We start from the raw sequence: 115,343 nt of genomic DNA on the forward strand, positions 1-115,343 counted from the left end.
CGGTCAAGCAAAGGAGAGAGATTATCCATCCCCTGCTCTAAGAATTGGGAAGAAGAGAGAGTGGTAGACACTGTTGACCAATGAGGTTTGACTTCTGGCTTTCCGTCAGATAACTTTTCATAAAATCCTATTTCATAAAAATCGCTATATAGCGATTCGGTGGGAGCTTTAGCTAGTTTTATTCGATATGCTATATACTCTTTATCATTACTAAAGTAAAAAGTCTTATTTTCCGATGCAGTAAAAGTGTAATTAACTGCATGTAAATCCTCCCACACTCCATCTGCTCCATTAGTGGTATCTGTCGAACCTTGAAATCTCCAATTTGAAATTGAATATGCTAGACTTCCTATTTGTATGCTATAAGCATTAATCTTTTTAGGAATAGTAAATTTATATCCTATGAATCCATCTCTGTTATTACTTTCTGCTAGAGTATTTACCTGTCTATCAAATGCATAGCTAGCTCTGTAGCTGTCCGAAGTTTGTGTGTCTATAAAAGCCAATCCACTAGGATTTGTATTAGTAGTCATTATCGGGATGGTATTCTCACTATAAATATCTACAGTCGCATCTTGTTGAGGATTCCACTTTTTATACTCACCCTCATGTAAAATAAGTGTTTTATCAGTTATCAAACTCTTAACATATTGTAGGTTTGGATATTTCCCTTCTTTTATATCCCATATATTTCCATTCCAGCCTGTGTAAGTTGCTGGGCTTTTAAGCTCTATTGTGGTTTTACCTGTCCCTCTGTCAGAACTAGAAATCAAGGTAGAATTATAAAAACAATCTGTAAATGTGTTTCCTGTATAACCAGATATCTCTCTTGTGAAACCATTTACAGGAGGTGTGCTTACACTAGTATATAAATATTCAGTAATAGCTATATTATTATTAAACTTACTGTTGCTACCAGCTATCGAACCGCAAAAACCACTCACATTACCATTTGACCCTATGCATTCTAGAGCGTGAGCAATATTGTTCGAGATGTTTCCTCCGTTTATTCTTCCTGCCATAGTTCCTATATCAGAATTACTCCCTTTTATTTTGGCATTTTTTATAGAGCAGGAATTCATATTTACTGAATTCATCAATCCTGCCATACCACCAACGAAAGAAGTGCCTTCTATGATAGGATTCTCTATGACAACATTCACAAAAGAGCTTACTCCTGTGCTATAGCCTACAATTGTCCCTGTTCTATCTCGTCCTTTGACTACAGGATTTCTTAAAATAACATTGCTTATTGTTGACGAATTTAAATAAGCGAAAAGTCCAGAATATTGTTCTTCGAAATTTATAAATAGATTATTGATTGTTTTGTTATTACCCATAAAAGTCACAACATCATATGTCGCTGTTGATTTTAATGGTACAAAACCTACTCCTTCGTTATAAGGTGCGATATTCATATCAATATTATTAACTAGCTTAAAATATTTTCTAGCTGTTCCTGCCAAAACATTTCTAATAGCATTAATATCATGAGCATCCTCGATTAAATATGGACTCTGTTCTGTTCCATTTCCTCCGCCAAACAACCCATTAGCCATCAGTTTTCGCCTCCATTCTATCAATTCTTAACCACTCATCACGAGTAATTTTCTTTCTGTGTAAGCTACCTGTGTCTGACCAAGTTGAATCTAATTCTTTATCAAAAGTGTAATCACGTTTAAGACTCAGAGAAGTTGTACCACTTTCATAGAAATCTAGTTCTCCTACACCTGTATAAGTTGCATATCCATTATTTGAAGACCATTTAATCCTAAAGGCGTGATACATTGAGTTATTCGATATTTCGTATACATTATCTGTATTAACTGTAGTCCAAGTTTGATTTGTCTGAGTGTCTAGGTCAACCCATGTCCCATTTAGACCATCTGTAGTGTCATTGCTTCCTTGAAAAATCCAGTTATTAGGCATACTGCTCAATTTAGTAGAACCCGACATACTTCTTATTTTGTACTTATTAACCCTTTTTTTACTATTGAAATAAAACCCTAGAATACCTGTTATAACTCCACTTTTTGTGACATAGCCCTCAGATGCATCTGCTTTGTCAAAAGCTTTCCAAGTTGCAAAAGTAGCTGAAAACTCTGTCTCAGAAAAAGCAAAACCTTCTGGGGAAGATTTATTTGAAGTTAATTTAGGTACAATATAACTACCTGCTTTAGCATCTTTTACCTCAAGAAACTCATTGATATTAAAATCACTTTTCGCAATAATAAAAGTATCCGATACAAACCCTGCAAACAGGTCAATTCTTACCTGAATATACTGTTTTGTATCAGATTGAATTGTTCCATCAAGAGCGATAGGTGTCCAATCAGACCAATCAATGTTATTTGATGAAACCCTTGTTAATACAGCGAATGAGCTTGAACCATTTACTACACTGTCAGTAAACACTTTATCAAAGTCTTGAAAAATATCTCCTAAATCAACAACATCAGAAGTCCAAGAGCCTTGCTCAACATAAATAGGGTTTCCTTGTCCATCTACATCAATATCTACTAGCTCTAAATAACCTGTGTCCTTATTGATTTTTGTTCTATCATGAGTTCCTGAAACACCAATAGACAATCCTATTTCTTTCTTCTCTGTATTTCCACCTATAATAGCCATATGAACATGCTCCTTTCTTAAATATTAATTATGTTGCCATCTTGCCTATCTCCTGTATCAATAGATTCAATTCCACCAATAAAAGTGACGAAACTACCACTTACATTTGTAAATGAATTGTCTAATAATAGAACAATCAGCTTTGAGTTTTTGGGAGATTTTTTAATCTCTCCAATTTTGGCGTTTAAACCCTTGTTGGCAAGATTTTCTACTAGCTTCTCAAGTGAGTATTTTCCTGTTTCTATTGTGTGAGCTTTCTCAGTTGAAGACTCAAATAAAGATAATTTGTTGTTTGAAGTTGTTATTTCTAAGGAATCGGTTTTATCAGGAAGACGCAACCAAAATCTTTTCATTAGGTGTTTCCTCGCTTTCTATTATTTGATAGTCCAATTCAATTGACCTGCTTTATTAACCTCTAATGGGGCAGGGAAGCGTTCTATTTCAATCCCTCTATGTTTGAACACTAAATGACCATTCATAGATTTATTGGAAGTTAGTTTAACCTCAATAAAAGGACTGTTGTTTTCTAAAGGAAGTGAGACAATAGGTTGGAAGAACAATTGAACTTCTTCTTTTTCATATTTTGTTTTGTAGCCAAAGTTAATTGACTTTATGCTTGATTTCTGAATACCTTGAACATTGTTGTAGTCAGCATAAGCTTCTTTATATGTTATAAGGTCTTTGTCTGCGAAGTTTGTTGTTAAATGATATACCTCTGAATTTTCATCAATATACTCGATTTCAATTCTTTTGCCATTTAAACTAAATGAACCGTCTGCCATTTCAAAATAGAGTTTCATTCCTTGACCAAACAAACCAAAACGAATGACCTGATTTCTCTGAATTAAATAAAAATCATTTTTCTTATGCGTAAGTAGGTCATACTCAGCATAGTTTTTACCATTTGCATAATCAGCGTTCCAGTTAAAGGGAATACCAATTGCTTGAATATTTCTTGAATCTGCGAATAACATTTTTATCAATCTCCTTCATTGCATTGAAGTTTTTCTTTTAATAAATCCAAAAAATAGGGTAGGGGAGAAACCTCCCTTACCCTGTGAAACCAATATTTTATTTCTGAAATATGTTACTTTTACACGTAACGATAAGAAACACGTTGGATTAACAGGTTTTTACCTGCCGAAGCGTTGATAGGAACATCTGCATACACAGAAATTTGAACAAAATTACCACCTGCTAGGTGAGCATTTTTTCCATCAACATCTGTGTTATTAGCGAAACCTAAAATCTCTTTAGCGTTAGGTTTTTGGTCGATTTTTATTGCTACATATTCTACTGATGAACCATCAAATACAGGCTTTCCTTCATCAGTTGCCCATGTTGGTTGTGTATTGTCTGTAGTACCTGCTTTAGTTACTTTGTAAATGAACCCGTTAGCTACTGTTGGTTGAACGTAAGTGTCTAATGTCAAAGCTTTAGAAGCTGACCAAACTTGAGCAGTAGAAGCGTTCACATTTCTTGTAGTACCTGTTGTTCCTAAATCTTTTGTGCCACTTAGGTTTTTAGGGCTGAAACCACTTTTACCAACAGGAAGGAACGATTGTTCATTTAAACTGTCTACACGAACGTTGAACCAGTTATCTCTAACAGCTTCAACAATTGTCCCTACGCTACCATCCCCGCCTTGACGGTCACGAGTAGTAAATGTTACTTCTTCCATCTTAGAGCAATCTTCCGTACCACCACGATTGTTCCAAATGTAGAAGATTTTAGTAGGTGATTGAGAGTCAGCGTCAATAGTACCGTAGTTTACTGTTGTTTTTACTTCTGCTGATTTTGTATTTGAACCTTCATACCATGATACTTCAGGTGTTTTTGCCATAATTAAATTCCTTCTTTCTCATAAATTGTTATAGGATATATTGATAATATTGAAACCTTAAATAGGATCATTTTAATGCTACTTTTACATTCAAAGATAAATTTTGTGCATCAACAGAAAAAGAAGGGATGTATAGTCTAAACACATCTCCCTTCCTCACTGTACTGTTTATTAACGTATATGCTTGATTATTAAAATAACTATCTTCATCAATTATTATTGGACTATCTGTAATATCCAGCCAATCTTTGAAGTTTGAAGATTTTTGTATTTGAATAGGGGTGGACTGTAAACCCTTAATAGAAATGGATGCCCTAACATCAATAATTTCTCCGTCCCAGTCAAATACTACATGTGGATCTTGAATTCCTTGTAAAATATCTTTCGGAATAATGAAAACGATTGTTTTCTCATTTACAAATTCAGTTATATTTTGAAGCTTTACGAAGTGTTCTTTACTCATTAATCCATTTATTACTTCATTGGCCAATGGAATATTCCCACCCAAGGCATCTATAGGGATCCATGCCTTTCCATTCCATCTATAACGTATACCTGTATCATAAGCCTGTGTAGTCCATCCAACTTCAGGATAGGGGAATTTTTTAGCAATTTCATTATATGTATTAACGAAGGGCTGATAAATTAAGACGGTTGTTTCGTAAGCATCTTTTACTAACTCTGTTGCTTCACTGGCATTTTGAGTGGCAATTAAAGCTTGGTCTGTAGCATGGTTAGATTCATTAATAGCTATTACAAGCTTTTTTAAATATACTTCATAGTGATCTGTTCTATCTATTAACTCTTGAACCTGAGCTTTGCTTTTTTCAATAATCTCATGAAGTGTCTCGGTAGATTCGGTGCCATCATAGTGTACAATTCGAGTAGAAGGGTAGAGGATTACCCCTCTTCCTTTATAAACGATCGATATTGTTTCTGCTTCTTTAATCGTATGAAAATAAACAAAACCATTGGTATAGTCTACGTAAAATTCATTTTTTGCTAAGTTGTGCTTCTTGAACTTTTCATAATTAATTTCAAACATACCTGAAATTCTAACCTTAAACATCTCATCGGGAATTTCTAATAGAAAAACACGTTGATTGACAACACGTGCGATATCAAGCCGATCGATGTATGGGTCGTTTGGTGTTCCTTTCCGCCAAACGATATGAATGGGATTATTAAATTCTAAATAATTGATAGGTAGCGACAATTTTCTCACCTCCTTTCTAAGGGAAATTAATTGGCAAACACATTAGTAGATCCTTCTTGGATAGAGGCTGTTGAGTTTGCATGTGTCCTAACAGGATCACCTTTTCTAGCAAGTTGTTTACCGTTCACAAATACTCCGACACTTCCTGTGCCTATAGATCCATTTGTACTAGAGTGTGCGCCACTGACATAAGTCCATCCACTTGGAACATTGTATGAATCTTTTTCTTGTGTTTTGGCCCCTGCAAATGCAACTTCCTTACCGTTTACAAAAACATTTGAGGCTCCTTCGCTAATTGTTCCTTCAATTGTTGCATCAATATTTTGATAGTCATAAGGTGAACTAGGCGGTATTTCTAAGCCATAGCAAACACCACCTGACCAAAATCCTGAGTAATACTGGCCATCTTTATATCCTGCAACACATTGAGGCTCATTAGGTTTACTAACTTTAACGTGGTTACTAGCAATAGAGCTACTTATCTTCTTACCTTTTACTGATACTTCAGGCATATTAACTCTCCTTAGTTAAGATCAATACGAGAACCGTTTAATTTAATGCCTGTTGCAGACATTGTAAATGTATTATTTCCGAATTTTATTTCTAATTGTGTGTTATTCATTGTAATACTGCCACTACCACCCTTAATAGATACTGTTCTAGGGGAGATAATTTCTATTGATTTTGTGCTCTCCGTGTTTAAATTAATTGAGTGTTTTTCACCAGTTTCATCCGTATATTCTGTAAAGAAACCTTGGGGTGTTTTATATTGTTTTGCCTTATTATTATTTGTATTATTTCCTGAACCACTACCCCAAATAGCGATTGGATAGGCTTGGGCACCTGAACCCTCAAAATACATTTCATATTTAACATTTTCTGAAGAGCCATTTTTTGTGATGAATTTTAAGAATTTTTGTTTAATATGAACGTAATTATCGGAGTCATTAGGATCGTATGTCCTTAATCTAGTAACCGTTAAATCGGAGATAAAACTATCATCTTCATCTAATCCTTCAAGAATAGACTCATCTAATTTACCATTCATTATGAACAGTTTTCGCGCGTATAAGTATCCATCCTTACTAATCCAAAATCTTGGCTCTGAATTGACATCAATCGCGATACCTTCATTAGCATTTAAGCGAATTTGCTCACGGTTATTCCCGTTAATAGTGATTCCTTCATCTTGGTCAAAGATGATTTTTTCCCCTAAGAAGCCATCTACGATTTTAAGATTGTGTGTAGTCATGTCTTTTGCATAAAGTCTTCCATCTGTACCTACATGAAATTTCTTTTCACCATTGACATAAATGGAGATAGCTTCATTAGCATTTAATCTTATTTCCTCTCCATTTCTACCAAAGATAGTGATACCGTCCAACCAATCGAAAGTAATTGCATCACCTAAGTCACCATCAACTATTCGTAGATTTTTCGTTACCAATCCTTCGGCATAAAGTGTACCATCTTCCCATGTAGAATCACCTAAAGTGGCAAATAATTTATTGGCCCATTTTCCATTTTCCCATTTCTGTAACGCAAGTCCGTTTGTAGCATTTAAATAAGCTCTATACTTCCCATCACTACGAACGGCAATAAAGCCAAAATCATTCATAATGAGATTGTTGTGATATCTTCCCATTGTGAGACCCGAATAGAATAAGGAATCCTCAATTTCTTGTCGTAGTCTAGTTGCTTCATCATAGTAGTTCTTAAATTTTTGCACAAAAATACCACGATTCTCAATTTGACTCGTGGATTCTGTAAGGGGGTCTGTCATATCAATATTTAAGTAAGAGGTTTCAGGGTAACCATTATTAATGATTTTGATAAAGCTGGACATGTAGTTCATTAACTCTAAATAAGCATTTTTAAGTGCACTTGTGGAATACCTGTCAGTGGTAGAGTAAACGGTAGGGAAGGATTGAGTTGCAGTATTAAAAGCACCATCAATATCTGTAGTGTTATCTCTTTCACTTCGTATGTATTTTTGTGCCTGTTGAAGAAGCAATTTATAGTCTGAGTGAATGTTATATAATTCTTTAATAAGCTCTAATTTTTCAAGCGTCGTTAATTTGCCATCAACTACAATCTTGTCTAATAAACCAAAATTGAAATAGTTATTTTCCGCATCCATTATGACTTCGTCTAGATTATTTACAATTTTAATATTCTCAGCTACCATTTTTCTAGAATAGAGAGTACCATCAGTATTAGCCCATAACACTTTTTTCCAATCGGCATTATCTTTTTTGCTAACAGAAAATCCTTCACAAGTTGTTAATGCAACCCTTGTTACATGATTCCAAGATACAAGTCCGTAGCATTCATTGTCCTGTGGAATGAGATTTCCGTTTTCATCTTTTCTATTATCAGAAACTAAGCCTAAATACATTGCTTCTTCGCCATATCGATTATAAATGGTTGTTCTGGAGCCTTGTGTTACCCATATGCCTGATTCATCTTCAATTACTAAATTAACACCAGAAATGATCTTCCCAAAAATACGCTCGCCAAAAATTCCATCCTTAGATATAGCATGTTTCCAAGACTCGCCATTATCATTAGTAATAGCCAAGAATCCATTTTGTATAACAAGCCAACTTAATGGATCTTCTAAATCTTTCACAATAATCCCACGTTCGCTTATCTCTATTTTCTGGTTGTAGCCAGCCATGACAGCGTTTTTTAATGCATCCCATTTATTGTTGATAATATCATTAATAGCACCGTTGTTTTTTTCAGACAAATTCCATTTCCACTTATCCATTTGAACAAGAGTAGAAGTATTACCGGCTTTATTAAGCTGTTCTAACCAATTATTGTTTTCATTAAACTCATTTTCGATAACAATAGAAATACTTTCATTTTCAAAATCATGTGTAATTTCAGTAATTTTGGCTTTTAAATTTACTTGTAATCTATCATATCGAACTCTTATAATATCGCCTAAACCTAACTTATCCCAATCATTTTGACACTCAACGATGGATTGAAAATCAATTAAATTCATATCTAATCTAATTTTAGGTTCTAAGTATTGTCTGAATACTTCTTTACCGTCTTCAATTAAGTCTTCATCATCAACAATTGAATCATTAGTATATTCTTTTTCTATTTCAAAATCTGATAACTCTGCTAATTGTTCAACAGTAAAGTTTTTTTCTCTTGCTAATTTTCCTTGTAAATCATGTAATTCATTTTCATATTCAGAAAGTTGATAATTTAAATCTCTAATAAAAGCTTCTTGATTCGATATCTCTAGCCTTTTAGCTTCTAATCTTTGGATAATATCTTGGTGTTTAGGGGTTGCGGATTGAAAGTTAGCATTTGATAAATCTAGTTCATCTTCAATGATGATTTTTTGTGTGTTCAAGGTATTTAGTTTCTGTTCTTCGGTTTGGATAATTGAATTTTGTGTAGTGACCATAGTAGTTAAATTGGTAAACTTCTCCGATAGGGTTTCAACCAGTGCTTGATAGTCTTCTAACGCCACACACAAACTATCCGTTAAATATTTTGAATGACTAACAACAAGTCCATTTTCACGTTTGAAAGGGTAGAGGTAGTACCTATAATCCTCTAGATATGATTGACCTGTAGGATTTAATCTATGTATTGATAAACCATCTTGACCATACACTTTTAAACGTGTGATTGTATCTATTGTGTTGGTCGCTAAATTAAAGGATTCTAAATACTTACCATCTCGTATGTAGAATCCTTTATCCTTACCAATATTTTCGGGTTTATAGAAATTGATTTCGTATTTTATCGAATCCCATACAATTAAAGCATTCCAAAGTTTTGCTAGGTCATAAATTATTTCTAATATATTATTTGAAGCTACCTCATAACTTCGATAAATTTCCTCGAAATAGCTGTCAACATAACCTAATTTCCATTTGGTATTTACAGAAGATAAAATTTCAGTAGTAATTTGGGACAAAGTTTTACTGACAGCTTCAAATTGTCTTATGTTTTTATCACTTAATTGAACACCTAGAGATAATGCAGTATAACTTATATATTCATCATCGCTATATGACTTACTTGATTCATTCATTAAAAAGTACTCAGTGATCTTCCCATATTTCAATTTGAAAAGGTATCTATTCTTTATTTTACCAATATTTGCATTATCGACAGGAACACCATCTTCCACTAGGACAGTGGGTATCTTAAATGAAAGTTCATTTAGTACTGAAATTTTGGTACTGTAACTGATATCATATGCCTCACTCATTCTGGCAATAGTTTTCTTATCAGGACTACATAAAAATATTCTTGCATCAACTGGTTTTAAATTGGAATCTATTTCACCTAATTTCAATAATATTCACCTCACTCCTGTAAAAAAACATATTGATGTCTAACATCCATATCGAAATCTCCTTTTCCTTTTAGGAGATTATGGCCAACCACTAACTCTAGGTACTCATCATTATGATCATCGTATCGATAAACACCTAGATGCTGCCTGTCAGAAACAATATCTTCATTTTCACAATCAATAAACACTTCTTCATTATCTATAAGGTTCTCTACAACTAATTTTTGATCGGTCATAATGTTGGTGATTTCTATAGTACCTTTTCCATTCTTTTTCTTAATCCAAAGTTTAGGTTTAATAGTGAAATCGCCTAAGTTTTCTAAGGATTCACAAGGGTCTAACGTGATAGAAAAAGATTGTACATATGGCTTTTCATTATCTTTTTGAGCATTTAGAACAATCTTATATCTAAAAATCAAACCATTTAAATCATATCCATCTAACAAATTGATATCACTGAAATTTATTGTTTTCCACTTGGTCCAATTCATGTAGTTGTAAGAGAGGGAATAAAAAAACTCTACTTGTTGATGATGTATGTTTATGATATTAGCAAGAATGGTTGTTAAATATTTTGAAGAAACGTTTGTAATTTCATAATACTTAGATATATAAGAGCCTGTTGAATTAATTAAAGAACCCCATTTCATTCTAAAAACTCCTATTCTATTTTTCCAAATGGTCTAAACTCACAATTTGTGCCGACCTTTTTCCAAATGATATTTTTTGCCTTCCTCCATACTACAGAATTATCAATAAATGTCGTATCGTTTTGAACTGAGGACCACTCAGGTTCAGAAGGGGAGGAGTAGCCTGCTGTCTCACAAATATAATAATATAACTTGCTTCCGTTAGTAGGGAATACTAAATCGCCTACCTCATAATTGAACTCGTTACGCCAGCTTTTTCCTGTTACTTCTGGGAATTCTTGATTGATGGAAGTGATGAAAGTAGGAGGGGTGGTTGAACTTTTACCATCGACCACACATTCATAAAGGCCACCATTATCTACAGGAGGCTTTATTAAATTGCCTATACTGTAACTTTTGTTAGGTATCCAATTCTTAGCTTGAATACCTTCTCTCGTGACAACCCATCCGATAAATGAACCAGAAGCAGGTTCCTTATTCCACAAAATATGACCAATTGGATAGTATTTATTATCACTTAGATCTTCAATAGATAGAGCAGAATCTTTTAAGTATTTTTCTAATTTGCTGAAATTTTTGCCATATTCAACAATGGTATCTTTTATATCATCATCTTCAAAAGAGGATTCAGTGGTAATATTTAATTTAAGCCCATTTGTTGTTTCCATGTTTAAAATTCACTCCATTTTTTAATGTTCGCATATAGCGCTCCCCAAGAATTATCAATTTTATCAATCGTCAAACCATTAGAAGTAACCTTCGTATTCAAAAAACTTCCTTGTTGAAAGCTATTCATGTCATCGATAATTTGATAGCCCATATTAGAATCTCTAAATTCCATATTGTTAAATTTAAATTCATGAGAATAAGTGTAGGGAGAATTACATCTAATACTTAATTCAACATAACCTTGCTTTAAACCATTATGTAATAACGCAGAATTGCCTTCTACAAGGGCGTATAATACTCTATTTGGATTATTGTCAAAAATTAAAGGTTTGTAATATGGTTGGAATAACCAGCGAGCAATTTTTCTTATATCGTGGTCATCGAGCCAATCTTCGAGATAAAAGGATAAGTTAAAAGAGAGTGGTTCATGTTCAACTCTTTGAAAATATGGTTTTTCATTATTAGCAATTTTTTTCTCAATAATTCTCCTTCTAGGGAGAAAGTTCTCTTCAAATAAACCTCCTCTTGACGAAGCAATTTGAATTCCCATATCTTTGGATGAAATGTTGTCATACATAAAATGAATAGATTCCAACATTACTTTCTCATTCCTTTCCTACGCAATAAATCATCATCAATCATTTTACTAAATCGATTTAAGTCGTTTTTGTCACCGTTCATTTTATCGATGTGGAAGTTTATCTTGATGTCACCATAAGTATCTCCATTACTAAGAGGATATTTTTGGTTAAATGGTGCAGATTTCAATAGGAGAGGGGATAGGTTATTCATGATACTATCCATTATATTGATTGAATTAAACAAACTTTGTGTATCAGCTTTATTCAACATAATTTCTTGAGGATGAGCTATAATAGCCTTTCCTCCTTTACCGTCTATTCCAATTCCCGTCCAATTCATGAAACCCCCAGAGTCAAGTGAGGCAATTTTTTTCTTCATTAATTCACGAGTTGTAAGATTATCAATCATATCTAATCTGGAATTAAAGAATGTTTTTAACTGTTGTATTTGTTCAGAAGAGTACTTATTTTTTATAGAATCAAATGTTACGTTTTCGGATATTTTGGAATCACTATTTCTGCCTTCTAAAGCAAGATTATCAGCTTTGTTTTTTAGCGCAATTTTAGTATTTGCATTTAAAGATGGTTCAGGTACAAGTTTCTCGTAAATAAATTTGCCTAACATAACTTTCATATCCGCATCAGATAGTTTACTTCCGTTTTCTTGTGTATTTCCTGAATTCTCATTGAAAAACTGCTCAAAAAAGCTGTTATATTTCCCGCCAAGCAAATTTTTATTACTATTAAAATACTCATATAATGAGTTCATTTCTGCAGGTGTAAGAACCTTTGTTGACTCATTAAAATTAGCACCATTTTCAGTAAATCGGGAATCAGCCTTATCGCGACCCTTTGCTGCAAATTTTTTTGCTATTTCACTAACGGCACTCTGATCCTGTCCTGAAACGTTTGGCAAAACTCGGTCATATAAGAACTTACCTAATAGAACTTGTAAGTCCGCATTAGATAAATTACCTTTAGATGTTTGAGGATTGGATAAATTCGATTCAAATGAACCATTATCTTTTGATTTTTGACTGTTATTAAATTTGTTTATTAAATCTAGAGCCTCTTCTAGTTCGAAAATAACATTGTCTCGGATAGAAAAACCTACAGCTTTCATAGTATCGTCTAATGCACCGCTAATTTCTGGTAGTGAGGCTTTTAATTTATCTCGATACTGATTGAAGTCTGCTTCTACATTATTTAAATGACCAGCGATGATATCTTCTCTCATTTTAGCGAATTCGCGTTCATTATTTAGTAAATTGTTATAATATGACTCCCAATATTCTTTTTCAAGATTAATTTTATTGACTAAATTTTCATGCTCTGACTCTTGTAGCTCTATCTTTTCATTTATTTCTTCTTCTTTTGATTCTAAAGCATCATTTAACGATTCTTTACGTAAATCAATTTCTCGGTTATGGCGCTTTTCCGCAATTGTTTTATCAATTTCATCTAACTGTTCTTGTAGACTTTTCCTCTTTGCCTTCGCTTCATAAGAATTATCTAAAGCTAAAATATTTAGCTTACTCTGTACATCATTCCGTTCACTTTCTAAATCGGAAATCTCCATATCATAGCTTCTTTGAGCTTCTTCTCGGTCAATGAGCCTTAGCTTATCTTCAACACTTTTTCTAAATAAGTCCATTTCTTCTTGCAGATTTTTCATGATTGTTTCATGTTTTTTATTTTCGCGCTCAATCTCTTCATCAAGTTGCTTGATTTGTTCATCTCGAAGTTCTTGATGATAATCTTTATATGCACTAATAGCTTTATCTGCAATTTTTTCTAGTTGTGCTTTTTTTGCATCGTCCTTTTGCTTTGTATAGTCTTTAATAGCTAACGTGGCATTTAAATAGCCATTATACTCTTCATTTATTAATTTTGTGATTTCTTTAATACGTTCAGCAGTGATATCACGCTGTTTTAATTCTTCTAGCAAATTATCTCTAGTTTCTAAATGCTGTTGCGCAATTCTTTCCTGGGCATTAATGATGATGTTTGTATATTTCTCATAATCTGCAGAACCTTCATCAAACATTTTACGAATCAATTCAGCTCGATTTATTTCGGATTCTATATTATTTATTTTCTCATCCGATTGGGTTTTGATATTGATTAAAATATCATAGTCACTATCTTGAATATCAACCTGTAACTCTTTCATACCGATCGTTAACTCTTCAATGCGTTCTTTCGCAGATTGTAAACCATCGCCATACCCTTTATTTCCATTTACTAGACTTTTTAATTGAGTAAGTTCATAAAGATTGGCATTCTGCTTTTCCTTCATCGCATTATTAATATTTACAAGTGATTTTACATACCTAGCAGAGGAAGTATCTAATTCTCCAAGTTTTGCTTTTTCATAGGCGATAACATTATCCTGAATTTGACGTTGTTCTTCATACTTTGACATGTAGGATTCAACTTTTTTTGAGCCTACATCCCAAATGGCAAAATCTATCTCACTATTGACATTGTTCAGTTCATGAAGACGTTGCGTATACTCATCAATAACCTTTTTTGAAGCAGTACCACTCTTAATAACGCCTTCCAGATAAGCAATTTCATTTTGGTTAATTTTCTTTTTATCATTTAAAGCAGCTGTTTGTCTGTCTAGCTCTTTACGATAGGATTCTGATGTGACAGTGAGTTTCCTTAATCTGTTATCACTAGTTTCCAATAAGTTATCAATCGTTGTCTTTTTGTTTTCAAAAGAGGAAAGATAGCTATCAATTATACCGCGCTCAAGGTCTTCTACTAAATCTTTTTGATTTAAAATCTGTTGCTGTAAACTCACTAATTCAGATTTTGTTTGATCAATAGCTTGTTGTGTCGTGTCAACGGCAAAGGATGTAGAAGATGTGGCTCCATTTTTGGCAGCGGTATAGTAACTTGTTGGATCTAAGCGTTGTCCGCTAGCATTCTTTACTTCGTAATGTAAATGTGGACCTGTCACTCTAGTACCAGAAGCACCAATATTACCTATTTGAGTGCCCACATCAACATAATCACCAATTTTAGCGATAGCTTTATCTAGATGGGCATAAAGATGTTTGAAATTGTTTGCATCTTGTACGACAACAATATTTCCATAAGAGCCGTCATAGCCATTTTTAATAGCATCACCACTAGCTATTATTTTGCCTGCAACATTCGCATCTAAGCGAGTTCCTTTAGAACCTGAAATATCCATGCCGAGATGAAAATCAGGTTTTCCTGAAATCGGGTCATTACGGCCACCATATGCACTAGTGATTTTGCCAGACCAACCGTGTAGATTAGTAGTTGTAGAAGAAGTGGTGGACTTGTTTGTTATATTACCTGTTTGCTGAATTTTCCCTGAGGCAATCTGATTTTTTAAAGAAGCCTCTTGCTGCTGCATCACACTAAGTTTTTGTTTTTCAAACTGAATTTGAGTTTCTAATGCTCTTCGATACTCACTAGAATGTTCTGGTAGTTTAGACAGTAATCTTTGTTGCTTTTCAATTCCGAGATTTAACTCTTCTAGTTTTTGTTTGTATTTATCGGTTATCCATAGAGCTTTTCCTTTTTCAGCGTTATCATTTTTTTGAGTAGTAGCAGACTTTTTTATTGAATTTTCATTCTTTTGAATAGTAGAAGTAAAACCATCAACCTTACCAATGTCAGTATTTAATTGACTAACTAGACTATCTAGTTCTTTAAGTTTATCTGAGTACTCCCCGTATCCAACATAGTTTCCTCTAGATTGTGAACCAGTCATAAGGAATCGTTGTTCACTCTCAGATAATGTTTCGCCGCGGCTGTGTTTTTGTTTTATTGATTCATATTTATCATATGTTGAACTACTTACTTTTTGAATAGCTTCTAGTTCATGTTTTAGATTTTCAATTCGCGCCTTCGAACCTGTAGCGGAAGCTAATGTCATTAGCTGTTCGGAATTTAGTTTTCCTTTACTAGCTAGTTGATAGGCTTTTAATAATGTGTTATTTGCATGATTTTCTGCTTGAATTGCTTTAATTTTTTCTGTACTTATTGTTATAGATTTACCTTCTTGATCAAGAAGCGAAGGATATAGTGTATTTAAGTTAATCATCGCTAGGTCACGGGAATTCAATACATCAACAAGCCGTTGTTCCTCGGCAGTTAAACTACTTTTATGACTAAGATTACGAATCTCTTCCTCGGAATAACCTTTTAATTGGTTTGTTAATATCTCATATTCTAATAATAGGTCCGAAGTATCGTTTACTCTTTTCTGTGAGACTCCTGCTAACTTTTCTTGAGTAGTCGTAAGATTCTTAACTTCATCTTTGAAGCCTTCTACTTTTGCTTTTGCTTCAGCAAATGTTAAATTGTTAACCTTCATTTCAACAGATAAATCTTTTTGTTTTTGAGTAGTATTTTCGTAATGTTGCTTTAAAGAACCCATAATACTTCCTACTTCTTTTTCACTTAAACCAAGCTTCGATAAATCAGTAGAAATACTGTTCATCTTATCTTTAGTTTTATTTGCCATCGATTCAAAAGTTTCAGAAGTAGCATTCTCCATATTCTGGAACGAACCTACTATTTCATTGATAACGGAACTGGCGTTTTCATTTGAAAATAATGATGTTAAAGAATTCTGTAAATTATCTAGGTCGTTTACATCGGCGGAAGCAATTAGCTGGGCAGCAAAACCTTCTGCATTGTTTTTAACACTATCCGTTAATCTATTATTCTCGTTGATAACATCAGCCATATTAGTAATATAGTCATTCTTTTGCGCTAATATTTCTCGTTTTAATTCTGCATCAGATTTGATAATAATATCTATTTGGCCTTTTGCGATAGTACTTAATTCTTTATAATAATTTGCTAGATTTGTGTTACCATCTTTTTCGGCTTTTGATTGTAATTTATCTAATTCTTTAATTTTCTTTTCAAAATCTTCAGCAGATTTAAGGAGAGGTTTAAAATTATCATCATAAAATTTAACATCACCTACAATGGAGGAACTGTTAGCTTGATGGCTAAGAATTCTTGCCGCTGAATCTATGTTTGAATTGTGTGAGTCCTCAAGGTCAGAAATTGACTTTTTACGAGTATCAATATCATCATTTCGCTTATCTTGGATTGCCTGATTAGCAATTTCTGCTTCTATAGCTTGCTGTTCCTTAAGCAGTCCAATTTTTACTTTCAAAGCTTCTGCTGAGCCAATAATCTTGTTACCAAATTCATCCTCTTGTGTAACAAGGTTAGGTAGAATCTCGCCAAGTCTATTAGAAATTTCTTGATATTCACTAATAACAGAAGGGTCTGTATTTCCCAATTCTATAGCATTTTCTAATTGATAATATTTTTCAAACTGAGTATCTATTTCACTAGCATTCGAAGTATATGCTTTTAATATTTCTTGTTCCTCAGTTTTTAGCTCTTCAATCTGTTTCTTTCTTTCTTCAAGTATTTTACCTATAATTAACCCACCAGCACTGATTGCGATTCCAATTGCATTGAGTCCAAATAATGCTCTACCAGCAAATGCAGTACCTGTGCCTAAAATATCTTCGCCAAGTGTTTTAAATGTAGAGGCGAGGCCAATGCCATCCATAATGGCAGAGGCAAATGCTGTGGAACTTAGACCCGCTTCAGCCGTATTTTTCCCAAATGCCACTATACTTTGGTTCATCTTTTCTAATTGGCTTGAAATATCGGAAATGCCTGCTATGTTTAAGCCTTCACCAAGCTGCATATTGCTCAGTTGGGTATTTAAATCAGTGATTTGAGATGCTAATTGTTCGAAGCCAGCAGTGTTTGCATAGGCTTTTTGAAGTTCGTAGATATTATATAAATTAGATTCTAAAGCCTGTAAATTTTGCTGTGTTTCTTCGATGCCATAGATTTTAAATTGGTTCGTAGCGATTGTTTCCATGTCTAATTTCATTTGTGTCACAAAATTTTTTAGAGAATGGAGATCGCCAGTAGGGATTTTGGACAGCTGTTTATAAAATGCACTAACATTTATTTTTAACTCATCAAATGTGTCATTAAGAGTATCAATCGATTTTATAGAATCCGAAATTTGCTGCTTGAAATCTTTGAAGATGGAAAGGGGAGCGGCGGTTTCAGTTCCTACATTTTGCAGTTTTAAAGTAAACGCTTCTATTTGCTGCTCCAATGCTTTTATTTGTTTCCCATACTCAATAAACATTTGAGTATTATGACCTTTAACATCTAAGTTGATTGTTAGATTAGGGATGTTTTTTAATTTTTTTATGTATGTAGATATATTTTGTTTAGAAATTTTATCGTTGATTCCTAGAGCGACTAAAAGCTCTGTTGGTTTTTTTTGTTCACCACCAGTACTCAATCGATTTTCCCTCCTAATTAAGACAACTGAAAATTCAGCTACTAATTTAAATTGGCAGCTGGATAAAATAATCAATCTTTCTTATATTTTTTATTAGGCATAAAATATTCAAATACCCTCCCAAAAAGGTAAGGGAGTAGTTCAAAATTCTAATTATCTTTATCATTATGTATTGAAATCAACAGTTTGTCCTTTTCGACTAAGCTCTTCTTCAAGTGCTAAATATTTAAAACTTAAATTTAGTCGCTTTTTAATTTCATCTAAAACATTAGAAATTTCTTGCATTGGGAACATTTTCAGCAGGAACATTTCGTACCAACCGATGTCAACTAGTTCATTCATAGTAGCAAAATGAAGTTCAACAGATTTATCTTTTAATTCAGCCTGTAAGTCAGTGAAATGTTTAATAATTAAAAATAAAATATAGTTATTTAATTCGCCATCATTTTTGAAAAAATCGAGCTTATGCTGCTCAACATAGGACATCGTATGGGATAGCTCATTTATTAAAATAGTTATTTTACGCTTACTAAATTTAGGATAGTAATAAATAAATTTTCCTTGATCTTTATCAATGAAAAATTTTTGCTTTTTATTTAATTCTTCAGCATTTTTTTGAATATCTGTTAATGTTAATTTCGTCTCACGTTTTGTCATAGTACACTCCTTTACTGAAATAAAAAAGAAAGGGTAGAAAAATCTACCCTTTTAAATTAATTAATTTATACAATATCTACAATAATTTTTTCACTGTAAGTACCATCAGTTACTTCAATAATAGTTTGATCATTAACTTTTGAAGAAGATCCTAAAGTAACGACTCCATCTGCACTTACAGATGCAATGGATGGAGACTTAGATGTCCAAGTTAAGTCTTTGTTTTGTAGCAACACATTGCTATAGCCTGCACCACGAATACCTAATACTGTAATAGGTTGTGAATCACCAGAAACTGTAGAATCTAGAACTACATGAGAAGGGTTGGCAGCAAGTGCTGTAAATTGCACTTTCTCTTCAGATAAATTACGAAGTTTGATATAAGCATAATTTCCTTTTTTATCAGCAAGCGAGCTACCAGCTAGGGAAGAAGAAGCAACACCTTCATGTGTCATTGAAATTTCAACAGCACCATTCGGTTTGAAGTTTGGTACTTCAATAATAACTTCCCCAGTTTTTCCATTATTAGATCGAATATCAACGTTTAATTCCATACGAACAGCTTTAGGGAATGAGTCGGCTGAAATTTCAATTGTATCCATCATTTCCTGAACAGCATAGATAACCTGGATCTCTTTACCAGCTAATGCAGGGACACTAATTTCCTTACCAGTTGGCGTATATTGTGTGAACGTACCGTTTAGTTGCTCCACATGTACCTTACCTAGAGGAGTTTCAGCTAATGTACCTTTACCTGTAGCATCAAGTAAAATAATTTCATCTGTATAATATTCAGCTAATTGATGATTGATTTCTGTTCCATTTTGTAAAGCAATATATGCAGTATCAAAAGCAGCATCTTCAATAGAGAATGTTAATTCCTTTTGGTAGTTTAGCTCGTATACCTTTTTAGAGCCTTTACCAGCATGAATTGCCTGTGTTTGAATAGCTTGAGTCATAGATGAGTTAAGTAATGTCTTACCATTTAAAATTAATTCACCTGTTAAACGGTCAAATAAACGAACATTTGCTACTGAAGTTAAAAATTGATTTTGTTGTGACATATAAATTACCATCCTTTTAGTTAAGTTTTTTTATTAACTAGGTTCAAGACCGAGTTTTTTCATTTGTTGATCAAATACTGATTTTGTAATAATGACATCTTCGTTTTTCTTTGGTTCGTCAATAAAGCCTAACCAATGGGGGAGATCTCGGTCATTTTTAAATTCGATCATCCCAGAATATCGTGCGTTAAGAATGGCATCGCTACTCACCATATAGTCCATACGAATTAAGCCTTTATGGAATTGATATAATGTTAAATGTTCAATCTCATGGTAGGGTAAGCCTGATTTACAATGATAAGCAATGATTTGTTGCTCAAAATCTGCCTGTCTTGTTTTTCTTTTAGCGATAAATGCACGTGCTTCTTGTATGGCTTTTTTTGTACCAGGATCGATAAATTCATCATCTAAATCAATAAGATTTTGTTCACTAATAATAGTTTTGATTTTGTCGAAATCACGCTCATTTAAAGTGACGCCATCCACAATGATAAGTACCATTCCTTTTTCATTCATTGAAATTTGTATTTCCTCAGTCTGAAAAACTAAACGGTATAATGAAATTAATTTATCTAGAATTTCCTGTCCACTATCATTTTGAGAGATAGTTAGTAAAAAAAAGAGGTAAGACATTCTAATGATTTCTGGCTGTTGAAAATCGTTTTTTGGCAAAAGTAAGCACTGTACAGCATCATAAAATTCGTCCGCGTCCTTCATTTTTACAGGATAAATATTTAATCCTTTATATAAAATAGGTTTCCCAAGAGCCTTTTTAGTATTGATGTTCATGATCTATAACCTGTAGGCTGTTGGCCTGAAGGCATAATGTATATCCAGCGATAACCTACAAAACCATGAGGTAAATTGTTGAGGGGAAGTCCACTATGGAATCGTAAATCTCCAAATTCTTCAATATCCTCTTGAAATAATATTTCATTTAACACTTCTCCGAGTTTATCAAGGCGAAAATCAATATTATTGGTAGAAATAGGTGTATAGATATCAAAAATGTATTGTTGTGTGCTTGAATAGGGATTATCAGTATATTGATTCACGCTTTTTAAATAATTTTTTTGAGGTAAACGAGGGCCTGTATATAAACAAATTCTACAATTGGATTCAGGCGTTAAATCCTCAGTTTTATCACCAATAACGATTAAATTACTAAGTATACGATCATTTTCAGGTAATTGAGATACATTTACTTTTAATTCATCAAGTGGATCATCTGATTGATCCTTTGGTATGTAATACAATAAACGAAGAAGGATTTCATCATTTATTAATGAGTGATAAAATTCAGTTATGTTTTTTACTATTTTCATTCTCCTTTATCCTCCTAAAGAAGAGTGGCATTTGAAGGTTTCATAATCAAATTTAATAGAAAAGGATTTTTAAATTATTTTATACATACAATGGCATCACCTACTTTCATTTATTATGGGAGATAATCATGCTAACTAATTATTTTTCTAAAGAACAAAGCTCTTTTCTTTTAAAAATGAAACCTTCATGATAGGTCTGTAAGATATAAAATTACATCTTACAGGCCTATTAGAAAAATTCATTTTATTATGTATTTTAAATTAATTGATCTATTAAATAGAATCTTCTTCTATATCTTCAATACCAAAGGCAATCGCTTCAAAGTATGATGTATTTGAAAATGTGTTATGTCTACTGGACCCTTTTTTAATTTCCTTTTGTTTATAGTGAGAGAGTACATAATTATCTTGTAATCGGTGTTGTAAACTTTGATTTTTTAATAATTTTGTTAACTCTCTACGCCTTTTATTACGCTTTTTAGCTTCCTTAATATACTCTAGATTTTCCTTTTCTAATAAAAGTTCTTCTCTAGTAAAATATCCCTTTGTTAAATAATAGCTAAGCATATCTAATAAAATAATCGTATTATGAGCCTGTGAGGTTGATCTTAAATAAAGTTCTAAAGAGATTTCTTCTCCTCTATAATTAATTGTTTCATTTTCTAAAATAAATCGTATGTATTGAACGCGATCTTTTATCGTAAGCTCTAAATTTAAATCAATGCTTGTATGAGGTAATTGTAATTTCATATGTTATCTCCTTCTACTTATTAAGGTGACTAGTGTAGGTTAAAATCCATTTTTTTCGCCCAAACGTATGTTCTTTATTTTTTGCATTTTTTGCATTGTGAATGAAAATGATCTTTACTACTACTATTTAAACTAAAGAATTCATCTGTAGCTGGGAGGACCTCATTGCACTTACTACATCTTTTAGTTATTAATTTTAATTTATTTATATAAACTGCTTTTCTCCATTGTCTATCATTTTCTTGTTTAATTTTTAGACAAATTGTATTAAATCTACTTCCAACAGTTTTAACGGGAATACCTAAAATTTTGCCTATAGAATAATAAGAGTAATCTTTCGTAATATACGCTAGTAACTTTATTTGCTCTTCATTTAAAGATTTTTTAATTAATCCATCTAAATCTGCAAATAAACTGATGACATCTGTATTCATTTTTAAGGAATTTGTTGCACATGCACCTTGATTTAAATTTGTATCGTCAATCGTCCCTCGAAAAGTTAACAACTCTTTTATGACAGTTAAATCAGATAGTACTAGTTGGTTATATTTTGTATCCTTACTTGTTTGAAAAGCCATGCTTATCCATCTCCCTTTATTTCCATATTTATGCTCTTATATTATAATAGTGCGGATTAATAAATCAATATTTTTAAATTAATTAATTTATTAAATCGAATTCAAGGTGCATAATTTAATTGGATAAATTAATTTAAAAACATTATAATGAAAATTATCTTGTGTAACTATTAAATTAATTCTTTTTAATTGGAAAAAAGAGGGGGATAAGAGGTTGAAGGTTGGGAAAACAAAAGATTTATTGATAGAAGATATTAAAACAAAAATTCCTTTATTGGTTCAAGACGACGCAATATTAGATGAAATTTCTATACAGCTTTATAAACACAATATAAGTATTGGTAATATTCTAGAATTAATCAATGACGAGAACAGACTCTATGAGGCAAATTTACAGGAGCTGTTGCTACTAGGGGAACAGCTTCATCTAAAATTTAATGAAACGGAGGAAGATTGGATAGCTGAATGGCTAAATACCTCAGAGGTTAAAGAGTTGAGACTTTACATAAAAGAGTCACCGTATGAAGAAACGATTATTTTACCCTATACTTTTGAAAATGTTCTTAAAACTGGTCACAATGAGTATGTAGCAGTAGTTCCTAATTCAATAATAGGTAAGCTTTGGATGAGTGGTATTACAAAGTATAACCCCAATATTCAAAGACAGGCAAAAAAGAAGAAAGTGAAAAATGGAATTATAGAGGTGATGAATTTAAATCCAAAATCTTTAAAAGAGATTGAAAAACAAACAGTAGAGGGTGATTTAATCACCTCAACTTTGCGCTACAATGCCAAAGTGGGCTCTGGTTTAGATGGAAATGAATTGATGTATGATAACCGTAATAGAACACTTACTTTATTAGAGGGGACCTCATTGGATGTTTTAGATGGAGCACATCGAACTTTCTCTATTTATAACGCCTATATGAAAAAAGCCGATTTAGAAGGGTCTATGATTGTTATTTTTTCTAATATGTCAGAAGCTCAGTGTAAACGAGTGCAGGTAGATATGGCAAAAGCAAATCCAATACCAAAACCACGATTACAGGAATTAGCTAAAGATAAACTATCAGATGAGGTAGTTATTGAATTAAAGGCCGAGGGAGAATTAAAAAGCAGAATTACATCGAACTCTAACGTGAAATATTCGTATGGAGAAGTTGTAACCTTTTCGGAATTATCAAATGCTATTGATGATAGCTTTAAAATTAACAATCGGCTTGAAGTTATTCATGTCGCAAAAATTATAAATGAATATATGATGTACCTTTTTGTATACTATAAGGCAAACTTAATGGATAAACATTCATTACTATTTAAGAGTAGGATGTTTATAGGACACATAGAATTGGCTGCTAGAATGTTTGAGAAAAATATTTCATTTGATCAATTAAGAAAGTACTTAGACAAAATTGATTTTACAATAGCTAATCCCTTATGGGAGGAAGTTGGAATTCTTAAATATGGTAATATCAGCTCTAGGAACAAAATGGAAATTCGAAAATTATTTCAACAATTAATACAAGAAGGAGGTGAAAAGGGTGCTTAAAGAAAACATATTAAACAAAGATATTAAGGAATGGTACCTAAAATCATTAGATGTACAAGATAACAGTCTTACCACCTATGTATCGTTATTTAATAAGGCAACATTATTGGAAAGCCAAAAGAATAAAGATATATTTGACATGAATAAAGCTGAGTTGGAGGAGTTATTTTATAGTTTAAAGTCTCCAAGTCCCCAATCTATTAGTGCATCTATCGGTTTTATTGGAAGATATATAGATTGGGCTATAATGAATGGATACACAGATAACCAGTCACAAAGGTTGCCAAGTATTATTGATATGGAATACTGTAGTAGATTTGTCTATAAGGCTTCAATTGTACGTTATACAAGAGAACAAATACTAACAAATATGAAGTTATTTGATGATCAAAGACATGCAGTATTTTTACTTTGTTTATTTGAAGGGATTAAAGGAGAAGGATATAGTGAAATTTTAAATTTAAAGATGGAAGATTTGAAAAATGATAACGGGATTTTCCTTGCAAAACTGACGAATAGTAAGGGCTATAATCGAATTATGCAAATATCTGAAGAGTTATACTGGCGTTTGGACAGATTAGATAAAATTTCTTCAACAAGTATACAGCCTAAACAAGGCCAAAAATATTTTTCCGAAAGTGCTTATATTTTTAAGAAAGCAAATGCGAAAGGAGAAGATATTCAGCTTAGGGCATCATTTGGAAACAGAGCTTTGGATTTAGCAAAATCAATTTTTGATAATAACAATTTGATAGCTAGTACTATTCAAGTTTCCGGTATGATGTGGTATATATGGGAATTACTTAAACATAATGAAGAGAAGATCATTAATAAAGAAGTGTTAGAGAGAGTTGCTAGTAAGTATGATACTGGATATGTGAATAAAGATAGCAAGTATGTTAGTTATTCTATCCTCCAACATAAATTGGATTTTGATTTTATTAAAACAAATTATGGTTTTGTTAATATAGAATTATAGAACTGGTGCATACCAGTTTTTTTATTTGGAAAAAATTACTGAAGGCTAAAATTTGTAAATATTCTCAAGTAATTAGCTTGTAAACGAACATCTGTTCGTGTTAATATGAATACAATATAATTAGTTTCATCTTCGTAGTAAGGAGGGATTTAAATGAATGATAAACATACAACTGCTATATTAGAGCTAGTTATTTATAAGGATAGTGATATCTCTTTAGAATTAATGAATAATTTTTATGGCAGTATTTCTAATGTAGTTTTAAATGATGAGGGAGGGAATGTTTTAGTTTGTGAATGTATGGATAGTTCTCTTTCTAGTTTAATTCTAATGGATAAGTGGAGTGATGATGAGATTGAGCTTATTAAGGGAATAGGTGAAGCAAAATTTATATACAAAAAATCTCAGGAAATAGGTATCCATTATGATAGCTTAGTACAGTTGGATGATCATCAAGATAATATTTATTGTGTTGTAGAATTCCAAGGTATTATTTATTTATATAATGGCCATCAAAGAAAATCCATTATCAATAACAATATTACCTGCCTGAAGAGTCTTAAAGATTATTTGAATGTTAACTATCCAAACCATAGAGTTTTGGAACGAATGAATTAAGTACCATTCTAATAATTAATAGATTGATTAATGCAAAAGGGGATTATGATGGAGAAATATTTAGTTAAAGAGTTTGCTTCTGAGATCATTGCGCAAACAAGAGGGAGAATAAGTAGGATAGATGCAGAAGCCCTAGCAATTGTTTACATAGCAAAAATGAAAATGATTTATCCTATCTATATCACATATGCATATCGTAAAGGAGTTAATATATGGAGAATTTGATTTCAAAGGACATTATTAGAATTATTAATCAAGGTAGAGCTATAGAAGATGAACAAAACTTAAAAGAGTGTATCAATAAATTTAAAAAGCTCCAAATGGAATTGCTTAATTCCATTTATTTAATTGAATGGTCGTATTTAGAGTTAGAAAGTAAAAGTGAGCAAACTCATTTACCTTAATGTTGAATCTAATTTTAGATAATTGATACAACTAATAGAAATGTTAAGTGTTGATAAAAGAGGTTCTATTCATTTAATGAAGGGAATGAGTTAAATGAAAATAATAAAAAATGATAAAATAGTTACTTTTAAGATTGATAGACATGCTATGGCATTAGGTTATCAAGAGATGGGTGATTTAAATTTGCAAATTGCAGTGGAGATGGATCATTTAGAATGGGAGGCATACAGAATAATAGAAGGTATAGTAGAAAAAACAAAAATTCTAGATATTTATTAATAATGCTTATGATTTTGAATAGAATGTATCAGGCAATCCTTAAGTGGTTGCTCAATCGTCTGTTAAAATAATTACATAACATAAAACTTAAAAATGAATTTATACATACAATTAAGGAGCATAGTAAATATATGCTCTCTTTTTATTTGAAAAATTTTGAAACTTTTCCTGAGGTACATCCGTATAGTAGGTAATATGATGAAAAGGGGTGAGCAACTTGACGCTATTTGGCTATTCACTCGAGCAGATCTTTTTGGTGGTTTTGATTTTCGCTGGCCTTGCCACAGTATTGGTTATGTTTTTTGGTGATGCAGTCGAAGGTATTGGGGAAGGACTACCCATTTTTAATCCGAGTGTCATTCTATCTTTCATTACGTTGATGTCAGCAGCAGGTTTTATTTTAGAAAAACTAGCCTGGTTCTCTAGCGTTTGGAACATCATTGCTGCATGTATCATCGGTGCTATTTTAAGTTCCATCTTTTATTTATTTGTTCTCGTTCCGCTACGTTCCGCTGATGTTTCTTTAGCTTATACAGAGGAATCGCTAGGCGGGCAATTAGGAAGAGTTATTGTGCCAATTCCAGTAGATGGTTTTGGCGAGGTTGTTATCGAAACGACAAGTGGCATGATTTCAAAACGGGCAACGGGCTATGATAATGAAGCCATTGACTATGATGAAACCGTACTTGTTGTGGATGTGAAGGACGGAACACTTTTTGTTAGAACGTACGAGAAAAAATTTGTTTAAAGGAGAGATATGTCTATGTCAACCGATATCTTAATTGTTTTAGGAATTGTAGCATTTGTATTAATTGCCCTAGTCGGCTTATATGTGACAAAGTATCGTACGGCGGGTCCTGATGAAGCACTGATTGTGACAGGTAGCTATCTCGGCTCTAAAAATGTACATAAGGATGAGTCGGGGAATCGCATTAAAATCATTCGTGGGGGCGGTACATTTGTATTCCCTATTTTCCAACAAGCACAGCCGTTAAGCTTACTTTCTAGTAAACTAGAAGTGACAACGCCTGAGGTGTATACAGAGCAAGGTGTTCCTGTTATGGCAGATGGTACAGCCATTATTAAAATTGGCGGTTCCATTTCAGAAATTGCGACAGCAGCAGAGCAGTTTTTAGGCAAGCAAAAAGCAGAGCGCGAAGGGGAAGCACGTGAAGTATTAGAAGGTCATTTACGTTCCATTTTAGGATCTATGACGGTTGAAGAAATCTACAAAAACCGCGATAAATTCTCACAGGAAGTTCAACGTGTTGCTTCACAAGATTTAGCAAAGATGGGTCTTGTCATTGTATCCTTCACGATCAAGGATGTACGAGATAAAAATGGCTATTTAGACTCACTAGGGAAACCGAGAATCGCACAGGTAAAGCGAGATGCTGATATTGCGACAGCAGATGCAGAAAAAGAAACACGTATTAAACGTGCAGAAGCGTCTAAGGAAGCACAAAAGGCAGAACTAGAGCGTGCGACGGAAATTGCAGAAGCAGAAAAAGAAAATCAATTAAAAGTAGCTGAGTTCCGACGTGAGCAGGATATTGCCAAAGCGCGTGCTGACCAAGCGTATGAGCTTGAAACTGCTCGTGCTAAGCAGGAAGTAACGGAGCAAGAAATGCAAATTCGCATTATCGAGCGTCAAAAGCAAATTGAATTAGAAGAAAAAGAGATTTTACGTAGAGAAAAGCAATATGACTCTGAGGTTAAAAAGAAAGCAGATGCAGATCGCTATGCAGTGGAGCAAAATGCTGCAGCCGAAAAAATGCGTGAGCTTGCACAGGCTGATGCGGAAAAATATCGTATTGAATCATTAGCAAAAGCAGAGGCAGAGAAAATTCGTTTGGATGGTCTTGCCAAAGCTGATGCAGAGCGAGCACAAGGGGAGACGGAGGCTGATATCATTCGTCTACGTGGTCTGGCTGAAGCTGAAGCTAAACGTAAGATTGCCGAAGCCTTTGAATACTATGGTCAAGCAGCTGTACTGGATATGGTTGTACGCATGATGCCAGAGTATGCAAAAGAGCTTGCAAGTCCACTTGGCAATATCGATAAGATTACAGTGGTCGATACTGGTGGTGGAGAGGGAAGTGGTGCGAATAAGGTGACATCTTACGCAACCAATTTAATGTCTACACTTCAAGAAACATTAAAAGAAACTTCTGGTCTCGATGTAAAAGAGCTGATCGAGAGCTATGCTGGGAAGCACACATTGCGTCCAGAATTAGAGCAGATTGCTTTAGGACTTGAAAAAAAGCAAGCACCTGAAGAAACGAAAGAAGCGGTAGAACAATCCTAACAAAAAACGACCTGATGATCTCATCAGGTCGTTTTTTTTATAGTTGTTGCTGCCATTCACTTACAAGCATGCCATAAATAACGTGATTTACATAATGATCGTAGAGCCATTCTGCAGCTCGAATGGTTCCTTCTTGCATGAATCCAAGACGTTCTGGGATTGCGCAACTTTTGTGATTGGCTTCAGCAACACGAATTTCAACTTTATGAAGCTTCAATGTTTCAAAGGCATATTGCAATAAAGCTTTTACCGTTTTCGTCATGATGCCATGTCCTTGTGCTCCTTCGCTCAACCAATAGCCAATAGTGCCGATTTTATTGCTCGGGTTAATCGCGTTAAAGCCTGCAATGCCAACAATTTCATTTTTAAAGAGAATCACTAGGGAGAGGCTACTGTTCGCTTCATGGCCCTTAATACAGCCCTCAATATAGGCTTTTGTATCCGCCAGTTCTTTTGTGAAATCTAGCCATGGTAGCCATTCTTTCAGATATTCCCTCGAGGCATCCGTTAATGCAAAAACCTTCTCTGCATCTTCAGGTGCGATCATCCGTAAAGCTAAATCTTGGTTTATGGTAATTTGCATTATTGTTCACCTCATTATTATTTTAACGCATTGTGCATAAAGCCTTTCATTTCTCGGCTAAGTAAAGTTAATTCTTCTATAATTTCGCTGAAATCCTGTACGAGCTGTGCTTGCTCATTTGTTGCATCATTGATTTGTCCCATATTTTGCTTTAGATTATCTAGATTTCTATTGATATTCCGTAATGATGATTCTATATTTTCGGTAGCACTAGACGTCTCAAAGGACAGTTTTCGAACTTCCTGTGCCACAATATTAAAGCCAGCGCCGTGCTGTCCAGCACGTGCAGCCTCGATGGATGCGTTTAAACCTAGTAAATTAGTTTGGCGAGATATACTTTTAATTAAATCTGTCACGGCATTTGTTTTTTCAGAGTCCTCTAGGGCATGCTGTGCCTGCTTATTAATTTCCTCACTAGTGGCCGCTAATTCCTCAGAATGGGAAGCGATTGTATGTACTTTATCCTGTAGACTGTTGACGATCTTATCCATCGTAGCCATATAATCTTCAAGTTTGAGCTCATTATCTATTGGTAAGCCAAAAGCTAATGCACCTACTACTTGACCATTTTCACGAATGGGGAATGAAAAAGCATTGATTGCTACACCGTAAACATCCTCTGGTATCACCACATCTGCATTTTGTCCATTAAAGGCGATGAAAACATTTTGGTCATTGGCGTTAACTTTTTGTCCATCATGGTAGCCGGAATCCACACGTTTACCTGCTAAGTATTTAACGACTGTTTCATTTTCCTTTTCAACAACAGCTACAATGGCTTCTTGTTTTAGTGCTAGATGAATATAAGGTGTTGCGAGGGCTAAAGCTTCAATAATTTTCATAAAAATTCCTCCAAGTCTCGTCAATGAAAATGGTTGTGTCATCTGTCTTCATTATGACAATGGTTCTAGATGATTACTTTTACTGTAGCACAATATTTGCCAAGTCAAAATAGCTATTTATTTTTTATTAAAAGAAGAACATACAAATGTGAAGTGCTTTCATTTGTCAATTATTATTTTTTTGCACCGGTGAAAATGAAGGCCTTTTTGTCTATTTTTTGACAAGGAGACGTGTGTTTTGCGAAATATTGTATTAGAATAATAGTAGCATGTGGAAGAAGTTAAGGAGAGAGTTTCATGGACTATATACAAAAGGGTACGAGGGCGTTTCATAAAGCGAATTGGGCCTTATTTTTAGCAGGCTTTATTACGTTTGCTAACCTATATGTAACGCAGCCATTACTACCAACATTTTCAGAAGCATTTCACGTCTCACCAGCTGTAGCAAGTTTATCTCTTTCAGTAACTACCTTTGCATTAGCGGTGAGTTTAATAATTGTCAGTTCGTTATCAGAAGCATGGGGAAGAAAATCATTGATGACGATTTCTATTTTTGCAGCTTCTGTCCTGACACTAGCTCTTGCATTTTCACCTAACTTTGAAACAATTTTAGTTTTACGTGTTGTACAAGGCATCGTTTTTGCAGGTTTACCAGCAATCGCTATGGCTTATTTGGGAGAAGAGATGGAACCAGCAAGCTTAGGGGTTGCCATGGGCTTATATATTAGCGGTAATTCAGTAGGGGGACTTAGTGGACGAGTTATTATTGGTACCTTAACGGACCATTATAACTGGCATACAGGCATGATGGTACTAGGAGGAATCAGCCTGCTAGTTAGTTTATTGTTTGTCTGGATGTTACCAAGCTCCAAACATTTCAGCGCGCGACCTTTACAATTAAAAGCATTGACCAAAACCCTACTGCAACATTTAAGAGATCCTTCTATGCTGTGTCTTTATGGGATGGGGTTTCTTTTAATGGGAAGCTTTGTCACACTTTATAATTATATTGGCTTTAAACTAATGGCACCTCCCTATAATTTAAGTGCCACAATTGTAGGTTGGATATTTGTCATTTATTTAGTTGGGACATTTAGCTCGGCATGGTTTGGCAGTTTAGCCGATCGTTATGGTCGCCAACGAATGCTCTTACTGGCCATTGCCATTATGTTAGCTGGAGCTATAGTAACGCTCAATGGGCTACTTACTTTAAAGATTATAGGGATAACCGTTTTTACCTTTGGCTTTTTTGCAGCTCATTCAATTGCAAGTGGCTGGGTGAGCAAACGAGCATCCCACGATAAAGCACAAGCATCTTCTCTCTATTTATTTTTCTATTATTTTGGTTCAAGTGTTGGAGGAACAGTAGGAGGCGTTTTTTGGATGAAATATGGGTGGATGGGTGTTATAGTGATGATTGCTCTGTTTTTATTCATTGCTTGTGTTCTATCATTTTTATTAAAAAGATTCATTGTTAGACAACGTATCACAACATGATGTGAGGTGTCATTTTGCAGGAATTACTTTTCTATTTTTTCATTATCCTAGCAGCTTCTATTTTACAAACCAGTACAGGTTTTGGTTTTTCCGTTATGGCTACGCCTTTTTTACTGTTGCTTTTTACACCACAAGAGGCGATGCAAATAAATATAATACTGTCCCTTGTTATTTCATTTTCACTCATATGGAAGGTGAGACATGATATTGATGTAGCGTTGCTTAAAAAGGTGATGATCGGTAGTGTTGCAGGTGCTCCTTTTGGTAGTATACTATTTGCCTTAGTCGATGTGACGACATTTAAGCTGCTCATCGCTATCCTTCTTATAGGGCTTACGATTCTATTGATTAAAAATTTCTCTATTCAACAAACAAGGAGTAGAGATTATGGCGTTGGTTTTATATCAGGTATGTTCACAACAAGTATTGGGATGGCTGGACCACCACTGTTGCTCTATTTTGCGAGCACACATAGAAATAAAGAAACTATTAGAGCTGTTTCACTAGCCTACTATATATTTATCTATCTAATTAGCTTACTTTCTCAAGTCATTTTTGAGGGTACAAGTAAAATGGTTTGGATATATAGTATGTATGCTTTGCCAATTGTTTTCTTAGGACTTATTTTTGGACAAATGCTATTTACGCGATTAAATCAAAAATTGTTTAAAATCTTAATTTATTTTCTATTAGTAGCAGCAGGCTTAATTTTGTTGATCCAAAGTTTATGGACAATGCTATAAACAACAAAAAGAAGTATGGAAGGATAATACATCCTCCCATACTTCTTTATTGTTAACCCATAATATTGTAGCCAGCGTCGATGTAGATCGTCTCACCAGTCACACCACGTGATAGGTGAGATAGCATAACAATCGTCATATCTGCTACTTCGTCTTGTTGAACATTACGTTTTAAAGGAGCTGTTTCTTCAATTTTGTGTAAGATTGTGTTAAAAGAAGGAACACCTTTTGCAGCGAGTGTACGAATAGCACCAGCTGAGATAGCATTGACGCGAATATTATCTTGGCCAATATCAGCAGCAAGATAGCGCATAGAAGCCTCTAATGCAGCTTTTGCAACGCCCATCACATTGTAGCCATCAAGTACTCGTTCTGCACCTAAGTAACTCATTGTAACGATAGAGCCACCCTCTGTCATGTATGGATGAGCTGCTTTTGCAGTGGAAATAAGTGAATAGGCACTTGTATCTTGTGCGAATGCATAGCCTTCTCGAGTTGTTTCAAGGAAGCGGTTGTGTAAATCTTCTGCATGCGCAAAAGCCACTGAATGTACAATCCCATGAATAACACCAACCTTTGAGCCGATTTCTTCAAAAGCTGCTTTTGTGCTGTCGTCACTATTCACATCACATTGAACAACAAGAGAATCGGATTGTCCGATATTTTCTAATTGTTTTTGTAATTTTTTTAATGAACGTTCTTGACGATACGTGAAGATGACATTTGCACCAACGTCAAATAAACGTTTAGCAATGCCCCAAGCAATACTGCGATCATTTGCTACGCCCATGACAACAATGTTCTTATCTTTTAATTGTAATAAATTATCCATCATTATGAAGAACTCCTTTGTGAGATAATATCTGTTATTAGTACCAACTACTAAAATCTTATCATACATAAAATAACGTTGCAATAACAAGATGAAAAGAGAAGTAGTTTAGAGAGCAAAAAAAATTCATCTCTTTACAGTAGAGACGAATTAAAAAGTGTGCTATTTTATTTTGTTACATAATGATCATACATATCTACTGCTCGATTAACAGCACTACTGACAGTGATTCTAAAGCAATTTTGTGACCGAATGACCTGTGCCAATATTTTGATTGCTCTTGTTTGATTTTTATGGAATAAAGCATTGTCTGTTTGAAAATCATCGTCTAAAAAGGCAAGATAATAAGGTATTCGATTTTGTGGTTTTAACAAATCAGATTCTGCACTTTTTTCAAGTGTATCGTACACCCATAAATCGATGGCATTTCCTAAGTGGAAGGCCGCAAAATACTGAAAATCATCATTCTCACATTCTTTTACTTTTTGAATTATTTGAATTTTTTGGAGCTCATCTAATAAGAATGTATTGATGGAATAATAGATGGCTTTAGAAGGATTTAGAATGAGCTCATCGGTCTGCTGCGATTTTAAGAAAACCCAGTTATTTAACACGTTTGCCCATGCGTCCACAGTATTCAAACATTTCGCACAAACATCTGGAAATATTGATTGCCACTTTGCAGCAAGATTTTTAAATCTATTCATATGGTCTTGATCAATATAAAATAAACTATGCTCAACTTGTAACTGCTCAAACATTCACATTCCTCCAATAGATTGGTATGTATAGCAATGGACCATATGCCTATTATCTTGATGCAAAAGATAGCCAATATTTTAATCAATAAGAAGGCATCCCCTGAAGGATGCCTTTTAAGATATACATCAACGGAAGACTATTCAAATTTTAATGAGTCACCATCGAATGTTTCATCTGCTACTTTGATAGAGTCTGTTGGACAACCTTCAAAAGCGTCTTGCATATCTTCCAATAGATCCTCTGGAACTTCAGCAGTTCCCATGTTATCATCTAAAATAACGAAGGCAATGCCTTCATCATCATAATCATAAATGTCTGGCGCTGCGGCTCCACATGCGCCACAAGCGATGCATGTATCTTTATCAACTATTGTGTATTTAGCCATTTTATTCTCTCCTTTAACGATGTTCCTACAAAGCTTCATACTCATTTTAAAGATGTTTATCTTACATTTCAACTTAAATACTATTAAATTGGAGGAATTTGCGTCAATGTTTCATCAAATTTTATTGCAAATCTTTCAAAAACTCAATAAAGAGCGGACGATTTCGGCTGCCTATCATGTCCTAAGAGGGAAGCGTTCAGGCCAGACGATTCAAGATATTGGTCTTTTTCAACTGCATCAATATTTTGGCCTCTTGCCAAAACTATCTCGTACTACATTTGATGAGGCTGTAAACTTATTTATGCAGAATAGTTGGTTAAATGTGCAGGAATCTGGTCATTTTTACATGGAAACGCTAGGATTACAACGTGCACAACAAACGCCAACCTTTTTCTTTGATGGTTGGCACTATCGGGGAAATGAGCATGTGTTTTTTGCGAGGCTCTCTCTCATTGTACAAAGTTTGTCACATCAAGCCGCAGCCGTTCGTACCTTTTCACCGATTAGTAGAGATACAATGATTCAAGCGTGGGTGCGAACTTTTTTACAGGCACATCATTATAAGGAAGGTCATTTACAGCAGCAATTATTGACAGAATGTAATCATGTGCTAACTATTCTCCCTGTGTCAGATGCAAGCAAACAGCTTGTTCTGTATCGTTTAAGTGGTTATCAATTACCAGGATGGACGTGGCAACAGCTTGCAGATGAACGGAAGGAAACTGTACTGGATAGTCAATTAGCTTTTATTGAAACCCTACATATATTATTAAATGAAGTGCATCAAAAAATAGATGATTACCCATTGCTAGGGCATGTGGCAGAAGGATTAAAAGTTAAAATATTGCTAACAGATTCTGCACAACAAACCGCACAATTATATGAACAAGGTTATTCGATGGAGCAAATTGTTCAAATGAGAAAACTAAAACAAAGTACAATTGAGGATCATTTTGTGGAATTAGCTATGTATGAACCGAACTTTTCTATTGGCCCATTCGTCTCCTATGATGAAGCCCAAAAAGTGTGGCAGGCATCGAAGCAGTATCAAACAAAAAAATTGAAAATATTACATGAAGCTTTAAACGATATGAGTTATTTTCAATTAAGGCTTGTCCTTGCGAAAGGAGAAGTATAAATGGAACTTGAACAATTATTGCATAAGCATTTTGGTTATTCATCATTTCGGCCAGGACAGAAAGAAGTCATTGAGGCATTACTACAAGAACAAGATGTTATTGCCTTATTGCCAACAGGAATGGGAAAATCACTCTGCTACCAGCTACCAGCCTATACATTAGAGAAACCTGTACTAATTGTTTCACCCTTACTGTCATTAATGCAGGATCAAGTAGAAGAGCTGAAGCGTTTTGGGGAAAAGAGGGTGGTAGCTTTAAATTCCTTTTTATCACTAACAGAGAAACGTTATGTATTACATTTTTTAGAGCAATATCGTTTTATTTTTACTTCCCCAGAGATGCTGCTCCAGCAACAGGTACAAGAGAAACTGGCGCAGATGAAGCTAGGTTTAATCGTAGTAGATGAGGCACATTGCATCTCACAATGGGGCTTTGATTTTCGACCAGATTATTTACGAATAGGTGACTGGCTATCGAGAGAAAATCGTTCGCCAATTTTGGCATTATCTGCTACGGCAACAAAGAAGGTTGTTCGAGATATACGGGAAACTTTATCTCTCAAAGCTCCATTCGAGTTTATGTATAATGTTGACCGCCCGAATATTCATTTAGGTCGTGTAGTAGTGGAGGATAAGGCTGATAAAGCTAGATGGCTCATGCACCATGTTACGGAAACGGCAGGACCTGGTATTTTATATGTTTCCTCACGTAAACGTGCGCAACAATATAGCGAAGCCTTATTACAAGAGGGCGTTCGTGTTGCTGCATATCATGCGGGCTATGGGGTGGAGGACCGTCAATTTATTCAACAGCAATTTATAGCTGGTGAACTTGATTGGATTGTTGCAACAAACGCTTTTGGTATGGGCATTAATAAGCTTGATATACGGCAGGTCATTCATGAATCAATGCCTGCCAATATAGCGAATTATATGCAGGAGATCGGACGTGCAGGGCGGGATGGTCACTCTGCACTTGCTATATTACTATATGCTGAAGGTGATGAGGAGCTGGCTAAATTTGTTGTGACAGGCGATTTACCAACTTTACATCATGTTGACCGCTATCAGGAGCTGCTATCTCAGCAAATACAGCCCATCCAAATGCTGAAAAATGGGGAGTTAAGTGAGACAGCCTTCCGTGTGTTAGACTATTGGCTGCAACGAGAGTCTTCGGAACAAGTGAAGGTCCGATTAAATCATTTAGCACTAGAGAAATACAATGCAGTGAATGAAATGCTTCAAATCATACAGACAAAAGACTGTATTCGTGAACATTTAGTCGGGTATTTTGGGCAAAAATTGCAGAAAAAGCCGGAAAACTGTTGTGAAAATTGTGGAATCCATTATGATGTAATCAAGAAAGTACGCTTAAAAGAGAAAAAGAAAGTAGAAATGGCAACGTGGGAAAGTCGATTGCAACAACTATTAATGGGTAATTAGACTAAAACTGACGGTCATTTACTTTTTTCGTAAAATTCGTCATAATAGAGATGATAGAAAGCGTAGTAAGGTTGGGGGAAAGGCGAATGAATAAAGAAGATTATCGCGATAAAATAGAAGAGCATCGTCAATCGTTTGAAGATGAGCAAAAAGAACAGCAATCCTTATCAAGAGTTTCCAGAATGAATAAAAACGGTAATAAAAACAAAAAGCCAAAAAATTCGAAACGTAAGACACCGTTAATGACGATTCTGTTTGTTATTTTTATCTTGATACCATTAACAATTCTTATTTATTTTTGGAAATTTTATGAACCAGGAAAAACGATTGAACAAGCCGAAAAGGATACAGCTGAACAGGTTGTCGAATTAGATCCTTCAGAAGCATCTGCGTCAGATAAAGATAAGGAAAAAGATGATAAGGGTCAAGACGCTCAGGGAGATAAGAAGGCTCAAGAGCAATCTCAAAAAGATGCTGATAAGTTAGCAGCGGAGCAAAAAGCTGCTGAAGAAGCGAAAAAGGCTCAAGAAGCGAAAAAGGCAGAGGCAGCAAAAAAAGCCGAAGAAGCTCGAAAAGCTGAAGAAGCAAGAATAGCTCAACAACAAGCAGAGGCAGCAAGAAAAGCAGAAGAGGCTAGAAAAGCGGAAGAAGCAAAACAAAATGCTAAAGCAACGACACATACTGTAAAAGCAAATGAGAACTTATACCGAATTGCATTAAATCACTATGGCGATGGCAGTGAAGCGACTTTAGCTAAAATTCGTGCTGCTAATGGGATGTCCTCTAATACTGTAATGGTTGGGCAAGTCATTAAGTTACCTTAATAGAATTTTTTTATCGTTATATAGGTTTTCTAGTATAAAATTACAGACAAACGTTCACACCAAAACGTACGTCTGATTTAGCAAAAAGGCGATTCGTTTTTTAAGAAGAATCGCCTTTTTGCTGTCGTAAGGAGAAGTGAGAAAATGCTATATTTAGGGCTATTTCTTTTGGTAGTCATCGCCCCTCCACTTTATATGTGGAAGGTGGCACATGAAAATAATGTATTGTCTCACCAGCTTTCATTACAGGGTGAACAGGAGAAGGTACGATTATTTTTTATTTCAGATGTTCATTTACGTAAAATAAGTAAGAAAATGATTGCACAGTTACAGGGACATCATTTTGATGCAGTAATTATTGGCGGTGATTTTGCGGATAGCCGTACACCGATTGATCGTATTCATGAAAATTTATCATTATTAACGTCCCTTGGACCAACCTATTTTATTTGGGGCAATAATGACAGAGAAATTGGGGAAGAAAGACTGAAGGACATTTTACAGGCATACCATGTTCAAATTATTGTCAATGATGCCGTACAGCTTCCGCTTAAAAATAGCTTTTGGTTAAGTGCTATTGAGGATACAACTGTTAAAGAATATAGTTTTGAAAAAGCTTTTGCAAAGATAGGAGATCAGGATTTAGTTGTTTTTATCGCCCATAATCCAGAGGTTTTTGCGAAAGTTCGGGCTAAATATCGTGCGGATTTAATGATGGGGGGACATTTACACGGAGGGCAAATCAGATTCGGTCCATATGGTGTTCATCCAAATGGTTCCTATCGTCAGCGTGATGGTGTCATGACTTTAGTAAGCAATGGCTATGGGACGACATTAGTACCTTTTCGATTTGGTGCAAAGCCCCAATGTCATATAATTGACATTGATATTTCGAGTAAATAAACAACCAAATCGTGTGAGAAGGCGTATAATAAAAAGGTATCGTCTATTCTATGATAATGTGAAAGCATGGAGCAGCAATTTTTGCTGTTCAAATTCGATTGGAGTGTCAAGAAATGCAGCAAGCAGATGCAATTATTGTTGGAGGAGGCCCATGCGGCTTAGCAGCAGCAATAGCTTTGCAAAATATTGGTTTACAACCTATTGTGATTGAAAAAGGAAATATCGTCAATGCCATCTATCATTACCCTACACATCAAACATTTTTTAGTACGAGTGAACGGTTAGCTATTGGTGATGTACCATTTATTATTGAAGGACGTAAGCCGAAACGCAATCAAGCCCTTGTCTACTATCGAGAGGTCGTCCGTTTAAAAAATATACAAGTTAATCGCTTCGAAAAAGTACAAAGTGTTGTAAAAAATAATGATTTGTTCACGGTTACCTCCGATAAGGAAATATATGAAACGCCCTATGTTGTCATTGCAACAGGTTATTATGATCATCCGAATTATTTAAATATCCATGGTGAGCAGTTACCTAAAGTTTTCCATTATTTTAAAGAGGGCCATGAATTTTTTGATACGGATGTTCTAGTTATAGGCGGCAAAAATTCAGCGATAGATGCCGCGTTAGAATTAAATAAAGCCGGGGCTCGTGTAACCGTAGCCTATCGTGGCAGCGAATACTCTCCAAGCATCAAGCCATGGGTATTACCCGAATTTGAAGGGGTAGTCAAAACTGGAGAAGTTGACATGCTTTTTAATACAAATGTATTGGAAATACGTGAGCACGAAGTTGTTTTAGAAGTAGAGGGCCAAGAGAAAATAGTAAAAAATGATTTCGTTTTTGCTATGACTGGCTATCATCCTGATCACTCCTTTATTAAAGCGATGGGAGTGGACATAGAGGAAGAAACGGGTCGTCCTTATGTTACGCCTGAAACGATGGAAACCAATGTTGAAGGACTATTCATTGCAGGTGTTATTGCAGCAGGAAATAATGCCAATGAAATTTTTATTGAAAATGGTCGTTTCCATGGCGAATGTATCGCTCGAACTATTGAGCAGAGAAAAAAATAACGATCGAGGCTGTATAGGCATGTAGCTTATACAGCCTTTTTAGCAAGGAGGCAGCTCAATGATTGGCTTGTATTGGCTCTTGAGTTATTTAATAGGAAACATCTTGACGGCTTATTTCGTTGGTAAGATATACGGTGTAAATTTGCAGGAAGAGCGTAGTAAAAATTTAGGCGCGCGTAATGCGGGAAGTGTGATTGGGAAAACAGCGTTTATTTTGACTCTTCTTGGCGATACATTAAAAGGTGTACTTGTTGTCGGATTAGGACGCATGTGGCAATTGGATGAATGGGTCCTTATTGGCGGAGCTGCATGGGTGATAATAGGGCATCTATTTCCGATTTGGCTGAAATGGAATGGAGGGAAAGGTGTAGCTACTTTTATTGGTGTGGGTCTCGCCTTATCGCCAAGTCTTTTTTTATGGATGATTATTGGTACAGCACTTATATCTGCATTTACTAGAAGTCTGACACTTGGCATGGTTGGGGGCTTTGCTTTTTATATAGCCGCAATTATACAAGCAGGGAAATTAGAGCCATATGGACTTTTAATCATGGCAATCGTGTGTATGCTTATTAAGCATATGTCTAATATTCAGGAATCATTGAAAAGAGGGAAGTGAAGGAAATGTATTGGTGTAAAATTGCCAAGACAAATGAAGAATTTGAGGCGATTGCTCGATTGAATTATGAAACATTTGTAGAAGAAATTCCTCAGCATGAGGTAAATGCATCGCGAAAAAAAGTAGATCGATTTCATCAGGAGAATACCTATGTCGTTGTTTATAAGCAAACAGAATTAATTGGCATGGTGGCGTTTAGAGATCAACGACCATTTTCTATTGATGAAAAGATTGGTAAGGTCGAGCAGTATTTATCGAAGGAAAATTGTGAGAAGCTTTGTGAAATTCGTTTGCTTTCCGTGAAGAAGGGTTATCGAACGGGTCGAGTTCTATTGAAGCTTACTCAGGCCTTAACTACATTTGCCTACGAAAAAGGCTATTCTGCTGCAGTGATTTCAGGTACAACGAGAGAGGAAAAACTATATAAGCAGATGGGTTTTAAGCAGTTTGCACCAGCTGTCGGGGAAGAGGGTGCGATGTTTTTACCGATGGTGCTCACTAGACATGAATTTGAACAATCATTACAACATAGACTAACGACGGAACCCTCTACATTTTATCCTGGGCCGGTGAGGCAATTAGAGACAATTGCTCATTCAGATTTATCACATCGTTCATTACCTTTTTATGCGCTTTATGAACGAGTGCAGAAGAGGTTACTGCATTTATCGAAGTCCAATCATGTTGGTGTAATCGTAGGAACGGGAACGCTAGCAAATGAAGTAATGCTTGCACAACTAAAGGCACAGCAATTAGGAAAAGGGCTTATTCTCACAAATGGAGAATTCGGTGAACGTTTACAGAAGCAAGCCGCTCGTTGGTCATTACATTATGATGTGGTAGAAAAAGAATGGGGAACAGTATTTGATGACAAAGAACTGGCTTCACAGCTTGAGACGGGGTCTTATCAGTGGATGTTGGCAGTACATGGTGAGACTTCCACGGGAACTTGTAATAACTTAGATATTCTTAAAAAGCTTGCTAAACAATACAATGTAAAGTTATGTATAGATTGTATTAGTTCGTTCGGTGCCATGCCGTTCTCTTTACAGGACTGCTATTTAGTTACGGCTGTGAGTGGTAAGGCCATTGGTGCGTTAAGTGGGCTAGCATTTGTATTTTCGCAATCACTTGCACCCCCATCTGCCGATCTACCCGCTTATCTTGATTTAGCAAATTATCAGCAAGGTGTCATACCATTTACATTACCTGCTGTATTACTGAGCAATGTGGAGACTGCATTGCAAGCCTATCCAGCACGTTATGAGCAGCTACAGCAACGCTTTCAATCACTGCTGCAGCTACCAATCATGCAATTTCAATATCCAACTACTCAATATCCGATGTTGATAACGGTTCAATTGCCTAATAATTATGCCAACCTACTTATTGATTTAGCATTAAACGGGCTATTCGTTCATGGTGAAAGCCAGTATTTACGCCAAAAGAATTTCATTCAATTTTCTGTGATACAGCCAGATTTTGATGAAGCTTTGGCTCGACTTAGCGAAATACTGGGCTATTATGAACAGGTGATCGAGACTTTAGCGTTACAAGAAAAAGTCCTTTAAATTTAAAGGCGAGCCAGTTGTGTTAAGGCCTATTAATAATTTTAAGCGTGCCTTTTGACCATTAATACCTGTGGCGAATATGGCGCCTAAGTCTTCTAGCATTTTACCGCCGCCCATATAGCCATAAACACCTTCTGCAATTCCATTAAAGCAGCGGGAAACAAGTACAACTGGGATGTCTCGTTGTATAAGGCTTTCAATTCCCTTTACAACAGATGGCGGGACATTCCCTTGACCTAGTCCTTCTAGCACAACACCATCATATTTACATGCAAGCACGACATCCAATAAATCTTCTTCCATTCCAGCGTACACTTTTAGCATTGCGACACGCTTAGGTAAATTGTTAACATCTACATATTGTCGACGAATTGGTGCGTGATGGAATAAGATTCGGGATTTTGTAATAAGGCCAATCGGTCCATATTGTGGAGATTGGAAAGTATTTACTGAACTTGTGCTTGTTTTTGTTGTATTTACAGCAAGATGAACCTCATCATTCATCACAACAAGCACACCTTTATCACGTGCTTCTTCATCAACAGCTACTCGGACTGCTTCTACTAAATTATAAATCCCATCTGCTCCAAGTTCGTTAGATGAACGCATTGCTCCTGTTAGCACAATCGGAATGGCTAAGTTCGTAGTTAGCTCTAAGAAATAGGCGGTTTCTTCCAATGTATCCGTACCGTGTGTGATGACCACACCGTCAATTGGCTGTGCGTCAATTTGTTCCAAAATCAAGTTACGCAATAAAAGCATCTCTTTCGGTGTAATATGTGGAGAAGGAAGGTTAAAAGCTTCTATTTCGATAATGCTTGCTAGTGAAGCCAGTTTATTACTTTCCTTCATTAGAGGATTTTCCTTATTAGGCATGACCGCTCCTTCAGCACTCATCGCCATGGAGATTGTGCCGCCAGTATGAATTAATAAAATTGTTTTTTTCATAAAAAATAAATCTCCTTTTAAAAAGTTTTTTTGTCATTACATGGTATAATAATAGCAGTCTATTGTTGAAAGGAGCCGGCATCATGATCATTTTATTATCTGCTGCCATTGCTCCCGGTCTAGCGCTTTTTAGTTATTTCTATTTGCGCAATCAGATGGCTACGGAGCCAAGAAGAACTTTACTACAAACGTTTTTATACGGCGCATTTTTAACGTTCCCAATCATGTTTTTACAGTATGTATTAACAGAGGAAGGGGTTTTTCGATATCTTTATCTTCAAGACGTACTATTTTCAAGTGTCATTGAAGAATTTTTTAAATGGTTTGTGCTATTAATTGCCATCTATAATCATATAGAATTTGATGACCCTTACGATGGTATATTGTACGGGGCAAGCATTTCACTTGGCTTTGCTACGATTGAAAATGTTCTTTATTTACTTTCATTTGGCTTAGACACGGCATTTATGCGAGCCTTATTACCAGTATCGAGTCATGCTTTGTTCGGTGTCGTAATGGGCTATTATTATGGACGGGCTAAGTTTTCGAAACTTGTTAAGACAAAAGAGATGATTGCTATGGCGCTTTGTGCACCAGTCGTACTTCACATTCTATACAATACAATATTATCATTCAAAGGTCACTGGGTTTATTTAATGATTCCTTTTATGTTGTTTTTATGGTGGTTTGGCTTGCGTAAAGTGAAGCTTGCACATTATCATCTGGTGCAGCATCTTCATATGCAAAAGAAAATATAAAGCGTAGAAATCGTCAAAGATTTCTACGCTTTATTTCATTTTTATCATGTATAAAATACTCCTTTTGTTTCAAGCTATAAAAAAAAGGAGTGATAAAAGTGCGTTTAGTAAGCATACTTTTTGCTTTAATATTAGGAATTAGTATAATTGCGATTCCTCAAAATGATGCGAATGCATTTAGCGATCAGCAAATTACTCGGGGTGCCTATGGAGATGATGTCGTTGAATTGCAAGCGAGGCTACAATACTTAGGTTTTTATAAGAGTAAAATTGATGGCAAATTTGGCTACAACACATACTGGGCTTTACGTAATTTCCAAGAAAATTATGGGTTACCAGTAGACGGAATTGCAGGCGCTAAGACAAAGAAAGCGTTAACGGGCAATTCAGATTATGACGAAAAATGGGTGAAAGCTCAATTAAATGCAGGAAATCAATTTACTTATTATGGTGGGCAGCCACTTGATCAGCAAGTGAAAAAGAATACTAGTGGTGGCAGTAGCAATAGTAGTGGAAGTAGTAATAATAATGGAACACAGACACAAGTTCCTCCCAAATATACAGAGCGTGATTTACAGCTAATGGCGAATGCGGTATATGGAGAGGCAAGGGGAGAACCATATGAAGGACAAGTAGCGGTTGCCGCAGTTATTTTAAATCGTTTGGAAAGCCCAGATTTCCCGAATACTATTTCAGGTATCATTTTCCAACCGTTAGCATTTACGGCCGTTGCAGATGGGCAAATTTGGCTTGAGCCAAATGAGCGAGCGAAAGAAGCGGTTATTGATGCCATGAACGGCTGGGACCCTTCTGAAAATGCATTGTATTATTTCAATCCAAAAACTGCAACGAGCAAATGGATTTGGTCACGTCCACAAATCAAACAAATTGGAGAGCATATTTTCTGTTCATAGAAAGGAGGAACCTAGATGAAAACTTGGCTCGTGGTCTTAACGATTGCCGTTATTGGGTTAGGGGCATACAGCATTGATTTACATGGAGATAAAGAAGATTTACAACGTACCGTGCTAGCACAATATACAGATAAGTTAACGGATGCATCTGAAAAACTTTCCCATCTTCAACGCTCAGTATCACAATCCCTGTTGTTTCAAGACGAGCAGGCGATTCACAATGAACTAGATTCGGTTTGGCGTTTAAGCTCAGAAGTTCGTTCTTCAATTGCGAATATTCCAATAGGACAAGAACTATCAAGTGAATGGATGAACTATCTAGGGCGACTTGGCGATGAAGCAAAAAGGACAGCGAAAACAGGGGATTATGAAGCTTGGCGTGAAAAAATGCCCCAGGTTTCAACGAATTTACAATCTCTTTCCGATGAATGGACAGCTGCAACCGTCGATTTCTATAAACATGATGGGAAAATGGATGTTTGGCTACAGCAAGTAGATAATAAAAATCCAAATAGCCAATTTGATACTGTAAAAGATACATTAAAGGGCTACGGCGAAAAGGATTTCCCGTTAACTTTATCTGAATCTGATTGGCAGAAAAAAATTGAGTTAAAGGCATTACAGGATGCAGTTATTACCGAAAAAGAAGCACTAGAGAAAGTGAAGTACTTATTCCCAGTCATTAAAGATGCTACATTTACAGTTACAAAAAGTAGTGATACAGCACCATATCCTTTTTATCATATCCAATTCCACCAAGGGATTCGATTAGGCTATGTTGATTTAACAGAAAAGGGTGGACATTTATTATCCTATTTAGTAGAACGTCCTGTGGATGAAGCCAAGTTATCACAAGAGGAAATCATGAAAAAAGCGCAGGAATATGTGAAGAAATTAGGCATGAAAGATGTAGCCTATGTGGAATCACGAGAAAATCATCAAGCTTGGCATGTGACATTTGCTCGTGTCCATCCTGGAGATAATGCGTTAATCTACGCTGATGGTGTTCAATTGAAAGTGGCGAAAGATACAGGTGAGCTGTTAGGTGCAAATGCAATGGAATATATTCAAGAAGAAAATATTAAAAAGCAAACAGCTAAGCCGATTGATTGGAAAACGTTCTTCCAAGACGATATCCAAGTACAAGAGGTAAAAAATATCTACACAGATAATGGACAATTTGAGCAACGTCTTTGCTATGAGGTCATTGCATTGCGTGATGGTAATACACAGGAAACATTTAGAATTGTTATTGATGCGGAAAACCATAATGTATTAAAAGTGGAATATCTAACTTAATCAATGATGCTTCCGCTCTGTATCAACTTGACATGAAAATACTACCAATTTTTATAGCCAAAATAAGCTTCTCATGAGATAATTAAACTATATTTTTCGCACGGGGAGATGCTCATGGAAATAAAAATTGGTACACAATTACAACTTGAACCAACTTATACAGAGCGTTTGGAGAAATTCCGCTGTAAAGTTGTAGAGCAAAAAGATAATATTCTATATATTGATTATCCGGTTAATATGGTAACAAAGAAAACGGCATTTTTAATAGATGGCTCAGAATTTAGAGCAACTTTTCGTACCGAGGATAAGCAATCCTTTGCCTTTAATACAGAGGTAGTTGGCCGTAAAGCAGGTAATATCCCAATGATTATGTTGCATTGTCCAACACGAGAGGAGTTTATAAAAATTCAGCGACGAGAATACGTTCGTGTGGAGACACAAGTAGACGTTGCTATTCAGTTGAAAGATTATAAATATCAGCTTGTGACTGTGGATATTAGTGCAGGAGGCCTAGCAGTCATGTTGAAAGGTCAAGTAGCTTTTACTGAGGGTGATGAAGTAAAACTAACTATTGTATTGCCATTTGCCAATGGAGATGTCAAGTATGTCATTACGGAAGCGCTGATCGTACGTATTTTTGAAAAAGAGGATAAACGCATTGCAACAATCCAACTAACAGATACAGATGACGTCGATCAACAGCATATTGTCCGTTTTTGCTTTGAACGTCAATTAGTCAATCGTCGTAAAGAAATGAACCCTTTTAATGTTTAATATCCTTTATGAATATTTTGATGAAGCCCTCTCCTAGTAGAGGGCTTTTTTGAGGTTATATGATACAATAAGAGGTGCAGAAAGTAGGGAAGAATATGAAGAAAAACATTCAAATTGCGATAGACGGGCCTGCTGGTGCTGGCAAAAGTACAATCGCAAAAATTGTTGCTGAAGCACTTGGCTTTACTTACATTGACACAGGGGCAATGTATCGAGCGGTTACGTATAAAGCGATGCAACAAAACATACATTTAGATGATGAAGCAAAATTAGCAGAGATGCTTGAAGTAAGCACAATTGAATTAAAACCATCACCTCAGGGACAGCTTGTTTTTTTAGATGGTCACAATGTGTCAGCGGAAATACGCTCTAATGAGGTCACTTCATCAGTCTCACAAGTAGCTGCCCATGCGAAGGTTCGTGAGCTATTAGTTGCTCAACAGCAAAAACTTGCAGCTAATGGCGGTGTTGTCATGGATGGCCGCGATATTGCTACACATGTCTTAAAGGATGCAGAACTAAAGGTTTTCATGTCTGCAACAGTAGAGGAGCGTGCTAGACGACGCTTGATTGATAATCAAAAAAGAGGAATTGAGTCCTCTCTTGAAAAACTTCAGGAAGAAATAGCGCTACGTGATAAAAAGGATAGTGAGCGTGAAGCATCGCCACTGATTCAAGCTGAAGATGCGATTTTTTTAGATACAACAGCATTGTCCATTGATGATGCAGCACAAGCTATTTTAAAATTAGCAGAAGAAAAAATGCTATAAATCCTAAAATTTCAGACATTTTTAGAATTTAAAGGATTTATTTTTGTCTTTGTCTTCAATATCGAATAAAATAGTAAGGGAAGATGCGAAGGAGGGTTACATATGTCTGAAGAAATGAACTATGCAGAACAAACGTTTAACGAGGGTGATATCGTCAAAGGCATTGCCGCGCAAGTTGATGAAAAGGCAGTATCTGTATCAATTCCAGGTGCTCCGTTTGATGGTATTGTACCGATTAGTGAATTATCAAGCTTACACATTGAGAAAGCGTCTGATGTCATCTCAGTTGGAGATGAATTAGAATTGATGATTACAAAGGTTGAAGAAGAAAACTTTGTCCTATCAAAACGTAAAGTGGATGCTCTAAAAGCATGGGATACACTGGAGCAGCAATTTGCCGCTGAGGAAATCTTTGAAGCGGAAGTAAAGGATATTGTTAAAGGTGGTCTTGTCGTAGATTTAGGTGTACGTGGCTTTGTACCAGCATCGCTTGTAGAGGACTATTTTGTTGATGATTTTGAAGGCTATAAAGGGCAAACATTAAGCTTTAAAATTGTTGAGCTTGATAAGGATAAGAATCGCCTTATTTTATCTCACCGAGCAGTGGTTGAAGCAGAGAAAGCTTCACAAAAGAAAAATGTGATTAATCAAATAAAAGCTGGCGATGTATTGGATGGTAAAGTACAGCGTCTCGCGTCATTTGGTGCATTTATCGACCTAGGTGGTATTGATGGTCTTGTACACATCTCGCAAGTATCACATGAGCATGTGAGTGATGTGAGTGAGGTTTTAGCTGAAGGACAAGATGTAAAAGTAAAAGTTCTATCAGTGGACCCAGAAAATGAACGTATTTCTTTATCTATTAAGGAAACAATTCCTGGACCATGGTCTAATATTGAAGAACGTGCCGCTAAAGGCACTATTTTAGACGGTAGAGTGAAGCGACTTACTTCATTTGGCGCATTTGTGGAAGTATTCCCAGGCGTTGAAGGTTTAGTGCATATATCGCAAATTGCGCATAAGCACATTAACACGCCTCATGAAGCACTAAAAGAGGGACAAGAAGTACAGGTAAAGGTTCTTGATGTCAACGCTGACGAAGGCCGTCTAGCCCTTAGCATTAAAGAATTATTAGAAAATCCTGAAGCAGAAGAAGTAATCGACTATGAATTACCTGAAGAGAATACAGGCTTCTCATTCGGTGATGTGATTGGCGATAAACTAAAAAACTTTAAATAATGTATAAAGCGAGGATGCATAATTGTATCCTCGCTATTTTTATGGTTGATAGGATTTTGAAAGTGAAGGATAGCGATTGAGGAGTGGATAAAATCTTTGAATTGAAGGATACAACTTTAAAAGTAGCGGATAAGATTTCAGAAGTGAAGGATAGCAAATAAGAAGAGGATAAAATCTTTGAATTGAAGGATAAAACTCTAAAAGTAGCGGATAAGATTCTCAAAATAAAGGATAGCAATTAAAAAGGCAATAAAACCTAAATAACTCGGATAGTTTGCTTAAAAAAATGAGGTAACACCTTTTATCACCATACATAGCGTTCTACATTATGGATATGATATGATATAATGGCATTTTTCGTGTATAATAGCGAAAGACAAGAAGTTGGAAGGATGAAGTACAGATGACGAAACCAGTAGTAGCCATCGTAGGTCGTCCGAACGTAGGTAAGTCGACGATTTTTAATCGTATCGTTGGAGAACGTGTTTCAATTGTGGAGGATATCCCAGGCGTAACACGTGACCGTATTTATAGTTCGGCAGAGTGGTTAACACACGATTTTAATATTATTGATACAGGTGGCATTGAAATTGGAGACGAGCCGTTTTTAGAACAAATTCGTCAACAAGCTGAAATCGCTATTGATGAAGCAGACGTTATTATTTTCATGACAAATGGTCGTGAAGGGGTAACGGCAGCAGATGAGCAAGTTGCTAAAATTCTATACAAAACAAAAAAACCAGTCGTATTAGCGGTCAATAAAATTGATAATCCTGATATGCGTGAAATGATTTATGATTTTTATGCACTTGGCTTCGGTGAACCTTGGCCTATTTCAGGTTCCCACGGTTTAGGTTTAGGGGATTTATTGGACGAATGTGCGAAACATTTCCCGAAAGAAGATGAAGAACAATACGGTGATGATGTCATTAAATTCTCTTTAATTGGTCGCCCGAATGTTGGGAAATCCTCTTTAGTGAATGCTTTCCTAGGGCAGGAACGTGTTATTGTTAGTAATATTGCAGGGACAACACGTGATGCGATTGATACGCCTTATGCATATGATGGACAGGAATATGTCATTATTGATACGGCGGGTATGCGTAAAAAAGGAAAGATCTATGAAACAACCGAGAAATATTCTGTGTTACGTGCGCTACGTGCTATTGAACGCTCAGACGTTGTTTTAGTAGTGCTGAATGCAGAAGAAGGTATTCAGGAGCAAGATAAAAAAATCGCTGGCTATGCACATGAGGCTGGAAAAGCTGTGATCATTGTTGTGAATAAATGGGATGCCATTGAAAAAGATGAAAAAACAATGAATGTCTTTACACAGCAAATTCGTGAGCATTTCCTATTTTTAGATTATGCCCCAATTATTTTTGTATCGGCGAATACAAAACAGCGTGTGCATCAAATTTTACCGATTATCCAACGTGTCAGCGAGAATCATGCGATGCGTATTCAGTCCTCTATTTTAAATGAAGTGATTGAGGACTCAGTGGCTCGTAATCCAGCACCGACAGATAAAGGTCGTCGTTTACGTATTTACTATGCTACTCAGGTAGCGATTAAGCCACCAACATTCGTTATTTTTGTGAATGAACCTGAGCTTATGCATTTCTCATATGAACGCTTCTTAGAAAATCGCATCCGCGAAACATTTGACTTTGAAGGGACGCCAATTCGTTTAATTACACGTGCGCGTGCTTAAGGCAATAGCTATAGACATACAATACGCCAACCCGACATTATTGTTGGGTGGCGTCTTTTTACAAGAAAGAACTTACTTAATAGACAACCCAACAAAGGGAGGATTTTGTTATGGAAAAAGTTTGTGTGTTAGGGGCAGGCTCATGGGGTACTGCACTGGCAATGGTACTAGCGGAAAATGGACATGATACGCTTGTATGGACACATAGAGCTGAGCAGGCAGAAGAAATCAATCAACTGCATACGAATAAAAAATATTTACCAGAAACCATTCTACCTGTAAATTTACATGCGACGAGTGATATGGCACAGGTAGCTACTCATGCAGAAACCATTGTTGTGGCTGTTCCAACAAAAGCGATTCGTGAAGTATGCGAGAAACTAACGGCTGAATTAACAAAAAAAGTGTTGTTTGTCCATGTTTCGAAAGGAATTGAGCCTGACTCATTAAAACGAATATCTGAGATTTTAGCAGAAAGCTTACCAGCAATGTATGTGGAAGAAATTGTTGTTCTTTCTGGGCCAAGTCATGCAGAAGAAGTGGTACTGCATCATCCTACAACGGTTACTGCAGCTTGTGCTAATATTGATGCTGCTGAAAAGGTACAGGATTTATTTATGAATCAGTTCTTCCGCGTCTATACAAATGAGGATATCATTGGTGTAGAAATAGGAGGAGCTTTGAAAAACGTTATCGCTTTAGCGGCAGGTATTACTGATGGCTTAAATTATGGAGACAATGCAAAAGCGGCACTTATTACGCGAGGTCTTGCAGAAATTTCACGGTTAGGTGTAAAAATGGGTGGTAATCCATTTACGTTCTCAGGACTTACAGGTATGGGGGACTTAATTGTAACCTGTACAAGTGTCCACTCGCGAAACTGGCGTGCAGGTAATATGTTAGGGCAAGGTATGAAGCTACAAGAAGTGCTGGATCAAATGGGCATGGTCGTAGAAGGTGTCCGTACCACGAAGGCAGCCTATCAATTAGCAGAGAAATATGATGTCGCCATGCCGATTTCCACAGTGCTCTATAGTGTGCTATTTAATGATGTTGAACCGAAAGTGGCAGTAGATGCCTTAATGATGCGTATGAAAAAACGAGAAATAGACGATATGAAGCATTAATATTAATTTTTTGATTAGACTTGTCATTAAATGGACATAAATAAGGTGTCTCAACCAATCTGTTGAGACGCCTTATTGTGTGCCACTAGTTGAATAGAAATACAAGCTAAAAGAGTTGTCCATTTCTTGATAGTTATGGGACAACTATTTCTTTTTAGCAAAAGCACATAGTATAATATACTTTGATTGTGTCTTGACATTCAAAGAAAGGTGGTTTTTTGAAATGGGCCCGTTAGCTCATATGCCTGCGCTTGATGTAATGTGGGTGTCGTTTTATTGCATCGCATTTATGATTATATCAGTCGGCTTAATTTATTTAGCACGAAATAAGATTTCAAATGTATTTTTACGAACAGTCGTAAATTTATGTGCATACATACTGTTTGGACTTGGCACATTTTTAATGGTACTTGTAGTTGCCACTTGGCCAGCATAAATAATAATGAGGTGTCAGTAACATGAAAAAACTAAGTGCTTTGCTGTTGGTATTTGCAACCGCCATACTGTTAGTAGGATGTGCGTACCCAGAAGAAGAAAAAAGGGCTAAGGTCACGCCTGATGTCGATCAACTAGCGGCAGTTCAACGTGCTGTGGATGAATACCGTGAAGCAACAGGTGGACTAGTACCAATTAAAAATAGCGAGCTAGATACGGATATCTATATCAAATATTTAATCGATTTTGAAAAACTTATGCCGAAGTATTTGACGACAATTCCTGGAAATGCCTATGAAAAAGGTGGTATATATCAATATATCATTTGGGACCCTGAAAATGAGGCATCGGTCAAATTAGTAGATTTAAACGCGGCAGAGCGTATACGTGAAATAGGTATTCGTAAACTATCTACACAGTATTTACCAATAAAAGGGTCAATTTCAGATAATGTTTATCAGATCAACTATAAAGATTTGGGTTATAAAACAGAGGTAACTGTAAAAAGTCCCTATTCTGGCGTCGAGTTACCGCTTTTCATGACTGGTGATGGTGAATTACATGTAGACTATGCTGTGGATTTAGGCCAGCTTTTAAAAGAGGATAAGCCGAATGTAAAGCCAGGTGATGATATTCGCCAACTGCTTGTCGACAAATTTCCAGTGGTGCCTGCCTATTCTATTCCATATACAGTGGACGAGAATGGAGAGCCTATCTATGATATGAAAACGTATAATACGGATGTCAAAAAAGCGAAAGAATTACAAAAACAAGAGGCAGAAGCCGCCGAGAAAAAAGAGAAATAGCAAACAAGCTCCTTACATTTGTGAGGGGCTTTTTCATATTTGTCTACAGGCTTGCATATAGTGAAAAAGCGTAGATAAAGGAGGCAGAAACCTTGAGTGAAGCAGTATTTAGAGAAATTGCAGAGCGCACAAATGGCGATGTTTATATTGGTGTTGTCGGTCCAGTACGTGTAGGTAAATCAACATTTGTAAAAAAGGTAATGGAATCAGTCGTGTTACCAAACATTGTGGATGAAACGGAAAGAATGCGAGCACAAGATGAGTTGCCACAAAGTTCTCCGGGGCCAGTCATTATGACTGCTGAGCCGAAGTTTGTGCCTGCCCAAGCAACCCGTATTGTGGTCGGTGAAGATGAAATGCCATTCCAAATTCGATTAGCAGATTGTGTTGGTTATATTATCGATGGGACAAAAGGCTATGAGGATGAAAATGGACCAAAATTTGTTCATACGCCTTGGCATACGGAGCCAATTCCATTTCAGGAAGCCGCTAAAATTGGCACAGATAAGGTGATTCGCGATCATGCGAATATTGGTATTGTCGTAACGACTGATGGTACAGTGAACGGAATCAGTCGACGAGCAGCAGAGAAGGCAGAAGAGGAAATTGTAGAGCAATTAAAAGACATCGGCAAACCATTTGTCATCTTACTCAATTGCCAAATGCCTGCGAGAGAAGAAACGGTTCAGCTTCGCAATGAATTGTTTGAACGTTACAATGTCCCTGTTATTGCGATGTCCATTGATCAAATGAGAGAAACGGATATTCAATATATTTTACAAGAGGCGTTATTTGAATTCCCAATTCGTACCATTGAGGTGGAAAAACCAGACTGGCTGGATGTATTAGATGCTACACATCCATTAAATGTTGCATTGATTGATTCGATGGAGGAAGTCCTTTCTTCTGTTATGAAAATTCGAGATGTGCAACAGGCGTCAGATGCCTTTAAAGCCATTGACTTTATTGACCAAAGTGAAGTTGTTCATGTAGATGCAGGTGTAGGAACAGCTGTAATTCGGGTATCCCTACAGGGTGAATTGTATAAATCAGTTTGTAATGAATGGCTAGAAGAACCAATTGAAACGAAAAAAGATTGGTTACTCTTTATCAAAGAGGCGGCAGAGGCAAAAGAGGCCCAAAAACGCTTTAAAAGTGCTATTCACGATGCTGATACGACAGGCTATGGCGTGACATTGCCAATGATGCAGGAATTTGAGCCAACAGCCCCAGAGCTCATTAAACAGAATAATTTCTTCGGCGTACGAATGAAGGCAAAAGCGCCATCCTATCATATTATCCGAGTTGATATGGAGTCAGAATTTGCACCGTTAATTGGCTCAGAGTTCCATAGTCAGCAACTTCTAAAAGATTTAAATCATGCTTATTTACATGATCGTGATGCCTTATGGAATACACAATTATTTGGCACACCATTGCATGAAGTATTAAAAGAGGGGATTCGTTATAAAATGGATGCAGTTCCATCTACTGCCAAAAAACGTATGCGTCAGACGATTGAACGAATGGTTAACGAAGGAGATCGTGGTTTAGTAACATTTATTTTATAGTGATAAAATTCAGAAAAAATGCAAAAAATATACGCAGGGCTTTTCGTTTTTATGCGAAAAGTCCTTTTATTTTTGTTTTTTGGGTGAAAAACTGATTTTTTGGTTATAATCATGTATGAATACAGTTGCGTAGCGGTTTTCTATGTGTTACTCTTTTTACAGAATTGGTTCATGACCCTTTGAGAGGAGGTGAATGGTGTGAATAAAACAGAATTAGTAAACTCTGTTGCTGAAGCTGCAGGTCTTTCTAAAAAAGACGCTTCTAAAGCAGTTGAAGCTGTATTTGATACAATTCAAGATGCTCTTGCAAAGGGTGACAAAGTACAATTAATTGGTTTTGGTAACTTTGAAGTACGTGAACGTGCGGCTCGTAAAGGTCGTAACCCACAAACTGGTAAAGAAATCGAAATCGCTGCTAGCAAGGTGCCTGCTTTCAAACCAGGTAAAGCGCTTAAAGACGCGGTAAAATAATACACGTCTAGTAGTTACATAGAGCAGTCTTCATGTTAACGAACATGAAGGCTGCTCTTTTTAACTTCAAATTTGAATTTTACATAATAATATACAGTGATTTTCTTATCTAGAAGCGAATTTCTGATGAATCAGGTAAGTCATTTTGCGCTTACCTTTTGGATGTGCTACGATGCATAGGGAAATGTGTAATGTTTTGATATGCAGGAGGGTTTTTTGATGTCGAATATTGATTTATTAAAAATAGAAGAAGCGGTAAAAATGATTTTAGAAGCGGTAGGTGAAGATGTAAATCGTGAAGGTTTATTGGATACGCCGAAGCGTGTAGCAAAAATGTATGCCGAAATGTTCAGCGGCTTGCATGAGGATGCTAAAGATTATTTTAAAACGGTATTTCATGAGGATCATGAAGAACTAGTGCTTGTCAAAGATATACCTTTTTATTCGATGTGTGAGCATCATCTAGTACCTTTCTATGGCAAAGCACATGTTGCATACATACCAAATGACGGCGTTGTTGCTGGACTGAGTAAGTTAGGACGTGCAGTGGAGACGATTGCTCGCAGACCACAACTACAAGAGCGTATTACCTCTTCAGTAGCGGACACAATTATGGAGATGCTTTCGCCAAAAGGTGTTTATGTTGTGATCGAGGCTGAGCATATGTGTATGACAATGCGTGGATTAAAAAAACCTGGTTCTAAAACGGTGACATCTGTTGCACGCGGTATTTATGAGGAAGATGAAGTGAAACGTAGAGAAGTACTATCATTTATTCAAATGTCTTAAATTGCGTGTCTAATTATGTTATGATGAACTAAGAATTTGTCGGATTTAAGGAGTGTACAAAGATGTCACAAGATTATATTGTTATTCAAGCAGAAGAAGATGGTGTACATGTCATTGGATTAACACGTGGAACTGATACGAAATTCCATCATTCAGAGAAATTAGATGCCGGCGAAGTAATGATTGCTCAATTTACAGAACACACGTCTGCCATGAAAATACGCGGTAAAGCGCAAATTCATACAGCACATGGCGTGATCAATAGCGAAGCGAAAAAATAAGAAATTTTGTTTCTGACGATAGGTTTTAATGCTGTTCAACGTTCTACAGCACATATAAAAACACTAGATGTGAAAAACTTAGTATAAGGTCTATGGGCAGTTAGCATTCCAACATTCAATTATGGGAGAGCTTTACTGCCTGTGCTATGAAGAAAGCAAATTTTTTTTATTCCGCATCGTTGCGTATGCTATAATGACTCAGTAAGCAAGCGTTTGGCCTTGTATAGGGCTAACGTATCTGAAAGTGAAATGGAGTAAGGTCTATGAATGCAACATACATTCAAAATTCAATTGCACAGTTAAAAACAGAGATTTTCATGGATGTTCGTCATAGAACTTTGCAAAAATACACAGGTGTACCTGTGCTAGATGAAAATCAACTGTTTTATTTGTTAATCCCGTTTTTGAATGGTGAAGAGTGGCAACAAGAGCAACAAGAGGCTGCAATTACTGTTGGCATAGTGTACGCAGCATTAGCGGCTCACGATCATATAAAAGAATTAGACGCAACATCAAAAGAGCAGCAGCTTACCGTATTAGCTGGGGATTTTTATAGTGGTCGTTATTATGAAATATTAGCAATGTCAGGGAATGTTGCATTGATTCGAAACTTGTCACAAGGTATTGTGGCACGATGTGAAAATCAAATTAAGGTTTATGAAAATAAACAACGAACAATGGAACAGTGGTATACATCGATGAGTACGATAGAATCTGGGTTAATTGCTCAATTTTTTGATCTTTATTCTTTCAGTGAATATATACCACTTATAGAAAAAAGCTTATTAATCTTGCGTTTAGAAAAAGAATGGACAGCTTATCAACGTGGGCAAATGTCTTTAATGGGTAAGGCACTAGAAGAAAGTGTCAGACGTAATGGCGCAACCTTTAATAGCGTCATCCAAGGGAAAATTGTGCATTTAAAAACAGAGCTATCACAGATCATTAATCAGGCATCCTTTTTACAAAGTGATATCAAACAAGCTTTACATGCACATGTAGAGGCATCCATTGCTTCTACTAACGGATAAGAGAGGTTTTTCAAAATGGCTAAAACGAAAGAAGAACACGTTCACGAAGTATTTGAAAGTATTTCGGAAAACTACGATAAAATGAATGGTGTAATTAGTTTCCAGATGCATGTTGGCTGGCGTAACGATACGATGAAGCACATGGCTGTAAAACCTGGATCAAAAGCACTTGATGTATGCTGTGGCACCGCAGACTGGACAATCGCATTGGCAGAGGCTGTTGGTGAAAGTGGAGAAGTAAAAGGGCTTGACTTTAGTCAAAACATGCTGAAAGTTGGCGAAAAAAAGGTAGAGCCATACCCACAAATTGAACTCATTCATGGAAATGCAATGGAGTTGCCTTTTCCAGATGATACGTTTGATTATGTGACAATCGGCTTTGGTCTTCGCAATGTACCTGATTATTTACAAGTTTTGAAGGAAATGCATCGTGTTGTTAAACCAGGTGGAATGGTGGTTTGTTTAGAAACATCTCAATCTGAAATCCCTGGTTATCGTCAGCTGTTCCGTTTTTATTTTAAATTTATAATGCCGATATTTGGTAAAATATTTGCGAAAAGCTATAAGGAGTATTCTTGGCTTCAGGAATCTGCGAATGATTTCCCAGGTATGAAAAGGTTAGCGGCATTGTTTGAGCAGGCAGGATTAGAAAAAGTAACGTACAAAGCATACAGTGGCGGGGCTGCGGCAATGCATATGGGCTTTAAAAAGATACGTTAATGGGGGAAGGTTTTCACACGTGGAAAAGATGAAGTTAAAACTACTCTATTCCGATTTGAAATCAGATATCGAAATCATTGAACAAGAGTTAGAAAAAGCGGTGGACTCATCTTCATATTTGATCAACGATGCTTCTCTCCATTTATTACAAGCTGGTGGCAAACGGATAAGACCAATTTTTGTGTTACTAGGCGCAAAATTTGGTGATTATGACATTGAGAAGATGAAGGATGTAGCAGTGCCTTTAGAACTCATTCATATGGCATCGCTTGTACATGATGATGTCATTGACGACTCCAATATGCGAAGAGGACGCCCGACTGTCAAATCACAGTGGAATAACAGGGTAGCAATGTACACAGGCGATTTTATTTTCGCACGTGCGCTGGAATATATAACAAAGTTTGAAGACCCACTTGTTCATCAAATTTTAGCCCGTACGATGGTGGAGATTTGTAACGGTGAAGTCATTCAAATTGAAGATAAATTTAGATTAGATCAAGGTTTAAAAGATTATTTTAGAAGAATCAAACGCAAAACAGCATTACTTATTTCCTCAAGCTGTGAGCTAGGAGCTGTGGCAGCGGGGGTTGATGCTAAAACAGTTCGGCATTTAAAGCGCTTCGGCTACTTTGTAGGCATGAGCTTCCAAATTATCGATGATGTTTTAGATATTATGGCAACCGATAAAGAACTAGGGAAGCCAGCAGGTAGTGACTTACTACAGGGCAATATTACTTTACCGATTTTATTGTTGAAAGATGATCCGGAGATGCAACCATACTTAGTTAAAGTGTTTGCAGGCACGTTAACAGAATCGGAACGTCAAAATATGTTGCAATATGTGCGTAAATCTCATGCGATTGAGCAAGCTAATCGTATGAGTGATAAATATTTGAAAAAAGCCTTACAAGAAATTGATGCTTTACCAAAACATCCCGTAAAGAAAAAATTACGTGATGTAGCATTGTTCATGGGTAAGCGCAAATTCTAGCTTTTTGTTGTACAAAAGCTCATTTTTTGTTAATATTTATCGGTAGGTGTAAAACCTGTTAGACGAATTTAAGGAGTGTTTTAAACATGGCAATTGAACAAACTTTTTTAATGGTTAAGCCTGACGGCGTTGAACGTCAAGTAATTGGAGACATCGTTGATCGTTTCGAACGTCGCGGTTTTGTAATGAAAGGTGCTAAATTAATGGTAATTCCTAAAGAATTAGCAGAAAAGCACTATGCTGAGCATGCTGAGCGTCCATTCTTTGGTGAATTAGTTGATTTCATCACTTCTGGTCCTGTATTCGCTATGGTATGGGAAGGCGAGAACGTAATCAAGCTTGCACGTACAATGATGGGTGCAACGAAACCTGAAGAATCTAACCCAGGTACAATCCGTGGTGACTACGCAACAACTGTTTCTCACAACATCATCCACGGTTCTGACTCTCTTGCTTCTGCAGAGCGCGAAATCGGCTTATTCTTCGGTGAAGATTTAGTTTAATTTCGAATAGATTAAGCGTAGCGAAAATAACTACGAATAGAACTCAATAAAAAAATCATCTATTTTTCCGATGTAACTTTTACCTTCTAACAAAAAATGTTAGGGGGTTTTTTATTTGTCAAAATCATTCAATAAAGTTAACACAAACATTGATTTAAGCTTATTGACTATCAAAACTGAAAAAGAACCAAAGAAAGAAATGGTGACAAAAATCAATAACTCAATAGTTAAAATGGATACTTATGATGAATTGGACAACAGAAATATTGCCATTAAACACGCCATACAAATTTTAAATCAACAATGGCGACTAAACGGATTAAGACCAAGGACAATTGATAGTTACAACTATAATTTTAAGCGATTTGTTGAAGTTACTAAAGTTGAATATATCCATGAAATCAACAATGAAAAAATTTATCAATATTTATCAAGTTTCAAAAATGCAAAGGATACATCTTTACATGGTCGTTTAAAGCAAATTAAAGCCGTTTTAAGCAAGTGTCACGATAATGGTTGGTATAACTCAAAGTTTTGGACAAACATCAAAATAAAAGTAAATACAAGCGTTAAGGAAGCTACTACAGAAAGAGAACTGGCAATTTTGTTATCACTTTTGGATAAATCAACGTATTCGGGATTACGTGATAGTATAGGAATTTTACTTTTATACAAAACAGGTATTCGAATTAAATCATTGGGAGCGTTGAGAGAATAGAATATTGATTTTGAAAATATGCTTTTGAAATTACAAGGAGAGATAATGAAATCGCATAGACCATTGATTCTCCCTTTAGATGATGAAATGTGTACTTTGTTAAGAGAGCTAATTTCAATAAATGATGATGTTAGGAAAGAACATAGAGAAAAGAATGATTATATTTTTCTTTCAAACATAGGTGTACCAATTTCGAATACAGTTTCTTCTTATCTGATGTATCTACAAAATTAATCATGGATGTGTTCAAATTTAATGAAGGGAGAGAGTTAATCAAACAAAATATTGATACGCTATTTAAATGGATGACTTTACCTTATCTTATATGCATGGTATTTGGATGCTTTACAATCGAATTGAAACTAAGAAATATCACCAACCTGGTACATTTCTGATTGAATCGTCAAATAGGGACTTCTAATTGAATAATATATTTCTATTTTATAATCAATCGATATAGTATAAAATAAGTAAGGTCTTTGAACCAAGTGTAATACTCCCTATTGAATATAGAAATGTGGATAGCTCTCAAACGCTTGTGGCTCTAAAGGTCGACATCGTGTGAATCGTAAATAGCCAAACTAAACGAGTAGAAGCTGTAGTATTGAAGTCTTTGAACGCGGGTTTGACTCCCACGATCTTCTTTGTATGCAATCATATGATTTCGTTGAACGTCAAAACCTTTGATAATTAAGGGTTTTGGCGTTTTTCTATCTTAAACAATTTCAATTGAATGTAGTCAATTGTGTTTAACAACTAATGTGTAGATGAGTAGCATGGAACACAAGTACTGTCTTTGATATAGGATTTTTCATATAGTAGATTTTCAGTAAATGATTCCTATTTATCTATTATTACCTTACAATGGTATAATAGTACTGTAGGTAAAATATATTACAATTACTACAACTTATCATAGTAAATATTATATGAATTAAATACTACAAGTTTTTTGGACATTTAAGTCAGTCTTTATTTTGAAGATTAAGAACAAATCAAAGCAACAGTAATATGCACTTAACTACAAAAAGGCAAGTGCTAGGGTATGCACTATATACAAAACAAATTTGAAATTATTAAGGAATTTTAAGAAGCATGAAATTAACATAATTACAATAAAGAAATAGTAGGAGATTAGTATGTACGCTAAACAACAAATTAGAAATGCATGTAATCGTGCAATAAATAACATTTTATATGAAGGTACTACTGATGTAGAAATTTTTAATAAATTTTTTGAAATATCATTTTTAGAGGATGAAAATACCAAAAAAAATATTGTAGATTCAATAACACAAGATATTTTAAACAAAAAATTAGAATTTACAAGAATAAAGCACCACGGAAAAGTTTTAGTCCCTAAAAATAATTTAGCTGCTTTTCGTATTTGCTCTCTGACAGATATATATGATGAAATATTTTATTTAACACTTGTTTTACTTATGTCTAATGAAATAGAGGTGAAGCGCTTAAATAAATCTGAAAAGACAATCTATTCTTATCGTATTAATAAAAATAAAAGCTCAAAAAGCTTATTTGATGAAAATTTTAATTTTACTTCTTTTAAGGAACAAGTAAGAAAAGAAAGTGCACAAAATGGAAATAATATTATTGTTGAATGTGATATTGCTAATTTTTATGATAGATTGAACCTTCATAGGTTAGAATCTACGTTATTATCTATTAAAGCTATAGATAGAGAGGCTATAAAATTATTGAATGAACTTTTGCTTTATTGGAGTCATAGAGATTCATATGGTATTCCAGTAGGTTCAAATGCTTCTAGAATTTTAGCAGAAGCGTCTTTAATAGAGGTAGATAATTATCTAAAAAGAAAGAAAATTAAATTTTGTCGTTTTGTAGATGACTATAGAATCTTTGCTAAAGATTCAAATGAAGCTTTTAGAAGCTTAACTATTTTAATTGAAAGACTTCAGTTGGAAGGTCTTTTTGTAAATTCATCTAAAACTAATATTAAACAAATTATTATCAATGAAGTTTCTGATACATCAGTTAATACTGCAGAAACGAACCAATCTGTTGCAAAATCTAATGAAATTAAAACGATAACTAAAGTTCCTGAGGCGGTAGCCGCTACAATTGAAGTCAACGAATCTAATAAAGTAACTGGAGAAAAAAGCTCCACTATAAATAATAGTAATAATGAAATAGCTGATCGAAGTTCTTTGAATAAGATTATTAGAGGTTACTCTGGTATTATTCCATTGAAGTTTAGACAAATGTCTGAAAAAGAAGTTGAGAAATTGTCTCTTTTAGATTTTGATAAAGAATTTGAATTAATTAAAGATGAAGTGATTATTGAGCCTGAAAAAATAAAGACTTTATTGAAAATTGTTGTCGCTCAAAAAAAATGGGAAGAGATTACAACTGTATTGCTGTTAATTAAAAAATTCCCTCAGTTTACACCATATGTAATTGATATACTAACAAAGTACGAAGAGTATCTATCTCAAAATAGTATTAAAGAAATTAAAGAAGATTTTAAGAATATTATTCAAGATGAAGACACTCCTGAATATATTGTTATTTATTTGGTCAAATTATTTAGTAATGGTTCATTTACTGATAAAGAAATACTTTTAGACTTCTTTTTCAATTTAAAAAGAAATTCGGGTGATTATATAGGACGAGCAGTTTTGGATGCATTGTCTAATTGTAAGGATTTATCAAGAGGGGATGCGTTGCAAATAAAAACCTATTTTCAACGCGCGGATATATTTGAAAAAAGAAGGATATTATATATATTGAATAAGCATCTAGAGTTAGAAGAGAGAAATGCTTATTTTAAAAATGTAGGGATGATTGAAGAAGATCATTTTATATTACATATGACAGATAGGAAAAAGGATTTTATGTACCCTAAAAAGACCTAATAAGGTTTAAATTTAAAATTGGTACGATAGTTTCTTAAGAACTGCTAACTCAATTCATAATTTACTCTAGAAAAATGTTCCTAAATTAACAAATTAAAAAAATGTTGACTCATAAAGTGATAGGAATATATGTTTCGCGATCAATTTAATTTCAAAGATTAATACATTAAAATGTAGATTTTTGCGAGAGATAATTTTATGTGCGAAATAACAATACAATTATCAAAAAAAATACTGGGGGAATTTCCCCTCTTCTACTTAATCAAACTTGCTAACAAAGCTATAATGTATAGTGACTAATTAATAGAAGGTAAAAACGCAGTTCTAATCTAGTTTAATTTCGAATAGATCAAGCAATCTCAATTTATGAGATTGCTTTTTTTATTGCGCAAAAAGGGGAGGGCACATCCTGATATAGAATTGTTAAAAACTTCTTAGTCATGTACAATAAATAATGTAATATTCTGATAATTAAGTGAGGAATAGTTGAGTAGGCTCGTCAATAAACTATGAGGATGACGAGGAAAAGGGGTTATGGACATGAGAGAAGTGGTGATTGTAGCAGCTGTGAGGACTGCTATAGGAAGAAGTAAGGGCGCATTAAGTCAAGTTCGAGCAGATGAATTAGCAGCTGATGTATTACAGGGGGTTGTAAAGCGTGCAGGCATTGGTAAGGAACAAGTAGACGATGTCATTTTGGGATGTGTGACGCAAACAGCAGAACAAGGGGCAAATATTGCGAGGACCTCTTTATTAATGGCTGGATTCCCAGATAGTGTGCCAGGTGTAACCATTGATCGTCAGTGTGGTTCAAGCCAACAAGCCGTGCACTTCGCAGCACAGGCAATTTTAGCGGGGGATATGGACATTGTCATTGCTGGTGGGGTAGAAAGTATGTCAAGAGTACCAATGGGCTCAAACATGCAACATGCCCATGCTAGTAACCGCTTACAGGAAAATTATGATATTATCCATCAAGGATTATCAGCAGAGAAAATCGCTTCCCAATGGTCTTTATCGAAAGAACAGCTAAATAGCTATGCTTATCAAAGCCATCAACGGGCGATTTCCGCCATTAGAGCGGGTCATTTCCAAGCTGAAATACTACCCATTCAAGTTCCACAAGAGGATGGCTCAGTGACAACATTTGCGGTAGATGAGGGTCCTCGTGCAGAAACTACCGTTGACATTTTAAATGGATTAAAAACCGTCTTTCAAGAGAATGGCGCGATTACTGCGGGCAATGCGAGCCAAATGAGTGATGGGGCCTCAGCTGTAGTCGTAATGGCATTGGATAAAGCGAGAGAACTAGGCATTCAACCACTCGCTAAAATTGTGACAAGAGTGGTCGTGGGCTCTGATCCGACATTAATGCTGACAGGGCCAATCGAAGCTACTAGAAAAGCATTAGAACGGTCAGGGCTCAACATTGAGGATATCGACACCTATGAGGTAAATGAAGCCTTTGCACCTGTGCCGCTCGTATGGCTGCATGAAATAGGAGGAGACCCACAGAAGCTCAATCCTGATGGTGGAGCCATTGCACTGGGACATCCATTAGGGGCAACAGGTACGAAATTGTTAACGACCATGCTCTATCGAATGGAGCGAGAGAATTATCGTTACGGCTTGTTGGCGATTTGTGAGGGAATGGGAATGGCCAATGCCACGATCATTGAAAAAATGTAAAAGGGGATATGTCTGATGAAGGAACATGAAGTGGTGGCAGTCGTAACAGGGGGTGCCTCTGGTTTAGGAGAGGCAACCGTTCGGAAATTAATAGGACAGGGTGGCAAAGCAATTATTTTTGATGTCAATGATGAGCGTGGACAAGCTCTAGTGGAAGAATTAGGTCAAAATGTCCTTTATGCACGAGTAGACGTCACAAAGGAAGAGGAGGTGGCGACTGGCCTTGAGCAGGCTATTGCAGCTTTTGGCAAGATCAATGTTGCAGTGAACTGTGCTGGCATTGCAGATGCGAGTAAAGTTATTTCGAAGCGTGGTATACACGCCCTTGCGTTATTTGAAAAAGTGATTGCTGTTAATTTAGTTGGCACGTTTAATGTCATCCGTCTAGTGGCAGAAAAAATGCAACATAATGAGCCAAATGAGGATGGACAGCGTGGCGTCATTATTAATACCGCGTCTGTGGCTGCATTTGATGGGCAAATCGGACAAGCTGCTTATAGCGCGTCAAAAGGTGGCGTAGCAGCCATGACGTTGCCAATTGCAAGAGAGCTTGCGGAAATCGGTGTCCGAGTGATGACCATAGCGCCAGGATTAATTGAAACACCAATGTTTGCTTCGTTACCTGAGCCTGCACGAACAGCTCTTGCTCAAATGACACCATTCCCTAAACGACTTGGAAAACCTTCGGAATATGCTCTTTTGGTTGAAAGTATTATCCACAATGGCTTGTTAAATGGAGAGGTCATTCGACTAGATGGTGCCATTCGCATGCAACCGAGGTAACGGCAAAATCTAGTTCAAATAGTTTTTGTTTTGATTGTTTCTAAAATCGTAGATGAAGGGAAGCGGTATCATGCATATGATGGATACACCTTTATTATTAACAAGTTTTTTGAATCGTGCAGAACGATTTTTTCACTCAAAGAAAATCTATTCTCGAACAAGTGCCACTACTATTCACGAATTTACGTATAAAGAATATGTCAAACGGACTCGCCGATTAGCCGATGCTTTGACGAAACTAGGGATGGATCGAGGAATGAAGGTGGGCACATTTGCTTGGAATCACCATCGCCATTTGGAAGCCTATTTTGCTGTACCATGTGCAGGAGCAGTATTGCATATGATTAATATTCGATTATCCCCTGAGCATATTGCCTATGTCATCAATCATGCCGAGGATGAAATATTATTAATAGATGATAATCTGGTGCCACTAATTGCACCTATCGTCTCTCAGCTGAAAACGGTAAAGCATTATATCATTATGGGTGATGCTGTTGCAGTAGAAACTTTACCGATTCCAAATGCTCTTTCCTATGAATCGCTACTTGCGGAGGCAGATGAACATTTCACATTCCCAGAAGATTTAGATGAAAATACACCTGCAGGCATGTGCTATACCAGTGCAACGACGGGCATGCCAAAGGGAGTAGTCTATACACATCGCAGTATTGTACTTCATAGTTTAACAGCTGGTCTCGCTGACAGTATTGCAATTTGTGAGTCGGATGTGGTGTTACCTGTTGTGCCAATGTTCCATGCGAATGCATGGGGATTACCATTTGCCAGTGTCGCATTTGGTTCTACACAGGTCTTACCGGGACCTATGTTTACACCACAGCTATTGCTAGAATTATTTGATGTATATAAAGTTACATTGACAGCAGGTGTACCGACCATATGGCTGGGCGTTCTACAGGAGCAGCGTCAAAACCCTCGTGACCTATCGTCTATGCGATTAATTGTTTGTGGAGGTTCTGCTTCACCAATTGGTCTTGTCCGAGGCTTTGAGCAAGAACTTAATATCCCTTACATGACAGGTTACGGTATGACGGAAACCTCACCTCTTGTAAGCCTATCCACGTATTTAACACATATGCAGGACTATACGGCTGATGAAAAAATGAATGTTCGGATTACACAAGGTATGACGATGCCACTTATTGATACAAGGATTGTCAATGAAAATGGTGAAGTGCCTTGGGATGGCAAAACGATGGGAGAGCTTACGATTAGAGGACCATGGATTGCTAATGAGTATTATCAGGATGAACGAACGGAAGAGGCCTTTAAAGACGGCTGGCTCTATACAGGCGATATTGCTGTGATGACAACAGATGGCTATATAAAAATTACCGACCGTACAAAGGATTTAATTAAGAGTGGTGGCGAATGGATTTCTTCAGTAGAGCTTGAAAATGCATTAATGTCCCATCCAAAGGTCTTTGAGGCAGCTGTTATTGCCATTCCACATGAAAAGTGGTTGGAGCGACCGTTAGCTTGTGTCGTAGCAAAGCCAGAGTTTAAGGGTTCTATTACAAAAGAAGAGTTACTAGAGAGTCTACAGCACCAATTCCATAAATCATGGGTTCCTGATGATATTGTCTTCATTGACGAGGTACCAAAAACGTCTGTAGGTAAATTCTTGAAGGCTAAATTACGAGAAGATTTAAAAGAGTATCGCATACAAGTCTAACGATAATGGATAGAATGAGGGTGGTGAAAAACTACCTTCATTTTTTATTGGAATAAATTCCTGAAAAATGAAACTATTTTTTCCATTTTGCCGTATAATCAAAATAACGAAAGGAAGTGAACGGATTGTCAATTGCCATTGTAGCGATAATTGGGGGCGTCATTATTTCTCTAGCTGGAATTTTTACAGACGCTCGTACGAGACAACAAAAAATAAAACTGAAGGCTGTTGAAAAAGAAGTAGAATTAGAAAAGCTTAGGTTAGAAACTTATACGATTGAAACAGAAAAAATGAGACTTGAATTAGAACAGTCGAAAGTATTACTTTTAGAGGAAAAACAAAACGTAAGAAAGTAGATTTGCATACATGAGAAAGACTATTTCAGGATTGGGGCTTTTCCGCTATAATGGTAATACGACGCTAGAGGGGAAGATGACCATATGTCTGATTATGAACAGTTTATAGAAGGTATTAAGCGCAAAACAGGAATAGATTTAGCGTTATATAAAGAAGCGCAAATGAAAAGACGATTAACCTCTCTTTATGAGAAAAAGGGCTATCGTAATTTTGTAGACTTTCTAAAGGCACTCGAACAAGATCGTGATTTAATGAATGAATTCTTAGATCGTATGACGATCAATGTTTCTGAATTTTATCGCAATGGAAAGCGCTGGGAAGTATTACAAAAGAAAATATTTCCGAAACTTTTACAAACTAATAAGCGTTTAAAAATTTGGAGTGCGGCTTGTTCGACAGGAGAAGAACCATATTCTTTAGTAATGGTATTATCTCAATTGGTGCCTTTATCTCAAATTCAAATTATTGCCACTGATTTAGATGAGAATGTGATACAAAAGGCGAAGTTAGGTGTCTACCCTGAACGCTCTTTAGCCGAGGTCCCAAGTGATATTAAAGCAAAGTATTTTGAACAAGAAGGCTCCTTCTATCGCGTGAAGGATGAGATTAAGCGTTGTGTAACCTTTAAGAAACATAATTTATTGAATGACTCTTATGACGGCAATTATGATTTAATTGTTTGTCGCAATGTCATGATTTATTTTACAGAAGAAGCGAAAGATCAAATTTATAATAATTTTAGTAAAGCACTGCGCAAGGATGGCGTTTTATTTGTTGGATCGACAGAGCAAATTTTTAATCCAGCACGTTATGAATTTGATGTAGAAGACACGTTCTTCTATCGGAAAAATAATTAATAATATGGATGAAAAGCTTTGTACAAATAACACAATTGTACATAAAGTTGACCAAGCATTAAACATAGATAATTCATACGCTTTTCGCTTATCATAAGCAAAGGCGTATTTTTTATAAAATTTAGCTAGGTGTTTTTTATAACTTTCATTCAGAATATTCACATTTAGAACTATGAAAATGGTAACTACTTAAAAGACATTCGTAAAAGGACTGTTTTTTTAAAGAATATATGTTATAGTGAAAAATACATACTTTAGCGAGTTGAAGGGAGAAAGTGTTTATGCGTTACTTAACAGCAGGTGAGTCTCACGGACCTCAATTAACGACAATTATTGAGGGTTTACCGTCACTCTTACCCATTACAGCAGAAAAAATTAATCACGATTTAAAACGTCGCCAAGGAGGTCATGGACGTGGGCGCCGCATGCAAATCGAAACAGATACAGTGGAGATTGTAGCTGGTGTTCGTCATGGTCAGACACTTGGATCTCCTGTTGCACTCGTTGTCACAAATGATGACTGGAAGCACTGGACTAAAATTATGGGTGCAGAGCCACTAGCTGATGATATCAATCCTGAAGATATCAAGCGTCAAATCTCACGTCCTCGTCCAGGTCATGCAGATTTAGTTGGAGGCATGAAATATGGTCACCGTGATTTAAGGAATGTATTAGAGCGCTCCTCTGCGCGTGAAACAACTGTACGAGTAGCAGTTGGGTCTGTGGCAAAGGCGTTACTTAATGAACTAGGCATTTCCATTGTTGCACATGTTACAGAGATAGTGGGAATTAAAGCCGATACTTCTTTAATAGAAGGAAAAACAACAGAAGAAATTCGTGCAATTGTCGAAGCGGATCCTTGCTACTGTGTAGATCCAATCGCCTCTGCGAAAATGGTTGAGGCAATTGATGAAGCGAAAAAGGCCGGCGATTCGATCGGTGGTGTTGTAGAAGTCATTGTAGAAGGCATGCCAGCAGGTGTAGGTTCTTATGTACATTATGATCGTAAGCTGGATGCAAAGCTTGCTGCTGCTATGCTATCTATTAATGCATTTAAAGGAGTAGAGTTTGGACTTGGCTTTGAAATGGCACGTCGAAAAGGTTCTGAAGTACACGATGAAATCATCTGGTCTGAAGAAGAAGGTTATACTCGTGCAACCAATCGACTTGGTGGCTTAGAAGGCGGTATGTCAACAGGTATGCCAATTGTTGTACGTGGTGTGATGAAGCCAATTCCTACTTTATATAAACCATTACAAAGTGTAGATATTGAAACAAAAGAGCCGTTTAAAGCGAGTGTTGAGCGCTCTGATAGCTGTGCAGTACCAGCAGCGTCTGTAGTTGCAGAACATGTTATTGCCTGGGAAATAGCGAATGCAATTTTAGAGCAATTCCATAGTGATCAACTACCACAATTACAAGCTCAAATTGACGAGCATCGTCAATATACAAAGGGGTTCTAAGTTATGCGTGTACCAGTAGCAACAAAATCGCATCAATATGAAGTTGTTCTTGGGCATCAATTTCTAACTGAAGCTGTGGAGGCATTTGCTGATAAACTTCAAAAAGCGGATAAGCTCTTTGTGTTTACTGATGTCAATGTTTGGGCAGCACAGGGAGAGTACTTCAAAGCAAATTTCCCGTACCACTTTGAGGTTTTTATTTTGCCAGGTGGAGAAGCGTGCAAAACCTTTGATCAATACAATGCTGCTCAAACATTTTTATTAGAGCAAAAATGCTCCAGAAAATCCTTCATTTTTGCTTTTGGAGGAGGAGCAGTTGGCGATTTAACAGGTTTTGTTGCGGCAACTTATATGCGTGGGATTCCGTTTATTCAAATTCCAACGACTATTCTAGCGCATGATTCCGCAGTTGGTGGAAAAACTGCCATTAATCATCCACTAGGAAAAAATATGATTGGCGCATTTTATCAGCCAGAAGGCGTGATATATGATACAGCTCTTTTAGAAAGTTTATCAGAGCGTGAGGTACGTTCGGGAACAGCAGAGTTAATTAAGCATGCCATGATTTCTGACCCGAACTGGCTGGAGGAATTAATGACAGGAGATTCGGTGATCCATTTTAATCAAAATGAACTAGCAAAGCAACTAAAAAAAGGAATTGAAGTGAAAGCACAAATTGTTGCTGAGGACGAAACAGAGCAATCCGTTCGAAAGTTTTTAAACCTAGGCCATACATATGGACATGCCATTGAGGCAGCTGCGGGTTATGGCAAAGTGGCTCATGGTGAGGCTGTTATGATTGGACTCGTCTATTGTCTTCTATTGAGTGAACGATATGGAGAACTTGATCGAACGTTCACCCAATCCTTTTTACAGTTTGCGATAAAAAACGGCTATCCTTTTAAGGCTGTGAGTGATTATTCATTTGAACAATTATCTAGCTACCTAATGAAAGATAAAAAAGCGGAATATGGCATTTTACAATTCGTTATTTTGGATAAAATTGGAAAACCTTTTGTCAAAGCTATTGATTTAGAAGAATGCCAAGAAATAGATGCTGAATATAGACAGTTATTAGCGGAGGTGCTTGTATGATTCGTGGACTTAGAGGAGCAATAACAATTGAATCTGACAAGCCAGAGCTTGTATGGGATGAGACAGCAAGATTAGTGCGTGAGGTTGTGGCAGCAAATAATGTGGACATTGATGATATCGCATCGATCCTCATTTCAACAACGCCAGATATTACCTCAGCATTTCCTGCTCGTGCAGTACGCTTGATGGATGGCTGGCAATATGTCCCTGTTATGTGTACACATGAGATGGATGTGCCAGAAGCGTTACCATTATGTATTCGTGTATTAATACATGCAAACGTAGAGGTTGCGCAAAAAGATGTAAAGCACTTGTATCTCAATGATGCAGTGAAATTAAGACCAGATTTGGCCCAGGCTAAATAAGTAGAGGAGATGTTTTAGATGAAGTGGAAACAACAATTGGACGGTATGCAAGCATATAAGCCAGGTAAACCAATTGAAGAAGTACAACGTGAATATGGCTTAAAGGAAGTTATTAAATTGGCATCGAATGAAAATCCATTCGGGTGCTCACCTAAGGTAACAGCTTATTTACAAAATAATGCAGTGAATCATGCACTTTATCCAGATGGCTATGCCCAAAACCTACGTACTGCTGTGGCAAATCATCTAGGTGTGAAAGAAACACAGCTTCTTTTTGGTAACGGCTCTGATGACATCATTGCTATTATTACTCGTGCTCTGTTGTATCCAGGGGTAAACACGGTTATGGCCGACCCTTCCTTCTCTCAATACTGGCACAATGCTGAAATTGAAGGTGCTGAAGTACGTAAAGTGCCTTGTCAAGATGGAGCACATGATCTAGAGGCAATGTTGGCTGCAATTGATGACCAAACTTCTATTGTTTGGGTATGTAGTCCAAATAATCCTACAGGAGTTGTCATTCCTGATGCTGCATTGCGTGCCTTTCTAGCAAAGGTTCCAAGCGATGTCCTTGTCGTGCTTGATGAGGCATACATTGAATATGTTACACATCCAGACCACAAGGATACGTTACCAATCATTAATGAGTATCCGAATGTGCTTTTACTGCGTACATTCTCTAAAGCATATGGCTTAGCTTCGTTCCGCGTAGGCTATGCTATTGGCCAACCTGATGTTATTGCTAAGCTTGATCCTGTGCGTGCACCATTCAATAATACAATCTTAAGTCAAGCTGTTGCTACCATTGCCCTCAGTGACCAAGATTATATTGAAGCCTGCCGTGAAGCCAATGAAAAAGGCAAAAAACAATATGTAGAATTTTGTGAAAAGCATAATTTAAAATACTTCCCATCTGATACAAACTTTATTTTCTTTGATACCCATGCTGATAGTGATGTTGTTTTCCAAGAGCTGATGAAAAGAGGCTTTATCGTGCGCAGTGGTAATGCATTAGGCTTACCAGGATTTATCCGTGTGACAATTGGAACAGAGGCTCAAAATGCAGCATTGCTTAGCCAACTTGATGAAGTGTTAAAACAACAAGGGGTATTTGCATGACACGCAAAGTACTCGTTATAGGGCTAGGATTGATCGGAGGTTCTATTGCCCTTGCTTTGCAAAAAGCACCGGAAACAAAAATTATTGGCTACGACATGGACGCACAAACACGCGAGCATGCGAAAACATTAAATATTGTGCATGAGATTGTCGCAGATCCACTGGCTGTTGCGGCTGAGGTTGATGTTATTATCTTCGGTACGCCCGTTAATGCAACACTGGATTGGATGGAGCAATTAAAATCATGGCCCTTGAAAAATAAAGTCATCGTAACAGATACAGGAAGTACAAAAAAATTAATTATGCAAAAAGCCAGCGAATTACGAGAACTTGGCATAACGTTTATTGGTGGACATCCAATGGCGGGGTCTCATAAAAGTGGTGTGCTGGCTGCTAAGGCGCATCTTTTTGAAAACGCATATTACATGCTTACGCCACTTGCTGGGGAAGAAATTGTTCATATGGCACAGCTTGAAAGTTTGCTGAAATTTACCCATGCAAAAGTAGTCAGTGTATCTGCCAGTGAGCATGATCACATGACAGCGGTGGTGAGTCATTTTCCGCATGTTATTGCGGCCTCACTTGTTCATCAATTAGGCGGCGAAAATGGAGAGTACCCAATGACACGTTCTCTTGCAGCAGGAGGGTTTCGTGATGTGACACGAATCGCCTCTTCCAATCCCATCTTATGGCGAGATATTACGCTGCAAAATCGCGAGGAACTCCTCACGCAATTAGATGGCTGGGAAAAAGAAATGACACGCATTAAGGAACTGCTGATGGAGGGTTCTTCACAGGCTATTGAAAACTATTTTGCAGTTGCCAAAGAACTGAGAGATGAATTACCGATTAGTGCAGGGGCTATGTATACACCATTCGATCTATATGTTGATGTTCCTGACTATCCAGGTGTTATTTCTGAAGTGACGGGCTTTTTAGCAGATGAAGCAATTAGTATTACGAATCTTCGCATCGTTGAATCACGAGAAGATGTTTTCGGTATTCTAGTCATTAGCTTCCAAAGTGAAAATGATCGCGAACGTGCTGCAGCCTGTATTCAAAAACGAGCAAATTTCGAAACGTATATTTCTTAGCATAAGAAAGCGTCGGCATTTCGGCGCTTTCTATCTTCATATTGGAGGGAATAAAGTTCATGAGTGAAAAAGTATTGCAATACAACAAGCCTTCTTTACAGGGCTCTTTAACTGTTCCAGGCGATAAGTCTGTATCTCATCGCTCTGTGATGTTTGGCGCCATTGCTAGTGGAACAACGACCGTAGAGGGCTTTTTACTAGGGGAAGATTGTTTAAGTACAATTGATTGCTTCCAGAAACTTGGCGTTCAGATTGAGGTGGAAGGGACAAATGTAACCATTCATAGTCCAGGGATGGATGGCTGGCAGGAGCCGACAGAAGTGTTATATACGGGTAACTCTGGAACAACAACACGCTTAATGCTAGGCATTTTAGCTGGTTCTACTGTTCACTCTGTCATGACAGGAGATGCATCCATTGGAAAACGACCAATGCGCCGTGTTATAGATCCACTGCGTCAGATGGGTGCACAAATTACAGGGCGTGCAGACGGGCAATATACACCGCTAGCCATTCAAGGTACAAAATTACAAGCCATTGATTACAAGATGCCTGTAGCAAGTGCACAGGTGAAATCTGCTATTTTACTAGCGGGCTTGCGTGCTGAAGGAACAACTATTGTTAGAGAAATGGATGTTTCGAGAGATCATACAGAGCGAATGTTGCGTCAATTTGGTGCACATGTAGAAGTAGATAATGGCGTAGTATCGATTGAAGGAGGACAAGCTCTCAATGGGACGCATGTTTCTGTGCCAGGAGATATATCATCGGCTGCCTTTTTCTTAGTGGCAGGAGCCATTTGCAAAAATAGTCAGCTAACACTAAATAATGTGGGCATTAATCCAACACGTGATGGCATTATTGAGGTGCTGCAAAAAATGGGCGCCACGATGACGGTAACGCCGAATGATGATAATCAAGCTGAACCGACAGCAACAATCCAAATCGCGACATCTTCTTTAACTGGTACAATAATTGAGGGAGACATTATTCCTCGTTTAATTGACGAAATTCCAATTCTTGCATTACTCGCTACGCAAGCACATGGTCAAACGATCATTAAAGATGCCGAGGAGCTAAAGGTGAAGGAGACTGACCGTATCACGGCTGTTGTGACTGAATTGAAGAAACTTGGTGCCCAAATCGAAGCAACAGAAGATGGTATGATTATTGAGGGACCAACGTCTTTAAAAGGAGCAAACCTTCAAACATATGGCGATCATCGAATCGGCATGATGGGTGCAGTTGCAGCTTTAATAACAGACGGAGCTGTTACACTAGATGATTCACAATGTATTGCTGTATCCTACCCATCGTTCTTTGAGCATATTGAGGCAGTGAAGTAACAATTAAAGAGAGGCTCTCCAAGCTTTTGGGGAGTTTTTTCTTGTTTCAGAGGTAAATGTTTTGTAGCATAAAGGTATCAACGAAAGAATAGGTGAATGACTGTGAACAATGCGATGACTGAAATGATGCAAGCACTTGAACAAGGGGATTTAGCATTAATAGATCAGCTACTAGAATCATTTTTAATGAAGGAGCTACCCGAGGAGATCTATGCACTTGCTGAGATTTTTATGCAGTATGGGTACATGAAGGAAGCTGACCGTGTGCTGGAGCATTTACAATTTTTATTCCCAGAAGAAGCACAGTTAAAAATAGATCGTGCCAATGTCCTAATGGAGCTTGGTAATGAAGATGAAGCATTAGATTTATTATTAGAAATTGAAGAAACCTCCCCAGAATATCCACAAGCGTTATTGGTTTTAGCTGATTATTATCAAATGCAAGGGTTATTTGAGGTTGCAGAAAAGCGTATAAATGAAGCATTAGCGATTTTACCAGACGAGCCATTATTACATTTTGCGAAAGCAGAACTTTTATTTGAAACAGGTCGTTTTTTAGAGGCAGCAAGACTGTATGAGGACTTATATGAGCAGCAAAATGAATTTGCTGGTATTCAACTTGTCGAACGACTAGCGGAGGTTTATCGTGCAGGTGCAGCCTATGAGACGGCATTTGATTATTATGTCAAAGCCCTTGAAGATGAAGTAAAGCCCGATATTTTATTTGGAGCTGCTTATTCAGCCTTCCAGTCACAAAAATACGAGATGGCTATTAAACAACTAGAGGAATTGAAAGAATTAGATCCTGATTACTTCTCAGCCTATTTATTGCTTGCGGAAAGCTATGCAATGACAGAGGATAATCAAAAAGCTTATGCTGCCATTCAAGAGGGGTTAAAGCGTGATGAATATGATAAATCGCTTTATTTATTCGCTGGTAAAATGGCATTGAAAAATGGTTTGCCAGAAGAAGCTGAGCAACATCTGAGAGAAGCTATAGCGCTCGATCCTGAATATATGGAAGCGGTACTGGCACTTATTTCAGTTTTTGGACAACAGGAGCGCCATGAGGATGTAATCGAGTTATTTGAGACATTACAGCAAAATGATTTTGAATGGAGCACTTTATATCCTTTTGCGGCAGAGGCATATGAAAATTTAGAATTGTACGACCGTGCATACGAATTTTACCGTTTGGCATATAATGATTTTAAGGAAGACGCAACATTTTTAGAAAAATATGTTTACTTCTTATTAGAAGAAGGAAAGCGTTCAGAGGCAAAAGAGGTTCTTGGACAATTAATCAACATTCAACCGGGTGAACCAGAGTGGCAGGAGAAGTTAGAAACCTTAGAATTTGAGTAAAGGAGGGAGTGGGTATGACTGCTTCTGTATCAGTTGTTGATAAAAAAGCATTTGTTCGATGGTTTTTAAAAAATTATCAATTGAAACGTCGTGAGTGTGTATGGATTTTAAATTACCTATTAAGTAATGATGACTTGTTAAAAAGAATCCGTTTTGTGGAAGAAGCTCACTATTGTCCTAGGGCAATGGTGATGTCAACAGTAGACTCAACAGGTGTGCCTTTTCGTTTCTATAAAGGCAATGTGATGACGGCAGATGCTGAGAAGTCTTTCCATGATTTACGCTTACATGAACAAGAAGATATGTATATACAATTGAATTTTCCTAATATACCACCAAGTGCACAATACTTAGCAGTTCTTGAAGAAAACCCTTATATGCCAGAAACACTGCTCGTCAGTGAAAAAGATCGTGTACTGGCAGAAGAGCTGCTTTCCAATAGCTTACTCGTATTCCAAGAAGAGAAATTACTTGCACAAATTGATGAAGCCCTCGACCAGGGAGATGAAGTGCGATTTTATGAATTGTCTAATTTGTTACAAGCATTGAAGGAAACGGCTAATTTACGTTAATTATAGGTAAAAATTGAATGTCCTTTATCCATTTCAATATGGTAACATTACTAGTGAATGATTGTTTTCACTTTTAATTGGGTATCCTATTGAAGAGTGGAAAAGGACATTTTTATTTTGCGATAAAAGGAGGTTTGTTGAATGTATTTTAATGCAAACGATGTAACATCGTTTATGGCACAAAAAGATTTTATTGATACCGCGGTTGTTCCACTTGTATCCATTGATCTCTCTTCTGAAAAAATGAAACAAAGTGGTGCCGAGGTAGATTTTGTCATGTCTTTAACTTCTTTTATAGAGCAGCAGTTTAAAGGTCGACTACTAGTCATGCCACCATTTTCTTATATGACAACTTTAAAAAACGATGATTTACCACAGCAATTAGAAGCACAATTACATAATGCTGGATTTAAGCATGTGTTCTTCATTACTTGTGACCATTATTGGACAAAGAGTGGAGAGATAGTCAATATGATTTGGTTACCAGCGATTCCTTTAGAAAGTATGGATGCCAGTGTGAAAAAATCCATTCTAGAAGATCAATTGCGACAAGTGATTCCAATGCTTTCGACTAAATGGGCACAGATTTAACAATTAGTTTCAATAAATGTTCACATTCTCCAGCTTTCCACAGAATGCTATATTGACCAAGCTATGGACTTGATATATCATATATATGTCCTAGTATTACTATTTGTAAAAGTATGTCCGTTGGACTGACCTTTAAGTTAGAGGGGGGAAAATAATGAGTAATAATCGAGTTTCACGTCGTCAATTTCTAAGTTATACTCTTACTGGTGTAGGTGGATTTATGGCGGCAGGTATGCTAATGCCAATGCTTCGCTTTGCAATTGATCCTGTGCTACAAAAGCATGAGGGTGGGGATTTTGTAAAAACAGAGCATAAAATCGCTGACTTGACTGAAGAGCCTGTAAAAGTGGACTTTTCATATGAACAAGTGGATGCATGGTATAAATCACAGGTTACAGATGTAGCTTGGGTTTATAAAAGTGGCGATCAAATCATTGCCCTTTCACCTGTTTGTAAGCATTTAGGATGTATGGTTGACTGGAATGGAGATTCTGCACACCCAGGTCAATTCTTCTGTCCATGCCACGCAGGACGTTATGAGAAAAACGGGAAAAACATTGCAGGTACACCGCCTCTAGGTCCGTTGGATGAATTTGAAGTACAAGAACAAGATGGCTATTTAATGATTGGTCCAGCTAAAGCAAATTCTCTAGTTAAATAAGTAAGGGGGTACGACAACAGTGCTAAATAAAATTTATGATTGGGTCGATGAACGCCTAGATATTACACCGATTTGGCGTGATATTGCCGACCACGAAGTGCCAGAGCACGTTAACCCTGCACATCATTTTTCAGCATTCGTTTACTGCTTTGGTGGATTAACATTCTTCATCACAGTAATTCAAATTCTATCTGGTATGTTCCTAACAATGTACTATGTACCAGACGTTGTGAATGCCTGGAAATCAGTTTATTATTTACAAAACGAAGTAGCATTTGGTGAAATCGTACGCGGTATGCACCACTGGGGAGCTTCATTAGTTATCGTAATGATGTTCTTACATACACTTCGTGTATTCTTCACAGGTTCTTATAAAAAACCTCGTGAGTTAAACTGGATGGTTGGTGTAGGTATTTTTGGTGTAATGATGGGTCTTGGATTTACAGGATACTTATTACCATGGGATATGAAAGCATTATTCGCTACTAAAGTAGGTATCGAAATTGCAGCATCAGTACCGTTTATCGGTGGGATGATTAAAGTATTATTAGCGGGTGACACAACGATTCTTGGTGCTCAAACGTTAACTCGATTCTTTGCGATTCATGTATTCTTCTTACCTGCAGTATTGTTTGGGTTACTTGCAGCGCACTTTATCATGATTCGTCGTCAAGGAATTTCAGGACCGTTGTAATTGTCTTGACGGTTCGATGATCTTTAAAAGGAGGGGACACTATGCATCGCGGAAAAGGAATGAAATTTGTCGGCGATTCTCGTATTAAAGCGAATCACAGAATGCCGAACGTTCCAAAGGATTATTCCGAATATCCAGGTAAGACGGAAGCTTTCTGGCCAAACTTCTTACTGAAGGAATGGATGGTAGGTGCTGTATTTTTAATTGGATACTTATTATTAACTGTCGCTCACCCGTCACCACTTGAAGGGCCGGCAGATCCAACTAGAGCATATACACCACTACCGGACTGGTACTTCTTATTTATGTATCAACTTTTAAAATACTCATTTGCTTCTGGTCCATACAATGTAATCGGAGCTATTGTAATTCCAGGTCTTGCATTTGGAGCGCTATTATTAATGCCATTTTTAGACAAGGGTCCAGAACGTCGTCCATCTAAACGTCCATTGCCAACAGCGTTTATGTTATTAACTTTAGCTGCTATGTTCTACCTAACTTGGGAGTCAGTTGTTAACCACGACTGGGAAGCTCAAAAAGCTATGGGTGCAATCGTAGAAACAGTTGAATTCGATAAAGAATCAGAAGGTTATAAACTATACGCTGGTTCAGCTTGTATTACATGTCACGGTGAAGGCTTAGAAGGTGGAGCTGGTGCACCATCTCTAATGAACACTGGATTAACAGCTGATGAGATTAAGGACATTGCTCATAATGGTCGCGGTAACATGCCACCAGGATTATGGACAGGTTCAGATGAAGATCTTCAAAAACTTGCTGAATTCATCGAAAGCTTAAAAGCAGAGTAATAGTAAAAGAGTCAGGAAACTGGCTCTTTTTTTTCTACCTTGTTATACTATTGGGACTGGAAGCCATACAAAAAGGTTCCCTTGTATAAAGGATTTTAGCGAAAGATGTCGAAAAAACATTTATTCTTGAAACAAGTAAGCGAATTAAAACAATAAAATAACACATATTGATGGTGAGATACAATTGAATTGAAAGGTAGAGTAAAGCTCTAGAATTTCAGAACTATACATAAATAATGGATTGTTTTTATCGGAAGGAGTTAACATCGTGCAACTAACAAGAGCAAATATTTGGTACCTTCTGACCCATAAATCATTCTTGATAGTGCTGCTAATTATTAATCTACTAGGTACAATTTATGGCTATTATTGGTATGGGTGGCAGCTTGCCATCACAGAGCCTATTTTTTATATTTTTGTTCCAGATAGTCCGACAGCCAGTTTATTCTTTTGTTTTGTGTTAATTGCTTGGATTATGGGGAAAAGCTGGCCACTGATGGAAGTACTTGCCCTTGTTACGTTGGTGAAATATGGCTTATGGGCAGATGTGATGAATATTTGGACATTAATTGAAACAGGTTCTATTGGCTGGCAGGGATGGATGCTAGTTGGTTCACATTTTGCCATGGCTGTACAAGCTGTACTATATATGAAGAAATATGTCTTCACTTATTGGCATGTTGTGATAGCAGCTGTTTGGACACTGCATAATGATGTCATTGACTATGTATTTGGGCAAATGCCGATGTATCGGGATTTAGCCAATTACACAAGCTATATAGGTTACTTTACATTCTGGTTATCAATTGCATGTATTTTACTTGCCATTTTCTCAATTAGGTGGCGCAAATATTTGCCGAATTAGGGTATAAATTATAGAATTATAGTATCGAGGTAGAAAGGGGTTAGAAAATTGTCAACGAGCATGTATATTGTTTATTTTGTGATTATTATGCTGCTTCCACTTTATGCTCAAATGAAGGTAAAGGGTACGTATAATAAATTTGCAAAGCAACGTACAATGAAGGGGCAAACTGGTGCAGAGGTAGCGCGTGCGATTTTAGATGCAAACGGCTTATATGATGTACGAGTTGTGCCAACACAAGGTGTGTTGTCTGATCATTATAATCCAGCAACCAAAACAGTGGCTTTATCAGAAAGTAACTTTTATGAAGCAAGTGTTGCAGGTGCTGCGGTTGCTGCCCATGAGGTAGGTCACGCCATCCAACATAAAGAAGCTTATTCCATGCTTACATTACGTAGTAAGCTAGTCCCAGTAGCAAATATTTCTTCTAATGCGTCTTGGATTTTCGTAATGATTGGTATTTTTGCAAGTAGTACGAATTTCTTGCTATTAGGTATCATATTATTAGCAGCAGGTGTTGTTTTCCAATTAGTGACACTTCCGGTGGAGTTTGATGCCTCAAAGCGAGCATTAGTTCAAATGAATTCACTTGGCATTATTACAAATGAAGAAGAACGACCAGCACGAAAAGTATTAAGTGCTGCAGCATTAACATATGTAGCAGCGGCAGCGGTAGCTGTACTAGAGTTATTACGTTTAATTTTAATTTTTACCAATATGCGTAGCGACGACTAAGAAAAAACTTGTTATAGTGGTACACCACTGTAACAAGTTTTTTATCTTCGTATGCTTAATGAAGGGGCTGCTTTTGATCGTCTAGTGTGAAGCCTTCTCCTGCCACATCTCGTACTTCAATGATGGAAACAAATGCGTGCGGATCAACTTCATGCACAATAGATTTTAACCGTACAACTTCATTGCGGCCAATTACACAATATATAACCTCTTTAGGTTGTTTCGTAAAATGACCATGTCCTTCTAAAATGGTGATACCACGCTCCATTCGAAGAGCGATTGTTTCAGCAATGGCTCCAGACTTTTCTGATATGATAAGCGCACCACGAGCCGCATAAGCACCTTCTTGTACAAAGTCAATGACACGGGCTCCAACAAATACGGCTACTAATGTATACATCATGGAACGAGCATCCAAGAACGTCAGCCAAGAAAGAATGATGACGATGGCATCGAAGACAAACATGGTTTTCCCCATACTCCAGCCAAAATATTTATGCCCTAGTCGTGCCAAAATATCGACACCACCTGTAGTGCCACCGAAACGAAAGACAATCCCAAGTCCCAATCCAACAAAGACACCAGCAAAAAGTGCTACAAGCAACATGTCATCCTCTAAATGGATGGTAAATTGATATTTTTGGAAAATTTTTAGAAAAAGAGATACGGATAAAGTGCCGACAAGCGTATAGACAAATGATTTTTTTCCAAGTAATCGATAACCTATGATAAACATGGGAATATTTAATAACAGGTTCATTAAGGCAGGGTCCCATCCTAATGTAAAATATAGTATGAGTGTAATCCCACTTAGTCCACCTTCACCCAGTTGATTTTGGATGTTGAAGTGAACAAAGCCGAAGCTGAAAACTGCTGCTCCGAGCATAATCGCGATAATATTACGTATTTTAATCTGTTTTAGCATTTGACCTCCTGTAGTTCCAAACAAATGAAGTAGTGTTATCTATTATCTGACATTTTATTGGTTTTGACAACAATGGTGTAAATTTTATACGATGGTAAATAGGAGTGTGATTTTTATGGCAGATCAACTAACAATGCAAGCTTTACAACAGCGTGTCGATGACTATATAGGACAATTTAAAGAAGGCTATTTTCCACCATTTGAATTACTTGCACGTCTAACAGAAGAATTAGGTGAACTTTCACGCGAAGTTCAGGATGTCTATGGACAGAAAAAGAAAAAGAGTACAGAGGATACAAACAGTATTGAAGAGGAACTAGGAGACTTTTTCTTTGTACTAGTCTGTTTTGCAAATGCCCAAGGTATTAAACTAGATGAAGCACTTTTACGCGTCATACATAAATTTGAAACTAGAGATAAGGATCGTTGGACTAGAAAGGATGAAGAATGATGTCGATTCGTGTAGCTATTGCGGGAGCAAGAGGAAAAATGGGAGCTGAGGCTGTACATACGGTCATGAAACATGACAAAATGGAATTAGTAGCTGTACTAGATTATAAGGAAGTAGGAAAAACTTTAGCTGATTTAGATATGTTTCCAGCAAGCTATACAGTGCCTATATTTACAGAAATGCATGATCTTGTAGAAGCAACTGCACCAGATGTACTAGTGGATTTAACTAATCCACATGCAGTCTACAAACATACAAAGGAAGCACTGAATTTAAATGTACGACCAGTAATTGGTACAACAGGATTTACAGATGCACAACTAGAGGAATTATCAGCCATGACCAAAGAAAAAGAGTTAGGTTGCATTATTGCACCAAACTTTGCGATTGGTGCTATCCTAATGATGAAGTTTGCAAAAGAAGCAGCCAAATACTTACCAGATGTAGAGATTATAGAAATGCACCATGATCAGAAGCTTGATGCACCATCTGGGACAGCGGTGAAAACGGCACAGTTAATTCAAGAGGTCCGTACGCCAAAGGCACAAGGACATCTAGAAGAGAAAGAAACCATTAAAGGTGCAAGAGGTGGAGATTTTGACGGTATGCGCATTCACTCCGTACGTTTACCTGGTTTAGTGGCACACCAGCAAGTATTATTTGGAGGGGATGGGCAGCTACTAACGATTCGCCATGATTCATTAAACCGTAATTCTTTTATGTCGGGTGTTGCATTTTGCATAGAAGAGGTTATGAAAATGGATCAGCTTGTTTATGGTTTAGAAAACATCATCTAAAGATTGGGATGGAAGCTATATGAAAATCGCATTGATTGCACATGATCGTAAAAAAGATAATTTAGTACAGTTTGCTATTGCTTACCAAAATATTTTACAAGAACACACACTATATGCTACCGGCACAACAGGACAACGTGTCATCGAAGCTACTGGTTTGGAAGTTACACGTTTTCGTTCAGGGCCACTTGGTGGCGACCAACAAATTGGCGCAATGATTGCCAATAATGATATGGACATGGTGATATTTTTCCGTGATCCTTTAACAGCACAACCACATGAGCCAGATGTTTCTGCACTAATCCGTCTTTGTGATGTTTACCAAGTGCCACTGGCAACAAATATGGGAACAGCAGAAATATTACTAAAAGGCCTACAGGAAGGCTTTGTGGATTGGAGACTGATACAAGAAAGACGCAATTAACAAAAGACGTGATTCAGAAAGGATGATCATCGAATGAAAAAGCTAAAAATAGGCATTACCTGTTATCCTACAGTTGGTGGCTCTGGTGTCATTGCAACAGAATTAGGCAAAATGCTTGCAGAAAGAGGACATGAAATTCACTTCATTACCTCAAGCGTACCATTTCGATTGAATAAAATTTATCCAACCGTCTTTTTCCATGAAGTCGAAGTTAATAATTATTCAGTATTTCAATATTCTCCATACGATATTGCATTAGCGAGTAAAATGGCAGACGTCATCAAGGATGAAGAGTTGGATGTGCTACATGTGCATTATGCCATCCCACATGCAGTATGTGCGGTGCTAGCACGTGAAATGAGCGGCCGAGACATTGGCATCGTTACAACCCTTCATGGCACAGATATATCGGTGCTTGGGCAAGATTCTACGCTCTCACAGGCCATTAAGTATGGGATTGATAAATCTGATATTGTGACAACCGTGTCACAGGCATTAAAAGAACAAACCTATGAACTGATTGATACAGTAAAACCAATTGAAACGATTTATAACTTTGTGGACGAACGGGAATACTTCCCACGAAATTCAGGAAACTTAAAAGAGCAATTTGGTATACAAGAAGATGAAAAAGTCCTCATTCATGTATCAAACTTCCGTAAAATAAAGAACCTTCCACACATTGTAGACGCCTTTATGAAAATCCGTGCCAACATGAAAGCAAAGCTCTTATTAGTAGGTGATGGCCCAGAAAAGCATCGTGTCATGGACCAAGTAAAAGGAAGTCCGTATATGAAGGATGTTTTATTTTTAGGGAAACAAGAAAACTTAGCTGAACTGTATGCGATTAGTGATCTAAAGCTATTATTATCACAGCAAGAATCGTTTGGACTGGTGTTATTAGAGGCAATGGCTTGTGGTGTACCTTGTATTGGAACAAATGTAGGTGGTATTCCAGAAGTCATTGAGCATGGTGTTGACGGCTATATCGTGGAATTAGGGGATACAGAGGCAGTTGCGGCGTATGCAACCCATTTATTGCAAGATGAGGAACAATTACTGCGCTTCCGAGAAGCGGCCATCCGTGCAGTAAGTGAAAAATTCCACTCATCCAAAATTGTGGAACAATATGAAAATCTGTACGAGAAGGTTGCGGAAAGAAATCATGCAAAACAATAAAGAATGGCAGGCAGCCTATTCAGTCATTGAGCAATTAGAACAGGCAGGATTTGAAGCAGTTATTGTTGGTGGTGCTGTAAGAGATGCTTTACTCGATCGTCCTGCCCATGATGTAGATGTGGCTACAAATGCCTTGCCTGAAGAAGTAAAAACTGTGTTTCAAAAGACTGTAGATATTGGGATTCAGCATGGGACGGTACTTGTTATCGTACCCGCTGGACCTGTGGAAGTGACTACCTATCGGACAGATGGGGAATATACAGATCATCGAAGACCACAGAATGTCCATTTCGTTCGATCTCTAAAAGAGGATTTACAACGCCGAGATTTTACAATGAACGCCATTGCCATGCGGCGTGATGGCTCTTTTGTAGATTATTATGGTGGACAACAAGATATTGAAAAGCGCATTATACGAGCGGTAGGAGAGGCAGAAAAACGGTTTGCAGAAGATGCTTTAAGGATGCTGCGAGCGATTCGCTTCTCTGCACAGCTTGATTTTACGATCGAGGCGAATACATTCGCAGCCATCCAGCAAAGGGTTGCTGATTTGGGCTTTATTGCAAAAGAACGCATTAAAGCAGAGCTTGATAAGCTTTGGGTAGGACAAACAGTTTTTGGGGGTATACAAAAACTAGAGGACAGTGGATTAACTGCCTATTTAACAGGTGATTTTCAAACTGCACAATGGCATAATTTCCAAACAAAAGATGCCCTTCTTGGCTGGGCATACTTTGCCTTACTACAAGGAGCAGCATGGCGTGAGGTAGTGCGCGATTATCGATTATCGAATAAGGAAATGGCGTTTATTAATTCCGTTTTAACCGCTTATGACGCTTTAAAAGATGGTTGGACAAATCGCCATTATTTTTACTACACAGAGCAAGAACTAGAGGCTGCACAATATTTTGCCCAACTTCGCCAATTAGACGCTTTGATACCTCAACAATCTATCCGAGAATTACAGGCAAAGCTACCGATTCAACATAAGCAAGAATTAGCGGTGAATGGTGCTGATTTACTGAAATGGTCTGGCAAAAAGGGTGGGCCGTGGGTAAAAGCCTCATTGGAGGATCTGCTGACAGCCATTCTTCATCATGAACTTCAAAATGATCGACAACAGATTAAAAGTTGGTTGGAGCAACAGGATCTTACTTAAAGCCGAATACATGATAGGTAAAAGCCGCCTCCTGAAATGGGAGACGGCTTCATTAAATTCCTATCGTTGGTGGTCATTTACGTTAATTTACAGTATGATTAAGACAAAATAAGTTACATAACAAGAGTACAGTTAACTAAAGGATTGATGTGAAGATGACAATTTCCATGAAGGACGAAATTTTAAAAAGAATATTGGCTGCTGATGGAGAAGCGGTTTCAGGTCAGGAATTAGCAGATTCTCTTGGTGTCTCAAGAACCGCTGTTTGGAAGCATATGCAAACATTACAAGAGGAAGGGTATACATTTGATACAATTAAGAAAAAGGGGTATGTATTGACAGGTGTACCAAATAGCTTGAGCCCCACACAGATTAAGCTTTTTTTAAAGACAGAGCATTTTGGACGTTTGATCCATTATTACGATGTAGTTGATTCAACACAAACAATTGCGCATAAGCTTGCACAGGAAGGAGCTCCACACGGTACAATTATTATTGGTGAGGAGCAAACAGCGGGGCGTGGTCGTATGGCTCGTCCTTGGGAGTCTGCACATGGGACAGGTATTTGGATGACCGTTATCGTTCGGCCAGATGTTACGCCCCAACAGGCCTCATCCTATACACTTGTGGTGGCAGTAGCTGTCACAATGGCCATTAAAACCTTATATAAACATGTAGAGCCAGCGATTAAATGGCCCAATGATTTATTGATTAATGGCAAAAAATGTACGGGGATTTTAACGGAAATGCAAGCAGAGGCGGATCTTGTGCAAGCTTTACTTGTTGGAATTGGCATAAATGCGAACCAAGCAGCAGCTGACTTTTCACCTGATATTGCGGATATTGCCACTTCATTACGATTAGAAGCTGGAGAAGAAATCAATCGTGCAGCACTTGTGGCCTCTATCTTACACTATTTAGAACAATTTACAGAACTATACGTTAAAGAAGGTTTTGCGAGTCTCAAGACACTATGGCAGCAAATGTCTTGTACAATTGGTCAACGTATAGAGGTAACAATGATACGCGAACGTTTTGAAGGGGTTGCCAGTGGTATTACAGACGATGGTGTTCTGCAACTGACACAGGACGATGGAACGGTTCGAACGATCTATGCAGGAGACATCAAAATATTATAAAAAAGAAGCTGCAAGTAATGTCCTATACTTGCGGCTTCTCATGTTGTTGCAAAAAGATGATGTCAACGGCAGAAAAAGCAACTTTGCAAGGTGAGGGGGTGATTTCCGTTCCGCCAGCGTCCTTTCCAGGGGGCGTCCGATGAGCCGCTTCACTCACTTACGTTCGCTCCAGGGTCTTATCTGTGACGCTAAATCCCCTATGAGTGACGCTGGCTCCACTCCAATCAACTATTCTGCAAAAGTGTCTTTGCTTTATCTTTCATACTGGCCGTAGCGAACAAAATAATCCATTATTTGTATTATTAGAGAATCGATAGACTTTTATTTTCAATGTGGGGAAGTCATGCGTATCAGCACCTCTTCATAAAGAGTCGTGAACACCTTCACTTTATTGGGAAACCTTTGCAAAAAGGTAACACTTTTGTAGGTTGAAGTGGAAGGCTACTTGACTCCCGTGGGATCGGCGCTCGCCCACAGGAAAGAAAGTAGCCTGCAACGGAAACCATTTTCACCTTTCACAAAAATTCTATTAATGGTTTTGTTTTTCAACAATATGAAAAGCTGCAAGTAACGTCCTGTACTTGTAGCTTCTTTTATTGACTATTCTTTATTTTAGTGACACATCTATATCACCATGTGATAAGGAAACATTCAGTTGGTGCTCACCCTTCGTTACCTGAGTCACGGTGCCATTTTGTTCTTCATCATTAATGGTCACATCACCGAAGTCTGTTTTGAGAGCGTAGCCTATATCACTTTGTTTGTTTTGTAAGTGAATCGTTGTATCGCCAAAACTAGAGGTAATGGTTGTTTGCCCATTTAATGTGCCATCTATATCGATATCTCCATGCTCGCTCTCAATAGTAAAGCCGTTACTAGTAAGTTGCTGAAGCGTCAAATCACCAAAGGACTGCCTAATCTCTGTTTTGTCACCCGTCGTGCTGTTGAAAGTAATATCTCCATAATCCTGGATGAGATTAAGCTGCTGATACTGGAGCCCATGAATGGCTGTATCGCCAAAATTACTGTCTATTACAATCGCCTCTATTTTTGTATCTTTTGGGACATAGAGTTTGATTGAAGGGGAAGAGAGGTTACCGAAGCCAAATTGAAAACCATCCTTTTTCTTTGCCATTGTTTCGATGGTTAAAGTTCCGTTATCAATATGATATGTTACATCTTCTTGCTCATGGACCTTTGTGTCTAATTTATAGTCACTATCACTTGCAACAATCTCCACATCTCCATAATCATTTACGATATTAATGCTTGTGAATGCATCTAAAGCATGAGACTGACTTATTAATTTAGTATTACTTGGGACATAAAGACCCTCTGAATCTTTAAGAATCAGCCAGCGACCCCCTGAAAAATAGCCAATCAATGCGAGTAGAATGCCTAATGCAATCATTGTCATGGCTATAAGGGTATTTTTTGACGTCATTTAGAAGTCCCCCTTTTTTTGCTTCTTTGTCATTTTATGGAACATTCTGCCTAATGTTTCAACAGAGACAACAACGGTTTTCTTGATAACACGAGCAACAACTGGGAACAGTAGGACACCCAAGCCCGTTACGATTAACCCGACACCCATAAAGAGCAGTGCGGTCGGCCAATGCTCTGTTAAAATTAAGAAACCTGAAATGATCGCCACAACGCCACCAGCAAAAATACTAATAACAGTTGCGACAATAGCAAAGATTAAGCTGATAATGACTGCGCCAAATGAAAAAATGAGTGCAATGGCTGTTGCAAGTAATGGCAATGAAAGGGGCGCAGACAGTATAGCTAGAATAATGAGCCAAATGGCAGACATATTCTTTTTTGTTGATTTTGCCGAGGAGGTTTCTAAATCCTTTAATGCGAAATCAGCTAATATTTGTGAGGCGACGTGTGAAGGAGAGCCAAGTTGTGAAATGACCTGATGCTCATTTTCCTCTCCAGCTTCCTCAAAGTATTCTTCATAATAGGCAAGCGCAGCGTCTAACTCATGCGCAGGAAGCCGACGTAATTTTCCTCGTAGCTGTTTCAAATAGCTTGCTCTATCCATCTAAATTCCCTCCTAAAAGTACACAATCAACCTTTTCCTTATACATTTGCCATTCTTTTAATAGCTCTAATAATCGTATACGTCCTTGCTCCGTAATTTGATAATAGCGTCTATTTCTACCTTGATAAGGTTGATCGTACGTTGTTAAGTAATGCGCTTTTTGTAAGCGGCGTAATACAGGATACAGTGTAGACTCTGAAATCTCCATGACTGATTGTACCTGCTGTGTTAAAGAATAACCGTAGGCGTCCTCTTTCTCGACAATAGCCAGTACACAAGCATCAAGTAAAGCTGAACCAAGCTGAAATGTCATCTTTTCACCTCACATGTAATACCTATACTTCATTTTATATTATATGACATATAGTATGTGGATAGTATATGACGTATAACATTGATTGTCAATTCTAAAAGAAAATTTTTTCCAATGTTGTTAGACGAAGATATTGTAAGAAAATAATATTTGAAGATTAATAGGAAAATCTGTTATAGTATGTGCGAAGGGCAGTATCCATTGTGAACGGCACCTTCAAAAACGCAATAGACTATACTATCAAATATCTGCCTTGATCTTTTAGACAGGGACGGAAGAAAACGATACGTTCAAATATAGCTTTCATTTTGTAAGCTATTGCCTCTTTCAGGGGTCTTTTTATCATTGAACGACACACTACCCTTCTGTCTGTTTTCGGCCAGAAGGGTTTTTCTGTTTTCTTCCTTTAAAAAAGGAGGACTACAAAATGAAAACGACAACAGATTTTTTAAAGATGAAAGCGGCAGGCGAGAAAATCGTGATGGTGACGGCCTATGATTATCCAGCTGCTAAATTCGCGGAAGAAGCTGGCGTTGAGATGATACTAGTCGGGGATTCACTTGGAATGGTCGTGCTTGGCTATGATTCTACAATGCCTGTAACTGTAGCGGATATGGTTCATCATGCAAAAGCAGTAAGACGAGGGGCAAAGGATACGTTTATAGTCGTTGATATGCCCTTTGGTTCTTATCATGGCGATGTCAATGAGACACTCAAAACAGCCATTGCGATGATGCAACAAACAGGAGCAGATGCTTTAAAGGTTGAGGGGGCAGGTGAAGTTATACCTGTCATTCGTAAATTAACGTCAGCTGGTATTCCAGTAGTAGCTCACTTAGGCTTGTTGCCTCAATCAGCGGGAGTGCTTGGTGGTTATAAGGTACAAGGAAAAACAGCTGAACAGGCTGCTACACTGCTTGAAGAAGCAAAACAATGCGAAGCGGCTGGAGCATGTGCAGTCGTGTTGGAATGTATCCCTCATCAGCTGACAGAAATTGTTTCAGCTAGTCTTGTTATTCCAACCATTGGCATAGGCGCTGGTATTGAGGCTGATGGACAAGTGCTGGTGTATCATGACATGCTAAGCTACGGTTCGCACCATGTACCGAAATTTGTTCAACAATTTGCTGATATGGGCAAAGAAGCAAGCGCGGGGATGATGGGTTACCTAGAAGCAGTGAAAGCGGGTACTTTCCCAGCTCCAAAGCATTTCTTCACAATGAAAGAGGAAGCATTAGATCAGCTATATGGAGGCGTTAAATGATGAAAGTCATCACGACCATACAGGCATTAGCCACAGAAATTCAAGCAGCTAAGCATGCTCAAAAAACGATTGGACTTGTTCCGACAATGGGCTATTTACATGAAGGTCATTTAACATTAGCACAAACAGCTCGTGTAGAAAATGATGTCGTTGTGATGAGTATATTTGTCAATCCAACACAATTTGGGCCAAATGAGGATTTTGAAAGTTATCCTCGTGATTTGCCTAGAGATACTGCATTAGCTGAATCTGTGGGCGTTGATATTGTGTTCGCACCAAGTGTGGAAGAAATGTATCCTCAAGATGGAGGGATTCGTCTACATGCAGGTGAGCAGGCTACCATTCTTTGTGGTGCAAGTCGTCCTGGTCATTTTGATGGTGTTTTACAGGTTGTCTCTAAATTATTTCATTTAACACTGCCAACAAGAGCTTATTTCGGTCAAAAAGATGCACAGCAGGTTGCGATTATTGCGACAATGGTACGTGATTTTAATTTCCCTTTAGAAATGCGTGTTGTCCCAATTGTACGCGAGGAGGACGGTTTAGCGAAATCTTCCCGTAATGTCTATTTAAGTGAGTCAGAGCGACAAGAGGCTCCAGCGATCAATGAGGCATTACAATTGGCTCGCGATAGCTTTTTAGCGAATGGTGATGCTGAAAAAGCACTTGCGAAAGCAAAAGCTCATATTCATGCAAGAACACATGGCCGCATTGATTATATTGAAATATTAACATATCCAGATTTAACACCAGTGACAACTGCAACTCAGCAAGTTTTGTTGGCAGCAGCTGTTTATATAGGTAAAACACGTTTAATCGATAATTGTATTTTTACTGTGAAAGAGGGACTATAGTATGTTACGTATGATGATGAATAGTAAAATCCACCGTGCGACAGTGACACAGGCAGATTTAAACTATGTAGGCTCCATAACAATAGATGAAGATATTTTAGATGCAGTAGGTATGCTGGCAAACGAAAAAGTACATGTTGTTAATAACAATAATGGCGCTCGTTTTGAAACATATATTATAGCTGGTGAACGAGGATCAGGTGTCATTTGTGTTAATGGCGCAGCAGCAAGACTTGTGCAGCGTGGTGATATTGTCATTATTATTTCCTATGTGTATGTGGATAATCATGAGGCAAAAGACCATCAACCAACTGTAGCCATCATGGGAGAGAGCAATACAATTAAGGAAATGATCGCACACGAGCCAGAAGCAACTGTGATGTGAATTCAGCCATAGAATAAATTAATACTAGAGAGGAGGATGGCAAAGCATAGCCAATCCTCCTTTTTTGCGATTACGTTTATATCAAAAGTTACTGGCAAAAATTTGCTTTTATTACTATTAAACTAGTTAACAAAATTATAATTTTACAAATGTTCTAGTATTTTGCGTCATATTTATGTAGAATTTAGTTGTTAGTACATCATTTTACTAGTGGAGGTATCATTTGTCATGGAAAATAAACGTAACAAATTTTTAACAGTAACTGCAGCAGCATTGGCTGTAACAGCGGTAGCGGTAGTACCAGCATCAGCAGCAAGTCCTTTTTCGGATGTAAAGGAAAGTCATGCAGATTTTGAAGGCATTTCTACACTTTATGCAGCAGGGATTATTAGTGGTTACCCAGATGGTACATTCAAACCAGATACAAATGTCACACGTGGACAAGCGGCAAAAATGATTGCAGGCGCATTAAAATTGGATACAAAAGAAGTAGAGGACCCAAAATTTACGGATATTAGTGCATCAAATCCTTATTATGGCTCAATTGCAGCCCTTGTAGGATTAAATGTCATTACAGGCTATGGAGATAATACTTTCCGTCCAAACCAAACAATTACACATGGTGATTTAGCAAAAATTTTAGCATCTATCCCAACATTACCAGAGCTAGAAAGTGCAAAAAATCATGAGGCTAGTGAAAAAGTTACACGTGGACAACTGGCAACATTCATTGCTGAGGCTCTAACAAAATCAAACCCAGAAACACCAGAGACTCCAGAAACACCAGCAGATGCATTCTCATTATCGATTTTACATGTGAATGATACACATGCTCGTGCAAATGAATTACCTAAATTGGCGACAGCTGTAAAAGAACAAAGGGAAGCAAAGAAAAATGTTTTAACATTACATGCTGGCGATGCATTTAATGGTACATTATATTTCAATGAATTCCATGGACAAGCAGATCTAGCGCTATTAAATGAAATTGGCTTTGATGCAATGGTATTTGGTAACCATGAATTTGATTTAGGTGCCTCTCCTGAAGGTCATCAAGCATTAGCGGATTTTGTTAAAGGGGCTAAATTCCCATTTGTGGATGCTAATGCTGATTTCTCAGCAGATGATAAATTCACTGGTTTATTTACAGACTTAATTTCAAGTGAACCTGAAAATGGTAAAATTTATTCTGGTATTGTAAAAGAAATTGATGGAGAAAAAGTAGGTATTTTCGGCTTAACGACTGAGGAAACGGTTGATATTGCTTCTCCTGATAAAGTAACATTTACAAATTATATAGAGGAAGCGAAAAAAGCTGTGGCAGCCTTTGAAGGAATGGGTGTCAACAAAATTATCGCTTTAACACATATTGGCTACAATGATAATCCGAATGTTGATAATGATATTTTACTAGCTAAAAATGTACCAGGCATTGATGTCATTGTTGGCGCACATGATCATACAAAATTAGACGAGCCATTCGTTGTAGATACAAATACAGTAGGTGAAGCAAAGGATGCTACATTAATTGTACAGGCCAATGAGTATGTAAAATACTTAGGTACGCTTGATGTAACATTTGATGGAGATGGCGTAGTTACTGAATATGGTGGCGAATTAATCGACCTTGGTAAGGTAGCTGAAGACGAAACATTAGTAAAATTACTAGCACCTTATAAAGCAAAAGTAGATGAAGTGAACAACAAAGAAATCGGTGTAACACTAAAAGAAGCTTTAGCTAACCCACGTGCAAGTGAAACAAGTCTTGAAAGTGTGCGTAGTAATGAAACAGCCCTAGGTAATATCATTACAGATGGTATGCTAGCAAAGGCACAAAAATATACTGATAAAACGGTTGTAATGGCATTACAAAATGGCGGTGGTATTCGAGAAGCAATTCCAGCTGGGAATATTACAGTTGGTCAAGTAATTACAGTATTACCATTCGGTAATACATTAGCATTAATGGATGCAACAGGTGCTGAGCTAAAAGCAGCATTTGAAGTGTCCTTGAAAAATGCACCTAAAGAAAATGGTGGCTTCTTACACATTGCTGGAGCGAAATTACAATATGATTCGTCAAAAGAAGTAGGCTCACGTGTTGTATCTATCGAATATTTAGATAAAGCAACAGGTAAATATGTTGCTATTGAAGATGGTAAAACTTACACAGTAGCTACAAATGCCTATACTGCTAAAGGTGGAGATGGCCTAGATATGTTTGCTAAAGCATATGAAGAAGGTCGTGTTACAGATTTAGGCTTATCTGATTGGGAAAACCTTCAAGAGCAATTACTATCACTTAAAGAAGTGAAAACAACAACAGAAGGTCGTATTGTTGATGTAGCAAAAAAACAATAAGCGTAACGTTGTTTGAGTAAGCACTCCATAACGATTCCACAACGCAACCTTAGGGGATTGATTTCTCCAAGGTTGCGTTTTTTGTATGGATGCGGTGATTCAACAAAGAGGAGAAAGGATGCCGCAAAGCCAATAATATGATAAAATTCAACTTATCTAATGTGAACTGTGAGTTGAGATGTATGATGGAAAGTCAAAAATATGCAATTGTAGATTTGGAGACAACTGGTCATTCACCAGCCAATGGGGACCGGATGATTCAAATTGCTATTGTTATTATGAAGGATTGGGAAATTGAGCGTACCTATACGAAGTTCATAAATCCAGGGAAAGCTATTCCCACTTTCATTCAAGATTTAACGCATATAACGAATGAGGATGTAAAGGATGCCTTCCCATTTGAAGCGCATGCGGATTACATATATGAGCTACTTGCTGACTGTGTATTTGTTGCACATAATGCAGATTTTGACTTATCCTTTTTACAAGCAGAGTTTAAACGTGCTGGACTACCGAAATGGCAAGGTAAAAAAATGGATACGGTGGAGCTAGCTAAAATTTTGTTCCCTATGTCCCTTGGTTTTAAGCTAGGGGATTTAGCGGCCGATTTAAATATTGAGTTAGCAAATGCTCATCGAGCGGATGACGATGCTCGCGCGACAGCGGAGCTATTCAAGCATTGCTGGAAGGAGCTACTAAGTTTACCACAGCTTACACTTGAACAGATGCATAAGCGTTCCTTTCGCTTAAAATCAAATATTTCTCAGCTTTTTTTTGAGGCGTTGCAAATTAAGCGCCAGCATACGACGGGCCGCGAAAATGTACACTATTACCGTAATTTTGCGATTGGCAATGGTCGAAATAAGCATGAGCATGTGACAGAAACGATTGCCTACCCTCAATCAGTAGATGAGAAAATAACTTTAATGTCAAAGGCACTGCCAAATTTTGAGGAACGTCCTGCACAATTTGACATGATGGACACGATTTGGCGGGCATTACATGAACAACAGGAGTGCGTGATTGAAGCTTCTACAGGTATTGGTAAAACTGCTGGCTATTTACTTCCAGCCATCTTATTTGCCCGTGCTGTTAATAAAAAGATTGCCATCAGTACGTATACTTCCTATTTACAAGAACAGCTTGTAGAAGAAGAGCTACCAAAGATCGAAAAAATCCTTGGGACAAAGGTGAATTTGTGTGTGCTGAAGGGAATGCAGCATTATATTGATCTCGATCGCTTTGAGCAATGTATGGCATATGCTGATGAATCCTATGATGATACATTTACTATTTTACAAATACTTGTGTGGTTGACCAAAACAGAAACTGGTGTGTTGAGCGAGCTCAATGTTTCTGGTGGCGGACAACTGTTTTTAGAGAAAATCCGAAAAATACCGAATGACAAGCCTTCAAAGGGCTTTGATTTCTATGAGCAAGCTTTAAAGAACAGTGCAGTTGCTGACTGTATTGTAACAAATCACGCCATGGTTTTAAGTGATTTAGTGCGTCAAACACCACTTTTTACAGAAATAGATGGCTGGATTATTGACGAGGCGCATCAATTTATTCAGGCTGCTATGCAGCAGGATGAAGTAGTCTTCTCCTATACACAATGGAAGTATATTTTTGGACAAATTGGTACGATGGAGGACACGGCTTTATTTCAACAGTTTTGCCAGGCAGCGAAGAGAAAACAGCGAGTAGCCATGCAAAATTTACAGCATCTTGATGCACAATTCATACGTTTGCAGCGGACATTTGATGAAACAATCCAGAGAACTATTCAAAAATTGCAACAGCAAATGAAAGGGAAACAAGCAGGTAGTAAATGCACCTTGTTTTTAGAGGATGTTTCATTTGCGAAAGAAACGTTTGCACAAGTAAGCAAACTAACCCAGCAATGGCTGGATCTCGCTACTAGCATTACACAGTCGTTCGAAAATGCGATTGAGCAGCTAGATAAAAACGATCAATATGTATTATCTGAATGGCAATATTGGATTCGAGAAGTGAAGATAAAAATTGCTGAATGGGACGATATTTTTCTGTCACCACAGGAAGGCAATTCTGTTTGGTTAGAATTTGATGTACGGAGTGTCCCTGGCAGTCTCCATGTTTTTAAGAAGCCTGTCAATGTGACGCCGATAATTGAAAAAGTATTAGCACCTTTACGTCAGCAAGCGAGTATTGTTTGGACATCAGGCACATTAACGGTACCAGGCAATGAGCGCTTTGTTACACGCCAGCTAGGCATTTCTGATAATGTTGAAGTCTTGAAACTACAAGCTCCACCAGCCTACTATGCTGGGGCTAAGGCATTTATCGTCACCGATATGCCAGATATTCAGCATGTCAGCCAAGAAGAATACATTGAGGCTGTTGCCCATGCAATTACGCGGACTGTTCGAATGACAGAAGGGCGTTGCTTTGTACTCTTTACAGCACAGGATATGCTACGAAAAACAGTTGAGCTTATCCAAGATAGTGAACTATTAGATGATTACATGCTATTTGCACAAGGTGTTACAGGCGGTAGCCGTATGCGCATTCTAAAATCCTTCCAAAAATTTAGTCATGCCGTTCTATTTGGCACAAACAGTTTTTGGGAGGGGGTAGATGTTCCAGGAGATGCACTTGCCTCTGTTATTGTCGTACGATTACCATTTTCTTCACCAGAAGAGCCTGTTTTTAAGGCGAGGGCAAAGCATCTAACTACTCTAGGCCGCAATTCCTTTACGGAGCTTTCCTTACCAGAAGCGATCATGAGGTTTAAGCAAGGCTTTGGTCGATTAATACGTTCTTCGCAGGATAAAGGAGCTTTTATTGTCCTAGACCGACGAATTACTAGTAAGTCATATGGGAAAGAGTTTATTAAGGCATTACCACCTATCGATGTAAAGAAATTGCAGCTACCCGAATTGTTAAAGGAACTAAATCATTGGCAAAAATAGCAGAAACCCCTTTTAGCATTGCTAGAAGGGGTTTTTACGTATTGTAGAAGCGTTTAAAGAAAGGCAATTGCTAGTATGATTCTCATTGCTTGTTTTTAGTTTGCTCATCAAAAAGGTTAGCATTACGAACGATTTCTGTAATATATTTCATAGTGATTGCCGTTGCTTGTTTGGCATCATAACTTTTGCGATTATTCAATAGGTTTGTAAACATACCTTGCCAAATTAATAGTGTAATTTCATTGATGGCATCAACATTGCCTTCAGTTAAGTAGCCTTCTTTTAAAGCGATCTCTAACATAGAACGCCCTCGTTTCGTTAGACTGTGTTGAAATAAAATGGTCTTTAAATCATCAGGGATATTGATTAAATCATTGGGGTAAAAATTATAATAATTTTCCAATAGTGCTTCTGGTGTTTCCCCTAAATCCATGATAAAGACTGCGTGAAAAATCTGAGGTTGTTTGAAGGAATATTGACAAAAGCACTCCCAAGCCAATAAGTATTTTTCAATAGGATCTTTGCCTCTTTCTATGTAGCGAGCAACTTCGTTGGTATAGTCTTGCATGCATCTCATCGATGCAAAAAATAGAAGATGCGAGATTTCCGAAAAATAATTGTAGATAGTAGCACTGTTGTAACCTGCTTTATCAGCAACCTTCCGGATTGTGACATTTTCCAGCCCTTCTTCTTCGATGATTTCCGCAGTGGCATCTACAAAGTATTTCCACATACGACTCCTTTGTATTTCCTTTTTCTTCAAAGTAATATCCCCCTAACAAACAATTAATTACTGTAAAATCATTAATTAAATGTATATATTTACCTTATTGTAGCTAATTTAAACTTATTATAGCATAGCAATTTTAATTATCTTCTTTCATTATAGCATTAGCTTTTGTCATTTTCAGAGTTGTGCATTAGAATTTCAGGTGATATACTAATCACAATTATTTTATAATCATGATTACTAAATAATCAAGATTCGGAATAATTAGACGAAGAGGATGTTATAACTAGGAGTCTTGCACTTAGACACAAGGGGAGGATTATACAATGAGTAAAAAAATTGTGACACAATTTGAGTGTACATATGAAACAATTGAAAACACATGGATCGAGTTAGCTGACGGCACAAGGCTTTCTAGTCGTATTTGGCTACCAAATGTAAAATTGGGAGAGAAAGTACCAGCCATTTTAGAGTATATTCCTTATCGTAAAACAGATGGGACAAGAGCAAGAGATGAGCCTATGCACGGTTATTTTGCAGGACATGGTTATGCTGTTGTGCGAGTGGATATGCGAGGTTCAGGTGAGTCAGATGGTTTATTAAAGGACGAATATCTAAAGCAAGAGCAGGATGATGCCCTTGAAGTCATTGAATGGATTGCTAACCAAAGCTGGTGTGATGGCAATATCGGGATGATGGGGAAATCGTGGGGCGGATTTAATTCTCTACAAGTAGCAGCTCGTCGACCAAAGGCGTTAAAGGCGATTATTACCGTAGGCTTTACAGATGATCGTTATAACAATGATATTCACTATAAGGGCGGTTGCTTGTTAAACGATAACTTCTGGTGGGGTGCTATTATGTTAGCCTACCAGTTACGTCCAATTGATCCACATATTGTTGGCGATAGCTGGCGTGATAAATGGATGGAACGATTAGAAAATATGCCTTTGTGGATGGCACAGTGGATGGAGCATCAAACAAGAGATGACTACTGGAAGCATGGTTCAGTTTGTGAGAATTACGATGACATTGAAATCCCTGTTTTTGCGCTAGATGGCTGGGAAGATTCCTATACAAACACAGTCTTAAGTTTAATGGAAGGGCTTTCTGTTCCGAGAAAAGGCATCATTGGCCCATGGGCACATGTTTATCCCCACGATGGAGTGCCGGGTCCAGCAATGGGCTTTCTACAAGAAGCTGTGAAATGGTGGGATCATTGGTTAAAAGGAATAGACAACGATGTAATGGATGGACCAATGGTGAATGTCTGGGTAGAAGAGAGCATGGAGCCATCCGTTAAGAAACCAATCAGCAAAGGCTATTGGGTTGGTTTAGAATCGTGGCCAGCAGCGAAATCGATACAAACTAAGGTGTATCAACTGACACATGGAAAACTAGTAGAAAACCGCAGTGAGCAACAAGAGCAAGTCCTACTAAAAACTCCTCAAAATCATGGTCTTTTATCTGGTGAATGGATGGGCGCTGGCGTACTAGGTGAAAGTCCAGCAGACCAACGATTAGATGATGGAATGGCCATGGTTTTTGAAACGGATAGGCTAGAGAAAGCCCTAGAGATTGTGGGCTATCCAAAATTTGAAGTGGAATTAATGAGTGACAAACCACATGCAATGCTATTTGCACAGCTATCAGACGTAGCACCCGATGGAGCTGTCACTCGTGTATCCTATGGCGTGATGAACCTGACACACTTAAATGGGCATGATCATGTTGACCTGTTAACACCTGGTGAAAAAGTGAAGGCCTTTGTTCAGTTAGATTGCTGTGGCCATCAATTTAAAGCGGGGCATCGTTTACGCCTATCCTTAGCTACAACGTTTTGGCCGATGTTTTGGCCAATGCCAGAAGACGCTACATTGACATTAAATCTAGAAACGGCTACCTTATCATTGCCAACCTTCCATGGTCAGCAGGTAGTAGGACCTAATATGAATGCTGAAAGTGCACCATTAACGCCAATCACAACACTGCAAGAAGGAAGAGTCGATCGTTCTATATCCTATGATATTTTAACAGATACATGGACATGCATTACAGATGGGGTTGGAGGCGTATTTGGAGAAGGTATTTATCGCTTTGATGATATTGATGTCACTGTAGAACATAATTTAAAACGAGAATTAACCTTAACGAATGCTGATCCACTGTCAGCTCAGTATACAATCGATCAAAAGATGAAAATTGGTCGTGAAGGCTGGTGGATTGACGCGGATATTACGGTTACCAAAACATCCGATCAGGAAAACTTCCAAATTGTTGGGGAAATGGTCATCAAAGAAAATGACAAACAAGTCTTCCATAAGGAATGGAATCAAAAAATTAAACGTCATGGCTTGTAAATAACATATAAGGGGTAAACATATGGAAGCTAAGTTAAAAAAGAATACAGCTACTTTAGTTATTTTAGCTGTTTCAGGTGCCTTAATTTACGCATTGCCTTATTTTAGAAACTACTATTATGATGTCTTTCTGGATGCATTTCATTTAACCAATACACAAATGGGGACACTTGGTAGTGCGTATGGTGTTTGTTGTTTAATTTCCTATATTTTTGGAGGATTTTGTGCAGATCGTTGGAAAACGAAATATTTATTAACCATTTCTTTAGTAGCCACAGGATTATTAGGGTTTACATTATTATTGTATCCACCCTATCCAGTACTTCTACTGATTCATGCTGCTTGGGGAATCACGTCCATTATGACGTTCTGGGGAGCATTAGTAAAAGCGGTTCGTTCTTTAGGCTCTGAAAATGAACAAGGAAAAGCTTTTGGATTTTTTGAAGGCGGACGTGGTGTAACCAACATTATTCAATCTGCTGTGATTTTAGGGATCTTTGCTTTTTTTGCAAAACATATGAGTGATAAAATGGCTCTTTCAGCAGTTATTACGGTGTATTCTGTGATTTGTCTTTTGTTGGGCCTCATGATTATGATGCTGTATAAAGATCCAGATCAAGCAACTGTCAGTCCAGAAGATAGAGAGAGCAGTAAAACGTTTGATTGGGCAGTCCTTTGGAAAGTGTTGAAGATGCCAACTACCTGGCTTGCGACTATACTTATCTTTACGTCCTACGCGATGATTATTAGCTATTATTACATTACACCTTATGCAACGGCCGCATTTGGTGCGTCTACGTTAATTGCTGCGGCTTTGGGCTACTTCTCGCAATATTGTCGTCCAATTGGTAGTTTTAGTGCAGGAATCATAGGAGACCGAATTGGTGTGTCGAATATGGTGTTAATCGGCTATATTTTATTAGCATTTGGTTTAGTAGGGCTCATTTTATTACCAGGAAAAGCTTCTTTTATCCTTATGCTTTTAGTGTTCATTGGGATTATCTATACATCTATGTATGCTTTGCAAGCGATGCATTTTGCAATTCTAGTAGAAGGCGATTATCCAGTAGAATCAACAGGAACTGTGTCCATGCCACTGATGATAATTGGTTATAGTGGTGAAATCTTTATGCCAATCATTGCAGGTGCTTGTTTAGATTACTGGGGTGGCACAGCGGGCTATAAAGTATTCTTTGGTATTTTATTAGGCTTAGCTATTATTGGATTCATTACAGTAGTCATTTGGCAGCGTGTGACGAAAGAAAAACGCCGAGAAATTGCTTTACAACGAAAGCTTTCCAAGGAACAGGCACTTACTTAATTTAGTTTAGAACTAACATTGGTTTCTTCCAAAGCCAGCTTTTTTTAAACATAATGATGAATAGCTAAAAGGCTGCGAATAGTTTTTTACTATTTATACAAGTTGATTATTCACAAATCAATATGTAAACAGGGAAACAGAGGCGACAAGGTAATGAAGCCTCTGTTTTTGTCTCCGGTTTTGTATGATCCAGTAAAAATTCCACACGATTTCCACCATGGTGTTTGGCCTGATATAAAGCCTTGTCACATCTAGATAATAAGGAATGAATTGTATTTGCCCATCACAAAGCAAGTCACTCCAATAATGATATACATATCAATGCTATCTAGTTTATCTGTTACCTCTAGCCAATAGGATTCATTTTTATCTATTCAAATATTATCCATGGATAAACGTAACCAAATAGTATCTCTCGTATGCCAGAAGAATGGATACGATTGATTACTAGCCACAAAAGAATGATCATGGACACCACTCAATATATCTTCGATGGAGATCATTTTGGAATTAAATGCTGTCCTAACACAATAGGATCTAGCGGCTTATCTGTTGGGCTATTGCGCTAACAGGGGGATGAGAGCGAACATAACTAGGATAATAAGTGTGAATAAATTTATTTTTCTGACTATTGTATTTTCCATGTTATTTGCTAAAACATTATTATAGACCATAACAGCAAGATTGAGGACGAAATAAAAGGATAGTTCCTGATAATATAAGGTCTAACAAACAGCATGGAGGCTTATATTATGTCAAAAATTCAGCAATTTTATGATTTACATTTTTCACAAGAGCTATTATTTATTGGGAATGCTTGGGATGTTATATCAGCATTAACATTAGAAAAGGCAGGCTTTCAAGCAATCGGTACAACAAGCTGGGGCATAGCGAACTCACTTGGCTATGCAGACGGTGAACAAATCGATTTTCAACGACATCTAACAATTATTCAATCCATTACAGAGCAAGTCAAGATACCCGTATCAGCAGATATAGAAGCGGGGTATGGCCATGATGAACAAAGTATTATCGACAATGTTTTGAGAACGGCAGATGTAGGAGTAGCAGGGATTAACATTGAAGATTCCCTTAAACATCAAACAGGCTTAAGGAGCATAATTGAACACTGTTATTTATTAACAAACATGAGGAAAGAATTAGATAATCATGGCTATAAAGATTTCTTTATTAATGCTCGAACAGATACGTATTTTCAATTAGAGCAACCATTTGAAGAAACAATAACAAGAGCAAAAGCTTATATTGAGAGCGGAGCAAGTGGTATATTTATCCCAGGCTTAACAGATGCCAATGAAATAAGCGCGATGACTCGTAATATAAATGCGCCCATCAATCTTCTTTCATTACCTAGTTTAACGAATGTCAAGCTACTAAAAGAATTAGGGGTGAAACGCTTTAGCTTTGGAAATGCACTTTCAGATAAAATAATTGCGCATTTAACACAGCATGCTGCACAATTATTAAAAGACCAAGATACTTCTGCGTTATATATATAGTCGATGGGAATGAGGTGAGTTAATCGTGGACAATGCCATCAATTTATCTTTTGAGGAAAAGTGGGAAAAGATTATAACATGTGATCAAACCTATGATGGGCTTTTTTATACAGCGGTTAAAACTACTAAGATTTATTGCCGTCCTTCCTGTAAATCCAGAAAGCCGAAAAAGATGAATGTTGAATTTTATGAAGATATCCAAAAGGTAGAGGCGGCTGGCTATCGGGCATGTAAACGATGTCAGCCTGAAATCGAACATTCCCCACACACGCAATTGATTAAAAATGTCACGACTTTTATTATGAACGAATATAAACAAAGAGTGACTTTACAGGATATGGCGAAGCATGTTGGCCTCAGTCCCTTTCACCTTGAACGACTATTTAAACAAGAGACTGCTGAGACGCCTCGAACGTATTTAGAGAAAATCAGAATTGATAAGGCTGCCCATCTATTAAAACATACCGACTTTACAAATTTAGAAATATGTTATGAAGCTGGCTTTCAAAGCCCATCTAATTTTTATAAAGTTTTTCGACGGCTGAAAAATTGTTCGCCTACAGAATACCGTAACCTATCGTTGCAGGGGGACATGATATGAAATGGACATACGATGTTGGCTATTTAGTTATCGAGTTACCACAAGCATTTAATTATAAAGAGTGTTTGCAGTTCTTAAAGCGCTCACATCACGAAATACTTCACCATATAAAGGATGATGTGCTCTACAAATTATTGAAGATTGATGAACAATTTATTTTATGTGAAATAACTGAACAAGCACATAAAATAATAGTAATATTTCCAATGAAACAGCCAGCTAGCCATGAACAGGCGATCATCGCACAATATATCGCAGAGTGGTTTGATTTAACAAAGGATTTGCAGGGGTATTACCAGATGGCTGAAAACGATCAAATCCTAAAGCCACTTGTGAAGAAATATAACGGATTACGGTTAATCGGGATTCCTGATTTATTTGAAGCATTAGTTTGGGCAATTATTGGTCAACAAATAAATTTAACTTTTGCCTATATGTTAAAAAAGAGATTTGTCGAGCATTTTGGAGAATATGTTTACTTTGAGGGGCAAAGCTACTGGCTGTTTCCAACGCCAGAGAGAATAGCCGTTATTGAGGTAGATGATTTGATCCACCTCCAATTTACACGGAGGAAATCAGAATACATTATTGATATTGCCAAAATTATCGCAAGCGGACAATTGACAAAAAATTTGCTGTGGCAACAAGAGGACTACGAAGCCATGAAAAAACGATTAATGGACATTCGAGGAATTGGTGCATGGACAGCAGATTATGTGCTTATGAAATGTCTGCAACAACCGACAGCATTTCCTATAGCAGATGTAGGTCTACATAATGCTTTAAAAATACAACTAGCATTAGAACGAAAACCAACAATTGAAGAATTAAAGAACTATGCGGAACATTGGCAAGGCTGGCAAGCTTATGCCACCTTTTATTTATGGAGGTCACTGTATGAAACGGTATAAATTAGATTATTCATCACCAATTGGGATTATAGAAGTTGAGGGAAGTGATACAGCAATTGATGCCATTAACTTTGCAGAGCGAGAGCAGGTCGTCAATGCTCCTCAGCAAGACACACCTGAAGTTTTACTAGAATGTGTTAAGCAATTGCATGAGTATTTTCTAGGTGATCGTCAGGAGTTTTCATTTCCTTATGTTTTTCGAGGTACAGATTTTCAACAAGCTGTTTGGCATGTTTTACCGAGTGTAGGATTTGGTGAAACGGCTTCATATAAGGATATCGCCATTGCTATTAACAATGAAAAAGCTGTAAGGGCTGTTGGTAGTGCGAATGGTAAAAATAATATCAGCATTGTTGTGCCATGTCATCGAATTATCGGCTCCAATGGAACGCTGACAGGTTATGGAGGCGGGATGTGGCGCAAAGAATGGCTGCTTCAGCATGAGCAGACACATAAAAATTTATCCAAGTAACGCCATTCATCAGAGTACGTCATTTCGCCATTTGTACACAGTATAAAAAAGAGGTTATTGCAAAAAATAAGACCGTCAAAATGGCGGTTGTAATGACTAGTCTTTGTCATTTTATCGCTTCTTATGACACCTCCCTGCTAAGAAATATAGCTTGGAGTATTGAAAATAAAGGAGGTGTACACATGAGCGTGCTTTATAGAATCGCCTTAGTACTAGTTATTATAGGTGCAATCAACTGGGGACTCATTGGATTCTTTAGATTTGATTTAGTGGCTTATTTATTTGGTGGACAAACGGCGGTCTTATCTCGTTGGGTTTATGCACTCGTTGGTCTTGCTGGGCTAATTTCGATTCCAATTCTTGTAAAGCGATTTGAAGACGAGGATGATGTAGATACATTTACTCGTATGGATAGAAATCCTAGCTATGGCATGGAGGCTGGAGAAGAAACAGATTTCTCAGAAGTAAGAAAAACGGAAGAGAAAAAAGAGAACAAATAGTTAAACTGTATAAACTAGTTACCATGTTGTCGCAGTTTTTTCAAAATATTCGCGTAGCTATTGACTACGCGAATATTTATTTTTTAGGATTAGTCCTGATTACTTGGAAATGCAAAGGAAGAGGTAACGTCATTCCCTTGTTCTATCCATTTTTCTGAAATGGTTTTCGCTTTTGTGAAGAAACGTACTTGGTCAGGTCCAAACATATGCCCCTCACCAAATCTTGAACGTTTCCAGCCACCAAAGTTATGATAGCCTACTGGAATAGGAATGGGTACATTGACACCTACCATACCTACTTCAATTTCAGTGGTAAACTTTCGAGCTGCTGCACCATTGTTCGTAAAGATGGTTACACCATTTCCTAATTCATGAGCATTAATAAGGGCTATAGCTTCCTCTAATGATGCCACGCGGACGACATTACGTGCAGGTCCAAAAACCTCTTGTTCATAAATTTCCATTCCAGGCTTTACATGATCGAGTAATGTAGGGCCAAGATAGAAACCGTTCGATTGTTTGGAAATTTCCGGATTTCGCCCATCGCAGACCAGTGTTGCGCCTTCTTCTAGGCTACGATCGATATAGCCAATGATGGCATCCTTTGATTGCTGAGTAATGACTGGTCCAAAATCAACTTCGGCATCTGTATAGGGACCCACTTTTAATTTGGCAATTTTATCGGCAAGAATACCCACTAATTTATTGGCTGTATCCTCCCCAACAGGAATAATGGTTGACAGTGCCATACAACGCTGGGAGGCAGCTCCATAGGCAGCACCTAAAAAGGCATTTGCTACATGCTCTAAGTCAGCATCTGGCATAACCACCATATTATTTTTACCTCCCCCAAGTGCTGTAACACGCTTCCCATGTTTAGAGGCTGTAGCATAAATGGCTTCTGCAACTGGCGTAGAGCCTACAAAGGAAATCGCTTCAATGGCAGGATGGCATAACAGCTCATTAACAGCATCTTTGTCTCCATTAATAACAGTCCAAACCCCATCTGGTAAGCCTGCCTCTTTCCACAGCTCTGATAAAAATAATGCTGAGCAAGGAACCCGCTCTGACGGCTTCAGAATCGCACAGTTTCCTACAGCCACCGCCATACTTGTAATTGCTAGCGGTACCATGACAGGGAAATTAAATGGTGAAATAGCCGCTACAATGCCTAATGGTTCTTTCAGAGAATAGGCATTGATATGACCACCAACATTCACCGAATACTCTCCTTTAAGTAAATGGGGGGCATTGATAGCTAAATCAACAGATTCTAAACCGCGAGTAATTTCGCCCTTGGCATCCTCAATCGTTTTGCCACTCTCTGTACAAATCATATCAATTAGTTCATCGATATTTTCTGTTATGAGTTGGCGGAATCTAAGGATAATTTCAGCTCGTTTACCAACTGATAAGGCACGCCAAGCAGGAAAAGCCGCTTGGGCAGCAGCAATCGCTTCCTGTACCTCTTGTTTTGTTGCCAAAGGTACGCGAGCAATGACAGTACCTGTGCTTGGGTTGTAAACATCTGAAAACTGACCGCTTTTCCCTAGAACTGTTTGTCCATTGATAAAATGACCTAAATCCTGTATGTCTGTATTTGTTACCATCTAGCTATTCCTCCTACAGTTTAATAGAGTGTAAGGCTTGCACAAATTTTTCAACAATGAAATTCGTCTCGTCTGAGGAAATAATCAGAGGAGGAGATAAGGTTAACACATTATTGAAACCTGCCACGGTCACCCCATTTTTCCCAATGAGTAACCCTTGTTCCTTACATTGTGTGATCACTTTGTTTACAAGTGTCATGTCGAGCGGAGTTTTGCTATCTTTATCTTGTACTAGCTCTACGCCAATTAATAAGCCTTTCCCACGAATATCCCCAACATTCGGGTGCTCCTTTAATTGCTCCTGTAATGTAGTGAGTAATGTAGCACCTAGTGCAGCTGAGTGGGCAAATAAATTTTCTTTTTCCATTATTTCAATATTTTTTAATGCGACGGCACATGCTGCTGGTGATCCACCGAATGTGTTGACATGACGGAAAAAGTCATATTCCTCAGTTCCAGCAAACGCCTCATAAATTTCACGACGAACAGCTGTAGCAGACAGTGGCATATAAGCGCTTGTTAAGCCTTTCGCCATAGTCACAATATCAGGCTGGATGCCGTAGTTTTGGAATCCAAAAGCTTTGCCTGTACGACCAAAACCACAAATAACTTCATCGACAATGAGTAGTGCGCCATGCTTCTCACAAACAGCTTTAACTCCTTGTAAGTAGCTGTCGTGGGGCATAATTACACCACCGCCAGTAATAATAGGCTCCATAATGACTGCTGCTATGGAATCTGACATTTCCCAAGTCATGACATGATCGATTGCTTGGACGGATGGTAATGCACAAGGGTCCTTACTTTGAATATGGTCTTCATTGGCACGATAAGCGTCAGGTGGAGTGACATGTATAAAACCTGGTGCCAGTGGCTCATATTTATACTTTCGTTGAGCTTGTCCAGTTGCTGCAAGAGCACCCATCGAGCTACCATGATAGGCCCGGTAACGAGAAATAATTTTCGTTCGATTGACGTGACCTTTTTGTTGATGATATTGTCTAGCTATTTTGAAGGCTGCCTCATTTGCCTCGGAGCCACTATTGGAGAAGAAGACGACATAATCATCCCCTAAAAGCTCATTAATTTTTTCACTTAATTGAATAGCAGGGATATGCCCAACAGATAATGGGGTATACGTATTTTCTAGCAATTGCTCATAGGCAGCTTTGGCAATCTCCTCACGTCCATAGCCAACGTTTACACACCATAAACCTGCCATTGCATCTAAATAGCGCTTGCCTTCAATGTCAGTAATCCATGCCCCTTTAGAGGATTGGACGATCATTGTTGCATTTGGATTGTAGGGCTTCATAGAATGCCATACGAATTGTTCATCTTTTACTTGCCAATTGGGACTTGTTACATTTGTCACGAAGCTTCACTCCTTCTAAACAGGTAGTTGATTAGCATGCATATGTTTTCCTCAGATGTGGACAACAAAAATGCGCAGTCGCCCCCATTTGTACTTTATATGTATGCTTCAAGAATTTTAGAAGGAGTATTTAATGAGAAAGATAATTCAGTTAATTTAATGTTGTGACAGGCTATTGATGCATTAAGACATCCTCAATTAAAAAGGCAATATACAAATTAGTCTTCGTAAAGGGATTGCTTAAGTCCATATCTAATAGCATTTCAATTTTCTTAATTTTATAGAGGACGGTGTTTCGATGTATAAATTGACGTTCACTAATCCTGCTTGTACTGCCATTTTCCTCAACAAAAATACGTAAAAAAGGTACATAGTCTGTCCCATGTAGTTCATCATAGCGGTAAAGTTGTCCTAAAATATCCTGACTAAACGATTTCATTAGGGGCTGATTTTTCACAGCCATCAATATTTTATAGGCACCGATTTCTTTGTATTTATACAAATAACGATTGTTATGAAGCTGTGCTAAATGGATGACGGTTAAGGACTCATCATAGCTTTGGCGAACATTTTCTAGCTCTTTATGAAAGTTACCTTTGCCGATAATAATATCCAAGTAACCATTTTTTAGCGTGATTTTTTCATAGATTTCTTCTACAACTTTTGAGAAGGGTATATTAGGTGTATTGATTTGTGCTTTATCAATTAAAAAGATGAGGTGATTTTTATGCTTTAATTTTAAGAAGCGTTGATAGCGATTTTGAAAAGCGAATTGGATCATGACCTCATAACGGTCAATAGCTGCTTTGGAGCCAATGGTTGTACAAGTTATGATCGCTAATTCTCTTCCTTGAGGAAATCCTAGCTGTGCTAGTTGATCTTTCATTGTGTTAGTGTTTTGTTTGTAATGAAATAGTAGATTGAAAAGAACCTTTTCTTCGATAGAAAGCTCTTGATGGTGATTGGCAATAAATTGAAAGGTAGTTTTTAATAGATCAGCTATGCGATAATTCCATGGCATTTGAAAAATTGGGAAATCATGTTGATTGGCAAAAGAGATGACGGCTTCTGGAATGCTAGGAATGAATGGTCCTGTATTAATGATAAAGCCAGCTACTTTTTTTGTGTATGCCTGTTTGACAAGATGTTCCAAGGAGTCTTGCTGCGCATCTAAATTAATACCTGTTGTGACGACTAATTCATTGGGTCTACAAAACATGATTAAATCACTGCTTTCCACAACATTAATACCAGTAACTCTGCGATACGTACCACTATGTCCAGCGACTAATGTGAGCATTGGGAAATGAACTCCCTCTACAATTTTACGAATCGTCCCCATACGTTCCCCCCTTAATTATGAACATAACTTACCATATATGATGTGCAGTTGCACATATTTTTTTAGTTTACTATCCATATCTCACAAATTTTATCTATTTTAGAATGTTTATTAACTACTGTGAAAGAGAGGACTTGCATATGTATAAATGTAATAGTAGACGATTGCAAGAGTTAATTGAACAATTTAGTCAATTTGGGGCCACCGAAAATGGTGGTGTCACACGTTTGTCTCTTTCGAATGAGGATGTATTAGCAAGAAACTATTTTTGTGAGTGTTGCAAAGCGTTAGGAATGGATATTCAGGTGGACGATATGGGCAACATTTACGCCACTCTTCCTGGTAAAAAGAATGTGCCACCCATTGTCATGGGTTCCCATTTAGATTCAGTAGAAAAAGGTGGAAGATTTGATGGTGTGTTAGGTGTACTAACAGCGATCGAGGCCATTCGAACAATAAAGGAAAATGATATCGAAGTGGACATTCCTCTTACGATTGTCAATTTCACGAATGAAGAAGGGGCACGTTTTGATCCAGCCATGATGAGTTCAGGCGTCATCACCTCAAAATTTGACAAAGAAAAAATGCTCCAATCTACGGATAAAAACGGCATTCGTTTTCAACAAGCTTTACAAGCAAGTGGCTATGAGGGAGAGCAAGCCAATCGTCTGAAGGAGGCACTTGCTTATATCGAATTGCATATTGAACAAGGGCCAGTGTTAGAAGCAAAACAGCAGGAAATTGGTGTGGTTGAAGGTGTGCTAGGCATGGTCTGCTATGAAATTACAATTAGTGGGCAATCAAACCATGCAGGTACAACCCCAATGTCAATGCGTAAAGACCCAATGATTGTGGCATCAACCATCATTAAAGAGCTATATGAACAATTAGGAAAAATTGACGAACAACTTGTTTTTACTTTTGGTCGTATGAATGTTTCCCCGAATATTCATACCGTTATCCCAAATAAGGTGACATTTACAATTGATTCACGTCATCAAAAGCCAGAGGTCATGCAACAGGTTGAGGATATTCTCAACGCGCTTCCTGAGACAGCGGGCGGATGCCATATTCAGCCTGTCAAGTTATGGGGCAGAGATACCGTGCATTTTGATAGTGCGATTTGCAATGAAGTAGAAAGAGCTTGTCAAAGCTTTGGCTATTCATCTCATCGTATGTTTAGTGGCGCTGGACATGATGCACAGTATATGGCAAGTATGGTTCCTTCCGCGATGATTTTTGTTCCAAGCATTCAAGGGAAGAGTCATTGTGAAGAAGAGGAAACAGCCTTTGAAGATTGTGCAAAGGGCGCAGATATTTTATTGGAAACGGTGTTAACGCTACAAACGAAGTTTAGTATGGACGAAACATATACACTGCATTAACTATCAAGCATTCTCTAATTTTGTGATGAAGGGTGAGAGGCATAGTGAAAAAAATCATTAAAGGTGGACGAGTAGCAACTGCTGCTGATGTATTTGAGGCAGATATTTTAATTGAGAACGGTAAAATTGTTCAAATTGGACAAAATTTAACGGATGCTGGCGCTGAAATAATTGATGCTACAGGCAAGTACGTATTGCCTGGTGGCATTGATCCCCATACGCATTTAGACATGCCATTCAATAACACGGTGACGGATGATGATTGGAAATCAGGCACCATTGCAGCGGCTTTTGGTGGGACAACTACTATTTTAGATTTCTGTTTAACAGCAGGAGAAGAAAAATTATCGACAGCCGTAGAGAAATGGCATGACAAGGCAAAAGGAAAGTCTGCTATTGACTATGGCTTCCACTTGATGATTGGTGATCTAACACCTGAAACCGAAGCTGAATTACCACAATTATTAGAGCAAGAGGGCATTACTTCTGTCAAGGTCTTCATGGCTTATGCAAAAGAATTCCAAGCGACAGATCGTACATTATTTAAAGCCTTTAAAATCGCTAAGGATCTTGGTGCGATAGTGATGGTCCATTGTGAAAATGGCTCTGTTATAGATGAGCTAGTAGAGGAGGCAAGACGTGCTGGACATAAGGAACCGATCTATCATGCACTAACTCGTCCAGCGGAATTGGAAGGAGAGGCAACAAAGCGTGCTATCGAATTAGCGCATATAGCTGGTGCGAAGCTCTATGTGGTGCATGTGACATGTAAAGAAGCGGTAGATGAAATTATTGCCGCTCGTGAAAAGGGCTATGATGTTTATGGTGAAACTTGTCCACCGTATTTAACGCTCGATCAATCCGCATTAGCGCAACCAGGCTTTGAAGGAGCCAAATATGTTTGGTCACCGCCACTTCGTCCTAAATATCATCAAGAACATTTATGGAATGCCTTAAAGGCAAAACAGCTACAAACGATTGGCTCAGACCAATGCTCCTTTAGCTTTAAAGGTAAAAAGCAATTAGGCTTAAATGATTTCTCGAAAATTCCAAATGGCGGACCATTCATTGAAGACCGCTTCAGTATCTTATACTCTGAGGGCGTGGCAAAAGGCAGAATTTCCATCAATGAATTTGTTGATATGATCTCTACTAGTGCCGCAAAAATATTTGGCTTATTCCCGCAAAAAGGAACGATTGCAATTGGTTCAGATGCGGATATCGTCATTTTTGACCCAGAGGCACAGCGTCAAATTTCAGCTAAAACACATCATATGAATGTGGACTATAACCCATATGAAGGCTGGGAGGTAACAGGTGAGCCTGTTAGTGTACTCGTACGTGGGGAATATGTCATTAAAAATAAAGAATTTGTAGGTGTACTTGGCAGTGGACGATACATTAAACGTCCATTAAAAACAGTAACTGCGGAAGCTCTAAACATTTAGCAGGATAGGACCGATTGTTTTGACTGGAGAGCAAAACAATCGGTTTCGTAATTAGGGTACGGAAAAAATGAACACATGAGGGGGATGTGGAAATGGCTCCGATTCAAGAAAATGCAATGACCGTGCAGCTTAGACGTAATTTTGTGGAATTAAAAGGTAAGATGACAAAGAATGAGGCTATTGAGGAAGCCAATCGTTGTTTGTATTGCTATGACGCACCATGTATTAAAGCATGTCCAACAAGTATTCAAATACCAAATTTCATAAAAAAAATTGCATCTGGTAATATGAAGGGTTCGGCTACGACTATATTAGAAGCAAACCCAATTGGTGCAAGCTGTGCAAGAGTTTGTCCAACGGAAGAACTGTGTGAAGGGGCGTGTGTCTTAAATTCTTCAACAAAGCCAATTAAAATTGGTGAGTTACAACGTTATGCAACGGATTGGGCAATGGAAACCAATGCTCAGCTATTTAAGGCAGGTCCACATAATGGACAGAAAATAGCCATTGTAGGGGCAGGTCCTGCTGGTTTGTCGGCAGCTCGTGAGCTCAGTCGTTTAGGCTATCAAGTAACTATTTATGAGGCTGAAGCGAAGGCAGGGGGCTTAGGAAGCTATGGGATTGTAGCATTCCGATTACCAAATGATGTCGTAGATTGGGAAGTAGAGCAGATTGAACAGCTCGGTGTGGACATTCAAACGAATACAGCTGTAGGTGTGGATATTTCTGCTGATGAAATTTTGGCTCAGTATGACAGTGTGATTTTAGCTGTCGGTATGGGTGCTGTCCCAAATCTGGGCATTGATGGGGAAGATTTAGAAGGGGTACATGATGCTATTGAGTTTATTCGAAAAACAAAAATGGGACCGCTTACAAATGATATTGTAGGGAAACGAGTAGCCGTAATCGGTGCTGGAAACACGGCGATAGACGGTGCTACAAGTGCGGTGCGTTTAGGCGCAGATAATGTACAAATTCTCTATCGTAGAACAGAAAAAGAAATGACAGCATACAAATTTGAATATGAATTTGCCAAGCAGGATGGTGTGGAATTTAAATGGCTAACTGCACCTAAAAAAATTATTGGCAATGAAGCAGGAAAGGTGACAGGCATTGAATGTGTGAAAATGAAGCTTGGTGAGGCAGGTCCTGATGGTCGACAACGCCCTGAAGAAGTAAAGGGCTCCAATTTTATCATTGAAGTGGATGCTGTTATTAAAGCCATCGGGCAAACTCGTTTTGTATCGTTAATTGAAGCCTTTGGTTTAGCTCATACAAATGGTGTCGTAGACATTGATGAGACAACAATGCAAACGTCCAATGACAAAGTATTTGCATGTGGAGATGTTGTCTTTGGTAATGGACAGGGTGAAGCGATGGTAGTGACCGCTGTACAGCAAGGAAAAGATGCAGCATATAAGATTCATGAACGTTTAAGAAAACCAAGTGAGATTGCATAAAGTGAACCTTCAATCAGTGGAGGCTCTTTCTCCACTGATTGTTAGATTCACCAATCGGGTTTATACAGGCTGTTAATCCTCCATCTGAATGATTACATTAGCCTATGTTTTGAAATGGTGGTCATACAGCCTGTATCTGGCACTATGCTTTCAGTTGACAAAAGATTGTTAGTACGGATAGAGGGGGAACTTATATGGCAGACTTACGCATTAATTTAGCGGGCATCAAATCGCCGAATCCATTTTGGCTAGCATCTGCTCCACCAACGAATTCAGGCTATCAAGTCCAACGTGCATTTGAAGCGGGCTGGGGTGGCGCAGTTTGGAAAACGTTAGGAGAACCGATTTTAAATGTGTCTTCCCGTTTTGCAGCAGTTAGCTATAATGGCCAACGTGTGGCAGGCTTTAACAATATTGAATTAATTACGGATCGACCATTAGAAGTGAATTTACAAGAAATTTATGAGACGAAAAAGAAATTTCCTAATCACGCAATTATTGCCTCGTTAATGGTGGAACCAAAGCAAGAAAAATGGCATGAAATTGTGAAACGAGTAGAAGATGTGGGGGTTGATGGTCTTGAGCTTAACTTTGGTTGTCCACATGGGATGGCAGAACGAGGCATGGGTTCTGCCTCTGGTCAAGTCCCTGAATTGGTGGAAAAACAAACGTATTGGGTAAAGGAAGCGGCGCGTACACCTGTTATTGTTAAACTAACGCCCAACATTACGGATATTACCGTGACGGCGGAAGCGGCAACACGAGGTGGAGCAGATGCTGTGAGTATGATTAATACGATTAACAGTTTAGCTGGTGTTGATTTAGATTCTTGGAATACAGTACCACATGTGGCTGGAAAAGGAGCTCATGGGGGCTATTGTGGTCCAGCAGTTAAACCAATTGCACTGAACATGGTTGCAGAATGTGCTCGTAATCCATTAGTCAATGTACCGATTTCGGGCATTGGGGGGATCTCCAATTGGCAAGATGCAGCGGAATTTATATTAATGGGTGCGACAGGCGTACAGGTATGTACAGCAGCAATGCATCATGGCTTTAGTATTGTGGAGGATATGATTGATGGGCTGAATAACTACTTAGATGATAAAGGTCTAGCTTCAGTCATGGATTTAGTTGGT

Annotated in this window: 111 protein-coding genes (2 of these 111 cut by a window edge); 79 read left to right on the forward strand and 32 right to left on the reverse strand. The window is 37.3% G+C overall.

Going from position 1 to position 115,343, the window contains the following annotated elements:
• The 18 genes from VK91_RS00275 to VK91_RS00360 form a co-directional block, all read right to left on the reverse strand.
• Window positions 1-1,559: the 5' portion of a hypothetical protein gene (locus tag VK91_RS00275; protein WP_048389743.1), read on the reverse strand. The gene continues 142 nt to the left of window position 1, outside the view; 1,559 of the gene's 1,701 nt are visible here — the first part of the coding sequence; it begins with the start codon at window positions 1,557-1,559; its stop codon lies off the left edge, out of view.
• Window positions 1,552-2,631, reverse strand: coding sequence for a hypothetical protein (locus tag VK91_RS00280; RefSeq protein WP_048389744.1), 1,080 nt, complete (start codon window positions 2,629-2,631; stop codon window positions 1,552-1,554). Before VK91_RS00280 ends, VK91_RS00275 begins: the two co-directional genes overlap by 8 nt.
• Before the next feature lie 17 nt (window positions 2,632-2,648).
• Window positions 2,649-2,984 (reverse strand): hypothetical protein, encoded by a 336-nt coding sequence (locus VK91_RS00285; RefSeq protein WP_048389745.1) that lies wholly within the window; start codon window positions 2,982-2,984, stop codon window positions 2,649-2,651.
• A 21-nt stretch (window positions 2,985-3,005) separates the two neighbouring features.
• A complete protein-coding gene (locus VK91_RS00290) occupies window positions 3,006-3,605 on the reverse strand; it encodes a hypothetical protein (RefSeq protein ID WP_048389746.1) in 600 nt (199 codons plus the stop codon).
• A gap of 119 nt (window positions 3,606-3,724) precedes the next feature.
• Window positions 3,725-4,474 (reverse strand): hypothetical protein, encoded by a 750-nt coding sequence (locus tag VK91_RS22235; protein WP_053075661.1) that lies wholly within the window; start codon window positions 4,472-4,474, stop codon window positions 3,725-3,727.
• A 67-nt stretch (window positions 4,475-4,541) separates the two neighbouring features.
• Window positions 4,542-5,690: a hypothetical protein gene (locus VK91_RS00300; RefSeq protein WP_048389747.1), complete on the reverse strand. Its 1,149-nt coding sequence runs from the start codon at window positions 5,688-5,690 to the stop codon at window positions 4,542-4,544.
• Between the two features lie 26 nt (window positions 5,691-5,716).
• Entirely contained in the window at window positions 5,717-6,202 is a 486-nt protein-coding gene (locus tag VK91_RS00305) for a PAAR domain-containing protein (protein ID WP_048389748.1), read from the reverse strand.
• A gap of 11 nt (window positions 6,203-6,213) precedes the next feature.
• Window positions 6,214-10,026 (reverse strand): phage tail spike protein, encoded by a 3,813-nt coding sequence (locus VK91_RS00310; RefSeq protein ID WP_048389749.1) that lies wholly within the window; start codon window positions 10,024-10,026, stop codon window positions 6,214-6,216.
• Window positions 10,027-10,037: 11 nt separating this feature from the next.
• On the reverse strand, window positions 10,038-10,676 hold the full coding sequence (locus VK91_RS00315) for a hypothetical protein (protein WP_048389750.1): 639 nt from the start codon (window positions 10,674-10,676) through the stop codon (window positions 10,038-10,040).
• Window positions 10,677-10,687: 11 nt separating this feature from the next.
• A complete protein-coding gene (locus VK91_RS00320) occupies window positions 10,688-11,344 on the reverse strand; it encodes a hypothetical protein (RefSeq protein WP_048389751.1) in 657 nt (218 codons plus the stop codon).
• Window positions 11,345-11,346: 2 nt separating this feature from the next.
• Window positions 11,347-11,943 carry a distal tail protein Dit gene (locus VK91_RS00325; RefSeq protein WP_048389752.1) on the reverse strand — a complete coding sequence of 199 codons (597 nt, stop codon included), beginning with the start codon at window positions 11,941-11,943 and terminating at the stop codon, window positions 11,347-11,349.
• Window positions 11,943-18,269, reverse strand: a complete 6,327-nt coding sequence (locus VK91_RS22240) for a peptidoglycan DD-metalloendopeptidase family protein (RefSeq protein ID WP_053075662.1) — start codon at window positions 18,267-18,269, stop codon at window positions 11,943-11,945. Before VK91_RS22240 ends, VK91_RS00325 begins: the two co-directional genes overlap by 1 nt.
• Before the next feature lie 165 nt (window positions 18,270-18,434).
• A complete protein-coding gene (locus tag VK91_RS00335) occupies window positions 18,435-18,926 on the reverse strand; it encodes a hypothetical protein (RefSeq protein WP_048389754.1) in 492 nt (163 codons plus the stop codon).
• 65 nt (window positions 18,927-18,991) lie between these two features.
• A complete protein-coding gene (locus VK91_RS00340; RefSeq protein ID WP_048389755.1) occupies window positions 18,992-19,990 on the reverse strand; it encodes a hypothetical protein in 999 nt (332 codons plus the stop codon).
• A gap of 33 nt (window positions 19,991-20,023) precedes the next feature.
• Window positions 20,024-20,779: a hypothetical protein gene (locus VK91_RS00345; protein ID WP_048389756.1), complete on the reverse strand. Its 756-nt coding sequence runs from the start codon at window positions 20,777-20,779 to the stop codon at window positions 20,024-20,026.
• Window positions 20,776-21,315, reverse strand: coding sequence for a hypothetical protein (locus VK91_RS00350; RefSeq protein WP_048389759.1), 540 nt, complete (start codon window positions 21,313-21,315; stop codon window positions 20,776-20,778). Before VK91_RS00350 ends, VK91_RS00345 begins: the two co-directional genes overlap by 4 nt.
• 273 nt (window positions 21,316-21,588) lie before the next feature.
• Window positions 21,589-22,065 carry a hypothetical protein gene (locus VK91_RS00355; protein WP_048389760.1) on the reverse strand — a complete coding sequence of 159 codons (477 nt, stop codon included), beginning with the start codon at window positions 22,063-22,065 and terminating at the stop codon, window positions 21,589-21,591.
• 74 nt (window positions 22,066-22,139) lie between these two features.
• Entirely contained in the window at window positions 22,140-22,643 is a 504-nt protein-coding gene (locus VK91_RS00360) for a hypothetical protein (protein WP_048389761.1), read from the reverse strand.
• 214 nt (window positions 22,644-22,857) lie between these two features.
• On the opposite strand from VK91_RS00360, the gene VK91_RS00365 reads away from it, so the two are divergent.
• From VK91_RS00365 to VK91_RS00395, 8 genes are all read left to right on the forward strand, one after another.
• Window positions 22,858-24,192, forward strand: a complete 1,335-nt coding sequence (locus VK91_RS00365) for a DNA sulfur modification protein DndB (protein ID WP_048389762.1) — start codon at window positions 22,858-22,860, stop codon at window positions 24,190-24,192.
• A complete protein-coding gene (locus VK91_RS00370) occupies window positions 24,185-25,171 on the forward strand; it encodes a hypothetical protein (protein WP_048389764.1) in 987 nt (328 codons plus the stop codon). Before VK91_RS00365 ends, VK91_RS00370 begins: the two co-directional genes overlap by 8 nt.
• A 153-nt stretch (window positions 25,172-25,324) precedes the next feature.
• On the forward strand, window positions 25,325-25,789 hold the full coding sequence (locus VK91_RS00375; protein ID WP_048389765.1) for a hypothetical protein: 465 nt from the start codon (window positions 25,325-25,327) through the stop codon (window positions 25,787-25,789).
• A gap of 48 nt (window positions 25,790-25,837) precedes the next feature.
• Window positions 25,838-26,014: a hypothetical protein gene (locus VK91_RS22640; protein WP_156181889.1), complete on the forward strand. Its 177-nt coding sequence runs from the start codon at window positions 25,838-25,840 to the stop codon at window positions 26,012-26,014.
• Window positions 26,002-26,193, forward strand: coding sequence for a hypothetical protein (locus VK91_RS00380; protein ID WP_048389766.1), 192 nt, complete (start codon window positions 26,002-26,004; stop codon window positions 26,191-26,193). The genes VK91_RS22640 and VK91_RS00380 overlap by 13 nt, the downstream gene beginning before the upstream one ends.
• A 94-nt stretch (window positions 26,194-26,287) precedes the next feature.
• Complete coding sequence (locus tag VK91_RS00385; protein ID WP_048389767.1) at window positions 26,288-26,473, forward strand: hypothetical protein; 186 nt, start codon at window positions 26,288-26,290, stop codon at window positions 26,471-26,473.
• A 217-nt stretch (window positions 26,474-26,690) separates the two neighbouring features.
• Window positions 26,691-27,221, forward strand: coding sequence for a hypothetical protein (locus VK91_RS00390; RefSeq protein WP_004232545.1), 531 nt, complete (start codon window positions 26,691-26,693; stop codon window positions 27,219-27,221).
• A gap of 15 nt (window positions 27,222-27,236) precedes the next feature.
• Window positions 27,237-28,781, forward strand: coding sequence for a flotillin family protein (locus VK91_RS00395; protein WP_004232547.1), 1,545 nt, complete (start codon window positions 27,237-27,239; stop codon window positions 28,779-28,781).
• Window positions 28,782-28,818: 37 nt separating this feature from the next.
• Here VK91_RS00395 and VK91_RS00400 read toward each other — a convergent pair whose 3' ends face one another.
• Together VK91_RS00400 and VK91_RS00405 are read right to left on the reverse strand one after the other, a co-directional pair.
• On the reverse strand, window positions 28,819-29,364 hold the full coding sequence (locus VK91_RS00400) for a GNAT family N-acetyltransferase (RefSeq protein ID WP_048389773.1): 546 nt from the start codon (window positions 29,362-29,364) through the stop codon (window positions 28,819-28,821).
• Window positions 29,365-29,381: 17 nt separating this feature from the next.
• Window positions 29,382-30,206, reverse strand: coding sequence for a methyl-accepting chemotaxis protein (locus VK91_RS00405; protein ID WP_048389774.1), 825 nt, complete (start codon window positions 30,204-30,206; stop codon window positions 29,382-29,384).
• A gap of 297 nt (window positions 30,207-30,503) precedes the next feature.
• Here VK91_RS00405 and VK91_RS00410 point away from each other — a divergent pair, with 297 nt between their 5' ends.
• Window positions 30,504-31,703, forward strand: a complete 1,200-nt coding sequence (locus VK91_RS00410; protein WP_048389775.1) for an MFS transporter — start codon at window positions 30,504-30,506, stop codon at window positions 31,701-31,703.
• Window positions 31,704-31,717: 14 nt separating this feature from the next.
• Entirely contained in the window at window positions 31,718-32,446 is a 729-nt protein-coding gene (locus VK91_RS00415) for a sulfite exporter TauE/SafE family protein (protein ID WP_048389779.1), read from the forward strand.
• A gap of 52 nt (window positions 32,447-32,498) precedes the next feature.
• Here VK91_RS00415 and VK91_RS00420 read toward each other — a convergent pair whose 3' ends face one another.
• From VK91_RS00420 to VK91_RS00430, 3 genes are all read right to left on the reverse strand, one after another.
• Window positions 32,499-33,281 (reverse strand): enoyl-ACP reductase, encoded by a 783-nt coding sequence (locus VK91_RS00420; protein ID WP_004232559.1) that lies wholly within the window; start codon window positions 33,279-33,281, stop codon window positions 32,499-32,501.
• A 164-nt stretch (window positions 33,282-33,445) separates the two neighbouring features.
• The gene (locus tag VK91_RS00425) at window positions 33,446-34,039 is read right to left on the reverse strand and encodes a hypothetical protein (RefSeq protein ID WP_048389781.1); all 594 of its coding nucleotides are present in this window, start codon (window positions 34,037-34,039) and stop codon (window positions 33,446-33,448) included.
• Between the two features lie 137 nt (window positions 34,040-34,176).
• Window positions 34,177-34,425, reverse strand: coding sequence for a ferredoxin (locus VK91_RS00430; protein WP_004232564.1), 249 nt, complete (start codon window positions 34,423-34,425; stop codon window positions 34,177-34,179).
• Window positions 34,426-34,531: 106 nt separating this feature from the next.
• Here VK91_RS00430 and VK91_RS00435 point away from each other — a divergent pair, with 106 nt between their 5' ends.
• From VK91_RS00435 to VK91_RS00465, 7 genes are all read left to right on the forward strand, one after another.
• On the forward strand, window positions 34,532-35,563 hold the full coding sequence (locus VK91_RS00435; protein ID WP_048389783.1) for a helix-turn-helix domain-containing protein: 1,032 nt from the start codon (window positions 34,532-34,534) through the stop codon (window positions 35,561-35,563).
• Window positions 35,564-37,006: an ATP-dependent DNA helicase RecQ gene (locus VK91_RS00440; RefSeq protein WP_048389784.1), complete on the forward strand. Its 1,443-nt coding sequence runs from the start codon at window positions 35,564-35,566 to the stop codon at window positions 37,004-37,006.
• A gap of 86 nt (window positions 37,007-37,092) precedes the next feature.
• Window positions 37,093-37,830 (forward strand): LysM peptidoglycan-binding domain-containing protein, encoded by a 738-nt coding sequence (locus VK91_RS00445; RefSeq protein WP_048389785.1) that lies wholly within the window; start codon window positions 37,093-37,095, stop codon window positions 37,828-37,830.
• Window positions 37,831-37,974: 144 nt separating this feature from the next.
• Window positions 37,975-38,733, forward strand: coding sequence for a metallophosphoesterase (locus VK91_RS00450; RefSeq protein ID WP_048389788.1), 759 nt, complete (start codon window positions 37,975-37,977; stop codon window positions 38,731-38,733).
• Window positions 38,734-38,846: 113 nt separating this feature from the next.
• Window positions 38,847-39,812 (forward strand): YpdA family putative bacillithiol disulfide reductase, encoded by a 966-nt coding sequence (locus tag VK91_RS00455; RefSeq protein WP_048389790.1) that lies wholly within the window; start codon window positions 38,847-38,849, stop codon window positions 39,810-39,812.
• Between the two features lie 58 nt (window positions 39,813-39,870).
• Window positions 39,871-40,431 carry a glycerol-3-phosphate acyltransferase gene (locus VK91_RS00460; RefSeq protein WP_048389792.1) on the forward strand — a complete coding sequence of 187 codons (561 nt, stop codon included), beginning with the start codon at window positions 39,871-39,873 and terminating at the stop codon, window positions 40,429-40,431.
• A gap of 5 nt (window positions 40,432-40,436) precedes the next feature.
• On the forward strand, window positions 40,437-42,002 hold the full coding sequence (locus VK91_RS00465) for an aminotransferase class V-fold PLP-dependent enzyme (protein WP_048389793.1): 1,566 nt from the start codon (window positions 40,437-40,439) through the stop codon (window positions 42,000-42,002).
• On the opposite strand, the gene VK91_RS00470 is transcribed toward VK91_RS00465, so the two are convergent.
• A complete protein-coding gene (locus VK91_RS00470) occupies window positions 41,982-42,950 on the reverse strand; it encodes an asparaginase (RefSeq protein WP_048389794.1) in 969 nt (322 codons plus the stop codon). The two genes, VK91_RS00465 and VK91_RS00470, sit on opposite strands and share 21 nt — an antisense overlap.
• 83 nt (window positions 42,951-43,033) lie before the next feature.
• On the opposite strand from VK91_RS00470, the gene prsW reads away from it, so the two are divergent.
• The 40 genes from prsW (at window position 43,034) to VK91_RS00665 (ending at window position 80,914) form a co-directional block, all read left to right on the forward strand.
• The gene (prsW, locus tag VK91_RS00475; RefSeq protein WP_004232588.1) at window positions 43,034-43,708 is read left to right on the forward strand and encodes a glutamic-type intramembrane protease PrsW; all 675 of its coding nucleotides are present in this window, start codon (window positions 43,034-43,036) and stop codon (window positions 43,706-43,708) included.
• Between the two features lie 98 nt (window positions 43,709-43,806).
• A complete protein-coding gene (sleB, locus tag VK91_RS00480) occupies window positions 43,807-44,622 on the forward strand; it encodes a spore cortex-lytic enzyme (protein ID WP_048389795.1) in 816 nt (271 codons plus the stop codon).
• A 15-nt stretch (window positions 44,623-44,637) separates the two neighbouring features.
• Window positions 44,638-45,921, forward strand: a complete 1,284-nt coding sequence (locus VK91_RS00485; protein WP_048389800.1) for a PepSY1/2 domain-containing protein — start codon at window positions 44,638-44,640, stop codon at window positions 45,919-45,921.
• Window positions 45,922-46,035: 114 nt separating this feature from the next.
• Window positions 46,036-46,695: a flagellar brake protein gene (locus tag VK91_RS00490; protein ID WP_048389801.1), complete on the forward strand. Its 660-nt coding sequence runs from the start codon at window positions 46,036-46,038 to the stop codon at window positions 46,693-46,695.
• A 95-nt stretch (window positions 46,696-46,790) separates the two neighbouring features.
• Window positions 46,791-47,465: a (d)CMP kinase gene (gene cmk / locus VK91_RS00495; protein WP_048389802.1), complete on the forward strand. Its 675-nt coding sequence runs from the start codon at window positions 46,791-46,793 to the stop codon at window positions 47,463-47,465.
• Window positions 47,466-47,567: 102 nt separating this feature from the next.
• Window positions 47,568-48,704 (forward strand): 30S ribosomal protein S1, encoded by a 1,137-nt coding sequence (gene rpsA / locus VK91_RS00500; protein ID WP_048389803.1) that lies wholly within the window; start codon window positions 47,568-47,570, stop codon window positions 48,702-48,704.
• A 403-nt stretch (window positions 48,705-49,107) separates the two neighbouring features.
• A complete protein-coding gene (gene der / locus VK91_RS00505) occupies window positions 49,108-50,418 on the forward strand; it encodes a ribosome biogenesis GTPase Der (RefSeq protein ID WP_004232601.1) in 1,311 nt (436 codons plus the stop codon).
• 110 nt (window positions 50,419-50,528) lie between these two features.
• A complete protein-coding gene (locus VK91_RS00510; RefSeq protein WP_048389806.1) occupies window positions 50,529-51,545 on the forward strand; it encodes an NAD(P)H-dependent glycerol-3-phosphate dehydrogenase in 1,017 nt (338 codons plus the stop codon).
• Window positions 51,546-51,768: 223 nt separating this feature from the next.
• Window positions 51,769-51,981, forward strand: coding sequence for a DUF2768 domain-containing protein (locus VK91_RS00515; RefSeq protein ID WP_004232605.1), 213 nt, complete (start codon window positions 51,769-51,771; stop codon window positions 51,979-51,981).
• A 22-nt stretch (window positions 51,982-52,003) separates the two neighbouring features.
• Entirely contained in the window at window positions 52,004-52,786 is a 783-nt protein-coding gene (locus tag VK91_RS00520; RefSeq protein WP_048389808.1) for a hypothetical protein, read from the forward strand.
• A 92-nt stretch (window positions 52,787-52,878) separates the two neighbouring features.
• Window positions 52,879-54,357, forward strand: a complete 1,479-nt coding sequence (spoIVA, locus tag VK91_RS00525) for a stage IV sporulation protein A (RefSeq protein ID WP_048389809.1) — start codon at window positions 52,879-52,881, stop codon at window positions 54,355-54,357.
• A gap of 198 nt (window positions 54,358-54,555) precedes the next feature.
• Window positions 54,556-54,828: an HU family DNA-binding protein gene (locus VK91_RS00530; RefSeq protein ID WP_004232618.1), complete on the forward strand. Its 273-nt coding sequence runs from the start codon at window positions 54,556-54,558 to the stop codon at window positions 54,826-54,828.
• A gap of 219 nt (window positions 54,829-55,047) precedes the next feature.
• Complete coding sequence (gene folE, locus VK91_RS00535) at window positions 55,048-55,617, forward strand: GTP cyclohydrolase I FolE (protein ID WP_009370809.1); 570 nt, start codon at window positions 55,048-55,050, stop codon at window positions 55,615-55,617.
• A gap of 62 nt (window positions 55,618-55,679) precedes the next feature.
• Entirely contained in the window at window positions 55,680-55,898 is a 219-nt protein-coding gene (gene mtrB, locus VK91_RS00540) for a trp RNA-binding attenuation protein MtrB (RefSeq protein WP_004232621.1), read from the forward strand.
• 263 nt (window positions 55,899-56,161) lie between these two features.
• Entirely contained in the window at window positions 56,162-56,929 is a 768-nt protein-coding gene (locus VK91_RS00545; RefSeq protein ID WP_048389813.1) for a heptaprenyl diphosphate synthase component 1, read from the forward strand.
• Between the two features lie 15 nt (window positions 56,930-56,944).
• Window positions 56,945-57,649: a demethylmenaquinone methyltransferase gene (locus VK91_RS00550; RefSeq protein ID WP_048389815.1), complete on the forward strand. Its 705-nt coding sequence runs from the start codon at window positions 56,945-56,947 to the stop codon at window positions 57,647-57,649.
• 19 nt (window positions 57,650-57,668) lie between these two features.
• Window positions 57,669-58,643 carry a heptaprenyl diphosphate synthase component II gene (hepT, locus tag VK91_RS00555; protein ID WP_048389818.1) on the forward strand — a complete coding sequence of 325 codons (975 nt, stop codon included), beginning with the start codon at window positions 57,669-57,671 and terminating at the stop codon, window positions 58,641-58,643.
• 86 nt (window positions 58,644-58,729) lie between these two features.
• Window positions 58,730-59,146: a nucleoside-diphosphate kinase gene (gene ndk, locus VK91_RS00560; RefSeq protein ID WP_004232627.1), complete on the forward strand. Its 417-nt coding sequence runs from the start codon at window positions 58,730-58,732 to the stop codon at window positions 59,144-59,146.
• Between the two features lie 115 nt (window positions 59,147-59,261).
• Window positions 59,262-59,864 carry a hypothetical protein gene (locus tag VK91_RS00565; RefSeq protein WP_231595539.1) on the forward strand — a complete coding sequence of 201 codons (603 nt, stop codon included), beginning with the start codon at window positions 59,262-59,264 and terminating at the stop codon, window positions 59,862-59,864.
• A gap of 3 nt (window positions 59,865-59,867) precedes the next feature.
• Window positions 59,868-60,098, forward strand: coding sequence for a tyrosine-type recombinase/integrase (locus VK91_RS22980; protein WP_255349856.1), 231 nt, complete (start codon window positions 59,868-59,870; stop codon window positions 60,096-60,098).
• Window positions 60,099-61,003: 905 nt separating this feature from the next.
• A complete protein-coding gene (locus tag VK91_RS00570) occupies window positions 61,004-62,758 on the forward strand; it encodes an RNA-directed DNA polymerase (RefSeq protein WP_048389820.1) in 1,755 nt (584 codons plus the stop codon).
• Window positions 62,759-63,298: 540 nt separating this feature from the next.
• Window positions 63,299-64,447: a thiolase family protein gene (locus VK91_RS00575; protein ID WP_048389821.1), complete on the forward strand. Its 1,149-nt coding sequence runs from the start codon at window positions 63,299-63,301 to the stop codon at window positions 64,445-64,447.
• A gap of 15 nt (window positions 64,448-64,462) precedes the next feature.
• Window positions 64,463-65,230, forward strand: coding sequence for a 3-hydroxyacyl-CoA dehydrogenase (locus VK91_RS00580; protein WP_048389823.1), 768 nt, complete (start codon window positions 64,463-64,465; stop codon window positions 65,228-65,230).
• Between the two features lie 70 nt (window positions 65,231-65,300).
• Window positions 65,301-66,926 carry a long-chain fatty acid--CoA ligase gene (locus VK91_RS00585; RefSeq protein WP_048389825.1) on the forward strand — a complete coding sequence of 542 codons (1,626 nt, stop codon included), beginning with the start codon at window positions 65,301-65,303 and terminating at the stop codon, window positions 66,924-66,926.
• 125 nt (window positions 66,927-67,051) lie between these two features.
• Window positions 67,052-67,282, forward strand: a complete 231-nt coding sequence (locus VK91_RS00590) for a hypothetical protein (RefSeq protein WP_048389827.1) — start codon at window positions 67,052-67,054, stop codon at window positions 67,280-67,282.
• An 84-nt stretch (window positions 67,283-67,366) separates the two neighbouring features.
• Window positions 67,367-68,140, forward strand: coding sequence for a protein-glutamate O-methyltransferase CheR (locus VK91_RS00595; protein WP_048389829.1), 774 nt, complete (start codon window positions 67,367-67,369; stop codon window positions 68,138-68,140).
• 281 nt (window positions 68,141-68,421) lie between these two features.
• Window positions 68,422-69,603 carry a chorismate synthase gene (gene aroC, locus VK91_RS00600; RefSeq protein ID WP_004232644.1) on the forward strand — a complete coding sequence of 394 codons (1,182 nt, stop codon included), beginning with the start codon at window positions 68,422-68,424 and terminating at the stop codon, window positions 69,601-69,603.
• A 3-nt stretch (window positions 69,604-69,606) separates the two neighbouring features.
• Window positions 69,607-70,698 (forward strand): 3-dehydroquinate synthase, encoded by a 1,092-nt coding sequence (gene aroB, locus VK91_RS00605; RefSeq protein WP_048389830.1) that lies wholly within the window; start codon window positions 69,607-69,609, stop codon window positions 70,696-70,698.
• Window positions 70,695-71,063 (forward strand): chorismate mutase, encoded by a 369-nt coding sequence (gene aroH / locus VK91_RS00610; protein WP_004232646.1) that lies wholly within the window; start codon window positions 70,695-70,697, stop codon window positions 71,061-71,063. The genes aroB and aroH overlap by 4 nt, the downstream gene beginning before the upstream one ends.
• A gap of 18 nt (window positions 71,064-71,081) precedes the next feature.
• On the forward strand, window positions 71,082-72,182 hold the full coding sequence (hisC, locus tag VK91_RS00615; protein ID WP_048389832.1) for a histidinol-phosphate transaminase: 1,101 nt from the start codon (window positions 71,082-71,084) through the stop codon (window positions 72,180-72,182).
• Window positions 72,179-73,276, forward strand: coding sequence for a prephenate dehydrogenase (locus tag VK91_RS00620; RefSeq protein ID WP_048389834.1), 1,098 nt, complete (start codon window positions 72,179-72,181; stop codon window positions 73,274-73,276). Before hisC ends, VK91_RS00620 begins: the two co-directional genes overlap by 4 nt.
• A 59-nt stretch (window positions 73,277-73,335) precedes the next feature.
• Window positions 73,336-74,622: a 3-phosphoshikimate 1-carboxyvinyltransferase gene (gene aroA, locus VK91_RS00625; RefSeq protein WP_048389836.1), complete on the forward strand. Its 1,287-nt coding sequence runs from the start codon at window positions 73,336-73,338 to the stop codon at window positions 74,620-74,622.
• A gap of 96 nt (window positions 74,623-74,718) precedes the next feature.
• Window positions 74,719-75,987, forward strand: coding sequence for a tetratricopeptide repeat protein (locus VK91_RS00630; protein ID WP_004232654.1), 1,269 nt, complete (start codon window positions 74,719-74,721; stop codon window positions 75,985-75,987).
• Between the two features lie 14 nt (window positions 75,988-76,001).
• Entirely contained in the window at window positions 76,002-76,559 is a 558-nt protein-coding gene (locus tag VK91_RS00635) for a ReoY family proteolytic degradation factor (RefSeq protein WP_048389838.1), read from the forward strand.
• Window positions 76,560-76,700: 141 nt separating this feature from the next.
• A complete protein-coding gene (locus VK91_RS00640; protein ID WP_048389840.1) occupies window positions 76,701-77,150 on the forward strand; it encodes a DUF2487 family protein in 450 nt (149 codons plus the stop codon).
• 154 nt (window positions 77,151-77,304) lie between these two features.
• Window positions 77,305-77,811 carry a ubiquinol-cytochrome c reductase iron-sulfur subunit gene (locus VK91_RS00645; protein WP_004232660.1) on the forward strand — a complete coding sequence of 169 codons (507 nt, stop codon included), beginning with the start codon at window positions 77,305-77,307 and terminating at the stop codon, window positions 77,809-77,811.
• 19 nt (window positions 77,812-77,830) lie between these two features.
• A complete protein-coding gene (qcrB, locus tag VK91_RS00650) occupies window positions 77,831-78,505 on the forward strand; it encodes a menaquinol-cytochrome c reductase cytochrome b subunit (RefSeq protein WP_004232663.1) in 675 nt (224 codons plus the stop codon).
• A 41-nt stretch (window positions 78,506-78,546) separates the two neighbouring features.
• Entirely contained in the window at window positions 78,547-79,314 is a 768-nt protein-coding gene (locus tag VK91_RS00655; RefSeq protein ID WP_004232669.1) for a menaquinol-cytochrome c reductase cytochrome b/c subunit, read from the forward strand.
• A 268-nt stretch (window positions 79,315-79,582) separates the two neighbouring features.
• On the forward strand, window positions 79,583-80,179 hold the full coding sequence (locus tag VK91_RS00660) for a DUF1405 domain-containing protein (RefSeq protein WP_048389842.1): 597 nt from the start codon (window positions 79,583-79,585) through the stop codon (window positions 80,177-80,179).
• Window positions 80,180-80,239: 60 nt separating this feature from the next.
• Window positions 80,240-80,914, forward strand: coding sequence for a zinc metallopeptidase (locus VK91_RS00665; protein WP_036077718.1), 675 nt, complete (start codon window positions 80,240-80,242; stop codon window positions 80,912-80,914).
• 55 nt (window positions 80,915-80,969) lie between these two features.
• On the opposite strand, the gene VK91_RS00670 is transcribed toward VK91_RS00665, so the two are convergent.
• Complete coding sequence (locus VK91_RS00670) at window positions 80,970-81,839, reverse strand: YitT family protein (RefSeq protein WP_004232676.1); 870 nt, start codon at window positions 81,837-81,839, stop codon at window positions 80,970-80,972.
• A 115-nt stretch (window positions 81,840-81,954) separates the two neighbouring features.
• On the opposite strand from VK91_RS00670, the gene VK91_RS00675 reads away from it, so the two are divergent.
• The 6 genes from VK91_RS00675 to VK91_RS00700 all read left to right on the forward strand — a co-directional run bounded on the left by VK91_RS00675 (window position 81,955) and on the right by VK91_RS00700 (window position 86,988).
• Entirely contained in the window at window positions 81,955-82,290 is a 336-nt protein-coding gene (locus VK91_RS00675; protein ID WP_036077682.1) for a nucleotide pyrophosphohydrolase, read from the forward strand.
• On the forward strand, window positions 82,290-83,087 hold the full coding sequence (gene dapB, locus VK91_RS00680; protein ID WP_048389847.1) for a 4-hydroxy-tetrahydrodipicolinate reductase: 798 nt from the start codon (window positions 82,290-82,292) through the stop codon (window positions 83,085-83,087). Before VK91_RS00675 ends, dapB begins: the two co-directional genes overlap by 1 nt.
• Window positions 83,088-83,106: 19 nt before the next feature.
• The gene (gene mgsA / locus VK91_RS00685; protein ID WP_004232690.1) at window positions 83,107-83,511 is read left to right on the forward strand and encodes a methylglyoxal synthase; all 405 of its coding nucleotides are present in this window, start codon (window positions 83,107-83,109) and stop codon (window positions 83,509-83,511) included.
• A gap of 33 nt (window positions 83,512-83,544) precedes the next feature.
• Window positions 83,545-84,690: an N-acetyl-alpha-D-glucosaminyl L-malate synthase BshA gene (bshA, locus tag VK91_RS00690; protein ID WP_004232695.1), complete on the forward strand. Its 1,146-nt coding sequence runs from the start codon at window positions 83,545-83,547 to the stop codon at window positions 84,688-84,690.
• Complete coding sequence (locus VK91_RS00695; RefSeq protein WP_048389850.1) at window positions 84,677-85,849, forward strand: CCA tRNA nucleotidyltransferase; 1,173 nt, start codon at window positions 84,677-84,679, stop codon at window positions 85,847-85,849. The genes bshA and VK91_RS00695 overlap by 14 nt, the downstream gene beginning before the upstream one ends.
• 155 nt (window positions 85,850-86,004) lie before the next feature.
• Window positions 86,005-86,988, forward strand: a complete 984-nt coding sequence (locus VK91_RS00700) for a biotin--[acetyl-CoA-carboxylase] ligase (protein WP_048389852.1) — start codon at window positions 86,005-86,007, stop codon at window positions 86,986-86,988.
• Between the two features lie 607 nt (window positions 86,989-87,595).
• Here the strand turns inward: VK91_RS00700 and VK91_RS00710 are convergent.
• The 3 genes from VK91_RS00710 to VK91_RS00720 are packed head-to-tail and all read right to left on the reverse strand — an operon-like array spanning window position 87,596 to window position 89,351.
• The gene (locus VK91_RS00710) at window positions 87,596-88,432 is read right to left on the reverse strand and encodes a DUF4097 family beta strand repeat-containing protein (protein ID WP_048389854.1); all 837 of its coding nucleotides are present in this window, start codon (window positions 88,430-88,432) and stop codon (window positions 87,596-87,598) included.
• Window positions 88,433-89,038, reverse strand: coding sequence for a DUF1700 domain-containing protein (locus VK91_RS00715; protein ID WP_048389856.1), 606 nt, complete (start codon window positions 89,036-89,038; stop codon window positions 88,433-88,435). It abuts the gene before it with no gap.
• Complete coding sequence (locus VK91_RS00720; protein ID WP_004232706.1) at window positions 89,031-89,351, reverse strand: PadR family transcriptional regulator; 321 nt, start codon at window positions 89,349-89,351, stop codon at window positions 89,031-89,033. The genes VK91_RS00715 and VK91_RS00720 overlap by 8 nt, the downstream gene beginning before the upstream one ends.
• Window positions 89,352-89,778: 427 nt before the next feature.
• Between VK91_RS00720 and panB the strand changes: the two genes are divergently transcribed.
• The 5 genes from panB to dinG all read left to right on the forward strand — a co-directional run bounded on the left by panB (window position 89,779) and on the right by dinG (window position 97,169).
• Entirely contained in the window at window positions 89,779-90,615 is an 837-nt protein-coding gene (panB, locus tag VK91_RS00725; RefSeq protein WP_048389859.1) for a 3-methyl-2-oxobutanoate hydroxymethyltransferase, read from the forward strand.
• Window positions 90,615-91,469, forward strand: coding sequence for a pantoate--beta-alanine ligase (panC, locus tag VK91_RS00730; protein ID WP_048390475.1), 855 nt, complete (start codon window positions 90,615-90,617; stop codon window positions 91,467-91,469). The genes panB and panC overlap by 1 nt, the downstream gene beginning before the upstream one ends.
• Before the next feature lies 1 nt (window position 91,470).
• Window positions 91,471-91,854, forward strand: a complete 384-nt coding sequence (panD, locus tag VK91_RS00735) for an aspartate 1-decarboxylase (RefSeq protein ID WP_048389861.1) — start codon at window positions 91,471-91,473, stop codon at window positions 91,852-91,854.
• 228 nt (window positions 91,855-92,082) lie between these two features.
• Window positions 92,083-94,215, forward strand: a complete 2,133-nt coding sequence (locus VK91_RS00740; RefSeq protein ID WP_048389863.1) for a 5'-nucleotidase C-terminal domain-containing protein — start codon at window positions 92,083-92,085, stop codon at window positions 94,213-94,215.
• 182 nt (window positions 94,216-94,397) lie between these two features.
• Window positions 94,398-97,169: an ATP-dependent DNA helicase DinG gene (gene dinG / locus VK91_RS00745; RefSeq protein ID WP_048389865.1), complete on the forward strand. Its 2,772-nt coding sequence runs from the start codon at window positions 94,398-94,400 to the stop codon at window positions 97,167-97,169.
• A gap of 82 nt (window positions 97,170-97,251) precedes the next feature.
• Here the strand turns inward: dinG and VK91_RS00750 are convergent, their stop codons facing one another.
• Window positions 97,252-97,902 carry a TetR/AcrR family transcriptional regulator gene (locus tag VK91_RS00750; protein ID WP_048390477.1) on the reverse strand — a complete coding sequence of 217 codons (651 nt, stop codon included), beginning with the start codon at window positions 97,900-97,902 and terminating at the stop codon, window positions 97,252-97,254.
• A gap of 323 nt (window positions 97,903-98,225) precedes the next feature.
• Between VK91_RS00750 and VK91_RS00755 the strand changes: the two genes are divergently transcribed.
• From VK91_RS00755 to VK91_RS00785, 7 genes are all read left to right on the forward strand, one after another.
• A complete protein-coding gene (locus VK91_RS00755; protein ID WP_048389867.1) occupies window positions 98,226-100,259 on the forward strand; it encodes a CocE/NonD family hydrolase in 2,034 nt (677 codons plus the stop codon).
• 22 nt (window positions 100,260-100,281) lie between these two features.
• Window positions 100,282-101,580: a nitrate/nitrite transporter gene (locus VK91_RS00760; protein WP_048389869.1), complete on the forward strand. Its 1,299-nt coding sequence runs from the start codon at window positions 100,282-100,284 to the stop codon at window positions 101,578-101,580.
• Window positions 101,581-102,332: 752 nt separating this feature from the next.
• Window positions 102,333-103,100, forward strand: coding sequence for an isocitrate lyase/phosphoenolpyruvate mutase family protein (locus tag VK91_RS00765; RefSeq protein ID WP_048389871.1), 768 nt, complete (start codon window positions 102,333-102,335; stop codon window positions 103,098-103,100).
• Between the two features lie 25 nt (window positions 103,101-103,125).
• Window positions 103,126-103,701 carry a bifunctional transcriptional activator/DNA repair enzyme AdaA gene (locus VK91_RS00770; RefSeq protein ID WP_048389873.1) on the forward strand — a complete coding sequence of 192 codons (576 nt, stop codon included), beginning with the start codon at window positions 103,126-103,128 and terminating at the stop codon, window positions 103,699-103,701.
• Window positions 103,698-104,612 (forward strand): DNA-3-methyladenine glycosylase, encoded by a 915-nt coding sequence (locus tag VK91_RS00775; RefSeq protein ID WP_048389875.1) that lies wholly within the window; start codon window positions 103,698-103,700, stop codon window positions 104,610-104,612. Before VK91_RS00770 ends, VK91_RS00775 begins: the two co-directional genes overlap by 4 nt.
• A complete protein-coding gene (locus VK91_RS00780; protein WP_048389877.1) occupies window positions 104,599-105,084 on the forward strand; it encodes a methylated-DNA--[protein]-cysteine S-methyltransferase in 486 nt (161 codons plus the stop codon). Before VK91_RS00775 ends, VK91_RS00780 begins: the two co-directional genes overlap by 14 nt.
• 182 nt (window positions 105,085-105,266) lie before the next feature.
• Complete coding sequence (locus VK91_RS00785) at window positions 105,267-105,584, forward strand: DUF378 domain-containing protein (RefSeq protein WP_048389879.1); 318 nt, start codon at window positions 105,267-105,269, stop codon at window positions 105,582-105,584.
• A gap of 89 nt (window positions 105,585-105,673) precedes the next feature.
• Here the strand turns inward: VK91_RS00785 and VK91_RS00790 are convergent, their stop codons facing one another.
• The 3 genes from VK91_RS00790 to VK91_RS00800 form a co-directional block, all read right to left on the reverse strand.
• Entirely contained in the window at window positions 105,674-107,194 is a 1,521-nt protein-coding gene (locus VK91_RS00790) for a CoA-acylating methylmalonate-semialdehyde dehydrogenase (protein WP_048389881.1), read from the reverse strand.
• A gap of 13 nt (window positions 107,195-107,207) precedes the next feature.
• On the reverse strand, window positions 107,208-108,569 hold the full coding sequence (locus VK91_RS00795) for an aspartate aminotransferase family protein (RefSeq protein ID WP_048389882.1): 1,362 nt from the start codon (window positions 108,567-108,569) through the stop codon (window positions 107,208-107,210).
• A gap of 172 nt (window positions 108,570-108,741) precedes the next feature.
• A complete protein-coding gene (locus VK91_RS00800) occupies window positions 108,742-109,911 on the reverse strand; it encodes a PucR family transcriptional regulator (protein WP_048389885.1) in 1,170 nt (389 codons plus the stop codon).
• Window positions 109,912-110,051: 140 nt separating this feature from the next.
• Between VK91_RS00800 and VK91_RS00805 the strand changes: the two genes are divergently transcribed.
• From VK91_RS00805 to preA, 4 genes are all read left to right on the forward strand, one after another.
• Window positions 110,052-111,296 (forward strand): Zn-dependent hydrolase, encoded by a 1,245-nt coding sequence (locus VK91_RS00805; protein ID WP_048389888.1) that lies wholly within the window; start codon window positions 110,052-110,054, stop codon window positions 111,294-111,296.
• 44 nt (window positions 111,297-111,340) lie between these two features.
• Window positions 111,341-112,744, forward strand: coding sequence for a dihydropyrimidinase (hydA, locus tag VK91_RS00810; RefSeq protein WP_048389890.1), 1,404 nt, complete (start codon window positions 111,341-111,343; stop codon window positions 112,742-112,744).
• Between the two features lie 92 nt (window positions 112,745-112,836).
• Window positions 112,837-114,204, forward strand: a complete 1,368-nt coding sequence (locus VK91_RS00815) for an NAD(P)-dependent oxidoreductase (RefSeq protein WP_048389892.1) — start codon at window positions 112,837-112,839, stop codon at window positions 114,202-114,204.
• 194 nt (window positions 114,205-114,398) lie between these two features.
• Window positions 114,399-115,343, forward strand: partial view of an NAD-dependent dihydropyrimidine dehydrogenase subunit PreA gene (gene preA / locus VK91_RS00820; RefSeq protein ID WP_048389894.1) — the 5' portion only. The gene runs 318 nt beyond the window's last position; only the first 945 of its 1,263 coding nucleotides appear in the window; it begins with the start codon at window positions 114,399-114,401; the stop codon falls past the right edge of the window.

The organism is Lysinibacillus sp. LK3 (genome assembly GCF_001043675.1).
GTDB lineage: Bacteria > Bacillota > Bacilli > Bacillales_A > Planococcaceae > Lysinibacillus > Lysinibacillus capsici.

Coding starts and splice junctions, on each gene's coding strand:
- VK91_RS00775 (WP_048389875.1), top strand. CDS start 103,698: ATGAAATGGACATACGATGTTGGCTATTTAGTTATCGAGTTACCACAA.
- VK91_RS00435 (WP_048389783.1), top strand. CDS start 34,532: ATGTTTCATCAAATTTTATTGCAAATCTTTCAAAAACTCAATAAAGAG.
- VK91_RS00440 (WP_048389784.1), top strand. CDS start 35,564: ATGGAACTTGAACAATTATTGCATAAGCATTTTGGTTATTCATCATTT.
- VK91_RS00485 (WP_048389800.1), top strand. CDS start 44,638: ATGAAAACTTGGCTCGTGGTCTTAACGATTGCCGTTATTGGGTTAGGG.
- VK91_RS00375 (WP_048389765.1), top strand. CDS start 25,325: ATGAATGATAAACATACAACTGCTATATTAGAGCTAGTTATTTATAAG.
- VK91_RS00740 (WP_048389863.1), top strand. CDS start 92,083: ATGGAAAATAAACGTAACAAATTTTTAACAGTAACTGCAGCAGCATTG.
- aroA (WP_048389836.1), top strand. CDS start 73,336: ATGAGTGAAAAAGTATTGCAATACAACAAGCCTTCTTTACAGGGCTCT.
- VK91_RS00750 (WP_048390477.1), bottom strand. CDS start 97,902: ATGTGGAAATACTTTGTAGATGCCACTGCGGAAATCATCGAAGAAGAA.
- VK91_RS00655 (WP_004232669.1), top strand. CDS start 78,547: ATGCATCGCGGAAAAGGAATGAAATTTGTCGGCGATTCTCGTATTAAA.
- VK91_RS00815 (WP_048389892.1), top strand. CDS start 112,837: ATGGCTCCGATTCAAGAAAATGCAATGACCGTGCAGCTTAGACGTAAT.
- VK91_RS00595 (WP_048389829.1), top strand. CDS start 67,367: ATGTCTGATTATGAACAGTTTATAGAAGGTATTAAGCGCAAAACAGGA.
- aroH (WP_004232646.1), top strand. CDS start 70,695: ATGATTCGTGGACTTAGAGGAGCAATAACAATTGAATCTGACAAGCCA.
- panD (WP_048389861.1), top strand. CDS start 91,471: ATGTTACGTATGATGATGAATAGTAAAATCCACCGTGCGACAGTGACA.
- VK91_RS00765 (WP_048389871.1), top strand. CDS start 102,333: ATGTCAAAAATTCAGCAATTTTATGATTTACATTTTTCACAAGAGCTA.
- VK91_RS00575 (WP_048389821.1), top strand. CDS start 63,299: ATGAGAGAAGTGGTGATTGTAGCAGCTGTGAGGACTGCTATAGGAAGA.
- VK91_RS00360 (WP_048389761.1), bottom strand. CDS start 22,643: ATGGCTTTTCAAACAAGTAAGGATACAAAATATAACCAACTAGTACTA.
- VK91_RS00620 (WP_048389834.1), top strand. CDS start 72,179: ATGACACGCAAAGTACTCGTTATAGGGCTAGGATTGATCGGAGGTTCT.
- VK91_RS00715 (WP_048389856.1), bottom strand. CDS start 89,038: ATGGATAGAGCAAGCTATTTGAAACAGCTACGAGGAAAATTACGTCGG.
- VK91_RS00340 (WP_048389755.1), bottom strand. CDS start 19,990: ATGTCACAACAAAATCAATTTTTAACTTCAGTAGCAAATGTTCGTTTA.
- prsW (WP_004232588.1), top strand. CDS start 43,034: ATGATCATTTTATTATCTGCTGCCATTGCTCCCGGTCTAGCGCTTTTT.
- VK91_RS00380 (WP_048389766.1), top strand. CDS start 26,002: ATGGAGAATTTGATTTCAAAGGACATTATTAGAATTATTAATCAAGGT.
- aroB (WP_048389830.1), top strand. CDS start 69,607: ATGCGTGTACCAGTAGCAACAAAATCGCATCAATATGAAGTTGTTCTT.
- VK91_RS00675 (WP_036077682.1), top strand. CDS start 81,955: ATGGCAGATCAACTAACAATGCAAGCTTTACAACAGCGTGTCGATGAC.
- VK91_RS00635 (WP_048389838.1), top strand. CDS start 76,002: ATGACTGCTTCTGTATCAGTTGTTGATAAAAAAGCATTTGTTCGATGG.
- VK91_RS00580 (WP_048389823.1), top strand. CDS start 64,463: ATGAAGGAACATGAAGTGGTGGCAGTCGTAACAGGGGGTGCCTCTGGT.
- panC (WP_048390475.1), top strand. CDS start 90,615: ATGAAAGTCATCACGACCATACAGGCATTAGCCACAGAAATTCAAGCA.
- mgsA (WP_004232690.1), top strand. CDS start 83,107: ATGAAAATCGCATTGATTGCACATGATCGTAAAAAAGATAATTTAGTA.
- VK91_RS00455 (WP_048389790.1), top strand. CDS start 38,847: ATGCAGCAAGCAGATGCAATTATTGTTGGAGGAGGCCCATGCGGCTTA.
- VK91_RS22235 (WP_053075661.1), bottom strand. CDS start 4,474: ATGGCAAAAACACCTGAAGTATCATGGTATGAAGGTTCAAATACAAAA.
- VK91_RS00570 (WP_048389820.1), top strand. CDS start 61,004: ATGTACGCTAAACAACAAATTAGAAATGCATGTAATCGTGCAATAAAT.
- cmk (WP_048389802.1), top strand. CDS start 46,791: ATGAAGAAAAACATTCAAATTGCGATAGACGGGCCTGCTGGTGCTGGC.
- folE (WP_009370809.1), top strand. CDS start 55,048: ATGTCGAATATTGATTTATTAAAAATAGAAGAAGCGGTAAAAATGATT.
- VK91_RS00760 (WP_048389869.1), top strand. CDS start 100,282: ATGGAAGCTAAGTTAAAAAAGAATACAGCTACTTTAGTTATTTTAGCT.
- VK91_RS00425 (WP_048389781.1), bottom strand. CDS start 34,039: ATGTTTGAGCAGTTACAAGTTGAGCATAGTTTATTTTATATTGATCAA.
- VK91_RS00550 (WP_048389815.1), top strand. CDS start 56,945: ATGGCTAAAACGAAAGAAGAACACGTTCACGAAGTATTTGAAAGTATT.
- VK91_RS00640 (WP_048389840.1), top strand. CDS start 76,701: ATGTATTTTAATGCAAACGATGTAACATCGTTTATGGCACAAAAAGAT.
- VK91_RS00320 (WP_048389751.1), bottom strand. CDS start 11,344: ATGGAAACAACAAATGGGCTTAAATTAAATATTACCACTGAATCCTCT.
- VK91_RS00350 (WP_048389759.1), bottom strand. CDS start 21,315: ATGAAAATAGTAAAAAACATAACTGAATTTTATCACTCATTAATAAAT.
- VK91_RS00280 (WP_048389744.1), bottom strand. CDS start 2,631: ATGGCTATTATAGGTGGAAATACAGAGAAGAAAGAAATAGGATTGTCT.
- bshA (WP_004232695.1), top strand. CDS start 83,545: ATGAAAAAGCTAAAAATAGGCATTACCTGTTATCCTACAGTTGGTGGC.
- VK91_RS00780 (WP_048389877.1), top strand. CDS start 104,599: ATGAAACGGTATAAATTAGATTATTCATCACCAATTGGGATTATAGAA.
- VK91_RS00335 (WP_048389754.1), bottom strand. CDS start 18,926: ATGACAAAACGTGAGACGAAATTAACATTAACAGATATTCAAAAAAAT.
- VK91_RS00665 (WP_036077718.1), top strand. CDS start 80,240: ATGTATATTGTTTATTTTGTGATTATTATGCTGCTTCCACTTTATGCT.
- VK91_RS00285 (WP_048389745.1), bottom strand. CDS start 2,984: ATGAAAAGATTTTGGTTGCGTCTTCCTGATAAAACCGATTCCTTAGAA.
- VK91_RS00510 (WP_048389806.1), top strand. CDS start 50,529: ATGGAAAAAGTTTGTGTGTTAGGGGCAGGCTCATGGGGTACTGCACTG.
- VK91_RS00305 (WP_048389748.1), bottom strand. CDS start 6,202: ATGCCTGAAGTATCAGTAAAAGGTAAGAAGATAAGTAGCTCTATTGCT.
- VK91_RS00695 (WP_048389850.1), top strand. CDS start 84,677: ATGCAAAACAATAAAGAATGGCAGGCAGCCTATTCAGTCATTGAGCAA.
- VK91_RS00395 (WP_004232547.1), top strand. CDS start 27,237: ATGTCAACCGATATCTTAATTGTTTTAGGAATTGTAGCATTTGTATTA.
- VK91_RS00585 (WP_048389825.1), top strand. CDS start 65,301: ATGCATATGATGGATACACCTTTATTATTAACAAGTTTTTTGAATCGT.
- VK91_RS00755 (WP_048389867.1), top strand. CDS start 98,226: ATGAGTAAAAAAATTGTGACACAATTTGAGTGTACATATGAAACAATT.
- VK91_RS00670 (WP_004232676.1), bottom strand. CDS start 81,839: ATGCTAAAACAGATTAAAATACGTAATATTATCGCGATTATGCTCGGA.
- VK91_RS00355 (WP_048389760.1), bottom strand. CDS start 22,065: ATGAAATTACAATTACCTCATACAAGCATTGATTTAAATTTAGAGCTT.
- der (WP_004232601.1), top strand. CDS start 49,108: ATGACGAAACCAGTAGTAGCCATCGTAGGTCGTCCGAACGTAGGTAAG.
- aroC (WP_004232644.1), top strand. CDS start 68,422: ATGCGTTACTTAACAGCAGGTGAGTCTCACGGACCTCAATTAACGACA.
- VK91_RS00805 (WP_048389888.1), top strand. CDS start 110,052: ATGTATAAATGTAATAGTAGACGATTGCAAGAGTTAATTGAACAATTT.
- VK91_RS00410 (WP_048389775.1), top strand. CDS start 30,504: ATGGACTATATACAAAAGGGTACGAGGGCGTTTCATAAAGCGAATTGG.
- VK91_RS00345 (WP_048389756.1), bottom strand. CDS start 20,779: ATGAACATCAATACTAAAAAGGCTCTTGGGAAACCTATTTTATATAAA.
- VK91_RS00450 (WP_048389788.1), top strand. CDS start 37,975: ATGCTATATTTAGGGCTATTTCTTTTGGTAGTCATCGCCCCTCCACTT.
- ndk (WP_004232627.1), top strand. CDS start 58,730: ATGGCAATTGAACAAACTTTTTTAATGGTTAAGCCTGACGGCGTTGAA.
- VK91_RS00290 (WP_048389746.1), bottom strand. CDS start 3,605: ATGTTATTCGCAGATTCAAGAAATATTCAAGCAATTGGTATTCCCTTT.
- dapB (WP_048389847.1), top strand. CDS start 82,290: ATGTCGATTCGTGTAGCTATTGCGGGAGCAAGAGGAAAAATGGGAGCT.
- VK91_RS00490 (WP_048389801.1), top strand. CDS start 46,036: ATGGAAATAAAAATTGGTACACAATTACAACTTGAACCAACTTATACA.
- VK91_RS00325 (WP_048389752.1), bottom strand. CDS start 11,943: ATGTTGGAATCTATTCATTTTATGTATGACAACATTTCATCCAAAGAT.
- VK91_RS00700 (WP_048389852.1), top strand. CDS start 86,005: ATGACAATTTCCATGAAGGACGAAATTTTAAAAAGAATATTGGCTGCT.
- VK91_RS00545 (WP_048389813.1), top strand. CDS start 56,162: ATGAATGCAACATACATTCAAAATTCAATTGCACAGTTAAAAACAGAG.
- VK91_RS00465 (WP_048389793.1), top strand. CDS start 40,437: ATGTATTGGTGTAAAATTGCCAAGACAAATGAAGAATTTGAGGCGATT.
- mtrB (WP_004232621.1), top strand. CDS start 55,680: ATGTCACAAGATTATATTGTTATTCAAGCAGAAGAAGATGGTGTACAT.
- VK91_RS00315 (WP_048389750.1), bottom strand. CDS start 10,676: ATGAAATGGGGTTCTTTAATTAATTCAACAGGCTCTTATATATCTAAG.
- panB (WP_048389859.1), top strand. CDS start 89,779: ATGAAAACGACAACAGATTTTTTAAAGATGAAAGCGGCAGGCGAGAAA.
- dinG (WP_048389865.1), top strand. CDS start 94,398: ATGATGGAAAGTCAAAAATATGCAATTGTAGATTTGGAGACAACTGGT.
- VK91_RS00520 (WP_048389808.1), top strand. CDS start 52,004: ATGAAAAAACTAAGTGCTTTGCTGTTGGTATTTGCAACCGCCATACTG.
- VK91_RS00445 (WP_048389785.1), top strand. CDS start 37,093: ATGAATAAAGAAGATTATCGCGATAAAATAGAAGAGCATCGTCAATCG.
- VK91_RS00430 (WP_004232564.1), bottom strand. CDS start 34,425: ATGGCTAAATACACAATAGTTGATAAAGATACATGCATCGCTTGTGGC.
- VK91_RS00470 (WP_048389794.1), bottom strand. CDS start 42,950: ATGAAAAAAACAATTTTATTAATTCATACTGGCGGCACAATCTCCATG.
- VK91_RS00790 (WP_048389881.1), bottom strand. CDS start 107,194: ATGGTAACAAATACAGACATACAGGATTTAGGTCATTTTATCAATGGA.
- VK91_RS00800 (WP_048389885.1), bottom strand. CDS start 109,911: ATGGGGACGATTCGTAAAATTGTAGAGGGAGTTCATTTCCCAATGCTC.
- VK91_RS00460 (WP_048389792.1), top strand. CDS start 39,871: ATGATTGGCTTGTATTGGCTCTTGAGTTATTTAATAGGAAACATCTTG.
- VK91_RS00400 (WP_048389773.1), bottom strand. CDS start 29,364: ATGCAAATTACCATAAACCAAGATTTAGCTTTACGGATGATCGCACCT.
- VK91_RS00785 (WP_048389879.1), top strand. CDS start 105,267: ATGAGCGTGCTTTATAGAATCGCCTTAGTACTAGTTATTATAGGTGCA.
- VK91_RS00710 (WP_048389854.1), bottom strand. CDS start 88,432: ATGACGTCAAAAAATACCCTTATAGCCATGACAATGATTGCATTAGGC.
- VK91_RS00405 (WP_048389774.1), bottom strand. CDS start 30,206: ATGAAAATTATTGAAGCTTTAGCCCTCGCAACACCTTATATTCATCTA.
- VK91_RS00420 (WP_004232559.1), bottom strand. CDS start 33,281: ATGATGGATAATTTATTACAATTAAAAGATAAGAACATTGTTGTCATG.
- VK91_RS00515 (WP_004232605.1), top strand. CDS start 51,769: ATGGGCCCGTTAGCTCATATGCCTGCGCTTGATGTAATGTGGGTGTCG.
- VK91_RS00720 (WP_004232706.1), bottom strand. CDS start 89,351: ATGACATTTCAGCTTGGTTCAGCTTTACTTGATGCTTGTGTACTGGCT.
- VK91_RS00385 (WP_048389767.1), top strand. CDS start 26,288: ATGAAAATAATAAAAAATGATAAAATAGTTACTTTTAAGATTGATAGA.
- hisC (WP_048389832.1), top strand. CDS start 71,082: ATGAAGTGGAAACAACAATTGGACGGTATGCAAGCATATAAGCCAGGT.
- rpsA (WP_048389803.1), top strand. CDS start 47,568: ATGTCTGAAGAAATGAACTATGCAGAACAAACGTTTAACGAGGGTGAT.
- VK91_RS22640 (WP_156181889.1), top strand. CDS start 25,838: ATGGAGAAATATTTAGTTAAAGAGTTTGCTTCTGAGATCATTGCGCAA.
- VK91_RS00645 (WP_004232660.1), top strand. CDS start 77,305: ATGAGTAATAATCGAGTTTCACGTCGTCAATTTCTAAGTTATACTCTT.
- VK91_RS00630 (WP_004232654.1), top strand. CDS start 74,719: ATGACTGTGAACAATGCGATGACTGAAATGATGCAAGCACTTGAACAA.